Consider the following 115,343-nt stretch of genomic DNA (forward strand, 5'->3'; position numbering starts at 1 on the left):
ACAGCTAACGGTCAGCTATCAGGCACGCCAACTAATGCGGACGTGGGTACCACTGCCGGTATCGTGATTTCAGTGAATGATGGCACAGTCACCTCAAGTCTAAGCGCCTTTAGCTTAACGGTGACTAACACCAATGACGCACCAGTGATTTCAGGTACGCCTGCCACTTCAGTTAATGAAGACAGTGCTTATAGCTTTACCCCAAGCGCCAGCGATGACGATGTGAGTGACACCTTAACCTTTAGCATTGTCAACAAGCCAAGTTGGGCAACCTTCAGCAGCGCTAATGGTCAGCTATCAGGCACGCCAACTAATGCGGATGTGGGGGTTACTGAAGGGATTGTTATTTCAGTGTCAGATGGTACCGAATCATCAAGTTTGAACGCGTTTGATCTGACAGTAGCCAACACTAATGACGCACCGGTGATCTCTGGAACACCTAGTTTGAGTGTTGATCAAGGAGACTATTATCGCTTTGAGCCTGTAGTTACCGATGAAGACGTTGACGATGAGTTGCAGTTTAGTATTCAGGGGAAACCTAGCTGGGCCAACTTTGATACGGTATCTGGTGTCATCTCTGGTACGCCAGAAAACCAAGATGTTGGTATTTATAACGACATTTTACTCTCAGTAAATGACGGAACCATTCAAGTTGACATGGCAAGTTTCAGTATTGAAGTTATTAATGTTAATGATGTTCCTGAGTTTGTCTCTGAGCCCGTGCTAACCGCGCAAGCTTTAGTGAATTACGTTTATCAGATTGAGATAAACGATATTGATGCCGATGCTCAGCTTTCATTAATGTTATTGAGTGGTCCTGAGTGGCTATCAATCAATGGCTCGAATCAGTTGGTGGGTACACCACCGTTAGATAGTGGCGAGCAAACCTTTAGTATTCAAATTGGCCTGACAGATGGCTTAATCGAAGACTATGTCGTTCAGGAATTTACGCTAGAAGTAGAGCGCCCGGTGAATACTGATGTTTCAGTAACAAGCTTTTTTTCACCTTCACCTGCGACATTAGGTGACAGTGTGAATCATATTGTCACTATTGCTAATGTGGGTTTTGCGCACGCTGACAACTTAACTTGGAGCATCGAGTTTGATAGTGCGCTTAGCTTGGTTTCATTGCCAGATAATTGTGAGCAATCTTCTGCAAACATCCTGAGTTGTAGTCTGGAGCAGTTAATGATTGATGATTCAAAATCATATGCTTATGGCTTTGAAGTTATCGATGTAACAGCTGGCTTCTCTGATGCAAGTCTCTCTTTAAGTGGTGAGAATTTAAATGAGGCATCAGTGGAGGCTAAGAGTTCATTGCTCCTTGCAGAATCTTTGCTCACGGAGTTTGGTGATATTCTCCTAGAAGCAAATGTATCTCAAGGTGTAGTGGTCGATATGAACAATGACGGCTATGACGACCTAGTGGTTTATCTCGCAGAGCTGAATACGATGCAAGTGCTACTCAACAGTACTGCTGGCGAGTTAATTCCTAGTGCAGATATTTTGATTACGACGCCGTTTATCAGCGTTGCATTTGATGACATCAATGGTGATGGCTCAATTGATGTCGTTACTGCAGGTGGTAGTAACGGTAATTCGGCATACCTGTTAGATGATAACTATATGGTTGATAGCACAATTGCTCTTGATGACATTCAAGCTGGATTAGTCGCAATTACCGATCTAAACCTTGATGGTGACAAAGAAGTGTTGTTTGCGGGTTACTCTCCGCTTGGTTTAGGTATCTATCAAGGCTTCAGTGCTGATGATGTTACTTACACATTTGTTGACGTATTTGCTATCAATGATCAAGCTCAGTTGAGTTCACCTGCTACTGAACAACAACCTGATACCCAGTCGCAAGTTGACGTGCTAATGCAAGTTGTCAAATCTCAAGACCTTGAGCAAGTTATTATTAGTGCACAAGGTAGCGGCAGTAAGCTAGTTTCGCATGACGGTAAAGAGTTAGTTGTTGTAGCAGTAGATAGTCTATCAACATCTGTTGAAAACTTAATGTTAATTGATCTCGATGCAAACCAAATGCTTGATGCTGTAGTGCTAGACGACTCAGGGTGGAGCATCATCTATGACGTGCTGTCTAATGACTCAGAGTCAAATGCCATTTCTCTGCCGCTTGCTAAAAATGTTATCGCAAGTGACTTTGATAATGATGGCGTGCATGAACTCGTGCTGCAATCTGATACATCAGTCAGTATTTGGGAACTCGATTCTGGAATTGTGTCTCCGACTGGCATGGTGATTAAAGCCAGTTCAGTTAGCAGTGTTGACCTTATGGATTTGAACAATGATGGCTATCAGGACTTACTGGTATTTGATCAACAAGAAGGCTTAAAAATTTGGTATTGGAGTGCATCCGAGTCATTAGGCCGACAGGATGTTGACCTTGGGCTTTTATCGTCTGGTATTAGTTACTCACGTATTTCTGAAGCAACACCTTTGAGTTGGCAGTTAACTAATTACAGTGCATCTAGTGCTAGCGAAGTGCAAGTTGACATTCAGCTGTCACGCGCAGCGCGTATTGAACAGCTACCTGCACAATGTGTTAAACAGTCTAATTCGCGCGCAGTGTGTTCTTATGGCGTGATTCAGGCGTCTGAAGTGGTTGATATTGCATTAGTTGTAGTAATGGATGACTTTATTGATTACCAATTGGTGGCTGCAGTATCAAGTAAAGAGTTTGACGTTAATGCATCTAATAACAGTTTCACGGTTAAAACCTCGATTGTGAGAGATGATAACGCTAGTTCACTGTCAGGTGCACTTCTACTAATACTCATGATGTGTTGGTATCAGCGAAGACGGTATTACTAATAATTGTTAAAAGAATGTTTTGTGAAGTTAATGCGCCGTATATACTACGGCGTATTTTTTGAAGAGCGAATAGCGTAGTTTAGGTATGAAGAACAATAATAAAGCCTTAGTTTTAAGTATTGCTTTAGCGTTAGGCACATTACCAGGTGTATTAAATGCAAAAGTCGAATTACCACCAAAGCCAGACCCTCGCTTGCTGGTTGATATAATCGGCAATCTAGAGGCTGAGCGCGATCCTAAATGTCACGCGACTGCTACACGCTTAGAAGGGCTGATTTACGGTACGCCACTTTCAGAGCAAGCAAGGTATTTAAAAACTGAAGTTCAAAAACAGCTGGTTAAATCTATCTGGCAAGCTGCCGCAACGGTTGCTGGTCAGAGTGTTGCTACACTTAATAAAAGCCATGTCGATTCAGCTGTCAGTGATTTGTTTTCAATTGAGCGTACAGTCAGTGTTGTGGGTGCAAGCTGGAATGTGGAAGTGGGTGATAACATCATAGTTATTGATGAGCGCGATCAGCAACATTATGGCTCTGTGGCATATACGTTGAGAGCAATGCTGGCAGTGCAGCAAGACGTGTTGTTAGATTTTGACAGTGAACTGCCACAGTTAGATGATGAGGCCGCCAATGAGATTAATCGCCTTGTCGATTTGTTAACTCTCGCTTTATTGAAAAAAGCTGACGCTTTAGCTCGTGACGATAACGCCCATCAAGTCGCAAAAACGCATATCGCTGCGGTTGATAAAGCGTTATTTTCGAGCATTACTCAACCAAGGAAAGTGGAAACTCGTGTCGCAAGCAAAGGAACATCTGCAACCGGAGTGTTAGATAGTGTTATTGCCCAAAAGATTGCCGCATTTAACAAGTATAATGAGGTCAGTCAGCCACTGTTTTACCGCAACCTTCAGGTTTATTTTGCAAAAGCTGCAATGCCTGAGAGTAAAAATGCGCAGGCTGAGTTTAAACAATACTTTACTGAGGCGATGATTGCGTTTTCTGCCAGTCTTTATTTATCTGCACAGGCAAATGTTGATGCGGGCGTCACAATTAAAGAACAACACGTAGCTCAAGCGATCTCATCTATTTTGCCTCATGATGTCAATGAATATGAAGACGTCATTTTTTACCCTAAGTACCCAAACACTAAACAAGTTGTCATTGAGTCTTACGACATGGACGCCTTTCGCGACTCAGGTCTTCACTGGCAATATTTTCAGCAAGCCTTAGTTGATATTCGCCAACAGGTTCAATTAGAAGCAGACCCTTTTGCTGCTGAGCTAATTAGCGAAGCTATTGCTCACTATGGGGTGTTGCTGCTAAGAGGCGCTGGTGACAGTGTAAAAGCGCTTGGTAAAGAGCATTTAACAGCGCAGTCCTTAGTGCAAAGTTACGAGTCAATTAATGCGAGTGTTGCACACCATGGTACTTATAAGCCTGAAGTTATTGAAGGGGCAGCGATTATTTCAGCGCAGCCTACGCAATCACTAGAGAAGATAAAGTACTTTAATGATATTACAGAAGTGAGTCAGTTTAAGGCTGAGCATCGCTCTTCTGATTGGCTAAGCAGGCAGCTGCGGAGTTATTTAGAGAAAGACAACAGTACAGGGGTTATCACGATTCCTCCAGCTTTTGGAGGCAGTGGTATCGCTGCTGAAGACATAAACGGTGATGGTTTAATTGATATATTGGTGCTCAGTGGCCTTGGCAATAAGCTATTTCTGAATGATGGCAATAAATTTATCGATGTCACGGCAAAATCTGGGTTAGATGTAAAAAGCGCTAAATTTGGTCAAACTCAGAATTATGGTGAGCCACGCCAGCCATTGATCGCGGATTTTGATAATGACGGCGATCAGGACATTATCATCACCTATGTGGATGAGTCACATCGGATCTTTAGCAATAATAGTGATGGCACATTTACCGATATTTCAAACCAAGTGAATCTAGGTGGAGAAGGGCTGGTTGCAGGTCCAGCGACCACATTTGATGTTAATAATGACGGCCTATTAGATATTTACATCCAATACTTTGGTAATTACCTCAAAGGTGATTTGCCTACCTTAAAGAGACGTAATGATAACGGTGGTGAAAACGTTTTATTTATTAACAAAGGAGGCTTTAAGTTCGAACAAGCTGCCGAGGCTTTAGGCGCCAATGACACAGGTTGGGGACAATCTGTCACCCATACCGATCTGAACATGGACGGCTGGCAGGACCTAATAGTCGGCAACGATTTTGGGGTTAATGCTTATTATATCAATCGTAAAGGCAAAACGTTTATTGATTATGCCGCTAAGCTAGGCACGGACAAGCCTTCGTATACCATGAACATTAGTCTCACCGATTTGAATCGTGATGGACTTGCGGATGTGTATATTTCCAATATTGTTACAATGAATAAAGATCAAAAATACGTTCTGCCAACCGAAGATACCCAAGCTGAATTCAACCCCGATAAGTTGGCAAATATGCGTGTGGTCGAAGGGAATGATTTATTTATATCAGGTAAGAATAAACATGGCGCGTTAGCTTATCAGCAAAGTGAGTTAGTAGGGCGAGGCTACTCAACGACAGGGTGGGCATGGGATGCAGACTTCCTCGATGTTGATAATGATGGCGATGATGACCTATACGTGCTTAATGGCATGAATGACTACTATGTATATTCAACCAAAAATCCGTACTACACCGACCCTGTGACCGGTGAATCTGTGAGTAATATTCACTTCCCTGATGCTTCCAAAGCGAGCAATGTGTTTTTTTTGAACAATAACGGTAAGTTAAATAATGTATCTAGGCAAAGTGGCATAGACATTATTGCTAATTCGCGCTCAGCGACATACCTAGATTTTGATAATGACGGTGATCTCGATGTCGCGTTAAACAATTACCATGATACTGCCAAATTGTTTGAAAATAATGCCGAAAAGCTGTCTAACAATTGGTTGAAAATTAAGTTAGTTGGTTCTCCTGAGGATGGCATTAATCTCGATGCGATTGGAGCACAGGTGCTAGTTGGCACCGCTAGTGGTGGTTACATTTGGCGTCAAGTCTCTGGTAGTCAAGGATATATGTCTGTTCACCCTAAGTTACAGCATATTGGCTTGGGCAAAGCTGACAGCGCGCGAGTTACCGTCATTTGGCCAAATGGTGAGCGCACATTCTTTGAGAAACTTGCTGCGAACAACAGTTACACCATCTCTTACAAGGCGCAGTAGTGTCGACAAAAACTATGTGTAGAAGATATAGAACTTGTGCTTTTGTGAGCTTGGTATTTACTACTCTACTTGCTGTCATCACCCCTACAGAAGTGGTGGCGGTAAGCTCTGCTGCAAAAATCAAATCATTCGAAAGTCAAAAACAATGGTTATTTGACAATCAGGTTATTCAAAATCTGCAAACTAAGCCTAAGTTCATTAATGAGCTAATTGATTCTGATTCGCCCTACTTATTATCTCACGCTTTGCAGCCTATCAATTGGGTTGAGTGGAATGAACAGTTAAAGAGTGGAGTGGCAGACAAAAGTAAGCTAATTTTTATCTCGATTGGTTATTCAACTTGCCATTGGTGTCATGTGATGGCACAGGAGAGCTTTGACAGTCTCGAAGTCGCTGAGTTACTCAACGAAAGTTATATCAGTGTCAAAGTAGACAGAGAGCAGTGGCCTTTAGTCGACAATCATTTTAAGTCGGCACTTGAACTATTGAAGGGCGAGGCCGGCTGGCCAATAAACGCGATATTAACGCCAAATGGCCAGCTAGTTTGGGTTGATTCTTACATCGATAAAGCTAAGTTCATTAAAACTATCAAGGGGTTGGGGCGAAGGTGGCAAAGCAATCCAACGCAGGTATCACAGGTTGCAAAAAGGGTAGAGCAACAATTAGCCGCAAATCTCCTGACTATTTCTAGTGATAAGTTAGCTCGTGCAAGCAAGTCTGACTGGCGTAAGGCTCTACCAAGCATTCATCAAGCCGCCGTCAAAGCGCTGTCAGATGAACAATCAAGGCCAGGTCCGCGTTTTTTTCGTGAGCCTTGGACCCTAGGGTTATTAGAAGAGTATTTAAGAACGTTTGACTCTGAGTATTTACAGTTAGTTCAGGACCACCTAAATGCCATTATTGTAAGTCCAACTTATGATGCTGTTGAAGGGGGCTTTCATCGCTATGCTGTTGATGGTAATTGGCAAAAGCCTCATTACGAAAAGATGCTATATACACAGGCGAGTATGCTAAAGGTACTCGCAAAGCTCTATTCAATTACGCTAAATGACAAGTATCGGATTGCTATTGAGCAAACTCATGACTGGGTTAATCAATGGTTAAAACAAGATACTGGTTTGGCTTCGGCAGTTTCTGCATTATCTTCGGGTGTTGAAGGTGCATATTATCAAGTGCCTTATGGCTACAAAAGACCAATAATTAGCGAACAAGATTGGCGAAAAAGTCCTGAAGTAGAAACGTTAAAAGAGCATCGACGCCATCTTGATAAGCCATTAGTCGATGAGAAGGTTCTGCTGAATTGGAATAGCATGTACGGTGTTGGATTAGTTGAGGCTTATGTGGCAACTAATCAACAAGCTTACTTGAACGCCGCCAGGCAGTTAGCTAATTCGCTGTGGCATACCTTTAAACGTCAAGATACGCTTTACCGTAGTGAGTTCTCTCAGCGTATGTCTATTGTCGCACAGCCAGAAGATGTGGCCTGGTTTGCGTTGCTTTATATCCATTTGTCAGAGCAAACGATAAGTGATGCGAATACTCATCAAAAAATGCAAACACGAGCTAACTGGCTAGTTGAAAAGTTAGTCTCGATGCTTGATAAAGATGAAGATAGCATTTCATCTGTTGCGAACTTAAACCGCGATGAAGAAATACCGTCAACACGCTCAGCGGTGCTGGAAGCTTTGTTTTTTGGTTATAAGCAAACAAAATCTGTGTCGATGAAGCAGCTTAGCAAACAGCTTGATATTGCTGATACGACAGAGGTAGAAACGCTTGTTTCAGAGTACAGCTACGCTAGGTTTAAAGCCAATGAGCTTAAAAGAGTACATACTAACTACGCTAGATTTGCTAACGGTAATGGCCGTATTAGTTTGTCCATGCAAGGTCCTGACCTTGTAGCTAAGTTTGCAATGAACCCTGGCTGGCATATCAACGCTAACCTAGTTAGTAACAAGCGCTACTTAGCTACGGTTGTTGAAGTCGATACACCTCAACAACAGAATATTCCGTTAAGTATTGTTTTTCCTGAGTCACTAAAGAAGCACTTAGCGTTTGACGAAGTGCCATTAAATTTATTTGAAAATAAATTTGAGGTGATTGTTTCGGACTATACCGCAGTGCAGCAACCTTCCATTGTCTCTATACAGCTTCAAGCATGCTCAGATTCATTGTGCTTGTTACCTGAAAAAGTATATCTACTGGGGACTGTGAGGTAATAGCATTGTAAAATGTAAGTCCATAGGAGTTCAAAGCCGCTGTTCGATGTTGGGAGAAACCGCTCCCTTAAACCTATCGAGTATTCATAACCCATAACTGTCTTTTTACCACAATTAGCTTGTTGGTTTTCATTGGCTTAGTTATCATGTTGCACGACTTATGGAGAGATAAATTCTTAATGGATTAGAAAAGCAGGAGTTGTATTTTTAATGTACTGCAGCCAACTAACAGCAAAGCTCTTTTCTTCTAGCCCTCCTCAATTTTGCCATGTAAACGCCGGGCCCATAGCGATTAATACAAAGCAGTGAACTATTTCATAGGTGTTTGATGTTTTTAGATAAAGATACATTCGAAACGGTAATTGAATCTACCCCGCTAATATCCATTGATTTAGTGGTAGAAAACTCTAATGGCGCAGTATTGCTTGGCCATAGAAATAACCGCCCGGCTAAAGGGTATTGGTTCGTACCCGGCGGAAGAATTCGCAAAAATGAGAAGCTAGATGATGCTTTTTTAAGATTGTGTGTTGAAGAACTTGGGGTTGAGGCTACTCGTCAGCAAGCTCATTGCTTGGGGCCTTACGAACACTTCTATGATGATTATGTTTTTGGAACTGAGGTGTCGACACATTATGTGGTTATCGGATACAAGATCATTGTCGATATTGATATTGAATCATTACCGGAGAAACAGCACAATCAGTACCGTTGGTTTACTAAAAATGAAATGAAGTCTTCTTCTGACGTTCATCTACATTCTAAATGGTATATTGAATAACTCCAGCGGCGAATTACAGCGGTTGCTCAATAATAGAATTGATAAAAATCTAAGTTACAAGGACAACAAATGAAACGTGCACACAAAGACAATGAACGTATTTTGTCAGATATTAAACACTTCAAAGCCATGGTCGCTAATGAGTCGGCTCAGTTAAGAAAAGATATCACTCAGCACGTATCAAGAAGCGAAGGTGATAGCACAGAAGCTCTCATTGAACGAGTTTCAGAGCACCTTGCAAAGTTAAACGCTAGAATGCAAATTGTGGAAACTGTATTAGCGTCTGAGCTACCTGTTAATCGCAGTGTTGGTGATCAATTAACCAATACTATTGAAGTTCAAGGCTCTCGAAGCCAACCAGCTGCATTGCCAAATTTATCCAAAAAAGTGATTCTTAATACTCAACACTTCGCTACTAATACCAATATGGACAAAGCAGAACTTACTGACACGGGGTTAAGTTACTGCTGGACGAAAAGCAATCCCATAACCAATTTTAAAGCTTTGATTTCGCGAGAGCAACCAATGCAAATTAAGGTTCGTTTAGTGAGCTTAATTAAAGAGGACATGAAGCAAGACATCAAAGTTTTGGTCGATGGGAATGTTGTATCGAGCAAAATTGAATTTGATGGAACATTAGATTGCCTAGTCGCTGAAATACCTGAATCTAAAGGTAAGGTAGATGAGACTAAAGTTGCAGTACAACTTCCAAATACCTTTTCTCCTCAAGAACTGGGTAAATCACCTGATGAACGTAAGCTTGGTATTGCCATTAATATTGTAGAGTTCAATGAGCCAGAAAAGAAAAAGAAGCGTTTTTTCTCATTTAGATAATAGGTTGCGGTTTGTATAAAACACTTAAAGCTTGGGCTAACAAGCTGAGCTTTGCGGTTAAGTTGATTTCGTATAGCCGTGTCAAAACCCTAGTAAGATTGCTGATAACTGAGTCTCCTGGTGCTGTAATTGCTCGAGCTAAACGATTTTGGCAACTGAAACGCTATCAAAAGTTAGGAGGCACACCTCCACAGAGTTGGAATGACTCTGAGGATAACGTTTGCCCTGACCTCATAGTAAGTGACGTTTCTGAGTTTGAAGTTACATTACCACTTAATATTCCTACATTTGATGACATCGAAGTTTCGATAATTGTCCCTGTGTATAACCAATGGGATTACACGGTTAGATGTATTCATTCAATTATTGAAAATGTTGAAGGGGTAAGTTTTGAGGTGATTGTTGCTGACGATTGCTCGACAGATGAAACCATAAATGCTCAGCGGCACCTGCCCAATGCTAAGATTGTTCGGCCTGAAGAAAATCAGGGGTTCTTGAAAAACTGTAACTTTGCAGCTAAGCATGCTGTTGGTGATTTCATCGTCCTTTTAAATAATGACACTGTTGTACACGAGCACTGGTTGTCGAGTTTACTTAGCACTATCAAGCGCGATGATGATATTGGAATTGTTGGCTCAAAGCTGGTGTATCCCGATGGGACATTGCAGGAAGCTGGTGGTATCGTCTGGAGAGATGGTTCCGCGTGGAATTATGGTAATGGCCGCAACCCTAGTTTGCCCGAGTATAATTATTATAAAGAGGTCGATTATATTTCTGGTGCCAGTGTTCTGATCCGAGCTACCTGCTGGCATCAACTAGAAGGCTTTGATACTCGATACGCACCAGCATATTATGAAGATACAGACTTTTGTTTTGCACTGCGTGATTTAGGGTATAAAACTGTTTTTCAACCTCAATCTGTCGTAACCCACTTTGAAGGTAAAAGCCACGGCACTAACACCGCTTCTGGATTGAAAGCGTACCAAGTTACAAATCAAAAGAAGTTTCGAGAGAAATGGCACAATATTTTAAGGACAGAACACTCTGCAAATGGGCAAGGTGGTTTTGTTGCCAGAGATCGTAGTCGAAATAAAAAGTCGATTTTGCTCATTGATCATTACGTGCCTTGGTATGATCAAGATGCAGGTTCTCGTTCAACCTTCATGTATGTAAAGTTCTTCGTTGACGCAGGCTACAACGTAAAGTTCATCGGCGATAACTTTTATCCGCACCAACCTTATACTCAGGTGCTCGAGTCCATGGGGGTGGAGGTGTTATATGGTGGTCACTACGCCGAAAACTGGCGAGGTTGGTTTTTAGAGCACCAGAGCTTTATCGATGTAGTGTATTTTCATCGTCCACACATTGCGCCCAAGTACTTACCTTTTATTAAACAGCATAGCGCTGCTAAGTTAGTGTATCAATGCCATGACTTGCATCATTGGCGTCTCGCTAGAGCGGCTGAAATTTCAAGTTGTGAGAAAACCAAACAAGAGGCACAACATTGGAAAGGAGTCGAATTGGACATATTTGACTCTGTTGATGTTGGATTAACCTTTTCTCATGATGAAAAGGCCTACTTAGATGCTTTAAATCTAAAAAGCGACATACAGCAGGTACCTTTGTTTGTGTATGACAAGCCCAGTAGTCCAGACTCTCAGCTCCCTTTTGCAAAGCGCCAAGATTTATTGTTTGTTGGTGGCTTTGGACACGCGCCAAACGAAGAGGGCGTCCTGTGGTTTTTGGAGAGTGTTTGGCCTTTGGTGCAGCAAAGACTCCCTGATATTTGCTTTCATATTGTTGGCAGCAAGATGCCAGATGCAATCAAAGCATACGGTTCAGATACCGTTATCATTCATGGCTTTGTATCTGATGAAGAGTTAGCAACACTTTATAGAAAGGTGTCAGTTAACATTTTGCCCTTGCTGCATGGTGCAGGCGTTAAAGGCAAGCTAGTTGAATCTTTGTTTTATGGAACCCCAGTGGTGTCGACTGCAATTGGCTTAGAGGGTATAAATGCCGCTGATTACGGACTGGTTGCTAGTAATACCCCACAGAAATTCGCTGATCAGGTAGCGAAATTAGTCATGAATGAACAAGATTGGCAACGACAGATGTCGCAGCAACAGCAATTGTTTATAGATAATTTTTCACGGGGTGCTGTTGCAGAGCATATTAAACGTGTTTTTTAAGTATTAAGAGGTTTTTGTGAGTCAAGTTTTTATATTTTCAGCTTGTTGGAGAACAGGTAGTACGTTAATTCAGCGCTTTTTAAATACCTCTGATGATTTACTGATTTGGGGGGAGCCAAATTACTTGCTGCCTTTTCATAATGCATTTACCAAGTCTGTTGCTCATTTTAAAGCAGTTGAATGGCAGCATACTTCTTTGGAGGAGTTGGGGTTTCAAAAGGCTTGGATCCCTGTACTAAACCCTAAATCACAGCAGTTGCTAGAAGGCTATAGAGCATTTTTTAACACCACTTATGGCGGTCAGTTAGCGCAATATGGCAAGCGTCGTTGGGGGTTTAAAGAAGTTAGGCAAAATGCTTATCAGCACGCTGAGATGATGAAAACCTTATTTCCTGATTGCAAGATCATTTTTCACTATCGCAACCCTTATGAAGTTTATGAGTCGTTGTTATCTACGGACTTCCACCAAAGTTTCAATGACCCGTATCAACCTATTCGATTTTGGGCTAATAATATGAAAGATTTCATTGATACAGCAAAAATTGAACGGTTAGGTGCAATTGTGATTGCCCACGAAGACTTTGTCGACGAAGTTAAGTCAATGAGCGAAATGGAAAAAGTTGCAAGTTTTGCAGGTGTAAAACTGACTACTACTATGGTTGAGACTTTACATCATAAAGTTGGCGGCACTTCAAGCCAAGTCGGGTTAGAAGCAAATGTGGTTAATAAGATAGATCAGGTTATTAGTGGCACACTAGGACAAGAGCTTAGTGAGAAGGTGATGTCATTATTTGCTAAACCTAAGTTGGCTGAAGGTTAAATGTAATGAAAAAACTAGTCTTGCATATTGGACCGCATAAGACCGCGTCAACTTATATCCAGAAAAGCCTTCTTGAAAACACTGCCTATCTTTCATCAAAAGGTTGGACTTATCCAGACGATGAAATTCTTCAGTATGGACACCACCCTTTTGTTAATTGGTTGCTAAACGGTGACTATGATCAGCTTGAACACTACACCGAGAGGTTAAAGGCACTCAATAGCAATATTTTGTTATCATCTGAGAATTTTGATCGTTTAAACCAACAGCAAATTCAAAAGCTTCACGATGTTGTTAATAAGTGCTTTGAAGTCCATATTCTTTACGTATACAGGCGAGCTGATGAGAAGTTGATATCGAGTTGGTCAGAGTCTATTAAACACGGCAATGTGCAAGTATGGCAAGACTACGCGTTAGAGCACTTATTAAGGCCCTTTGTAAGTAGCTGCCTTGGTGACACTGGTATCTTGCTTAAGTATGCAAAGGTTTTTGGTAAGCAATATATTGCCGTTGTCGACTATGATATTGCTAAATCTGACACCCAAGATTTAGTTGAGTTGGTTTTGGCGTTATATCAAATTGATGACACGGGTTATTGTTATAACAATCAAGTGATTAATCAGGCTCCAAATAAGAAAATTATCGAAGTTTTAAGGTTGTTAAATCGATACCATAGTAAGAAGACAGGTACGAATGCGCAATCAAAGCGGTTAAGGGCTAGGTTTTTCAAGTATTTAAACAATGAAGCTGCAGTAAGAAAAAAAATCGATAACTTACCTGCTTGGGAGGATAAGGTGTCGATAGCGGATACCTTCGTGCTTAACAGGTTAAAGGCGAACTTTCATAAAGAGTTTGACGCTAACATCGTCAATTATGATGATTCGTTTGTTTTACCTGCGAAAGTGTTTGCGCTTCCAACTGTGGAATTACAGTCAGATAGTGACTTTATCAAGAAGTTATATGCTGATGTTATGTCTGTCGAAATTTAAGTTAAATGTAGGCCACATAGATGAGAAAAAGATTAATTTCAGCCGCCTTAAAAATTATTCCTAATCGACTTCAACTTAAAGCACTAGAAAAAGCATGGCACTTTGTGTTTGCGAATGAAAAAATTGAAGTGGGCAGCCACGTCAGAATAAATTTACAAGATTTTAACGTGTCTTGGCTGGTACCTGTGACTAAGACTGAACAGAGCCAGGGCGAACAGCACCCGCTAACAGTGTCATTCACCCTAGAAAAATTACTTGAATGTCGACGAAAAAGTGTACTCCAGACAGCGATAGATGATGGCTGTATACATGTTGAAGGTGATGCAGCTAAAGCACAAGTATTTAAGAAAGCAGTCAAATCTGTATCTCAACCACATTTAGATCGTTTAGTCTCTCGTTGTTGCTCATTTTTACATATAAAACCTGAACCTAGGATTGATTTAGCAACAGTTTCGGTGAGCGATATCGAGTGTGATGAAGATATAGACTTTATTCGAGATTCTGCTATTAGTGTGCAAAAAAGCGACACGCAACAAGCACTAAGATTAATGCTTGTTGCTCAACAAGCTAGACCTAATGGCTCTCATATCAATAGAAAAGTTAAAGAGTATCAAGCCCAGCTTCGTTAATACGCCTTCATGCTAGCTTATACAATAAGTGTTAAGGCTTATAACCGTTACATGCAATACGTATTTAAATTTAAAGAGAGTGAAATACATTGTCTGACTTAAAGTGCTTTATCTCTAAAGTTGTAGGCAGTGTGCTAAGCTTGCTCCCTGAATGCATTAAAGCTGAACTTAAACAAATCGCTGCACTTAGAGCGTTACATGTTAAGTTATCAAATATTGTTGCCAAGCCTTTGTCCGCAGTTGAACTCGACCATGAACAAGAGCGTTTTCATCGCTATTTGAATTGGCAGAATACACAGCTTAGTGAGCTCATTTCAAAGCCACTCACTGATTTTGATTGCAACATTTTAATATGCGTCCCAGATGGGCAAGAAGACCTTATATCAGTAACTCTAGAGAGCATATCAAAATTACTATGCTTCAAAGCACGCGTTATTTTGTGGGGCACACGGTCATGCACACCAGAGCTGGAGTTATACACGTCGAAATTAAACCTGGATTGCTATTTTGTCACTCGATTAAATGATTGTGTTTCTGGCTTACTTAAAGAGCCTATTTTTATTATTAGTAGTGGGGATATCCTTGACCCGCGATGTCTATTGGCCTTAGTCGATAATACTGAACATAGTCAATTTGCGTATGTAGATACTTGTATTTATCTTGCTTCTAACAACCAATGGTTAGAACCTGATTTTAAACCTGATTTTAATCCCGATTTTCAATACAGTAATGGTTACGTAAATACTGGTCTATGGTGTAAGGCACTTGAGAGTTTCAGTTCTATTTCAAACCAAGTTACAAACCACAGTATTGCAGCTTTTGTTTGTCATTTAGGTTTAAATCGACGAAGTGGCGATATTAACCACATACCTTGGGTGTTGCTTGCTCAGCGCCAAGCATTTGATATGTCTGCCGGGGTGAGTTCACTTGAGCATACATTCCATGATCACGCTGAATTATTACACTGTAACAAGCAAGCTTCTAGTATCACGCTGAATTGGCCGTTAAGCTCTCAGCCGTTAGTCTCGATTATTATTCCTACCCACAATGCCAAGGCGTTAGTTAAATCCTGTATAGACTCTATCCTTGTTAAAACCAGTTATCATAACTTTGAGATTATCTTAGTAGATAACAATTCCGATGACCCTGAGAGTATTAGTTACTTTAAGAGCCTGTCTAAACAGCCTAAGATTACCGTTATTGAATACCCTCATGCTTTTAATTATTCAGCGATAAATAATTTTGCTGTAAAACATGCTGCGGGAGATGTCGTTGCGTTAGTTAACAATGATGTCGAAGTCATTTCAGCAGACTGGCTAGAGCAACTTGTTCGGCAAGTAATACGTCCAGATATAGGTTGTGTAGGAGCAAAACTACTCTATTCTAATGGCACTGTGCAGCACGCAGGTGTCATATTAGGATGTGGTGGCTCAAGCGGGGTCGCAGCACATGCACATAAGCACTTTCCTGGTGAACATCCTGGCTATCAAAATAGGTTGGTTTGTACTCATAATGTCAGCGCTGTCACAGCGGCTTGTCTCATCGTTAAGAAGTCTCATTACCAAGCTGTCGGTGGGTTAGATGAATTAAACCTTGCTGTTGCATTTAATGATGTTGATTTTTGCTTGAAAGTGCTGCAGTTAGGAGTAAGAAACCTTTTTTGTGCAGAGGCTGTGCTTTTTCACCACGAATCAGTTAGCCGAGGTGGGGAAGATACAACAAGCAAACAGAAAAGGTTTCAACGAGAGTTGAACTACTTGAAAGGGCGTTGGGATAAGTATATTGAGCGGGATCCGATGTACCACCCTCATTTGACTAAACAAAAAGAGAACTTTTCAATAAACGAACGGTATACTTGTGGACATTACAAGGATCGATAGAGTAGCCACAATCCAACTCGTGAGGATGAAGTTAGATAGATGATAGATAATGATGATAAGCAGTTTGTGGTACAAGCTTCAAATCCAATTCCAAGTAAGCTTAAAACTGTTTGTGGAATGTCAGTCTATAAACAAGACAAGTTAGAGTGGATAAAGCGTGCTGTTGACAGTATTTTGCGGCAAACTTTGCCCCCATGTTTATATGTAGTTGTTATTGATGGTAATGTCGATGAGCAAGTGTCTAAGTATTTAGCTACACTCGAGTTGTCTGAATCGTCAGTTGTGCTGGTTCATTCACAAAGTAACATTGGCTTAGCTCGCTGTATGAATTTTGTGATTGATTTTGTTCAACCGCATCAACCTGACTACTTCTTTAGAATGGATGCTGACGACATATCTGTACCTCATCGCTTTGAAAAGCAGGTGGAACTGCTTGACTCCCACGCTGATGTCGACGTGCTAGGTAGTGCATTGTGGGAAGTTGATGAAAAAGAGAATCGCGTAGGAGTTCGGCATTTACCAAAAAAGCATACGGCGCTTATAAAATCGTTAGCTAGACGTTGTCCTATTAATCACCCTACCGTAGCTATACGTTACAAAGTATTCGAACAAGGGCATCGCTATTTAGGGCATATGTTAAATACTCAAGATTATTTCCTATGGGTTGAACTCGCGGCCGCAGGCTATAAGTTTGCAAACGTGAAAGAACCATTGCTCCACTTTCGCCGCATCAATGGTTTTTACAAACGTCGTGGTAGAGGAAAGTCTATTAACGAGTTTAAGGCTCGCTTAATGGCGATGCGCTTACTTAATCAAGTGAGTGTTGTTAATCTGACATACGCAACTATGGTATTAACCTTACGTATGATGCCCGGATTTATAATAAAGTGGGCCTATTACATAGATAGGCGCTTGATGAAAATGAAAAAGAACAACTAAATTATGATTGGTGCGATTATTGTTGTTTACAATCCAGACTTGGCATTAACTGAACGATTGCTAACTAGGGTGTACAGCCAAACTGAGCATGTGGTTATCGTAGATAACAGCCCTAAAGCTCACGATTTTTCAAAAGTAATCGAACATTATGAGTATATGCATTTTCCTGCAAACTTAGGGATCGCTGCAGCACATAATCACGGTTTGCGTTATCTACTTTCTATCGGCTGTGAATATGGTTTGTTGCTTGACCAAGACAGTCAAATTACTACGGATTTTGTTTTTAGGTTATCAAGTTTAATGATGGCCTCTAAAAGCCTGAAGCAAGATATTGCCGCCATCGGCCCTAGTATCAGTTGTAGTTTTACTCATAAAACTGAGCGCTCGCTTATTCAAAGAGAAGTGTTTGAGTATGAAGAGCTCGTCGGTGTAACGCAGATTATTGCTTCTGGGATGCTTATCGATTTGGGTTTCTTGGATCAAATAGGCTTTAAGGACGAGAAACTCTTTATTGATGGCGTGGATCATGAATGGTGTTGGCGGGCCCGAGATATGGGGTTGCAAATCGCTAAAGCCAAGAAGATAGAGATGGTTCATCGTTTGGGTGACTCACGCAGTAAATTTATTGGAGTTACCTATAAAGTTGGCTCGCCAATTAGGCTCTACTATCAATTTAGAAACATCTTACTACTTAGTAGACGTTCATATGTTCCCTTGTATTGGAAAGTTAGATGTCTTGGGCTTATTCCCGTTAGGTTTTTTCTGAATAGCACAATGCAACAAAATAGGCTGGATAGGATCCGTTATATGTTTTATGGGTTAGTTGACGGGTTGAAAGGTATTTCCGGCTCGTACGCTACAAATCGGCGCTAGTCTTATATGCCATATGGTTATATATATTTATGTTTTTAGCTAAGTAAGTAATGAATAACCAGGTCGGAAGTGGTATTGTTTGAGCTTAGAACAGCATACTTTGATTGTGTGATTGAGCAATAAACGATTTTATTTTGGGAAACTCGAAACTGTTATGAACGAAGAAAGGTTAACTCACCTACGAGCGCTTGAGGCTGAATCAATTCATATTATGCGAGAAGTCGCAGCAGAGTTTGATAACCCTGTAATGCTTTACTCTGTAGGTAAAGACTCTTCAGTGTTGCTTCACTTAGCACGCAAAGCCTTTTATCCAGGAAAAATTCCTTTTCCTTTGTTGCATGTTGATACCAACTGGAAATTTAGAGAAATGATCCAGTTTAGAGATAACATGGCAAAGAAGTATGGTTTTGACTTAATCGTCCACAAAAACCCTCGCGGCTTAGAAATGAATATCAGCCCTTTTACTCATGGTAGTGCGAAGCACACTGATATCATGAAAACTGAAGGCTTAAAACAAGCCCTAGACATGCATGGCTTTGATGCTGCTTTTGGTGGTGCGCGTAGAGATGAAGAAAAGTCTCGCGCGAAAGAGCGTGTATATTCATTTCGTGATAGTAAGCACCGCTGGGATCCTAAAAATCAACGTCCAGAATTATGGAATATCTATAATAGTAAAGTTGATAAAGGTGAGAGTATTCGCGTATTTCCTTTATCGAATTGGACTGAGCTAGATATCTGGCAATACATTTACTTGGAAAACATTGAAATTCCTTCTTTATACCTCGCCAAAGAACGCCCAGTTGTAGAGCGCGACGGTACCCTAATTATGGTTGATGATGACCGTATGGAACTTGAGGTGGGAGAAGTCGCACAACCTAAGATGGTTCGCTTTAGAACGTTAGGCTGTTATCCACTTACCGGTGCCGTTGAGTCTGTTGCACAGACCCTTCCGGAAATTATTCAAGAAATGTTGTTGTGTACCACTTCAGAGCGGCAAGGTCGTGTGATTGATAATGACTCTGCAGGTTCTATGGAGAAGAAGAAAATGGAAGGTTACTTCTAGCTCTTTTTTCTTGTTAGAAACGACTTATATAGTCTCTCAGCCTGTTGTAAAGATTTAAAGGATTTAACGATGTCGAATAGTACGTCACTTATTGCTTCTGATATCGAAGCCTACCTAAAGGTACATGAAAATAAAGATCTGCTGCGAATTTTAACTTGCGGCAGTGTTGATGATGGTAAGTCAACGCTAATTGGGCGCTTGCTGTTTGATAGCAAGATGATTTTTGAAGACCAAATGGCTGCTATCGAAAAAGACTCTAAACGCTTTAACACTACAGATGAGTCCTTTGACTTATCTTTACTGGTTGACGGTTTGCAGTCTGAACGTGAACAAGGAATTACTATCGATGTGGCTTATCGCTATTTTGCTACGGAGCAGCGTAAATTTATTATCGCTGATACTCCAGGTCATGAGCAGTACACTCGTAATATGGCCACGGGCGCTTCAACAGCAGATTTAGCTATTATCTTGATTGACGCTCGCCATGGTGTGCAAGTCCAGACGCGTCGTCACAGCTTCATATGTTCGCAGTTAGGCATTAAACATGTGATCATCGCCATCAATAAAATGGACGTCGTCAATTACGATCAAGGTGTTTATCAAGCAATTAAGAAAGATTATCGAGAGTTCGCTGAATCTTTAGAGTTTGATGATATTCGGTTTGTACCGATTTCTGCGCTTAAAGGTGACAATGTTGTCAACGAGAGCGACAACATGCCTTGGTACCCTGGCTCGACAATGATGAAATTGCTGAATACTGTTTCAGTCAATCGTGATAAATCAAGTACATTCAGAATGCAGGTGCAGTACGTTAATCGTCCAAACCTCGATTTTCGTGGTTTTTGTGGCACAGTTGCATCAGGCGATATCCGCGTTGGTGATACAATTCGTACGCTTCCTTCTGGTAAAGAAAGTAAAGTGCAGTCGATAGTCACCTTTGATGGTCAGCTAGAGAAAGCTTATGAAGGAATGGCAGTTACTATTACCCTTGAAGATGAAATTGATATCAGTCGCGGTGACATGCTGGTTCGTCCGCATCAACTTCCTTATTCAAGCAATAGTTTTGATGCCGACGTAGTATGGATGGCTGAAGAAGCTCTGCAGGTAGACCGAGAATATGTTATCAAGGTCGGTAGTAAGTCGGTTTATGGCTATGTTGAGAAGGTCAATAATCGTGTGGATGTAAACACGCTTGAGGTTTCAAATTCTTCATATCTTGCATTGAATGAAATGGGAAGTTGTCGTTTTGCTTTAAATGAAGAGATTCAATTTGATTCATATAAGGTTAATCGTTCAACGGGTGCATTTATTATTATCGATAGACTAAGCAATGTAACAGTAGGTGCCGGTATGATCCGTAATGCCCTCGATGATAAAGATATTACCCATAAAAAAGAACATTCGGAGTTTGAAATTGAATTAAATGCGCTTGTGCGTAAACACTTCCCACATTGGGGAGCAAAAGTTATTAGCTGATTGCTATTAATTGAAGCATATGTATAAATTAGGGCTGTTCTGCGAGATGCAGTGCAGCCTTTTGTTTTTATAAGTGTATCGATGAGTCTATGTCTCCACAAGCCATTATAACTACCACGATTTTTACGCTCACAATTGTTGGGTTGCTCAGGTTTCAAAATCGACCTGCGGCGGTATTCGGAGTGACATTCCTATCATTGATAACTTTTGGCTTGGTTTCCAAAGAACAACTGATCACCAGTATTGCAAACCCGGGGTTAGTCACGTTAATTTTATTAATTATTTGCTCATTCGCGATTGAGAAAACCAGAGCGCTCAGAACGATTGCCGCAAAAATCATCGTTCCTAGTTATGCCAAAACTTTCGTTAGGTTGTTTTCAACTACTGCAGTATGTTCTGCATTTTTAAATAACACCGCTGTTGTTGCGACGCTTTTATCTCCGATTCGAAATAACCCACACCACTATGCTAGCAAGCTGCTACTGCCGTTATCATATGCGGCCATCCTAGGTGGAACGCTTACTCTTATTGGTACTTCTACCAACTTGATTGTAAATAGCCTTTATATTGATGCGACAGGTAAGTCTATTGATTTTTTTGCCTTTACCGCAATTGGTATCATGTTGGTTGTTGTTTGCGGCTCTATACTGGGCTTTTTTGTCAGGTATTTACCAAATACGCACCAACAAACTGAAGGTGAGCAAGGCTATTTTATCGATGCTAAAGTCACCTCAGACTCTGAGTTAATAGGAAAAACGGTAGAATCTAATGGACTACGACATTTAGAGTCATTGTTCCTAGTGGAGCTTGTTCGCGATGGGAGGCTGATCAGTCCTGTTTACCCAAGCGAAACATTACAAGAAAATGATCGGTTAATTTTTAGTGGTGATATAACAAAGCTGGCTCAATTACAACAATTTAGCGGCTTAGAAACCTTTGCCCACCAGAGTGATTTAAAAGACTCTAACTTAACTGAAGTTGTTGTCCGCCATGAAAGCATTTTAGTTTGGAGAACATTAAAGCAAGTAGGTTTCAGAGCTTTGTTTGATGCAGCAGTAGTGGCGATTAGGCGTGATGGAGAACAGGTATCAGGTAAGTTAGGCGAGGTCAAAATCAAAGCCGGTGACTTTTTGGTGCTTGCCGTAGGTGATGATTTTAAGTCTCGTCGTAATCTCAGTAAAAACTTCATCCTGTTAAGTGGTGTCGAGACTGAAACGCGGTTGAGTGGTTGGCGTGCTTGGTTGGCAACCTTTGGTTTTGCGGCAATGATTGTGAGTGCATCCGTTGGTTTGATTGACTTGCTAGAAGGGTTAATCATTTTGCTTGGTGGACTTATTTTTACCCAATCACTTAATGTTAATGAAATTATTAGGCGACTCCCTATTGATATTTGGTTAGTGGTGTCTTCGGCAATTCTGTTGTCGCACGCTTTAGTTAACGCAGGTGTAGCAGAATCTATTAGTACACTAGCTAATGGGGCTTTTAGCGAGCAACATGTGTATTTAGCGCTAATTGCCGTTTATTTGATTACCTGGTTAATGACAGAGCTTGTGACCAACAATGCAGCTGCGGCATTGATGTTCCCCATCGCGTACAGTTTAGCATTAGGCTTTGGCGTGGATGTTATGCCATTTGTCATGACTGTAGCTTTTGCTGCAAGTGGTAGCTTTGTCAGCCCATACGGTTACCAAACTAACCTTATGGTATACAACTCAGGTAACTATAGACTAGGGGACTTTGTGAAAGTTGGACTGCCTGTCAGCATTGTTTATGGATTGATAGTGATAGTTTCTGTTCCTTACTTTTTCCCGTTTTAAAAATAGATTTAAATATATAGGTTTATGTATGTCTCAATCCCCTTACAAACAAGTTGACGTTACTGGTGATAAATCGAGCGATGTTGTTTGGCATCAAGCAAGCGTTACTCATGATGAACGGGTGGGTGCCAATGGACATAAACCAGCTGTGTTGTGGTTTACTGGTTTAAGTGGCTCAGGCAAGTCAACCGTTGCTAATGCAGTGGACAAGTTATTACATGACTCCGGTTGTAAAACCTACGTTTTGGATGGTGATAACGTGCGTCATGGCCTCAATGGTGACTTGTCTTTTTCTGATGTCGATAGAGTCGAGAACATTCGTCGCATTGGAGAGGTTTCAAAGTTGTTTGTGGATGCGGGTTTGATTGTTTCAACAGCATTCATTTCACCTTTTACTCAAGATAGGGATATGGTCAGAAAGCAGCTAAGCTCAGGCCAGTTTATTGAAGTATTTATCGATACACCGCTAGAGGTCTGTGAGCAACGCGATCCCAAAGGCTTGTATAAAAAAGCCCGTGCAGGTGAAATTAAGAACTTCACCGGAATTGACTCGAGTTACGAAGCTCCGTTAAGCCCTGAAATTATAGTGAATACGGCTGATAAATCTGTGAAGCAATGTGCAGAGCTTGTAGTTGAATATTTACGTGAATATGGATATTTAAGTAGGTAGAAAATGACTCATTTTGATGTTTTTAATGGAGATGCAGACGGCATTATCTCTCTGATTCAATTGCGCCTTAACGAGCCGAAACAGTCAGTTTTGATCACAGGTGTTAAACGTGACATTACATTGCTTCAACAGGTTGATGCGAGCGAGGGTGACCGTGTCACTGTGTTGGATATTTCAATGGAAAAGAATTGTGTAGCACTGGAGCAAGCGTTAAATAATGGCGCAAATGTGTTTTACGCCGATCACCATCGCTCTGGCAGTATCCCTGAATCAAAAAGCCTTGATGCACATATTGATTTAGATGCGAATACTTGTACCGCGCTAATTATTGATAAGCTTCTAGGTGGCAAGTATCATGCTTGGGCAATTACAGCAGCTTATGGCGATAACCTTATTGCCAAAGCTGATCAACTAGCGGAAGCTGCGGGTTTGAGCCAAGAGCAGAAACGACGTTTGAAAGAGTTGGGTATACTCATAAATTACAATGGTTATGGCGCTGAATTAGCTGACTTGCACTTTTCACCAGCAGATTTGTATCAGGCGTTGTACAAGTATTCATCGCCGTTTGACGTTTTTGAAGCGTCAGATTCACCGTATTACAAACTTAAGGCTGCGTATGAACGTGATTTAGCTTCAGCTAACTCTGTGAAGCCGAGTTATCAAGGGAAGTTATTAACATTAATACATTTACCAAATGAAACTTGGTCAAAGCGTATTAGCGGTGTATATGGTAACCTATTGGCAAACCAAGCCCCTGAACGTGCACATGCTGTGTTAACTCCGAATGCAGATAATAGCTATTTAGTTTCTCTGCGCGCACCACTCAATAATAAGTGTGGAGCTGGAGATATATGTAATCAATTTCTAACCGGTGGTGGGCGAGCTGGTGCTGCAGGCATCAATCGATTGGAAGCAGATCAGGTACAACGGTTTATCGATATTACAGAAGACTATTACAGCAAACATTAATAGTAGTTTTGGTAGAATTACGGATTATTCTTTAAGCCCAATAAATTAAGGCGGTAAATGAAAGTATTAGTAACGGGCGCTGCAGGATTTATTGGCTCGCACGCAGTAAAAAGACTCCTCGCTGAGGGACATAGCGTAGTAGGTGTCGATAATCTCAATCAATATTATGATGTCGAGCTCAAACTTAATCGCTTGAAGTGGATCGGTGAGCATACTGAGTTTCATTTCGAACAACTGGATATTGCAGATATCCAGCCCGTACAACAAATTTTTGCACAATACAACTTTGACGCCGTTATTCACTTAGCAGCACAAGCTGGTGTTAGACATTCTTTAGAAGACCCTCATTCGTATATGAACGCCAATATGATGGGGTTTTTCTCTGTTCTCGAAGCATGCAAAAGAAATCGTATCGAGCATTTGGTCTATGCATCTTCAAGCTCTGTATATGGCTTAAATTCACAAACACCGTATTCTACGGCTGACAATGTAGACCACCCGTTATCTCTTTATGCGGCGACTAAAAAATCCAATGAGTTAATGGCCCATAGCTATTCTCATTTATACCAGTTACCCACAACTGGGCTGCGTTTCTTTACTGTTTATGGCCCGTGGGGAAGGCCTGATATGGCGTTGTTTAAGTTTACCAAGGCTATTCTCGCTGGAGATACCATTGATATTTATAATCATGGCCAGTTAAGCCGGGACTTTACTTATATTGACGATATCATTGACGGTTTGATGGCAGTCCTTGAGCACCCTCCTGTCGAAAATAGCGCTTGGGATACCAAGCAAGCCATGTATACCGAGTCCATTGCCCACAGTTCATCTCCCTACCAGGTATATAACATTGGTAGTGGTAACCCTGTTAATTTAATGGATTTTGTTGCTGAGATTGAAAAGGTGTTAGGTAAGCAAGCTAAGAAACGTATGTTACCGATGCAAAAGGGAGAGTTACTCACTACTTGGGCTGATACTGAACCGCTGAGAGAGATGACAGGTTTTAGCCCAAGCGTTAGCTTTAGCGAGGGAGTAAAATGTTTTGTCGATTGGTATTTATCTTATTACCATAAACAGTAAAGTATTTTTTTATAGTTAATACAAAGGATTATTATGAAAGTAGTTATTCCCGTAGCAGGGCTAGGAACACGTATGCTACCGGCGACCAAAGCCATTCCAAAAGAAATGCTTCCGTTGGTGGATAAGCCTTTAATTCAATACATAGTTGATGAATGTGTTGCAGCTGGAGCAAAGCAGATTGTACTGGTAACACATGCCAGTAAAAATGCGATTGAAAACCACTTTGATAAGTCATTTGAGCTTGAATCTATTCTTGAAAAGCGTGTTAAAAGGCAGCTTTTAGAAGAGGTTCAGTCTATATGCCCAAAAGATGTGACTATTTTACATGTGCGTCAAGGTGAAGCGAAAGGGTTAGGGCATGCAGTGCTATGTGCTAAGCCTTGTATCGGCAATAACCCTTTTGCCGTTGTACTGCCTGATGTTCTACTTGCCAGCTATTCAGCTTGTCAAAAAACAGAAAACTTAGCCGCGATGATGTCACGCTTTAATGAGTCTGGTGCTAGTCAGATTATGGTTTCTCCAGTACCTAAGGAAGAAGTCAATAAATACGGTATTGCTGATTGTAATGGTGCCGAGCTTGGCAAAGGTGAATCAGCCGTGATTCACAGCATGGTTGAAAAGCCTGCCACTGATGATGCTCCATCAGATTTAGCTGTGGTTGGTCGCTATGTTTTATCGGAAAAAATTTGGCCGTTATTAGCTAAAACCCCAGCAGGTTCAGGCGATGAAATTCAGTTAACAGACGCGATTGACATGCTGATTGAGCAAGATACTGTTGAAGCTTTCAAAATGTCTGGGGAGTCGCACGACTGTGGTGACAAGCTAGGCTATTTAAAGGCATTTGTAGAATATGGCATTCGTGACAAGAAGCTTGGCGCAGAGTTTAAGTCTGCAGTAGCTTCAATATTAAAGGAACAGTAAGCTTGAGTATTTTAGTCACAGGTGGCGCAGGATATATCGGTAGCCACACTATTGTAGAATTGTTTGGTCTGTCGAATGATATCGTCGTTTTAGATAATTTAACTAACTCTAGTTCTGAGAGCCTGTCGCGTATCACTGAGATAACGGGGAAAAAGGTAACTTTTTATCAAGGTGATATTCTTGACCGTGCAGCCCTTTGTAAGATATTTACTAAACATCAAATCGAAGCTGTAATTCATTTTGCTGGTCTAAAGGCTGTGGGAGAGTCTGTAGAGCAACCATTAAAGTACTACCACAACAATGTGACTGGAACCGTTACTTTGTGCGAAGTTATGGCTGAATTTGGAGTTAAAAACTTAGTGTTTAGCTCGTCAGCTACTGTATATGGTAACCCTGCCTCACTTCCAATCACAGAGACTTTTCCAACTTTTGCAACTAATCCGTACGGTCAGTCTAAATTGATGGTAGAAAATATACTGAATGATTTAGCTAAGTCGGACGAGAGTTGGAATATAGCTTGTTTAAGGTATTTTAACCCAGTAGGTGCTCATGAAAGCGGCCTTATAGGTGAAAACCCTAATGGCATACCAAATAATCTTATGCCTTTTATTTCACAAGTGGCTGTGGGTAAGCGTGAACACTTGAGTGTGTTTGGAAATGACTATGATACGCATGATGGCACTGGAGTTAGGGATTATATTCATGTCGTCGATTTGGCTAGAGGTCATTTGTCAGCGCTAACAAAACTTAAATCCAATCCAGGATTAGTCACATATAATCTTGGTACAGGGGTGGGGTACAGCGTGCTTGATATGGTCAGCGAATTTGAAAATGCCGCTGATAAAAAGATCCCATATAAATTAGTCGACAGAAGGCCAGGAGATATAGACTCATGCTACTCTGACCCAACTAAGGCTAAAGCAGAATTAGGTTGGGAGGCTACCCATACGCTCAAAGACATGGTAGCAAGTAGTTGGAAGTGGCAGTCTATGAATCCTAATGGGTTTGAATAGCTTTTTTGTTGCCAATTAAAACAACTTCTAATTGAAGTATCTAACAGCCAAACAGCGATTAAAGCCACCTTACAAGAAGGTGGCTTTTTTTACAACAAAGGCTTCTACAAAAGGCCTGACTTAAAAGGCCATCACTCAACACATTGATAAGCTTTAAAATTTGCGCTCCCAACCTGCATAAACGGTTGTTTCCCAGTCACTGCTATCAGTTGCTTCTGGATAAGTGCTATAGCCAACAGTGCCACCGACTTTGAGCTTGCCATCGTAGAAAGGGCGATGATAGCTTGCATCTAGTTGATAAAGCATTTCGTATTTACCTAGCGAGACAGGATTGCCACCTGGTGCTGCTACATCTGAGCTATCTATGTTTAATTTAGCCCAGCGTAGCTTAGTTGTTAGGCTTTGACCATTTTGTAAACGGGTGATACCACCTAGTACCAGCACGCGTGAGTCATTATCATAAGTCGTGCCTATGCTGCGGCCGTAATAGCGGTATCCGCTCTTATAAAATCCGTGCTCGTACATACAGTTATAAACTTTATCTGACAGCCCACATGATGCGGTAGTGTCGGTGTACTCTACAAATAAACGGGTATCAATTTCAGCAAAGTAGAAGTCAACGCCCCCCATATTTGATGCATTAATAAGTTTGTGCTTTTCGTTATGATAATCTTCATGTATACGTTCGTAATAGATACCATAAGGGATCCCCCAGGCTGTGTCAGACCACCTAAAGTCATAGCCAGCTAACATATTTTCCTGGCCGTTCTTAACGTCGCCCTCGCTTACACCGCCATTAAACAAGCCGTTCCACCAATCGCTTAAGCTATTTCCGTAACCATCGCCACCCCACTGCATGGTCCACGAAAAACCGACTTCAAGCTGAGTAAGCGGGCGAAGAGTGCCTCGAGCTCCCCAATGACGTGCGTTCGGTACATATCTATCGCTTTCCATCTTGCTAAAGCTTGTAGTGAACGTCCATGGGCCAGCCCAGCTAAGCCATGGTGTTTCAAAGGCGTTGCTGTCATTTCGAGACAGTGTAATACCTGGCATAGGACGAGCATTATTGGTCTGGATTAAACCTGAGTCCCAACCTGGCCCCCAGTATTTTTGTATCGCACCGCCGATGACAATCCAGTTGCCGAGTTTTACTGCAGCAAAGCTATTGTCTAAACGTGATTTATTACCGTCGATTGGGTCATGGTGATAGCTTGCCGCTAATCGGCCGCTGAACCATTCTTTAGTTACTTCAGCATTTACTTTAACTTCGGCTTTATCTCGGTAGTCATTACCATAACCAATAAAACGTGCCGTTTCGTTTGCACCAGTTAACCCTATGCCTAGCGATGTAGGTTGATGATCCTTATTGTATGCTTTCATCACGCGTGCATAAGCGTCTTTTTGTCGCACTGTCATTGATGTGTTTGCGGCTTTATCTAAATCCTTTTTTATTGCAGACCACATTAAAGGGTAGGTGGTGACAGGTTGAATAATGACTCCTGTATCTGCAAGTAGTTGAATGTCTGCTCTAAGTGGTAAGTCTGTTGGCTCTACCCACCAAGCTGACTGTGCGGTGAAACTGGTGAGTAAGGTTATTCCAGCAAGCAATTTTAGTTTCATGAAAACTCATCTCAGTTAACCCAATACACCTAATGTATTGCGGTTGGATAAACATAATAAGGAATTAATTTGATGGAGGGAGATTAAACCTAAGCTATTTGGTATGCAAAGGTACAATTTGGTCCATCAAATTTGCACTCAAAATAAATACTATCATAGCAAACAGTATATTTAACGAGTTAATCCATGGTACTGCCGTAAAATCATGGACAGTTGCGAGTTATTGATACAAATTGACTGAGGGGATGATGAGCATGTATTAACTAAGCTTTATTCACTTAACTTGTGAATAGTTATAGATATTGTTTAGGCTTGAGTTAAGCTGATCAGTTGACCTGCTTTAGTGCAATGTCATAGATTGGATTTTGTAGCTATTGTATTGATAAATGTTACGTGACTATTGATCAACAGCGTATTGATATTAAGGCGGGTGTACATACGTTCAGTGGTTATTCTGCTCATGAAGCTCAGAAAGATATGATTAACTTTGTAAAGCGAATGTACTACAAACCCGAGCATATTCGCATTGATTATGGAGATGAAGTCGCTAGGCAAGCGTTTGCTGCATGCTATCGAGAGTTACTGCCTTATTGCGAGGTAGTGGCTGTCAAATATCATGACAAAGGCCGCTAAATAGGTTTAAGCCTGCTCAACAATCTTCTTGTGCAGATTATTCCATTGCTCTGGGAATTTTCCATCGAGCATATAAACAAAAGAGAGCAGTTCAGCGATGAGTAAGTACAGCTCTTTGGGAATGTCTTCGCCTAGCTCTAGCATCTGCAAAAAGTTGCTCAAGTGTTCATCTTGATGGATGTACACACCAGCCTCTTTGGCAACGGCAATAATTTCCTCCGCCAAAAGGTCTTCACCTTTTGCGCTAACCTTAGGCGCATTCTTGCCATCAAAGCTTAATGCTACGGCTTGCTTCTTTAGTGGTTGTTTATCTTCGCTCATTCATTTCAGCTCTTGTGTCCGTATCGTACGTTCAACGTTTAGTTTTAGATGCTTGATTAACGTCTACGCCAGCGTTTTTACTAGAAAGTGGTCGCCAGGTAACAGCGTTGGCGGGATTGATGTCACTTCGGTTTTAATGCTATTCAAGTTAAACCCTATGTCGTTTATCTTCTGCGTGAGCGCCTGTTCAAAGTTAGCCACTTTATCTATTGTGGATTGATTACTCGCCTGAATTTTAAGGTCGAACTGCTCGCCATGTTTGTGTGCTGCAAACACGATAGCGCCTTGAGATAAATTAAATTTTAATTGTAAGCGCCAACCTTTTTTCTGCTGTTGCTCGTCCTGTTCTTGTTCGAACTTACCCTCAAATTGCTCCTGTTTGTTATTAATTATGTAGGGCAGGGCAAAATACCAGGTGGCAGCTTGATTGGCTTCACCACTCGCTTGTTGGTATACGTTTAAGCTTTGGGCGAGTTGACCGAGTGATTCTAAGGTGTTTGATTTGTCTAGTCCCGCTAATAAGCCGCTGCTGGTAGCTAATCGACTTAATGCAGTTTGTTGTAGCTTTTGTACATGGGCGGCAAGTTTTGGTGACAACTTAGTGTTGCTATTGTTGGCGCGCACGCCTAAAAGTACCTGAAATAACGTGGTAATGGCGCTACCTGTTATCAGTGGCGTGCTGTGAGCCGCGGGTTGGTTTAATTGAATTGACGCTAACCCCATAAGCTCTGCTTGTAGTTGTTTTGGCTCTGCAAGCGTCGTGAGTGGTTTCGGAGATAGCTGAGGTAAGAGTTTTAGTAGCTCGTTGGCAAGACTCACTTTTACACTCGGCTGAGCTTCTGTTGCTGTCATTGCTCCAGCTTTTGACAGTGCTTTAGACAATACTTTGAGCGGCGACATGACCTCGGCGCTCTCGGTCTTAGTATTAACCTGCTTTGGCGCTTGTCCAAGAATCGATTTGTCCTGTTGGGCTGCGGCATTTAGTTGTGAAGTTAGTGCTTTCGCATCAGCTTGAGCGGATTTTATTGAATCGCCTTTCACCTCACTTGCTAATTTATTTGGTGCGATGGTTTGCTGTTGAGCTGTTTCTTTGGCTTTTACTCCATCAAGGTTTGCCTGCACTGTACTTGCTGAGTTACTAGCTGTTCCTGTTGAGTTAATTCCAGTTTGACCTGGGTTAGTCATTGCTTTCGAAGAGCTCGCTTCTGCGCCCTTGCTACTCACTAAGTCGCCTTGAATTGTCGAGGCTAAAACTTGTTTTGATTGACCGCTCTGTAGTTGGACAGCTTGTGCTCTCGCGACATCAGCTTTAGTTGGCGCAAGTTCTGGTTTAGTTAGAACAACTTCTGGTTTAGTTGAAGTTGCATCGCTTTTTGCTGATTGACTTAATAACTCTGCAGAGTGTTTCAGTTTGGTGCTGTCAGCTGTGATTTTACCTTCGGTGAGAGCCTTTGCTGCTTGCTTTGCCAGCTCTGCCATTTCGCTGTTTAAAGGGCTAGATGTCGACGAACTTGTGGCGGAAGTAGCTGATGAAGGTGAATTTGTTTGTTGAGTCAATGCGCTTGGTTGCATCGCCGTTTTAGTAGCTTCTTGATTCACTGTACTTGATGGTGAATTCGAGCCGGTACTTTGCTTAACGTTTTGGGGGGCATTAAGCGGTGTAGCATCAAGTTTTTTTAGCATTTGCCCCAAGATTTGTGCCGGCTCTAGCTTGGCTATGACGACATCATTGTGTTCAGCTGTGGTTATGTTCGATTGCGTTTTAGGTGACAGTTCAACATCAATTGAGCCAAGAATTTTTGTTAGTTGCAGTGCGAGTTTATCGCCGTGGCTCACAATTTTTGCCAGGTATTCGCCACCACTTATTCTAGGTTGACTATCAAGCTGAATTTTCGGTCCATCAGCAAATTGCATTTGCTGCTGTTGAATTTGGCTCGTAGGTAGCGGGTAGCCCTGTGAGCGTGAAGCCAGGTTGGCAAGCTGGGTGTCTGAAACGCCATTTTGCTGTGCTAATTGCTGCAATGCTTGCGGCATTTTTATTTGCATACTCTGAGCTAACAAAATGAGCTGACTCGCGAGCTTTGTCTGCTGTGCACTGGTGGCTTGGTTTGATTCAGCTATTGCCGCTTGTTTTATTGCATCTAATTTTAAGGAATCGGGGCTTGATGCTGTTACTGCAAGTTTGGCTAATTCGGTGAGTAACGCTTTAGATTGCGCCTGTGTTATTACTACTTGCCCGGCTTGATGCAATTGTTTCGCTTGAGACTGCGACAATTCTGCCGACAGGGTGTTCCCTGAAATCGAAACCACGGCTTGTGCGAACGAGTTTGTATTAGTTTGTGATTGCTGACTATTACTTTGAACTGTGATGTTTGGATTGTTTTGGGTATTAGGTTGAGCGTTAGACTGAGTAGCTAGCTGAGTTGTCAACTTAGCAGTAGGTTGAGGCTTTGCTTGAGTGATAGCAACTTCAACAGATTTAGTTTGCGCAAGCTGCTTATCTAAATAATTTAACTGCTCTAGGTTTTTCACATGTACTTCAACACGTTGGGCATTGACGCTCACGGTTCTTGTATCGATGCTTTGTTGCCTGTTAGATGCATGGGCTGCGTTGGATGTTACATCGCGCGGTGTTGTGTTTCTGGTTTGTGCTTGGCTTTGTTGCTGACTAATCGGTTGTTTATATTGGCGCTGCTCAGTATTAAGTGTCCGTCCACTATTAACTTGAGCTTGCTGCTTGCTTAATTGGTCAGGCTTACCTGAAGTAACAAGGTTTGTGCGCGCGCCATTGGTTTGCTCTGACGTGCTGACATCAGACTTGCTATTTACTGGTGACGTCCGAGCTGAGTTCATAAGGTTATCGTGTTATCCAATATCGCCCTTGATATAGCTATGAGATATTACCAAGGCCAATTGTTTATGAAGTTTTACAAATATTTGTTTTGTTTGTTGCTGACTAAGCAGTATGCTTGCTAGCAAAATCACTGCGTTGTTCTCAATTATTATCGGCTTAGGCGTTCATTGCTTGAGAACCATTGCATTTGCTTTAGTGCTTGCTTTATAGCTAAGCCTTGGCTTTTAGCCACACCTTAGCATTAGCACTATAGTTCGAGAGTTACAGTGTGTTCACCAGAATGTCAATTTAACGATGCAGTGACGTTTGGTTAATACCAACTTAGATAGATAAAGTGACCAGAGATTACGCCGGAAAAATCGCTTATAACGCGGCAGAAATTGCAATTAGTTAGTGAGCCTAACTTCCAAATTTCTAAAAGTTATAAGCCATTTTCACCAATAAAAATAACCAGTAAGAATGATCACTTAGTTGTGTTGGTTGGTATCAATTCCTATCCTAAGTTTAGATAGTAAGAGATGTATATGAAGTATGTAAGGACGTTACTTCCTTTTTTCACTGTTTTGTGTGCCAGTACAGCCTTGTTTAGTCACTCTTTAGCGGCTTTTCCAAGCAGCCTTCCTCCTGCACATACCACACAAGATGAACAACAGCCTGTGGTTGAAGTCGTTTATAACGACGAGCGCGATCCGTTTGAAGGTTTTAACCGCGCCATGTGGCACCTCAATTATCAATATTTTGATAAATACCTGTTTCGCCCTGTCGCCCATGGCTACAAGGACTATGTACCAATGCCGGTAAAAAGTGGCGTAAATAACTTTGTACTTAACTTTGAAGAGCCAAGTTCCATGGTTAACAATGCGCTTCAGGGTAAGTGGGGCTGGGCTGCCAACGCAGGTGGACGCTTTACTATCAACACGACTATCGGCCTGCTAGGTGTGGTGGATGTTGCTGATATGATGGGACTTTCTCGTAAACAAGATGACTTTAACGAAGTGCTTGGTTATTATGGCGTTCCCAACGGTCCTTACTTTATGGCACCTTTCTTTGGTCCATATGTAACGCGCGAACTCACAACAGATTGGGTGGATGGTCTATACTTTCCTTTGTCGGAGTTTACTTTTTGGCAATCAGTTTTAAAGTGGGGCTTAAAAAGCCTACACAAACGCGCAGCAGCAATCGATCAAGAAAGATTATTAGATAATGCGCTCGACCCATATACCTTTGTAAAAGAAGCTTACTTACAGCACATGGATTACAAAGTTCACGACGGTATTGTCCCTTCAGACTACGAAGAAGACGAATTATTAGATGAGTATATGGACGAGCTAGATTAGTCAGAGAAGCCACTCCCTGACTAAGTCTGGGAGTTGTTTATGGCACTAACAGATATTGCTGTACTTTTAGTGGAAGATGACCCAGTTTTTCGTCAACTAGTCGCTGATTTTTTATCTTCTCAGGGTGCATCAGTTAAGCAAGCAAGTAATGGTGAGCAGGGCGTGCAACTGTTCACACAAGAACATTATGATATCGTCATTGCAGATTTAAGCATGCCCATTGTTGATGGTTTAGAAATGCTTAGGCAGATGGTCGATATCGACCCCGCTATTCCTTCAATTGTTATCTCTGGTAATGATGCCATGTCTGACGTCGTAGAGGCGCTGCGCATTGGTGCCAGCGACTATCTGGTTAAGCCCGTCGCAGATCTGTTTATTATCGAGCAAGCGGTAGAGCAAGCACTACTTACCGGTTCTAAGCCGGTAGAGCAGGCTATTGCGCCCCATAGCACAGAGCTGATTGAGCTTTCTTATCAAGAGCTCAATGACAATTTGCTACTGCTAGAGCAAAGCGCTGAGGCCGCTAAAAGTGTGCAGCAGCAGTTATTTCCGTCCTCAAGCGTTGAATACCCTAATGCGCTGATTAATTACACCTTGTATAAAAATAGCGATGTCAGTGCGTTTTTTATTGACTCTACCATGGTGGGCGACGAGCACCTAGTGCTGTATATGGCGCACTTTATGCCGGAGGATAACAGCGCAGCATTTGGCTGCGTGCTGCTTAGAAGCTTTGTCAATCAGCAATTAAAGCTGTTTCGTAATGACCAAAGTGAAGTGCTCATTCAACCGTGTAAAATGCTTGAATACCTCAATGAGCGCTTGGCGAGCTCTGGGTTACATATCTTGATGGATATTATCTATGTTAGCCTAGATTTGTCTGAATATCGTGTTGCCATTGCACAATCTGGCAAAGGGTTAAGGGGTTACCTTCGTAATCCAACAGGTTTAGCACCGCTTGCTATTTCTGAAACCGACCCCATTGGCTTTCCTACTTGGAAGGCGCCAAAGGTTTTATCGCGTCATTTAGCCCTAGGCGAGCAGCTTTGTATTGCGACCTATTTGCCGGAGCATAAACAGGCACTACTTGAGAATAGGTTTGAAGGGTTAGTGTTTGATGCTAACACTAAGGCTGGAGGCTTTATTCAGCTAGAGTGTGAATAGCGATTGTAGCGTTGGCCGCTTGACTCATCCTTTGAAATAACCTGAATTACAGGCACAAAAAATCCCCAATCAAGGGGATTTTTTAGTTTTGACTAGTTGTCTGTGTAGTGGCTAGCTATGTAACCTACGCATGTAACTAAATGTTCATGCAGCTAACTACGCGTGCAACTAGCATAAATATAAGCTTAGAATTAACGCTTGATTGCTTCATGTTCAGCTGTAACAGCAATCTCTTCTTCTAGCATTTCTTCTTCAGACTCAGCGTGACCTTCAGCGCCGTGCATCCAGTCAACTAGCTTATCAGCCATGAAGTACAAGATGATACCTGAAATAGTCGCTGTAATCGCAATACCTGAGAAGATTGCCATCGCGTTAGCGAGTTGTTCTTCTTTCTCGCCGCCGTGACCGATTAGTGAACCAACTAGACCACCAATCTTGTTCGCTGCCGCGATGAATAGGAACCAAGCACCCATCAGTAGTGATGCAATACGCAGAGGAGCAAGTTTAGTTACCATTGATAGACCAATTGGCGATAAACATAGTTCACCCATGGTGTGGAAGAAGTATGCACCCACTAACCACCACATGCTTGACTTAGCATTTGCGTCGCCGCCCATTTCTAGTACAGCACCAATCATGAATAGGAAACCAACAGCAAGCAGGAATAAACCTAGCGCAAACTTAACAGGTGAGTTTGGCTCGTTCTTACCTAAGCGGATCCAGATAGATGCGATAACAGGTGCGAAGATTACAATGAAGATAGCGTTAAGAGACTGGAAGTAAGTCGTTGGTACTTCCCAACCACCAATCATACGGTCAGTAAAATCGTTGGTGAACAGGTTCATTAGACCACCAGCTTGCTCGAAGCCAGCCCAGAAGATAATGGTAAATAGACCCATTACCATGATTACTTTAATGCGGTCACGCTCTACTTTGGTAAGTGGCTCTTTGCGAACTTCACCTTTCGCTTCGTTCTTTTGCTTCTCAAGCTTAGCAGCCGGAATAGTACCGATGTCACCAAGTAGTTTTTGAGCGAACATGAACTGGATGATCAGTGATAGCACCATACCAACACCTGCACAGAAGAAACCAGCTTGCCAGTTGTTGATCATCACTTCTTGGCCGTCAACCATAGCTGTGTGACCGAATGAAGTGTAAGCCCAAGCTACGATGAAGCCAGACAGCGCAGCACCAACGTTAATACCCATGTAGAAGATGGTGAACGCACCGTCACGGCGATGATCGCCTTCTTCGTATAGATCACCAACCATGGTCGAAATGTTTGGCTTAAATAGGCCGTTACCAATGATCAGTGTACCTAGACCAATATAGAAAAGAGTCGTTTCTAAGCCAGGGAACCAGCTGTGTGGTGCGGCCAGAGTAAATTGACCTGCTGCCATTAAGAAGCCACCAATATAGATAGCTTTACGTTGACCAAGAATGTTGTCGGCTAACCAGCCACCGATGAGGGGAGTTAAGTAAACAAGACCGGTAAAGGTACCGTATAGAGATAGTGCATCGGCTTGGGTCCAACCTAGACCACTACCGCCTTCCGACTGTACTTTATCAACCAAATAAAGTACCAAGATTGCACGCATTGCGTAGTAACTAAAACGTTCCCATAATTCTGTTGTGAATAAAAGGAACAATCCTTTTGGATGCCCAAGCATAGTGCCCGGCGCTTTTGCTTCACTCATTAAGTCTTCCACCTTAAGCTTGTGATTGCCTGCAAAAAACTTTGCAGAAATTGTTTGCAAAATGCGGCTGTTGATGAACTCGTAACAAAATGTAAATCAAAGTTAACTATTCAAAAAAGCACGCTTAATTGTTTATTTTTTATATTAAATAACTTCTTTTCGGTGTCGATACACCGTCAAACATTAAAAAGTTAACCTTATATACCCTTTTAATGGCGGTAAAGTCAATGCTAATGCGGTTAGCAGGCGATAAGACATGCAAATTAGATGTAAATAACTTGTCACGTTTATCCTACTTTAGTCAGCCTTTTACTTGTTGTTAGACGCGCACTAATCCCAAACTTACACCACTTTGATTTTTTGAGTGAGTAGGGGCTTAATAACCACATTTTTGTGAGTACAGTTATCCAGCTGCTCGCCGATATAAAATAAGTCGAACCAGATCAATAATGGTGGGGCATCGGCTAATTCGGGTAAGAGAACGCCATGCGTATGTAAATCTTAAATTGCTTTTGCATATCATTAACAAATGTTTACAATATTGCCAAAGTTAACTATCTCTTACCTGTTTGACACTCACTTAAGCTTTTATTTACACAGTGAACGCGCCTGTGTGTTGCTTAAAACCTTGTCGGTAGAGGTAAAACATGAAGGTAAATATTTTTAGCTGTGATCAGGTAGGCCTTTTTCGCGTCTCAAACGGCAAGTTGCTTGAACACGGCAAGTCGCTTGATTTAGCTATCAGGGCTGCAGCACGTGTCATTTTACTGTTTGCATTGCTTGTCGCCTTTTCCGCAAGCGCAGCTTGGCAAGACACTGACAAAGATGGGGTGCCTGATAAAAAAGATGCTTGCCCAGATACGCCTGCAAATGTCGTGGTGATGGCAAACGGTTGTCAAGACCCAGACGATGTAGCGCTAGCTAGTGCGCTTAAACAATCCGCCAAGCAAGCAGTGGCTCAAGATGCCTTACTTGATGATAACCGCCCAGACCAAGCAAGCAGCAAAATGAAGTCAGCACTTGCTAACGAGATAAAACAGCAAGTTCAGGCATGTGCGGAGAAGGCGGGTTTAAATTCTGAAGAATTTACTTGCCTTAACAACTTGTTAGCACCTGTTTATTTTGGCGTTGGAGAGAATAAGGTGTCAGCAACGCAGTGGCCGGGTTTGTATAAACTGCTGGTGGTTGTTGAGTCTTTGCCGAAAGGTTTTAGCCTAAGCATTGAAGGGCATACCGATACTAGCGGAAGTGATTCGGTAAATATGAATTTGTCATTGGCGCGAGCAGTCGCCGTCAAGAACGCCTTAATGGCAGAAGCGACAAGTATTAATTTTGACAAGGTGAATGTCGTAGGTTTAGCGGATAAACGCAGCGTAGCCAGCAATGATACTGCACAAGGTCGATTGCTTAATCGACGTGTAGAGTTTGTAATTTCGGCAGAATGATTCTGCTATTTTAAGGGAGTAAGACAATGGAAAACCTTCAAGGTTTATTAGAACAAGCACCAGTGTTTGTGGCCACTTATGGTCTAAAACTACTTGCCGCGATTGTTATCTTTGTAGTGGGTAAATACTTTGCTGGCGTGTTCAAACGTTTGACAGACAAACTCATGACAAACCGTGGTATCGACAAAACGGTAGCCTCGTTTGTCGCAAACTTGGTTTGGGGCTTAGTGTTTGTATTTACCGTTATTGCAGCACTAGGGCAAATTGGCGTACAAACCGCGTCACTTGTTGCGGTCATCGGTGCGGCTGGTTTAGCCGTTGGCTTAGCGCTTCAGGGCTCGCTATCTAACTTTGCAGCCGGTGTCCTTATGGTTATCTTCCGTCCTTGCCGCGTAGGTGATTTTGTTGAGGCTGCAGGCGTTGCCGGCGTAGTTGATGAAATTACTATCTTCTCTACCAAGCTTCGCACTGGCGATAACAAAACCATTATTGCACCAAACTCTGCAATGATGGATGGCACCATTGTTAACTACAGCGCTCAAGAGAATCGCCGCGTTGATTTAGTCATTGGTGTGGGTTACACCTCTGATATCGCCAAAACTAAGCAAGTGATTTCAGCGGTATTAGACAACAACCAATACGTGCTAAAAGATCCTGCTTACACTGTTGCATTAGGTGAGTTAGCAGATTGCTCAATTAACTTTGTTGTGCGCCCATGGGTGAAAACCTCTGATTACTGGCCAGCACACTTTGAATTACTAGAGCAAATCAAAAATGCACTAGATGAAGCCAGCATTGAAATCCCATTCCCACAAATGGATTTGAATGTAAAAGAGCTTCCAGCTCAGTAAATTCAGTAATGATGAAAAACCAGCTTCGGCTGGTTTTTTTATGTCCGTTTATCACTAAATTGGGGCGCCAACAGGTACAAGCATTTGAAGAGAGGTTATGATAGCGGCCAAATAATCCAACACACCAGGTAACAGAAGATGTTCGATTTCAGAAGCGATACCGTAACCATGCCAACTCAAGCTATGCGTCAGGCCATGGCAAGTGCAGAGGTAGGAGATGATGTTTATGGTGACGACCCAACGGTGAATGAGCTGCAAGACTTTGCTGCTGATATGTTTGGTTTTGATAGTGCGTTATTTGTATGCTCGGGCACGCAAGCGAACTTATTGGCGTTAATGGCTCATTGTGAGCGTGGTGATGAGTACATTTGTGGTCAGCAAGCGCACAACTATATGTTTGAAGGTGGCGGTGCTGCAGTGCTTGGCAGTATTCAACCTCAGCCGTTAACTAACCAGGCTGATGGCAGCATTTTACTGAGCGATATTGAACAAGCGATTAAGCCCAAGGATATTCATTTTGCGCAAACGCGCTTACTGAGTTTAGAAAACACCATCGGCGGTAAAGTGCTGCCTCAAGAGTATTTAGCTAACGCGCAGCAATTGGCGTTTAACCATAATTTAAAGATCCACCTTGATGGTGCCCGCGTAGCTAATGCGGCTGTCGCACAAGGAACGAGTATCGCCAATATCACTCAGTATTTTGACTCTGTTTCAATTTGCTTATCTAAAGGTTTGTGCGCGCCGGTAGGCTCAATTTTGCTTGGGGATGAAAGGCTGATTAACAAGGCCATTCGCTGGCGTAAAATGCTTGGTGGTGGCATGAGGCAAGCAGGTGTGCTAGCCGCTGCAGGTAAGCTAGCACTCACTGAACAAGTTGACCGTTTAGCTGAAGACCACGCTAATGCACGCTTACTTGCGAGTTTGCTTGCTGAAATGGATGAGTTCAATGTCGAGCCAGTACAAACTAACATGGTTTATTGTGATTATTTAGGTGAAGCGCAGGGTAACAAGCCGCTTAAGCAACTTGCTGCAGAGCTAGCCAAGCAAGGCTTTGTGTTTAGCGTGGCGAAAAAGCTGCGTTTAGTTACTCACAAAGATATTAGCGAGCAAGGTGTGAGACAGTTTGTTGATGCGCTCAAACAAGCGCTTTGCTAATCATACCAATTAGCATAAGAATGTGATCATTCTTACTGGTTAAAATCGTTTATAACTTCGTTAGAAATTTTGTAGGTAGAGCAACTAGCTAACTGCAATTTCTGCCTTGTTCTAAACGATTTTTCATGCGTAATATCTGATCACTCATTTATCCCAATTGGTATTACTGTACTGAAAGCTTGATAATAGACTTAGTACCAGTTCAACGAAAAAGCTCGCTTATATTAGCGAGCTTTTTTGATTTAGGCTTAAGACTGACAAGTTTGCTGTTAATAAGCCGCGTTTAGTTACGTAACATGCTCTTAAGCCAACTATTGTTACGCTACCTTAGCAATACGGTTTTTGTAATCGCTAACTAGGTGGTGGGTAATTTCAATTGGATCAGCGTCTTTACAGCAGTCGTCGAGGAAGATTTTAAAGGTAACCAGTGAATGCCCATCGTGAGGCAGGCGATTACTTTGCACCACAAAGTAGGCTTCTTCATTGTCAGCCTTGCGAATAATAAAATTCTCTACTTCGCCTAACTTAGTGCCAGAGTTGTTATGCCATTTGGTGATGCGATTAAGGGCAATCTCAGAAGAGTTATTGATTTCGATATGGTTAAGCCAGCTTGCTGGTTGGTCTTTATCTTTGTAATGCGGGCAGCGAACAGTGTAGTTGTAAACATGGGTAATAGCAGTCATTGGTACCTACCTATTGCGATTGAATTAACTTCATCATAGTCGTTAAATTTTGAAAGCGTCAAAGTTAGCGAGCAATATTTAGAGCTAGCTACCATTAATTAACAAAGACGAATTTAAATACCAATATTTGTAATTAACCACTTGTGATTAATAGTAAAAAGGCGCTTAATGTAAGGTTGAAGTGTTTGATTTTCTTTACCTCAATCTCTCGTCATTTTTCTTTTGGCTCTCCCATTTTTACCACCTAAGTGCCTGTTGCTGGCTGAATTACCAAGCTCTGAGCTAAGTAGATATCCGCATAGAAAACTGAGTGCTGCGCTATGACGCTAGATATAGAGCAAGTTAAAAGGGCTAATAAACAAGCGCCAATAAAAAAGAGAGCCGAAGCTCTCTTTTTAACCTTTGTGCTCACTCTAGACAATAAGCTGTGCTTAGTCAGTGAGCATTAAAGCGCTGCCGTAAAGATGGCGCAAATCTCTTCGTGGGTTGCCTGTTTAGGGTTGGTTAAACCGCAAGCATCTTTAAGCGCATTGTCAGCAAGTGTCGGAATGTCCTCGGCTTTTACGCCTAACTCAGTCAAGTTTGCAGGAATGCTTACTGCGGCAGATAGCGTGCGAATCGCTTCAATTGCTGCTTGTGCACCTTGCTCATCAGTTAAGCCTACTACATTTTGCCCCATGGCTATCGCCACATCTTTAAGGCGGGCAGGGACCACTTGAGCATTGTACTCTTGAACATGTGGCAGCAAAACCGCATTACATACACCGTGTGGTAGGTCGTAGAACCCGCCTAACTGGTGCGCCATTGCATGCACATAACCAAGGCTTGCGTTGTTAAATGCCATACCCGCCAAGAATTGAGCGTAAGCCATTTGCTCGCGTGCATTAATATCGTCGCCCTTATTCACAGCGTTAACTAGGTTGGCTTGAATAAGTTCAATTGCTTTGATTGCACAGGCGTCAGTAATAGGGTTTGCTGCGATAGACACATAAGCCTCTACTGCGTGAGTTAGTGCATCCATACCGGTTGCCGCTGTTAGTGCTTTAGGTTTTTCGAGCATCAACTCTGGATCATTCACCGACAAAATTGGTGTGGTGTTTTTGTCTACAATTGCCATTTTGATATGACGCTCTTCATCGGTAATGATGCAGAAACGGGTCATTTCACTTGCGGTGCCGGCAGTTGTATTAATGGCGACCAATGGAAGTTGCGGTTTGCTTGAAACGTCTACACCTTCGTAGTCTTTAATTTCGCCACCATTGGTTGCAACGAGCGCAATGCCTTTGGCGCAGTCATGAGGTGAGCCGCCGCCAAGTGAGATCACGAAGTCACATTTGTTGGTGTTTAAAAGCTCAAGACCGGCATTAACGTTACCGGTTGTTGGGTTTGGTTGAACGCCGTCAAAAATAACTGACTCAATACCTTGAGTTTGTAATTTATCAACCACGTTTGCCACCAACCCAATATCAACGAGTGGTTTGTCGGTCACAATAAGTGCTTTGGCAAAGCCTAGCGCTTTGATGTCGTTAATGGCTTCGTTCACGCTGTCTTGACCAAGAATGTTTACGCTTGGAATAAAGAATTTAGCTGCCATAAGTGCCTCTCTAAAGTTTCAATTTAATGTTTTAAAATTTCAAATCTGAATTAAAATTAGCAGGCTACGGCGTTGGAGAGTGTGATCTAGTGCTAACAATTGTTGCCAGATTATCACTTTAGAGGTAATTGATTGTAATTTGTTAACCATATGGCATTTTTGCGCATAAAAAATGCCAGAACCTCGATTCTGGCATAGACAATGTATTGCTGTTTGACGGTTTATCCAGCGAGAATCACTGGTATGAAACTATAAACCAGTTATGCGTAGTAATTAACCTGAATTCGGGATAATAAAACGGTTTCTAACGGCTAGTTTTGGTTATTTCTGTGTTGAAGCCACTTGCAATAGACTAGCTATTGACGCGCAGCTCCGCCTTGAACTAAACAAAACTATCTCGCTAGAAACATAAATCTTGGTATAGCACTGTTCAAGATAGCTATCGACACTTCCTTACCCCGACCTCAGGTTAAATAGACTAGTTTGCCGGGCAAGTTGTTGCTGTCACAGAGTTAATGACAATATTATCCACTGGGGCGTCTTGAAAGCTGAACTCACCAATTGTCTTGGTTTCCGTTGTCACAGCATTCATCATATCCATGATCTCAATTCCTTCTAAGATCTTACCGAATACGGCGTAGCCGCCTTGGCTTGGATAGTCGAGGTTTGCATTGTCGTGAATATTAAAGAAAAACTGCGCTGTTGCTGAGTCAAGCGACTGAGTGCGCGCCATCGCTATGGTGCCACGCTCATTCTTGAGACCAACGCTTGATTCATTTTTGATTGGGTCATTGGTGGTTTTAAAGCTGTAGTCTGCTGTTAATCCACCGCCTTGGTTGACGAAGTTATTAACGATGCGATGGAAAATCGTACCATCGTAAAAGCCATCTTTAACATAATCGATAAAGTTTTGACCAGTAATTGGGGTGTTAGTGGTGTCGATACCTAATGTCATGTCGCCCTCAGTGGTTGACATAACAAAGCAGTGATCGATGCTTAACATTACTGGTTGCGGCTCAGGGTCGCTTGAATCTGAGCCACCACAAGCTGTAAGCAGGCCGATAAGCGCAAGCGTTAAGCAGGTTTTTAAGGGTAAACTAGTTGTTATTGTTTGAGTTTTCATTGGTGATGTTATCCATAACTGCAGGAAATAAGTGAGCACTTTTCACACCGTCATGAACAGCTGCAAAAAGTGTTGGGCAAATGTTGCCTGAGTTAGGTTTGTGCTTCAATTCACAAAACACGTTTGGATACAAATTGTTACCTCAAGGTTGCTTGAAGTTATATTTTAAAGTTACCCCTGTTCGCTATTGATATAATCGTGCAAATAATTTGCCTTAAAGCTGAAGTTACCCAGCAGAACCCGTTACAATAACCCTTTGTATTTTTTATCGAGTCTGATGCATGTCGTTTCAATCTTTGCCTTTATCGCCAACCATCTTAAAAGCCATTGAAGAAGTGGGTTACCAGCAGCCCACGCCAGTACAGCAGCGCGTTATTCCTGTTGCTGTTGACGGACAAGATGTGTTGGCAAGCGCTGAAACTGGCACGGGTAAAACCGCTGCATTTGCGTTGTCGACTCTGCAGCAGCTTGAAGTGAACGATGTTGCCCAGCAAACTGAGCTAAGTCATGGCCGAGCCGTGCGGGTGTTGGTGATGACGCCAACCCGTGAGTTAGCGATTCAAATTCAGCAGTGCTTTAGTGATTATGGCAAGCATCTTCCTTATCGCTCACTGGCAGTTTATGGTGGTGCGAGTATTAACCCGCAGCGCAAAGCATTAGCGCAAGGCATTGATATTTTGGTGGCAACCCCTGGACGCTTATTCGACATTGTTGGTCAATATCAGTTAGATCTATCGCAAGTGGTGCATCTGGTTATTGATGAAGCAGACCGTATGTTAGACATGGGCTTTGTTAAAGATATCGAAAAGGTGCGCCGTTTAGTCAACCTGCAGCATCAAACCATGATGTTTTCGGCGACTTATTCTCAAGCCGTGGAGCAGCTTGCCAAGAATATGCTTGAACAACCCGCCTTAGTGAACATTAAAAGTGAAGCGACCACTAAACAAATTACTCATAAGGCATTTAAGCTTGATAAACGCCGTAAGGCTGAGTTGTTGTCTGAGCTAATTGGTAAATACAATTGGCAGCAATCGATGGTTTTTGTTAGCAGTAAAGAGTCGGCAGAGTTTTTAGTGTCTGAACTAAAACTTGATGGTATCAGCGCCGCTGTGTTTCATGGCGATAAAACTCAGGGTGCACGCAATCGCGCATTAGATGAATTTAAAGCAGGCAAAATTCGGGCACTTATTGCCACTGATTTAGCTGCCCGCGGCATCGATATTGAAGCGCTGCCAAGGGTGATTAACTTTGAATTGCCTGAAGAGCTAGAAGACTTTGTTCACCGCGTAGGTCGCACCGGTCGCGCAGGCTTATCAGGTGAAGCCATGACTTTTTTCAGTGAACAAGAAAAATCTAAATTTGCTGAAATTGAAGCTTTAATAGAACAAACTATTCCGGTTGTTATTCCAAAAGGCTATGAGCCTGGCGCGCCTATGCCTGCAAGGTATCGTGAATTAAATTTAGATAGCAGTGCTGAAGGTAAAAGGGCGAGCGGTAAAAGTTCATCGGGTAAGAACGGTAAGTTTAAAGGTACTAAACACACGCACGGCAAAAAAGGCAAGTTTGCTTCAGGTAATAAAACAAATCGCTCTGGTAGCGCAGCTAGCAATGGTAAAAGTGGCGCAGATAGCAAAGGAAAAAGTAAGCCTAGTCGTCAAGGCAAATACGCATCTAACAAAGGCTAGAGAATAATGCGTATTTGCAGCTAAAATTAATAATTAGTTCCAAAGATGAGCTTATGACTAAAGGGATGTCATGCGCATAGCAAAAACAATTAAAACCAATGTTATTACCGGTTTTTTAGGTGTGGGTAAGACCACGCTAATCCAGCAATTATTGGCGAATCGACCCGAGGACGAAACTTGGGCTGTTCTGGTTAACGAGTTTGGCCAAGTCGGTATCGATGCAGAGCTTCTAGCTTGTAAGAAAACAGGCAGTTCCCATACCATCAACAGCCAAAACGGAAGTGCTCAAACCGGAAGCTCTCAAACTAAAGCGCAACAAGCAAATACTAATCAAGGACAGGTGGCGATTAAGCAAGTGCCCGGCGGCTGTTTATGCTGCGCGGCGGGTTTGCCTGCGCAAGTGGCAATTAATCAGCTTATCCAACAAGCCAAGCCAGATAGAATTTTGATTGAGCCCACAGGGCTTGGGCATCCCAAAGAGATCCTGCAAACCCTGCAAAACGAGTTCTTTAAGCCGATTATTTCCCTTGGCAAAGTGATTACCTTGGTAGATGCCCGCAAAGTGGCTGACGAGCGTTATACCAGCCATGAGATATTTATCGACCAAGCCAAAGTGGCGGATTGTATTTTGGTTAGTAAAGACAGTCTGTATCAAGCAGATGAGGCCGCGCAGCTAAGTCAATGGTTAGACAGTATTGGCTGCGGCGCTACGCAGCAATTACTGAGTAGTGACTTGTACCGGGTTGATGCAGAAAACGTTGTGAGTACCGACGGGCAATTTGCCAGTCATCTGGTTAATGATGTGCAGTTGCAAAGTGGTTTTGAGCAGATTTATGACCTATTAAATCAGCCTAGTGCCTTTGCCAAACGTGTACCGCAGGTTAAGCCAAAGTTGTTGCAGGTGCCAAGTCATCAGGATATTAGCTTGTTCAAGCCCAGTAATGCAGTGGCCCCAACAGAGCTTGCTGAGTTCGACTGGCAAGGTGAAATCTTCCACCGCTTTTCTCAGCAGCAAGGCGAATTTGCGAGCATCGGTTGGGTGTTTTCGCCAGAAGTAAGCTTTGGTTTTGAGCGCGTTATGTCTTGGGTTGAACGCCTAAAGCAAGCTGATGTGCTGCGTTTTAAAGCGGTGGTCATTACCTATGACGGTATTCTTGGGGTTAATTATGCTGATGGCGCTTTGTCACTGTCTGAGATTGATGATGCGCTAGACTCGCGTATCGAGCTGATCAGCGATAAACCTCTCGATGACAAGGAGCTTGAACAAAGTTTGCTAACCTGTGTCGGCGGGCATTAGTCATAACACTGTGTCACCAGCTGGCTTAAAGTTAAGTTTCAGTTTGTTGCGTACTTCTAGCTTTTGGTACTTTTCCTTTCAATTTTGAACCATCTACTGCATTGGATGGTTCAATGCAGTTAACTGCCACTAACTGCCACTAACCACTAGACTAATAGAAACGCAGATGTATTGCCTGAATATTGGCCGTAGATGGTGAATGAAATAGGCTCTACCTCAATGGTAAAAAATAGTTATCAGTTCAGGTAAATATTGTCACCACGATAGTTTGTTTTTCGGCAGCATAGACTCATCTTGCATAGCCAGCTCCTTTGGAATTACGCAGTCCTAAGGCAATAGTTAGATTTCAAAATTACAACTAAGGCATAGTTTTATTGTGTGTTTAAATACAATCTTGCCTGTCAGCTATACTGTTTGCTTATGTTATTGAGTGTTGTTCTTATTTAGGAAATCAAGAATCCTTCGCTGCCTATTACTCATATCCCGTAGGTTCACGATATACTTTCCTTTGGAACTAATGCTTTGATAACACGAATTTTATTGTAGCCCCTAGTTTCATATTGGCTAGTTACTATCAAGATTGTTATTTCGTGCAAGTTCATCTATTGATTAATGATAAATCAATTTTTTTAGGCTGATTTTATGAAAGAAAAAAGTAGCGAATTAGCTAACCTCTCAGAAGCAGAATCTGGATCAGATGTTATAGAGCAAGGTAAAGACGCTGAAGCTATTGCACAGAAGCCAGAAAAAGTTCGTAAGCTCACGAACTATTTACTCTTGCTGATTGGCGTGATGATTGTGTTTAGTATGATCGCTGATCGCATAATTCCTATCACTGACAATGCTCGTATCAAGGGTTACGTTGTGCCGATTAAGCCACAGGTATCGGGACAAGTGATGGATATTCTTGTTCAGCCTAACCAGCTTATCAATCGTGGTGACGTATTAGTTAAGCTAAACCCCGCAGATTATGAAATAGCTGTTGCTCAAGCAAAGCAGAGCCTTGAACTTGCCGGACAACAAGTTGGAGCACAGACTGCGAGTATTGCGTCTGCTCAAGCTCGATTAACTAGTGCAAACGTAGAAAAAGAAGCGATAGAGCTACAAACTAAGCGTTTGCTCGCGATGTCAGAAAGAGGCGTTATTTCAAATGCTGAGGCGGACGATGCAAGAGCAAAGTTGGCTACGGCAAGGGCGAATGTACTGAACGCCGAGGCTGATTTAGAGAGAGCTAAGCAGCAACTAGGTAGTGATGGTGAGGAAAACACTCAGGTTAAGTCTGCACTGTTAGCACTAGAACAAGCACATCTTAATTTAGAACGATGTGTGATAAAGGCGCCAACAGATGGTGGTGTTTCTAACTTTAGTTTGTCTGAAGGGTTTTATGCCTCGGTGGGGCAGCCTTTAATGACTTTTGTGTCAACCGAAAGCCTGTGGGTGGAAGCTTATTTTAGGGAAAATAGCCTTGGAAATGTAAAAGTCGGCGATCCTGTTGAAATAGCATTAGACTTTGCGCCTGGAAAAATAATTAAAGGCAAGGTGTCGAGTGTCGACTGGGGAATAGATTGGGGTCAAAGCAATCAGGCGGGAAAACTTGCTGAAGCCTCTACCCAAACCGGTTGGTTAAGGCAAACGCAAATGTTACCAATCACTATAGAGTTTGAGCGTAACGAAGCTAAAGGCGTGCTGAGAATAGGCGGTCAAGCAGATGTCATCGTTTATACCGACGATAATTGGTTCTTCAACACATTGGGTAAGTTTTGGATCCGCGTTGTGAGTTATTTGTCGTATGCAAGATAACGCTCAAGCACAAAGACAACTCGAACTTAGCATTTTTCGCTATGCCTTTGGAGTGGGGCTTGCGGTATTTCTAGCTGCATGGATCGACTGGCCGTTGGCATTCGTCGCTCCAGTATTTACAGCAAAGTTCTTGTTAGATAAGCCAACATATAACTGGGCAACCGTTTATGAGTTATTGATAGCAATGATTGTGACCATGGCTTTAGGTCTTGTTTTATCTAGGGGGATTACGGAGTATCCCGTAGCTTTAATGTGCCTTGTTGGTTTGATGATGCTTTGGGGGTATTTCTTATTTACGAACCCTAAATGGAATTTGTTTGCGACCATGCTTATTATTGCCATTTTGATGCTACCTTTTGTCGCAATGTCGAGTCCATCAGCATCATTGTTTCTGGCGTTTGGTCTAGTAGTTTCTGGAGTTGTTGCGGTAGCAATATTCGCATTGATGCATATATTGATGCCTGATGTTAGTGAACGAACGGCTGAACCAGCTCCTATGCTAACCACTAACCAGAGGTGGTATACCACAGTTAGAGCAATGTTGATTTCATTTCCTGTTGTTTGTTTCTTTTTCGTTTTTCAAATCTCTCAAGCACTACTTACTATGATGTTTATCGCTGTGTTCTCGCTTATGATAACCAAAGAAAATTCCGTCAAATTGAGTTCTTTTTTAGTTTTAAGCAACGCTATAGGTGGTGCGATTGCCGTTGTGGCTTTTGTTATCTTAGGTCTTAATGCGACTCTTGGTTTCTACGTGATTTTCATTACATTTTTGGCGCTGATTGTTTCAACAAAAATCTATACTGAACCAAGTAAAGGCGCTGTTTATGCCACAGCGTTTTCGACGGTATTAGTTTTACTCGGTAACACACTCATGAGTAGTGGCGATATAGGCAATAACATGTGGGTTAGAATTGTACAGTTGGTCTTAACCAGTGTTTATATGATCGCTACCGCCTACTTTCTAGAAACTCGGCAGTGGAAGTTTTTACAGCAACAATCCTTGTGAGTAGCGCGGCTTGCTTAGTGCCTTATATTTGGCTAAACAATGCTGCGTTTTAGTTGCATTCAGTTTTTGGGTTACTAATAGAGCCGCAAAGTATACCAGCCTAAATTAACCTAAGAATAAAACAGCCGCTTGATTGCTCAAGCGGCTGTTTTGTTATTGAGTTAAAGCAAGACTAGGCTTAGTTAACGCGTACACTCTTCCAGTAGATACACCAGGTGGCGATATGGAATGCCGCTGTGCTGAGTTAAGCCCACTTCACACATACGGTTAGCGTAATAACCTTCTTTCGTTTCAGTAGGGATTAGCTTTTTAATATTTCGCAGGGCGCTGGCGTTAATTTCAGGCTTATACAAACCTTTCTCACCGGCGTAACCACAACAATAAACGCCCTCTGGCTCAACGATTTGCTCAGCGCAAGCTTCTGCAATACCCTGCAGTTTCGGCTCAAGCTTCATCTTACGGGCGCTACAACCTTGATGCAGAGTAATGCTCGACTTCTTAGTGATTTGCATTTTTGGCAGCAACTCATCATGCATAAACTCAACCAAGTCCAGCAGCTCGACCTTTGGGTTGCCTGTTAGGGCGCGGTAGGTACAAGATAGTGCATCGACAACCACTGGCACTTTGCCGTTGTCAGATAGCTCAGCTAGCGCATCAATCAACTCATCGCGTTTAGCATCGGCGTTTTTAAAGTCGCCCTTTGACTCCCACATTTGACCGCAACACAGGCTGCGCGTGTTATCTGGGGTGATGACGTTGTAGCCGTTACGTTCAAGTAAGGTCACTACCACTTCTGGTAGCGTTCGATTATCCGGATCTTTTGGCGTTGGACCAAATGTACGACCGCCACAAGCTGGGAAGTAAACCACGCTTGGTTTGCTTGGGTCTACTGGCGCAGTTTTCGCTAGCTTGCCGCCTTTAGGGAAATCAGGGTTCCAGTAAGGGACTTCTTTAGATACCTTACGGCCAACATCCATAATGGCTTTAGTGACGCCATCGCCAGTGACTTTGTGGATAATATCGAGCGCATCGAAACCTGTGCTGATCACCTGATTAACCGCGCCAAAGTGCTTGGCTTGGAAGTCCAATACCTTTTGCTCTGTCGTGGTGATGTATGGCGTGCGCAGTTTGCGTACTAAATTACCCATAGAGTTATCGACAGGGCAGGCAATGGTACACAGCTGACAAGCGGCGCAGGTATCAATCACATCATACTTAGCATCTGCGCGCATTTGCTCCGCGGCTTGCTTATCACCACTTTGCTCTAGACGTTCAATTTCACGCAGGGTCGCAATACGTTGGCGCGGCGAGAAGTTTAACGCCGATGTAGGGCAGGTCTTTTCACAGAAACCACACTCAATACAGCGGTCAACATAGTCATCAACCACTGGGCATGGCTTGATGTTTTTAACGTGAATTTCGGTATCGTCATTTAAAATGACGCCAGGGTTTAGTAAGTTCGTTGGGTCAAAGATGTGCTTGATTTGCTTCATCAAGGTGTAAGCATCTGCACCCCATTCCATTTCAACAAACGGTGCCACAGCACGGCCAGTACCATGCTCGGCTTTCATTGAGCCGTCGTATTTGTTGATTACCATCTCAGCCACATCTTGCATAAAGTCGTGGAAGCGCTGAATGTCAGCTTCACTCGAGAAAGTTGGCGTAATGATGAAGTGGAAGTTACCTGCTAGAGCGTGACCATAAATCACGCCTTCTGGGTAGCCGTGTTTGTGGAATAGTTCGGTTAAGTCTGCGGCAGCTTGTGCAAGGTGCGGTAGTTCAAACGCTACATCTTCAATGATGACTGAGGTGCCTTTTGCGCGCTCGCCACCAATAATTGGGAATAGCCCTGAGCGCATTGCCCAGTACTCACCAAATACCGCAGGGTCATCACTAAATTCAATTGGACGCTCTGTTTGAATGTGGGCAATTTTCTCAACTACAGTTTGAGTGTAGTTATTCAAGGTTTCGCTATCGTTAGCGCGGCATTCGATAAGCAAAATTGCTGCGCCTTGTGGTAGCTCAGATAACCACTCAGGCATGCCTGGCTTGCCGGTTACTGCTTTAATCGATGCCCAGTCAAGCAGCTCAACAGCTGCCACTTCGTGGATGTCTAATGGCGGCACCGCTTTTGCCGCATCTTCCATGTTGAAAAATACCGCTAGGGCAGATGCCTTGCATTTAGCTTCTTCTACCGTGTGGTAGGTCACCTCATTAACAAAGGCGAGTGTACCTTCAGAGCCCACAATTAAGTGGTTAATTAAGTCAAACGGTTCGCTGTAATCCACTAAGGCATTGATTGAGTAGCCAGTGGTGTTTTTGATAGCGAACTTCTTGTTAATACGCGCTGCTAAGGTCGGATTGTTTTGCGTCATCTGCGCAAGGTCAGCCAATGATTTGAGCATGTCAGCATGGCTTGCTGCAAACGCGGCTTTTGATTGCTCACAGCCTGTATCCAACTCTGTGCCATCAGCAAATACTAGTTTGGCTGACTTGATGGTTTGATAGGAATTTTGCGCGGTGCCACAGCACATACCAGAGGCATTGTTGGCAACAATACCGCCAATTTTACAGGCAGATAAAGTTGCTGGGTCTGGACCAATTTTTTTGTTAAGCGGTTTAAGCGCTGCGTTGGCATCAGCGCCAATTACAGCGGTACCAAGTGTTACTAGGTTTGCATCATCACTAATTTCAATTTTTCTAAAGCCATCGTGACCTAAGATTAGCAAGATGCCTTCACCAATAGCTTGGCCTGAAAGGCTGGTACCAGCAGCACGGTAAGTGACAGGCGCTTGATGGTTACGGGCAATGGTTAGTGTTTGTTTTACTTGCTCTACATTATCGGCATGCACCACAATTTCTGGCACGATTCGAAAATAGCTTGCATCGGTAGACCAGGCGAAACGGCGCACTGGATCGTTACTTACGGCATCCTTACCAAGTACAACTACAAGCTCATCCATGACGGTTTGATAATTAATCGACATAGTTTTTCTCAATACAGGTGTGAGTTTGAGTCAAACGGCACTTAGATTCGACTCAAACCAAGATTTAGCAACTAGCCTCATCAATGACTAGTTGCACGACATATCTATAAGTGTAGGCGTTAGTTAGAAACCACCCCAAATCATTGCAATTGTGCCGGCAGTAAATGCATAGAGAAGTGCAACCGGCATGGTTTTACGGATGATTTCAGATTCGCGGCCGGCCATTCCCACAACGGTTGCAGCAGCCACTACGTTCATCACACACATCATGTTGCCAGCATTAGCACCAATTCCTTGCAGGGCGAGCACTAGGGCATGGTTCATGCCGATATTGTCAGCAACAGAATACTGAAGGCCTGAGAACATCATGTTTGAGAAGGTGGCAGAGCCAGATAAGAAGGCACCGAAAATACCCACAACTGGCGCCATCCACGCCCAAATTGCGCCCATTGATGAAGCGAGTAAATCTGCAAGTGCAACGGGCATAGACTCAAGACCTGCATCATTTTGGCCTGAGTTAAGGAAGATTTTCACCATAGGTACTGACGCACCCAGGGAGATAATGGTTGGCAACATAGAACTACAAGAAGTCGTGAACGACTGTTTGATGCTTTTACTGTTCATTTTAAACAGTACAAAGCCAACTAAACACACCACCACGAAGAAAATACCTGGCGCATAGAAGGTCGCAAAACCCGCTTTAAGCTCTGTGCCTAATAGATTGGTCCAGCTGATGTTAAAGCTGGTTAGGAAGCTTTTAAATGGTTCGATTACACGAGATAACACTAGCAGTGCTGCCATAATGATATATGGAGACCATGCTGCTACCTGACTGAATTTAACCTCAGTTCCAGGATTACCAGCAAAGGCTTTGGTGTCGCTGTTGTCATCTTCAGCAGTTTTCTCGAAATCGTTCCAGGCTTTCTCTGGTAATAAGTAACCTTTTTTCGCTACTGGAATAACAATTGCCATACCAACCAGTGCGCCAATGACAGACGGGAATTCAGGGCCGGCGAAATAGTTAATTAACCAAGCTGGTACGGTAAAGGCTAAGCCTGAGAATAGGGCAAACTTCCAAATTTCAAGGCCTTCTTTAAAGGATTTGTTTTTGCCAAAGAAGCCGGTTAACACACACACTAGTACCAGTGGCAGCAAAGAGCCTGTGATCAGATCGATGGTGATCATGTGCATTGCAATATATTGGGCAAAGTCGGCAAAACTGCCACCATGCTCGGCAATTTGCGCCGCGGCCATGTTGACGCCACCTTCGGTTAAACCTTGCTCCATACCAAATAGCACAGGTAAGCCAATTGCGCCGAATGATACAGAGGTAGAGTCAGCGATTAATGCCACAACTGCCGCTGCAATAGGTGGTACACCTAGCAGTACAAGCAGAGGCGCGCCGATGGCTGCAGGTGTGCCAAAACCAGCAGAGCCTTCAATAAATGAACCAAACAGCCAACAAATAATAATGACCTGCACACGAGCATCGCTACTAATATTGGTAAAGCCGGCGCGGATGGTATCCATGGCGCCTGAGTATTTTAGGGTATTTAGTAAGAAAACTGCACCAAAGATGATGCTTAGTGGGGTAAGGGCGGAGAGTAAACCTTCAACGACAGATGCAGCTAAAAAGCCGCTGTCCATCTGCCATACAAATACTGCAGCGAGTGCTGTTGCCACCATAGAAATTGGCATAGCCTTTGAAGCAGGAAGTTTTAGCAATACTAAGAACACCAGTACACTGATCACAGGTGTTAGGCTTGCTAGAAGTTGTATTGTAGTCATACGTACCTCTATTTGAGTACATTTAAGGGTATTTGTTTTTGACGACGGTTAATAAAAGGTTACCGAGTCAAAAGGTGCATGTAATAGACGACATTTGCCTTATTAATAAATTGATCAAGATCATTCGAAATTGTTTCAACTATGCAACATTAGTAAAGTGTGAAGTAACTCGATTCTGCTCCTTATTCGATGTGATCTCGATCACGCTGGTTGTGCTGACTTTAATCAGCTAACTAGGTAAAAAAGTTATAAAAGTGATTTTAGTTAGAATTATTGCTTATCGGCCTATATTGCCGTAAAACACCTTGTATACCTTTATGGGTATTCAAGTAGGTGAAGCGATTCGATGCTAGCTAACAAATCCTAAAATAGTCTTAAAAAAGCTTAGAACCCCAGCCAAGTTTGTTGCGCAATACATGGAAGTAGTTATGACCTTTAGGGTGAATGAGTCTTAGGCGCTCTTCAGAGCGGCGAATAATGATTTCATCGCCTGGCAGGACCGCGAGGTGCACGTGGCCATCACAGCTGACCTCTAGGTTTTCACCATTGTTTGGTGACACCACAAGCTTAATCGTGCTGCAGGCGTCAACCACGATAGGTCGACACGATAACGTATGTGGGAACATCGGCACTAAGATCATCGCTTGCAGATTTGGAGTTAATATCGCGCCGCCTGCAGAAAGCGAGTAGGCAGTTGAGCCTGTTGGGGTGGAGACAATCATACCGTCAGCTCGTTGGCTGTACATGAATTGCTCATCGATATAGACCTCAAATTGGATCATATGGGCAATTTTACCTGGGTGAAGCACAGCTTCGTTAACGGCAGTATTGCTAGAGGTAATTTTGCTATGGCGATGCACCTCGGCTTCAAGTAAAAAGCGGTGCTCGGTTTCAAACTCGCCTTCGAGTACTTTTGCGAGTGTGTCTTCAAAGCCATCAGGAGGTAGGTCGGTTAAAAATCCAAGGTTACCGCGGTTCACGCCAATTACAGCAACATCAAAGCGAGCGAGCACGCGAGCCGCGCCAAGCATATTACCGTCACCACCTACTACAACGGCAAGATCGCATAGCTTACCCATTTCCAGTAAGTCCATTGATTCAACATTGCTGCCAAGCTCCATAGCAACCCGCTGCTCAACGATGACCTTATAGCCTTGCATAGAAAGCCAGTGATGTAGACGCTTTAAGGTAAGGTTGGTACCTTTATGGTGAGGCTTACCTATTAATCCAATGGTTTGAAACTTTTTGCTCATAAATGAATTTGATTGGCCTAAAGCCTTGAAAGCGTAAAATTGATCCCCATAATATACCCAAACTAGCCTAATGTGTGAGTGTTCGACCTCAGAGTCTGGCGAATATCTCAGGTATTATTGAATGAATTTTTAAAAGAGCATTTTTAGCTGGAGTGAAAATGAGCAACGAGTCAAACACTGCCTCTCAGGAGCAAGTAGAAGAAGTGGTAGCAACTGAAGTAGAAGTTGAGACGGGTGAAGCCACAGTCGAGAGCGTAACGGATGAATTAACTCAAGCTAATTTCCGTATCGAAGAGTTAGAGCAACAGCTTGCAGAGACTCAAGCGCAGCTTGCTGAGCGTAAAGACGTAGAGCTACGTGCAGCGGCGGAAACACAAAATATCCGTACTCGTGCGGCACAAGATGTTGAAAAAGCACGTAAGTTTGCTTTAGAAAAGTTCGCTAACGAGCTACTACCTGTTATCGACAACATGGAGCGCGCGCTTCAAGGCACCAGTGCTGATGATGAAGCAACCAAAGCTATCCATGAGGGGGTTGAGCTAACCATGAAAGGTTTCTTAACTACCGTTGAGAAGTTTGGTGTGAAACAAGTTGACCCACAAGGTGAAGACTTTAATCCAGATCACCACCAGGCTATCGGTATGCAGCCAAGTGCTGAGTTCCCAGCGAACAAGGTGATGATGGTAATGCAAAAAGGTTACCTGTTAAATGACCGCCTATTGCGCCCAGCAATGGTAATGGTGTCACAAGGTGGCGGCAGTGTAGATACCCAAGCATAATTTTCTAGGGCATTTATGATTGAGTGAAAAACCGAGCTTAGGCTCGGTTTTTTGTTTTTGGTCTTTAAACCACCTCCTACTTCAGTAGGTGGTTATCATTCGATTAGGCTTGGCCTGAAAATTCCAGTGTTTCCTGTTGTGGCAGTTTTTATAATTAGCTCCCGTTGCAATGACATTTAAAGCACGTCGTGTACACTTCCTTGTGGACTCAACGAAAACATCCATGTTTTCAACGGCTTTAAATGTCATCACAACTATATGCTTTAACTTTAGCTGCTCAAGTAAGGCAACCTTTCTCGTTCGAAAACGAAAAAGCCCCAGCATAATGCTAGGGCCTTATAAACATAGGTAGCGGTTCGCTACCCAGCTCTACTTATCTACTCTTTTACTTAGCTAAATAAGCACGAACTTGTTTTTCGATACCCGCGGCATCAAGTTCAAGCTCTGCGATAATCTCATTTGGAGCACCGTGCTTAATGAACTCATCTGGCAGACCAATTTGTAGCACTGGCTTGGTGATTTTATGCTTTTGCAATAACTCCAGAACGCCAGAGCCGGCGCCGCCCATAATGGCGTTTTCTTCTACGGTAACAATAACGTCATGGCTGTTAGCGAGCTCAAGCACTAACGCTTCGTCAATTGGCTTAACAAAGCGCATATCAGCAACCGAGGCATCTAACTGCTCGGCAGCAGCTAACGTTGCCGCAAGCGTGGTACCAAAGTTAAGCATGGCAACTTTTTTAGCCTCGCTTTGGCGTCTTAGCACACCTTTACCGATTTCAATTGCCGTCATTTGCTCAACTTGCTCAGCACCTGTTGCACTGCCGCGAGGATAGCGCACGGCACATGGGCCATCTTGATACATGTGGCCAGTGTATAGCATTTGGCGACATTCGTTTTCATCAGATGGCGCCATAATTACCATATTTGGAATGCAGCGCATAAAGCTCAAATCAAATGCACCCTGATGGGTTGGGCCATCTGCGCCTACAATGCCGCCGCGGTCAATGGCAAATAGTACCGGCAGTTTTTGCAAGGCAACATCATGAATAAGCTGATCATAACCACGCTGCAAAAAGGTCGAGTAAATCGCCACAATCGCGTTTAAGCCTTCAACTGCAAAGCCAGCGCCTAGGGTTACCGCGTGCTGCTCAGCAATGGCTGCGTCAAAGTATTGCTTAGGGAATTTTTGTGAAAATTCCACCATGCCTGAGCCTTCACGCATTGCAGGGGTAATTGCCATTAACTTGTTGTCGGTTGCCGCCATGTCACATAGGAATTTACCAAACACTTGTGAAAAGGTGGGTAAGCCAGGTTTAGTGGCAGGCTTTTTAAATTGCGATGGGTCGAACTTAGGTACTGCGTGCCAGCCGATTGGATCTTTTTCAGCAGGCTCATAACCGCGACCTTTTTTGGTCATAATGTGCAGGAATTGCGGGCCTTTTAAGTTGCGCATATTACGCAAGGTATCCACCAAACCGTTTACATCATGGCCATCAATCGGGCCGATATAGTTAAAGCCAAGCTCTTCAAATAAGGTGCCAGGCACCACCATGCCTTTTAAATGCTCTTCGGTGCGCTTAGCCATTTCTTTCAGAACTGGCATATCTTTGAGCGCGCGCTTAGAGTTTTCGCGAATAGTGGTGTAGAAGCGGCCTGACATCAGTTGCGCGAGGTGATTGTTCAGTGCGCCCACGTTTTCCGAGATTGACATTTCATTATCGTTGAGTACCACGAGCATGTCGTCATGCAGATCGCCTGCATGATTCAAGGCTTCAAACACCATGCCGCCAGTAAGCGCGCCATCGCCAATCACAGAGACCACTTTACGGCCTTTTCCTTCTCGCTCAGCCGCCACAGCCATACCTAAGGCTGCGCTGATTGATGTGCCTGAGTGGCCAACGCTAAAGGTGTCGTATTCGCTTTCTTCGCGCCATGGAAAAGGGTGCAAGCCGTTCTTTTGACGAATGGTATGCATCTGCTCACGGCGGTTGGTTAGAATTTTGTGTGGGTAGGCCTGATGACCGACATCCCAAACCAAGCGGTCGAAAGGGGTGTTATAGACGTAATGCAGGGCCACGGTAAGCTCGACTGTGCCTAGTCCTGAGGCAAAGTGTCCGCTTGATGCGCCCACAGATTGCAGTAAAAACTGTCGCAACTCATCAGACAGCTGCGTTAACTGGCTTTGTGGGATCTGTTTTAATTCTTCCGGTGTATTAGCACGGGCTAGCACTGGATATTGGCTATGATCAAAGCTCATATTGGGAAGTTCTGCTCTTTTTATAATCTACGCTCGACAATATAGCGGGCGAAATTTTTAATTAACTGGTTATTGTAAGGCAAATTAGTCAGCGCTGATAGTGCATCTTCAACAAGTTGCTTAGCACAGTTTTCGGCACCCTCTAGTCCCATTAATTTAGGGAAGGTACTCTTGTTTGATTGCTCGTCACTGCCTTGTGGCTTACCAAGCTCTTCAGTGCTGGCGGTAATATCAAGGATGTCATCTTGCACCTGAAATGCTAAACCGAGCGCTTGACCATACTCAGTCATGGCGGTTTGTTCTAGCTCACTGGCACTGGCGGCAATAAGGGCAAGTTCAATAGCGCAGCTGATGAGGGCGCCGGTTTTCTTATTGTGTAATTCTGTCAGTCTTGTTAAATCAATACGCTTGTCTGTTGAGCTCAGATCAATTGCTTGACCACCACACATACCCACATAGCCAGAGGCTCTTGCTAGGGCTTTAACCATAGCTAATTGCTGAGCTGGTGCCAGTTGAGAATTGGGTTCGCTAATGAGCTCAAATGCTAAGGTTTGCAGCGCGTCACCCGCTAGAATTGCTGTCGCCTCATCGAAGGCGATATGTACGGTTGGCTTGCCGCGGCGTAGCTCGTCATCATCCATTGCCGGTAAATCATCATGGATAAGAGAGTAGGCGTGAATGCACTCAATGGCTGCGGCTGCGCTATCAAGTTGCTCAAGTTTAGCGCCAAGCATTTCGCCAACAGAGTAAACTAGAAATGGTCTGATGCGTTTGCCGCCAATTAGCGCGCCGTGGCGCATGGCTGCTTTTAAGTGTGAAGCTGAGTCGTCGAGTTGATCGATAGTCTCTGCCAAAATGGCATCAACTCGAGTTTGGTAATGCTTAATCGCCTCAGAAAGAGGAAGTGAGGAAGTATCCACTGAAAACCTTGCCGTGTTAAATTGCTAACTATGGATGCGCTTGCTAGTCGCGTTAGATTATTCGCTGTCAGGCTCAAATGTTTGTAGCTGACTGTCGTCATCTAAAAGAATAGAGACTTTTTGCTGGGCTTGATCAAGCTTAGTTTGGCTTTGGCGAACTAGCTTGATGCCTCGCTCAAATTGTTTCAGTGCGTCATCAAGGGCAACATCACCTTGCTCTAAGTTGTCAACGATTTGTTCTAGCTCTGAAATAGCCTGCTCAAAACTGAGGCTTTCTAACTTTTTGGCCACGATAATTTTCCCTTAAGTTCAGCGTGTGACAAGGTATATCAGCAACGACTTGTGGTCAAATTAAGTCGGCGGATATTTGCACAAGGACACGCTTTATTTAGAAACTTTTATGACAAAGCGCTAATTAGTTCTAAACTTGCCTCGCATCTTACCGATAAGTAATTGTAATACCTGTTTGTTAGCCTAAAATAGAATTCAAATCAGCAGCGTAAAACTGAATACTGATCAGTGTGGGATACGTTGATTATTACAACAGTCACAGATAGCGCTGTATGCGGTATTCATTAGCAACATGATCAAGGCAGATTAGAAGTATAAGCTCAGGTTGAGGAGATATTGTGGATTTAGCGACCCTTATAGGAATAATTGGTGCGTTCGCATTCGTACTCGGTGCGATGGCGACCAGTGGTGGTATCGGTATTTTCGTCGATGTCGCGTCAATCTTGATTGTATTCATGGGCTCGCTGTTTGTGGTTTTGATGAAGTTCAATCTCAAGCAATTTTTCGGCGCCATTAAAATTGGTATGAAAGCCTTCATGTTTAAAATTGATAAACCTGAAGACTTGATTGAGCAGTCAGTCAACATGGCTGACGCAGCTCGTAAAGGTGGCTTCCTTGCGCTTGAGGAAGCGCAAATTACCAACAGCTTTATGCAAAAAGCGGTTGATATGCTGGTGGATGGCCATGATGGTGAGGTGGTGCGCAATGCACTAGAAAAAGACATCATGTTGACTGAAGACCGTCACAAACTTGGTGTCAGTATTTTTAAGGCCATGGGTGATGTTGCCCCTGCTATGGGTATGATTGGTACCCTTGTCGGTCTGGTTGCCATGCTTTCAAGCATGGATGACCCAAAAACCATTGGTCCATCAATGGCGGTAGCACTTTTAACCACACTTTATGGTGCGATGATCGCCAATATGATTGCGATTCCTATGGCAGACAAACTTGAACTACGTATGAAAGAAGAGCTGCTCAATCGCAATCTAATTATGGATGCGGTTCTAGCTATTCAAGATGGTCAAAACCCACGTGTGATTGAAGGCTTCTTGAAGAACTACCTTGCTGAAAAATCTCGTCAAATCGATACTACGGACGGGGAATAGCCCATGGCTAAACCTAAGTGCGATTGTCCACCACCAGGCGCGCCGTTATGGCTAGCGACTTTTGCTGACTTAATGTCGCTGCTGATGTGCTTTTTCGTGCTGCTGCTGGCGTTCTCTGAAATGGACGTAATGAAGTTCAAGCAGATTGCAGGTTCAATGAAGTATGCATTTGGTGTGCAGAACAAAGTAGAAGTAAAAGACATTCCTAAAGGTACCTCGGTAATTGCGCTGGAGTTTAGGCCGGGTAAACCTGACCCAACCCCGATTGAAATTATCAATCAGCAAACTAATGAAATGACTCAGCAAACTATTGAGTATCAAGCCGGTGATGAATCAAGTGCTGGTGGTGTGCAGAAACAATCGGGCGAGCAACGTGGTGGTAATGCCGCTGCCACGGCGCAGCAAACTGCAGAAGCTGTAAAAAAAGATGCTGCCTCCTCACAAGAGAATATTAATGAGCAGGTCAAAAAGATGGCCGAGCAACTTAACGAAGAGATTGTTGATGGCGCGATTGAGATCGAGTCATTAGGTCAGCAAATTATTATTCGTATCCGTGAGAAGGGCTCATTCGCTTCAGGCTCCGGTTTCTTACAACCTAAATTTAAACCGATTGTCCGCTCAATTGGTGAGCTACTCAAAGATGTGCCGGGGATCATCACGGTATCTGGACATACAGATGGCGCGCATATTAATAATGAGCTTTATAGTTCAAACTGGGATTTATCATCTAAACGTGCAGTAGCGGTCGCCCATGAGTTAATGCAGGTTGAAGGTTTTGATGAGAGGCGTATGAAAGTTGTGGGTGAGGCGTCAAACAAACCGCTCGTCGATAACAATTCTAATCAAAGCCGCGCTCGTAATCGCCGCGTAGAAATTGCCATTGAGCAGGGCAAGCCGATGGAGTCTGACGAAATCACTGTTGGCCAGTAACGCTCTTCAGTTAGCGCGCTTTGATACGAAACCGAGACCATCATTTGATGGTCTTTTTATTAGCACTGGTTTTCGTTTATAAGTGCTTTTTGCTATAATCTCGCCGCTTTGGCGGAATCGGAGCTTTTTAAAGCGCTTTTATCTATCAAACTTTAGCGGGTTGTGGCTGTAGCTACTATCAGGTAAAACGTACTTTTGATTGTAAAAAAACACGATAAAAGTGCGTTTAAAAAGCTGATTTTGCTGTGCTTATTAGTTACTCAACTCTAGCTAATAGCCGACTACTTATTAACTATTTTTAGCATAATGGAAAGCTTTCTTGTCAATGGATGTTTGACTGGAAAGCTTTTGTATTTATGCCTGCGGACAAATCAATGAAGTTTATTGTTAAGCTATATCCTGAAATCATGATGAAGAGTAAATCGGTGAGAATGCGATTTACTAAAATGCTCGAAACTAACATTCGCAATGTGCTTAAAAAGATTGACGAAGATGCCAAGGTTCAGCGTCAGTACGATAGGATTTTAGTATTAGCACCAGCAGACAAGCCACATTTGCATGAAGCGTTTGCTGAGCGTATGTCATGTATTCCGGGTATTGCTCATGTAATTCAGGTGAGCGAGTCTCCGTTCGAGTCGATTGATGATATCTATCAGCAAGTTTTGCCAAAGTATCGTGATGAGCTAGCGGGTAAAACTTTCTGCGTGCGCGTAAAACGTACAGGTAAGCATGACTTTAATTCGATTGAAGTTGAGCGTTATGTTGGTGGTGGCTTAAATCAGTTTACTGAAGCGGCTGGCGTTAAGCTGAAGAACCCTGATATGACGGTTAACCTTGAAATCGATCAAGACAAGCTTTACATGGTTGAGCGCCGCATTGAAGGTTTAGGTGGTTTCCCAATGGCAACACAAGAAGATGTGCTGTCACTGATTTCTGGGGGCTTTGACTCTGGTGTTTCTAGCTTCCAGTTCATTAAAAAGGGGGCTCGCACCCATTACTGTTTCTTTAATTTAGGTGGCACTCAACACGAGATTGGTGTTAAGCAGGTAGCTTTCCACTTATGGAAGAAATACGGCGAGTCGCACAAGGTGCGTTTCATCTCTGTGCCATTTGAGCCAGTAGTTGAAGAAATTCTTGAGCGCATTGATAACGGCCAAATGGGTGTTATCTTAAAACGTGTGATGATGCGCGTTGCGGCAAAAATTGCTGAAAAATACGGTATTCAAGCTTTGGTGACTGGTGAAAGCTTAGGTCAAGTTTCTAGTCAAACCTTGACTAACCTTAACGTGATTGACCGCTGCACTGATACCGTCATCATGCGCCCACTGATCGCGATGGATAAGCAAGACATCATTAACATCAGCCGTGATATCGGTACTGAAGATTTTGCCAAGTCTATTCCTGAATATTGTGGCGTGATCTCACAAAAGCCGACCGTAAAAGCGGTATTATCTAAGATTGAAGCTGAAGAGCAAAAGTTCTCAGAAGATCTCATCGACAAAGTTGTTGAGTCTGCTGTAGTAATGGATATTCGAAATATTGAAACTGAAATGGATCAACAAGTAACCGAAACTGAAACAGTACAAGACATCCAATCTGGCGAAGTCGTAATTGATGTGCGCGCACCAGAAGAGGAAGAGCAATCGCCTTTAGAGGTAGATGGCTGTGAGGTGGAAACCATTCCATTCTTTAAGCTTGCTACCAAGTTTGGCGATTTAGACCAGTCAAAAACTTACCTGTTGTACTGTGACCGTGGTGTGATGAGTAAACTGCAAGCACTTTACTTAATCGAGCAAGGCTATACCAACGTTAAGGTTTATCGCCCTTAACTTGGATTTTTGCTCTGGACTTAGATGTCTGGACTGAGATGTTTTTACTAGCAAAGCGCCTCGATGGCGCTTTGTTTTTATCCATGTATTAATTGCAATAAATATAAAAAAACCGCCAATTGGCGGTTTTGTGTTTATGAACGCTGATAATTTAGATAGTCTTATCAGACTTTGTGCAAACTAGTTCGATAGCGCTAACTTAAGTCATCTAGTTATTCAGAGACACTATCATTGTCGCTGACTTCAGTTTTAGTGTCAGTCAGTAGGTGCTCGTTGGTGTCAACTAGTGCTTGCTGGTGAATGTTTTCCATGTCTTGCAATAGTTCAGCATGGATTGACGCTTGTAAATCTTCAAGCTCTAAGCTGGCAACTTCTACAGCGCTAGCTTGTGCAGTAAAGCCTGCGAGTAACATGGCAACAATAAGTGATTTTGGGTTGAACATAAGTGTGATTCTCCAAACAAAAAGGTAGTGTCGGACACTCCCATTCACGTCTTAGAGGTTGTCCAACTCGCCAAAATTTGATGATTAAATTTTGCACGAACACAGTGTTCTTTACAAACGACAAAAAATAACAATAATCATAAGAAAAACTAATTAAAAAATACGAGATAGATCACTATGTCTAGACGCTTACCACCGTTAAATGCAGTCAAAGCATTTGAAGCAGCAGCCCGCCACTTAAGCTTTACGCGTGCTGCAGAAGAGTTATTTGTAACCCAGGCTGCGGTAAGTCACCAGATAAAAGCATTAGAAGATTTTCTAGGGTTAAAGCTGTTCAGACGTAAAAATAGATCATTATTGTTAACAGAAGAGGGGCAAAGCTACTTTCTCGATATTAAAGATATCTTTGTGCAGCTTGGTGAGGCGACTGACAGGCTGCTCGCGCGCAGTGCAGTCGGCTCATTAACCGTAAGCATGTCACCTAGTTTTGCTATTCAATGGCTGGTACCACGGCTATCGCAGTTTAGTGAAAAGAATCCTGATATTGATGTGCGCATTAAAGCCGTTGATAGTGATACTGGCGCACTGACTGATGATGTAGATGTGGCGATTTATTATGGCCAAGGCAACTGGCCAGGACTGCGCGCTGATAAGCTCAGAAACGAAGTGCTTATTCCTGTGTGCTCACCTTTGTTACTCAACGGCCCTAAGCCGTTAAATGAGCCAAAAGATTTAAAGCATCACACCTTATTACATGACTCTAGTCGTCATGACTGGCAGGCCTGGTTTAGACAATGTGATATTACCGACATTAATGTCAATCAAGGCCCAATTTTTTCTCACTCTTCATTAGTGCTGCAAGCTGCCACCCATGGTCAGGGTATCGCACTAGGGTATAGCGTACTGGCAAGGCCTGACATTAAAGCCGGGCGTTTGGTATGTCCTTTTTCTGAAGTGTTGGTCAGTAAAGATGCCTATTACCTCGTGTGCCAGCAGAGCCATTCTGAGCTTGGTAAAGTATCGGCATTTAGAGAGTGGATGGTTGATATGTTTGCTGAAGAATCGCGCAGTGATTTACTTGCGGGTTAAGCAGTTTCATTGCATTAGCGTTACAGTGCAGCAGTAAATAAAAGTAGTAGAGAACAAACAATAATGACCGAGCTTGCCAAAGATTATGTACTTCAGGGAGAGATTACCGATACGCTGATAATATTCGCCCATGGCGCGGGTGCCAATATGCACCATGAGTTTATGCAATCAATGGCTGAGCGCTTGGTTGCACGGCGCTTTCAAGTGCTGCGTTTCAACTTCATGTATATGCAAAACAATATGGCAGATGGTAAGCGTCGCCCACCTGAGCGCGCGCCTAAACTGCTTGCTCATTATGAGTCGGTACTCGCCCATGTTGAGCAGTTAATCAAGCTTGGTAAACTTGCCCCTAAACGTATCGTGTTGCTTGGTAAGTCAATGGGCGGGCGTATGTCGTCTATCTTGATGTCAAACGAGCATGATTTAACTCCTGAACTCACAGATATTGCTAGCAAAATTAGTCATGTAATTTGTTTGGGCTACCCATTTTTGCCGCCAAAAGGCAAAGAGCCACGGCTTTCAAGCATTAACGATAGTGCGATGCCAACTTTGGTTGTTCAAGGTGAGCGCGATAGCTTTGGTAATAAACAGCAGTTAACTGAGTGGACACTAAGGGAAGGGGTTGAGATTCGCTGGCTTGGCGATGGCGATCATAGTTTTAAACCAAGAAAGTCGTCAGGTTATACCTATGAAGTTAACCTAGATAGCGCAGTTAAGTTTATTGAAGAGTATCTAGGCCCTAGCGAGTAGAAGAGCAAAATGAATAAAACAATCTTATTAACAGCGACAGTGAGTGGTTTTTTAGCGGTAGCATTGGGCGCATTTGGTGCTCATGGATTGAAAAACATTGCCCCAGCTGAGTTGATTTCCATCTTTAAACTTGGGGTGGAGTATCAGTTTTACCATACCTTTGCCTTGCTTGCCCTAGGGATATGTTCGCAGTGGATTAATACCAAGCAGATCGTATGGTCTGCATGGTGTTTTATCATAGGTATGGTGTTTTTCTCGGGCTCTTTATACTTATACGCCCTGACTGGCGTGAAGTGGGTTGGTCCAATCACGCCTATTGGCGGCACTTTCCTACTCATCGGCTGGCTGCTGTTTGCTTATAGTGTGTCTAGGTTACAGACGTCGCAGACCAAGTAGTTGCTAAGTTTATTTATTTTGAAGCCTCCTTTATTGACCGCCCTTTTTTGACCGCTATTTATTGACCATAAAGGGCGCTTTTTTATATCTGCCGCGCTTAGCGCTGAGTCTTGCGCCAAAAATTGCGCTATAATCCCGCCGATTGTCTCTTGTGTGAAAGGTTATTGATGAAAAACCTCGTTCTATATTGCCGCGCTGGTTATGAAAAAGACTGCGCCGCTGAAATTCAATATCGTGCTGGTGAGCTTAATATTGGCGGTTTTGTAAAAGCCAATGTCAACGATGCTTATGTGGTGTATCAGTGTTTTGAAGATAACGGCGCTGACCGTTTGATTCGTGCGCTTAAGCTGTCATCTTTGGTATTTGCTAGGCAGATGTTTGCCGCGGCAGAGTTACTTAATGCGCTGCCTGAGCAGGATAGGGTATCGCCAATTGTTGAAGCGCTTAGCTCTTTGAAACAATGTGGTGATTTACGAGTAGAAATGCCAGACACCAATGAGGCGAAAGAGCTTTCAGGTTTTTGCCGTAAGTTTACAGTGCCGCTGCGTCAAGGGCTGAAAAAGTCGGGTGCTTTACTTGCAAAAGATGACCCAAAGCAGCCGATAATTCATGTGTGCTTTATTGCGCCGGGTAAAGCCTATGTGGGTTATTCCAATAGCGATAATTCTTCGCCACACTTTATGGGTATTCCGAGACTTAAGATGGCTGCCGATGCGCCAAGTCGCTCTAGCTTAAAGTTAGATGAAGCTTTTGGCGTGTTTTTAACCAAAGAAGAGCATGAGAAGCGTGCTCGCAGTGGCTTGAATGCGGTCGATTTGGGCGCTTGTCCTGGCGGTTGGACATATCAACTGGTACGCCGCGGCATGATGGTAGCGGCCATTGATAATGGCCCTATGAATGAAAAGCTAATGGAAACCGGCCAGGTAAAGCATTACCGCGCCGATGGTTTTCGCTGGGAGCCGCCACGTAAGAATATCTATTGGTTAGTGTGTGACATGGTTGATAAGCCATCTAGAGTGGCAGAGCTAATTGAAGCCTGGGCAATTAATGGTTGGTTTAAAGAGGCGATATTTAACCTCAAACTGCCGATGAAGAGCCGCTTTAAAGAGGTGAAAGTGGTACTGGAAACCATGAGCGCCATTTTAGAAGAGAACGAAATTGAGTTCCAAATGCAATGCAAGCATCTTTATCATGATCGTGATGAAGTGACTGTGCATTTGTGGCTATTCCCTGAAAAAGGCGTGAATTACGCTGAAGGTATTTAACCACCATTAATTTCGGTTGTTAAAACAAAAAGCCCGTTGAACATGATATTCAACGGGCTTTTTAGTTGTTTTGCTAATGCTATTTAGCTAATACGGTCGAGTACTGCTTGAGTAAAGTCAGTTGTACCGTGAGTACCGCCTAAGTCGCGAGTAGTACGATCACCTTCTTCAATCACTGCAGATACAGCGCTGCGGATCATCGAAGCTTTATCAGCCATGCCTAGGTATTCCAGCATTTGGATTGATGCCAGGATAACAGAAGTCGGGTTAGCTAGATTTTTACCTGCGATATCTGGTGCACTGCCGTGTACAGCTTCAAAAATTGCTGCATCTTTACCAATGTTGGCACCTGGCGCCATACCAAGACCGCCAACAAGACCTGCACATAGATCTGACAGAATGTCACCAAATAGGTTAGTTGTGACAATCACGTCGAAGTTCTCTGGGTTCATAACCAGCTTCATACAGGTTGCATCAACAATCATTTCTTCAGTTGTGATGTCAGGGTAACGCTCGCTCACTTCACGCGCCACTTTAAGGAACAAACCAGAAGTAGACTTCATGATGTTTGCTTTATGCACGATAGTTACTTTTTTGCGGTTTTCTTTTCGGGCTAGCTCGTAGGCAAAAGTGGTGATTTGTTCTGCACCTTGACGAGTAATGATACTGGTCGCTTCTGCTGTCGCACCATCGTCTGAGATAGTTTGACCAAGACCTGAGTACATACCTTCAGTGTTTTCACGCACGGTAATGATGTCGATATTCTCGTAACGGGCTTGTGTGCCCTTGAAAGAGTTTACCGGGCGCACATTAGCGTAAAGGCTGAATTTTTTACGTAGGCTTACGTTAATAGAAGTAAAACCTTCACCCACTGGCGTCGTTAATGGGCCTTTAAGTGTGATGCGGTTTTTCTCGATTAGATCAAGTGTGCGTTGCGGTAACAATTCGCCGTGCTTTTCTAACGCTGTTAAGCCTGCATCAGCAAATTCGTAGTCGAAATCACATCCTGCTTTGTCGAGGATTTTTAATGCTGAATCAATGATGCTTGGGCCAATCCCATCACCTGGGATCACGGTTATAGTACGTTTTGACATGGATGTTCCTTCCACATTTGTGGTTACTGCAATGGGCATTCCGTGTTAGGCACGGTTACATGATGACAAAATGTCATCGATTTTCTGCGGCGTAGTTTAACGGCTTTTAATCTTTATTTACAGAAAATAGTGAGTTAAATCACATTATTTTTGCCGTATTTGAATTAATTGACGTTTGTTTGCTTTATGATGGCAAACCTATGCCTTAAGTAAGTTAGCCCTAATGTAGATAACTTATTAAAATTCAGTCACAAAGCATAAATGTAGCCAGTATGTTATCAAGGCGACTTTGGTCGCATAGCATCGAGAAAACTGGTAGCAATAAAAGCAACAATAGCAAACGAGGGTAGTTGTGAAATTATTTAAGCTTATGCCTATAGCCATGATGGTGGCTGCTGTAACAGCGGGAGGCGCGCAAGCTGCGCAAACCAAGCCGCTGACACTCGAAGACATTATGACCTTTGAAACACTGCAAAAGCCGGTGATTTCTGATAACGGTAAAGTGGTTGCCGTAGAAGCGAAGCCAGATCGCGGTGATAGCCGTGCGCTGGTCACCGTTTTAGGTGCTGAGCAAAAGCGTTATGAACTTGCCAATGCATCAGCAGTGCAAACCTCCAGTGATGGCAACTTTGTATTTGCGATGCAAAAGCCAACATTGCTTGAGAGCAAAACACTAGATAAGAAACAACAGTCTACTGGTTTGGTGCTGCTCAATACTCAAACTGGCGACACCAATGAGTTCAAAAACGTAAAAAGTGCCAAGTTTAGTTACGACGGTAAGGTTATAGCGATTGTTTTTGAGCCTCAAAAAGATGATGCAAAAACTAAAGACAAGTCTGACAACGCGGATGACAAACCTCAGCGTGAGATTGAAGAAGCTGATAAAGGCAGTGGCTTTTCGGTTATTGAGTTAGCAAGCAACAAGCGCTTTGATTTCGACCATGTTACTGGCTGGGTATTTGATGATGCTAGTAAAGGTATGGTGATTGCGATTAACGACGGCGAAAGCCAGTTGCATCAAGTTCAGTGGCTGGATTTAGTAAAGCTACAAACCAAGCAAGTCTTTACCTCTAAAACACAACAAATTGGCGAGTTGGCTATCAGCTCAGCGGCGCAGAAGTTAGCGTTTACTTATGGTAGCAGCGACACTCTGCGTTGGGGCCGTGAGTATCAGCTAAGCCTAATTGACCTAGCGAGCGTTAAAGCCCAAAAGCTACCGACAGATAAAGATTGGGTATTAAACCAGTTCAGCACGCTTAAATTTAGTAAGGACGGTGAGCGTTTGTTCTTTGGCCGCGTACCACAAGTAACGCCTCAAGCTGAAATTGTCGATTTTAAAGACGAGAAAGATTTGCTTGATAGAAACATTATCGTCGGTAAGCGTGATTTACGTATTTGGCATGGCGAAGATCCAAAGATTAAACCTCACGAAATAAAAGAGTATCAAGAAGAGCGAGAGAAGACCTTTGCTGCGGTATTGCATATTAATGCAAATCGAATTGTGCAGCTAGCCACGCGTGATATCCCTGATGTTGAGTATGGTGAGCAAAAGCGCTTTTTAGTAGCAAGCTCGAATGTGCCGTATCAAAAAATGACGACTTGGGCCGGTTTTTATCGTGATTTTTACCTAGTTGACTTAAACACAGGTCAACATACGCTAGTGATCCCACAGCAGTCAGCTTACGCGCAGCCAACGTTGTCGCCTAACGCCAAATTTATGGCTTATTACCAGCAAGGGCATGTGTATCTTTATGACATAGCCACCGGTCGTAAGCATAACCTAACCGCTGAACTCAACACTCCGTTTGCTAATGAAGATCACGACTACCCAAGCCCAGCGCCTGGCTATGGCTTTGGTCCTTGGCTTGAAGATGACACTGAAATCGTGGTTTACGACAAATACGATGCGTGGCAGTTCAACACCGTGTCTCACCGTGGCTTTATGATCACCAATGGTTTAGGTCGTGAGCAGCAAATTGAGTTTCGTCTAACCGGCCTTGTTGAGCAAGATGGTAAAGATATACCTCTCATTGAAGACCAAGCTTTACTGCTAAAAGGCTATAGCCATAAAACTAAGGCTGACAGTTTTTATATGGGCATGGAAGGTGAGTCAGGGGTTAAAATTGCCCTTGAAACCAACGGCAAACTAGAGATGCTGGCACGCGCGAAAGACACTGGTGCTTTAGTGTACTCAAGTGAGCGTTATGATCAGTATCCTGATCTCTATGTCGCCGATTTTGAATCTGTAGCGCAGTCGCAAAAAATTACTAACCTTGATGCCCAGCGCGATGCTTTTGCGTGGGGTAATGCAGAGCTTGTGCATTGGCGTGATGGTCATGGTCGTCAATCTGATGGTGTATTGATTAAGCCAATCAATTATCAAGAAGGTAAAAAGTATCCAGTACTAGTTTACTTCTATCGTTTTATGAGCGATCGCTTACACGCTTTCCCTGATATGAAAATTAACCACAGGCCCAACTTTGCTTGGTTCGCGCAAAACGGCTACGCAGTGTTCTTGCCTGATGTGCGTTTTGACATCGGCTATCCTGGTCCTTCTTCGGTACAAGCATTAACCGCCGGAGTACAAAAGCTAATCGATATGGGAATTGCAGACCCTGACGCTATTGGTATTCAAGGGCATTCATGGGCTGGTTATCAAACTGCTTATGCCGTGACGCAAACTCACATTTTTAAAGCGGCAGTGAGCGGCGCGCCGGTATCTAACATGACTAGCGCATACAGCGGTATTCGCCATGGAAGTGGTCTTGCACGTCAGTTCCAGTATGAAACAGGTCAAAGCCGTATCGGTCAGTCGCTATTTAACGCGCCGCTGAAATATATCGAGAATTCACCTGTGTTTTATGCCGATCGCATTGAAACACCCATGATGATTATGTTCGGTGACAAAGACGATGCGGTGCCGTGGGAGCAAGGTGTCGAAATGTATTTGGCTATGCGCCGCGCTGGTAAAGATGTGGTGTTCTTGCAGTATCAAGACGAGCCGCACCATCTGAAGAAGTATCCAAATAAGTTAGACTACTCGATTCGCATGATGGAGTACTTTGACCATTACCTTAAGGGTAAGGATGCGCCGACATGGTTGACTCAAGGCGAAGCCTATCAGGAGTATCGCGCTAACGACTAACGTGACTTGGTGCTCTAGTTATAAAGCCGCAACTTGATTGCGGCTTTTTTATGCCGATTTCTTGCTGCAGTGATTGATAGTGGTTTAGCTAACTTGTGGAGTTGCCCGCTTATTGGCATTTGATTTGCATTCATATGACCGAAGTAACAAATTAGTCGGGATCCCGACTCACTAATATGAAACCGCGAATATGAGTTTGCTAAGTCAGTAGCAACAGTTGATGTGTTGTCACTATAAAGTCTTTAGCACCAAGCTGAGCGGTCGCAACAACAATAAATGGTGAGGCAGTTATGCAGCAAATGAGTCAATTATTATTTGGAAATGGCAATGCTAAAGCAGATGCGTCTGCTAAATCAGCTATTAATGCCTCGCCACTCCACGCTCACCAATCGAATTCTTCTTTTGATGAGTCCTCCCAAGTTACTGAAAGTAATAGTTTTCTTGAAGCGTTAAATAACGCTTCGAAGCAAGAGTCATCAGCGCAATCAGCCAAAGCGCTCAAGGACGATACCAGTAACCGAAACCTGTCTTTAGTTGATAGCGAACAGGCTGCAATTGACAAGGCAATGCTTGAAGATACGCCTGATCTTCAGCTTGTGGACGCTGATACAGATACTGAACTTGTGAAGGGCGACGAGCATAGTAGCGATATGCTTGAGAGCAGTAAAGATGCAGAAGGTGGTGCTCAGTTTATTTTTGCTCAGCGAGAACTCGGTGAAAACTTAAAGCTTGTTGAAGGTGGCAGCGGAAAGACTTTGCCGCTTGCAGATGAGTTTGCGCAAAACTCACAAAGTGCGAGCGCGAGTCAAATATCTGCCACTTCTGCTGAAAGCGCAAATGAAGGTGATTTATTTACCTCTGCTCTGCCAGCAGTTAAAGCTAGCGTTAATGGTGCTGGTGCGCAATCTCAAACACAAGCAACGAGTGATTATCTTACAACGCTCAATTTCTCCCAACTACAAGAATTGATGGCTTTTAGTGGTCATAGCCGTGAAGCGTTAAACAAACTTTCCTCAGCAGAGCTTAGTCAATTAGTGGATGACTTTAATCTACAAGCACCTGTGGTTGATGAGTCTATATTGGCGATGGCCGAATTAGATTTAGACGCGCCAACTACTAATGTCAACCTGCAGGGCGAAGCTAGGTATGCCGTACACGGATTAGGTCAACAAGTTGCTAGCGAGTCAAAGACTGCTGATACCACGAAGTTTACCAGTGAGCTTAGTTCGGATATTGAAGCAGAGCTTGAGTCCCAATGGGCTGATAAATCAAAAGCGGTCGATACTACCTTACCTATTGATAACAGTAAGCTGACTAATAATACTACTGCAGCAAGCTCAGAAGCAGCCGCAAGTAAGAGTGACAAAGCCGTATTGGACATGCTTGATGAGTTGTTACCGCAGGCAGACACCGGTTCTACTAAAAAAATTGATAAGCGTGCTGACATTGCTGAGCTAAGTGCAACACAGACAAAAGGCGCTCAGCTGAACGCTGAATTTGCAGACAAGTTGAATCAAAGCTTACAGCAAAATAAATCGACGGCTGATCAAGTGTCATTAAGTAATGTTGCCAAAAATCTTCAGGCAGGCAACATCCTTGGTGATCAAGAGTCGGTAGCGGGAAAGATTAGTGCCAATATTGACGATGCAGCTAAAGCAATCGATAAGTCTTTAGACAAAGTCGCTGCTGATAAAAACCAGCTAAGCGCCAATCAAAGTGCTGCGGTAACAAGTGGCCTTAGCGAAAAGCTGCAGGCTAGCAACGCAGCTGCAATGGATTTTGCTGGCATAGAGCTGGATATTGCTGATTCGGTAGTCACCAAAGCCGTTCAAAACCAAAGTAGTTTTACTCCAATTCATAAATCTGACGTGCCGCAATTTCAATTATCATTAAGAACTGCATCAGATACCAATGTACAAATGCAGGAGATGATCCAGCGGTTTGCGCCAGTGATGAAACAGCAGTTAGTCGCCATGGTATCTAATGGTGTACAGCAAGCAGAAATCCGCCTCGACCCGCCAGAGCTAGGCTCTATGATGGTCAAAGTTCAGGTGCAAGGTGATCAAACGCAAGTACAATTCCAGGCCGCGCAGCAGCAAACCCGTGATGTGTTAGAACAAGCGATGCCGCGACTTCGTGAGATGTTGGCTCAAGAGGGAATGCAACTAACCGACGGCAATGTGTCAGAGCAAGGTCAGCAGCAAAGAGGGGAAGCCGGCGATGGTGACGCTCATTGTGGTCAGATTGCGCAAAATGAGCAATCGGATGAAATAGCAGCAACAGAAGCAAGTAGTGGGCAAAATACCGCCTCATCGTCGCATTCTGCTATAGATTATTATGCATAACTGGTTAACCTATAGTAATGTGAACGAATATAGCTAAAGTGCTAAAGAGTTAACTAAATTTCGTTATGCTCTGGTGATTTAAGCTGACAAATTGACTATATGGAATGGACAAATCCATGGCTGAACAAGAGTTAGAATTAGAAGAAAATGGTGGTGAAGGTAAAAAGAGCAAAAAGATGCTTTTTATCATTATCGGTGTTGTGTTACTGCTGGCTATCGGTGGCGGTGCGTTCTTCTTTTTAAGTGGAGACGATGCAGCGAATGAGCAAGCAGATAGTGAGACGGTTCCAGGAGAAGTAGCCACAACTGCAGAGCCAACCGGAAAGGCAAATTATGTCGGTATGCCGAGACCGTTTTTGTTCAATTTGCCAGGGGCAACGCGCTCACGCCTAGTTGAGATTAAAGTACAGTTAATGGTGCGCGGCGACGATGACGTGTTGACTCGCAAACACATTCCTTTGATTGAGGATGCGCTGTTAACCACTTTCAGCGCAGCAGATGTGCAAAAGCTTAGCTCACAAGCAGGTAAAGATGAGCTGCGTCAACTTGCGTTACTTAATGTACAAAACACCTTACAAGCGGTGACTGGCCGCAAGGTTGTAGAAAAAGTACTGTTTACTGGGTTTGTGATGCAGTAAGAAGTATTGAAACCCTTTATAACAAAACTAATCAAACGTCTCCCAAGCGGGAGTAACTTAGCGAATAAGGCTTTGATGTGAGTGATTTATTAAGCCAAGACGAAATTGATGCGCTGTTACATGGTGTTGATGATGTTGAAGAAGATGAGATAGACGAAGGTGGCGCCGATGCGCGCACCTATGACTTTTCTTCTCAAGATCGCATCGTCCGTGGTCGTATGCCAACACTCGAAATTGTTAACGAGCGTTTTGCACGCCACCTACGGATCAGCATGTTTAACATGATGCGCCGCGCAGCTGAAGTGTCGATTAATGGCGTTCAGATGCTTAAGTTTGGCGAGTATGTACATACCTTGTTTGTACCGACGAGTTTGAACATGGTGCGCTTTAGCCCGTTAAAAGGCACAGGCCTTATCACCATGGAAGCGCGCTTGGTGTTTATTTTGGTGGATAACTTTTTTGGCGGTGATGGCCGCTTCCATGCCAAGATTGAAGGTCGTGAATTTACGCCGACCGAGAGACGTATCGTTCAGTTGCTGCTGAAAATTATTTTTGAAGATTATAAAGATGCTTGGGCACCGGTAATGGACGTTGAGTTTGAATATCTAGACTCGGAAGTTAACCCAGCGATGGCAAACATCGTTAGCCCAACAGAAGTGGTAGTGATTAATTCATTTCACATTGAAGTTGATGGAGGCGGTGGTGATTTCCACATTACCATGCCGTATTCGATGATTGAGCCCATTCGTGAGCTGCTTGATGCCGGTGTCCAAAGTGACAAACAAGATACTGACATGCGTTGGTCGCAAGCACTTCGTGATGAAATTATGGATGTAGAGGTTGGCGTTGATGCCAACATCGTTGAAAAAGAGCTAACACTGCGGGAAGTGATGGATTTTAAAGCAGGTGATGTTATCCCTGTTGAGCTGCCTGAGCATATTATGATGCGAGTAGAAGATTTGCCGACTTTCCGCTGTAAGCTTGGTCAATCACGAGAGAATCTAGCGCTGAAAGTCAGTGAGAAGATTGCTCGCCCAGAAACTGTTAAATCAGAATTACAACTCTTTACGCGCAAGAAAGGTAAGTCGCGTGATCTGTCCGAATTATAAGGTGAAGCCATGAGTACAGAAGATACAGGTGATGATTGGGCTGCAGCTATGGCTGAGCAGGCCTTAGAAGAGGCGGCGCAGGCAGAGCAAGTTCAGCTCGATGAACTAGTCGATGAATCCAAACCATTGAGTAAAGAAGAAGCTGAAAAGCTTGACTCAATTTTAGATATTCCGGTCACTATTTCTATGGAAGTAGGGCGCAGCTTCATTAGCATCCGTAATTTGCTGCAACTTAACCAGGGCTCGGTTGTTGAGCTAGACCGTGTAGCGGGTGAACCGCTCGATGTGATGGTCAATGGTACCTTGATTGCCCACGGTGAGGTAGTTGTCGTCAACGACAAGTTTGGTATTCGCCTAACCGACGTTATCAGCCAAACTGAGCGGATTAAAAAGCTTAAGTAGCCCAGGGCCTGCTGGTCTTTGCTGATTAGAATTTGTTCGAGTTAAAAGCACTTTAATCAAGACGCGAGCTATGCCGTTTAGTCGACTAAACAAGTGGCTCGCAACGCAGAGAAAAGTGCTTTTAAACGAACCTTTCAGGCAGCGCTTGTTGTCATTTCTACTGCGTTAACGACTTATCATGTGGGGCCACCACACATCAAAGTCGTTGCCTTGTATAAATTTCCAACAAGCAGCTGCAAAAATAATCTTGAAAGACCAGCAGGCCCTGTAATAGCCTGAACCTAATTCGTTCAGGCTGTTTTGTATCAGACTCTTTGTTAAGGAAGGCAATTTTTTGATCCTCTCTTTGTTGACCTCATCTCAAGGCGCAGTCGCTCAGCAAACCGTCGCTAGTGCTACGGCCGCTAAAGTGACCGAGCAAGTAGCTCAGCGCTCAGCTGAAGTGTCTTATACCGCTACTGTCGCCAATATGCTTGGTGGTTTACTGGTGGTACTTGCCTTGATATTTGTGCTGGCGTATATCGTCAAACGCTTGAATATTATGCCTAACCAACAAGGCACGATTAAAACTATTGCTGCAACTGCCATCGGTCAACGTGAGAAATTAATGGTGGTTGAATTAGCGGGGCAACAGTATTTTATTGGTGTCACCCCTGAGCAAATCAGTTTATTAGATAAGCTTGATGAGCCTATCTCAATAGAGCAGCCAACAAAGTTTGCTGATAAAAAGTTTGCCCATAAATTGTCATTCGCCGACAAGCTCAAACAAGCCAAGGAACAACAATAATGTCGAAATGGACCACTATTAGCCTGTCGTTAATGCTCGCTATCTTGTCTATGAGCTTGCCATCATTTGCTGTCGCGCAAGATGGCATTTTACCGGCGGTTACGGTGACGACCGGTGCTGACGGGGCCACTGAATATTCGGTGACCATGCAAATCTTGCTGCTGATGACGGCGCTCAGCTTCATTCCGGCCATGGTCATCATGTTGACGTCATTCACCCGCATCATTGTGGTGTTGTCGATTTTGCGCCAAGCGCTGGGTTTGCAACAAACCCCGTCTAATCAGGTGTTGATTGGTATCAGTTTGTTTATGACCTTCTTTATTATGGCACCGGTATTTGACAAGATTTACACCCAGGCAGTTGAGCCATACATCGAAGAGCAAATGACGCTTACCCAAGCCTATGAGGTAGGTAAAGAACCACTTAAAGCCTTTATGCTGTCACAAGTGCGCACCACAGATTTAGAAACCTTTATTGAGATATCCGGTTATCAAAATATTCAGTCACCTGAGCAAACTCCAATGTCAGTGTTGATCCCGGCATTTATTACTAGCGAGCTAAAAACCGCATTTCAAATTGGCTTTATGCTGTTTGTACCGTTTTTGGTGCTCGACCTGGTGGTGGCAAGTATCTTGATGGCCATGGGTATGATGATGCTGTCGCCAATGATTGTGTCATTGCCGTTTAAGATCATGCTATTCGTACTGGTTGATGGCTGGGGATTAGTCATGGGGACCTTAGCCAACAGCTTTGGAATATAGGTGAGCTTATGTCTCCAGAGTCGTTAATTGATATCTTCCGTGAGGCTTTATCAGTCATTGTATTGATTGTGTCGGCAATTATTCTACCAGGTTTGTTTATTGGTTTGATTGTAGCGGTGTTTCAGGCCGCAACTTCAATTAACGAGCAAACGTTGAGCTTTTTGCCTCGCTTATTGGTGACGCTGGGGGCCTTGATGTTTCTGGGGCATTGGCTGGTGCAGACTATGATGGATTTCTTTTATCAAATGGTAAATATGATCCCGCAAGTAATAGGCTAGCAAGTGGAGATCTTATTCGCTGAAATCAACCAAGCCATAGCCAGCTATATGCTGCCTATGTTTCGTATTTCGTCCATGTTAATGGTGATGGCGGTATTTGGTGCTAACACCACGCCTTCGCGAGTAAGGTTATTGCTTGCTGTTGCTATTACTGTAGCGGTTGCGCCTATGCTGCCTGAAATGCCAGGCATTGAGTTAATGTCGCTGTCCGCGGTGTTCATTATTGCTCAGCAAATTATTATCGGTGCAGCCATGGGTTTTGTGACCCTAATGGTGATGCAAACCTTTGTATTAACCGGGCAAATTATTGGTATGCAAACCAGTTTGGGTTTTGCCTCTATGGTTGATCCTGGCTCTGGTCAACAAACGCCGATTGTCGGTAATTTCTTTTTGCTATTAAGCACGCTTATCTTTTTGGCGGTAGATGGACATTTGCTGATGTTTCGTATGCTCATCGCTAGCTTTGAAACCATTCCTGTTTCAATGAGTGGTATTGCTGTTGAGAATTACCGTAAGTTGGGTGAGTGGGGCTTGTATATGTTTGGCGCCGCATTAACTATGTCGCTAAGTGCGATTGTCGCTTTGTTAATGATCAATCTATCTTTTGGCGTGATGACGCGAGCCTCGCCGCAGTTAAACATTTTTGCCATTGGTTTCCCTGTCACCATGGTTAGCGGCTTGTTCATTTTGTGGTTAACCCTAAGCCCAATCATGGCGCACTTTTCAGAAGTTTGGGCTGCGGCGCAGTTATTAATGTGTGATTTACTCTTGTTGCAGTGTCAAACCGATGCTGTACTGACGTTTTAGGTGAACTATGGCCGAGAACGATACCAGTCAAGAACGTACCGAAGAACCCACGGCGAGGCGCCTCGAGCAGGCGCGTGAAAAAGGTCAAGTTGCCCGCTCTAAAGAGTTGGGTACCGCTGCCGTATTGCTTGCCGCATCTGTAGGTTTTGCTGTGACTGGCCCAGCGTTAGCAACAGCTTTGCACACTATTATGAAGCAACTAATGACCATGGAGCGAGATCAAATCTTTGATACTAACTCTATGCTGCGAGTATGGGGGCTAGTGGGCACTGAGTTATTGCTGCCAATGATTGGGTTTATTAGCTTGCTGGCACTGGTAGCTTTTGCCGGTAATGTCGCGTTGGGTGGCTTGTCGTTCTCAACCAAGGCAATTATGCCCAAAGGCAGTAAACTTAACCCAATGAATGGTTTTAAGCGGATGTTTGGCCCACAAGCTGGCATTGAGTTAGTTAAAGGCCTTGCCAAGTTTTTAGTTGTGGCTATCTCGGCTTATTTTCTGCTCAAATTCTACTTTTACGATATCCTTAACCTTTCCAACGGGCATCTGCCGGGCAACGTTTACGACGCGCTCAATATGTTGGTGTGGCTATTTATTCTGCTTTGTTCTTCTATGCTACTTATCGTAGTGATTGATGTGCCGTTTCAAATATGGAACCACAACAAACAGCTGCGAATGACTAAGCAGGAAATAAAAGATGAATATAAAGAAACTGAAGGTCAACCTGAGGTTAAAGGCCGCGTAAGGCAAATGCAGCGCGAGATGGCTCAACGACGCATGATGACTGAAGTGCCTAATGCTGATGTGATTGTGGTTAACCCAGAACACTATGCGGTAGCAGTAAAGTACGATGTTATTCGCTCACCAGCGCCATTTTTAATTGCTAAAGGCGTTGATGAGGTCGCATTTAAAATTCGTGAAATTGCTCGCGAGCATGAAATCGCTATTGTATCTGCACCGCCACTTGCCAGGGCTATTTATCACACCACCAAAGTTGACCAACAAGTACCAGAAGGACTTTTCACCGCGGTGGCTCAGGTACTTGCATATGTATTTCAGTTGCGTCAGTACCAAAAAGGCAAGGGACGCAAGCCAACGCCAATTCCGCTTAACCAACCCATTCCTGACGAGTTAAAGCACTAGCTTAAGCATCCTCATTAATAGCTGTTATTTGAATTACGCGTGGGCAAATTTTGCTCATGCGGTTTTAGCTTATACAAGGCTGGTCTACATTTTGCAGATTGATGCTTAATTGTGATTGAACGTCAATAAACTGCTACTCCTCTTTAGTTTAGGTATCGAAGCAGCGCATTAAATTTATAGGTCTCATCAAATGGATGTAAAAGCAACATTTGGGCAGTTTAAGCAAATAAAACCAGCCAGTTTTAAAGGCATAGGTACCCCCCTTTTAGTACTTGCAGCCCTTGGTATGGTTGTGTTGCCAATGCCAGCATTTCTGCTCGATATTCTTTTCTCATTCAACATTGCCTTGGCGCTTGTGGTGCTGCTAGTCGCCATTTATACCGACAGACCATTGGATTTTGCGGCGTTTCCATCTGTATTGCTCGTTGCCACGCTATTGCGACTAGCGTTAAACGTTGCATCAACACGTGTTGTGTTACTTGAGGGACATAATGGTGGTGATGCAGCTGGTAAAGTGATTGAAGCCTTTGGCTCCGTGGTAATTGGTGGTAACTATGCGGTTGGTTTAGTGGTGTTCTTAATCTTGATCATCATTAACTTTGCCGTAGTAACCAAAGGTGCGGGGCGTATTTCGGAAGTGAGCGCGCGTTTCACCCTTGATGCTATGCCGGGCAAGCAAATGGCAATTGATGCTGACTTAAATGCAGGCGTATTAAATCAAGAGCAAGCAAGGCTGCGTCGCGCTGAAGTAACCAAAGAAGCAGATTTTTACGGTGCGATGGATGGTGCGTCGAAGTTTGTAAAAGGTGATGCCATCGCCGGTATCCTTATTCTTGTCATCAATATTCTTGGTGGTTTTGTCATTGGTATGGTGCAGCACGGATTAGATTTCTCCAGTGCAATTGAAATCTATACCTTACTGACCATTGGTGATGGTTTAGTCGCGCAAATTCCTGGCCTACTACTGTCTATTGCAGCGGCATTAATGGTGACCCGTCAAAACGAGTCGGGTGACATGGGGCAGATGATGATAAGTCAGATGTTTGACAGCCCCAAGTCATTGGCAATTGCTGCGGGTGTGCTATTTGTGATGGGTATTGTGCCGGGTATGCCGCACCTAGCATTTTTAAGTTTTGCGTTTATTACTGCAGGCGCAGCTTACTTTGTACACAAACGCATTCAAGAGAACAAAGCAAAAGCATTAGAGAAGGCTACAAAAGGGCCGAGTGAGCCAAAAGATGCCGAGCCAAAAGAGCTAAGCTGGGACGATGTGCGCCATGTCGATACCATTGGTTTAGAAGTGGGTTATCGTCTTATTCCGCTGGTGGATAAAGGTCAGGGCGGTGAGTTATTAAGCCGAATTAAAGGTGTGCGCAAGAAGCTTTCACAAGAGCTTGGTTTCCTAGTGCCTGCGGTGCATATTCGCGACAATCTTGATTTAGCGCCAAATGCTTATCAAATCTCGTTAATGGGCGTAGTTGTGGGAGAGGCCGAAGTTCGCCATGATTGCGAGCTTGCCATCAATCCAGGTCAGGTTTATGGCAAGCTCGATGGCATAGAAACCAAAGACCCAGCCTTTGGGTTAGAAGCGGTATGGATTGCCCCTGAGCAGCGCGAGCAAGCGCAAACGCTAGGCTACACAGTGGTTGATACCGCAACTGTAGTCGCAACACACATTAGCCAGCTGTTAAGTAACAATGCCGCTAAGCTGCTGGGTTATGAAGAAGTGCAGCAGCTAATGGATATGCTAGCGAAGCAATCACCTAAGTTAATTGATGGCTTTATTCCTGATGTGATGCCACTTGGCCATGTGGTTAAAGTGATGCAGAACTTACTTAACGAAGGGGTTAGCGTGCGTGATTTACGCACAATTGTACAAACACTACTTGAGTATGGCGGTAAGAGTAATGACACCGAAGTTCTCACGGCTGCAGTGCGTATTGCGTTGAAACGGATGATCGTACAAGAGATCTCTGGACCTGAGCTTGAGATCCCTGTCATTACATTGGCGCCAGAGCTGGAACAGATGTTGCATAAGTCTATGCAGGCGACAGGGGGCGAAGGGCCGAATATTGAGCCAGGCCTTGCAGAGCGTATGCAGCAGTCACTATTAGATGCGGCGCAGAAGCAAGAAATGGTCGGCCAACCAGCCATATTATTGACATCGGGTATGCTGAGGTCAACGCTGTCAAGATTTGTTAAGTACACTATTCCAAGCCTACGGGTGATCTCTTATCAAGAGATACCAGATGAGAAACAAATTCGAATTGTTTCAGCCGTTGGGCAGCAGTCAGTTGGACAATAGTGGTCAGCTTTAGATTTGAGGTGTTTCAGTGAAGATTAAACGATTTTTTGCCAAAGACATGCGCGGCGCGCTGGCACAAGTCAAAGAGACCTTAGGCTCTGATGCCGTGATCATGTCCAATAAAAAAGTGACTGGTGGCATCGAAATTGTCGCTGCTGTGGATTACGACGAACCAAAAGCCAATGCAGCCGTTAACGCACCGGCTCCTGGCTTTATGGATGTGTCAGATGACCGAGTGTCATTGCAGTCAAGCAATGCCAGTATTAAAACTCAGGCAAAAGTTAGCCCGCCGCCTGTCGCGGATTCTTTACAAGCACTGCTTGAGAAGCAACAAAGTCGCATTAATGATCAGCTAGCGCAGCGTAAGGAAGAACCTGAGTTACCTGAGTGGGCAAGACAATTAGAAGCAAGTAAACAGCCAAAAGCTCAACGTAGCGAACCTCAAGCAGCGCAGTTTACACCAGAGCCTAGAGCGGCTAAATCGTCATCTGCTGAAATTGAATCACTAAGAGAAGAGATGGCATCGCTTCGTAGCTTGCTAACTCATCAAGTTTCTGAATTGATGACAGATCAGAAAAAGCGCACCGACCCTGTTGGCGCTATGTTAGAGAGCAAGCTCATTGCTGCAGAATTTTCTGCACCAGTTGCTGCAAACCTAGCAGCACTCAGCCAAAATTATACGCCAGCAGATTTAGTGCGTGCTTTGCCACAGAGTTTAGCCAACCTGTTAGATAATCAAGGCGATGATATTGTTAAGCGTGGTGGCGTTGTGGCATTTGTTGGTCCAACAGGTGTGGGAAAAACCACTTCGCTGGCGAAAATTGCAGCAAGATTTGTCGCACATCATGGTCCAGATCAAGTTGCGATGATCACAACAGACCATTATCGCATTGGAGCCTATGAGCAGCTGGCAACTTATGGCAAAATAATGGGGTGCCCTGTTAAGCAAGCTCATGATTTAGCAGAGCTTGAACAAATTTTATACCAATTTAGAAGTCGTAAATTGGTATTGATAGACACTGCGGGTATGGGACAGCGAGATATGCGCCTATATCAGCAATTAGATAACTTAACGGCTAATAGCCGAATTCCAATTCGTAGTTATCTTGTTATGTCAGCTACAGGCCAGCGCAGAGTGTTACAAGATGCAGTAAATCATTTTAAACGCATCCCTCTAGCCGGTGCTATATTAACCAAGTTAGACGAATCAATATCAATTGCTGGCGCACTGAGCGTATTGATTCAAAATGAGTTACCATTAAGTTATGTGACTGATGGTCAACGTGTTCCTGAAGACATGAAGGTCGCGGATACGTTAGCCTTAGCCAAGCAAGCGCTAAGTGCGTTGAACGAATCAGAGCAACAACCGTCACCACAAACGGCCAACCATAATGAGATGGCCTATGCATTTGAGTAAAGATATGACCCGGGATCAAGCAAGCGGTTTACGTATGATGAATCAACCAAATAACGAAAAAGTGAAAGTTATCGCGGTTTCAGGTGGTAAAGGGGGCGTAGGTAAAACCAGCGTTTCAATCAACACCGCAGTTGCTCTCGCTGAAAAAGGCAAACGAGTATTAGTACTTGATGCTGACTTAGGGTTAGCAAACGTGGATGTCATGCTTGGCCTTCGCGCTGAGAAAAACTTATCTCACGTTCTATCTGGCGAATCAGAGCTAGACGATATTATTGTTCGAGGTCCTAAAGGCATTGGTATTGTGCCAGCAACTTCTGGTACCCAAGCTATGGTTGAGCTTACTCAAGCTCAGCATGCAGGCCTTATTCGCGCCTTTAGTGAAATGCGCACTCAGTTCGACGTACTGATTGTTGATACCGCCGCAGGTATTTCAGATATGGTGCTGAGTTTTTCACGTGCGTCACAAGATGTATTGATTGTCGTGTGTGACGAGCCAACCTCGATTACCGATGCTTATGCCTTGATAAAGATCTTGAGTCGCGAGCATGGTGTGTTCCATTTCAAAATTGTTGCAAATATGGTGCGTTCTTTGCGAGAAGGTATGGAATTATTTGCTAAACTCAGTAAAGTGACAGACAGGTTCTTAGATGTCGCGCTAGAGCTGGTGGCAACGGTGCCGTTTGACGATAATTTGCGCAAATCTGTCCGTAAGCAGAAGTTAGTAATTGAAGCCTTTCCAAAATCGCCAGCGGCTATCGCTTATCATGGCTTAGCTAACAAGATTATGACGTGGCCAATCCCGCAACAACCTGGCGGGCATCTAGAATTTTTTGTTGAACGCTTAGTCCATCGTCCTACTCAGCAAGAGGAACGAGCGAGTGAATAAAGCTGCAGCATATACCCAATTCGATAACAAAACGTCTATCGTTGAACAGTATGCTCCGCTAGTAAAACGTATCGCTCACCATATGTTGGCTAGGCTTCCTGCCTCTGTGCAATTGGATGACTTGTTGCAGGCAGGAATGATGGGGCTGCTTGAAGCTTCATCAAAATTTGATGGCAGTAAAGGTGCCAAGTTTGAAACCTTTGCTGGGATCCGCATCCGAGGGGCAATGATTGATGAGATCCGCCGTGGTGATTGGGTTCCCCGTTCCGTTCACAGAAATAGTCGTCGTATCACTCAAGTGATCGATGAGTTAGAGCAAACACTTGGGCGCGATGCTCGTGACACAGAAATTGCTGAAAAACTTGAGATGTCGCTAGATGAATACCATCATATCTTAAACGACGTTTCTGTGGGGAAAATCATAGGCATAGAAGACTTGGGCGTGTCGCAAGATGTCATCGTCCCGGAAGACGAAAACCCGGACGAAGCGTTTGAGTCGCTTGCTGAAGTACAGTTTCAATCTGCGTTAGTTGAAGCTATTAAAACTTTGCCTGAGCGTGATGCTTTAGTCTTATCCCTGTATTATGACGAAGCATTAAACTTAAAAGAAATTGGTGCCATTCTTGAGGTTAGTGAGTCTAGAGTTAGTCAGATTTTAAGTCAGGCTATGTTAAGACTAAAAGGTAAGCTCAAGCATTGGACACAAGAATAATTAATAAATAGAGCACATAAGTGTAAGCTCACCGGAGGAAACCTTGGACAAGAATATGAAGATTCTTATTGTTGACGACTTTTCAACAATGAGACGTATCATCAAGAACTTGTTGCGAGACTTGGGGTTCAACAATACCCAAGAAGCAGATGACGGGTCTACGGCCCTACCTATGTTACAAAAAGGCGAATTTGACTTTGTTGTAACTGACTGGAACATGCCTGGTATGCAAGGCATCGACTTATTGAAAGCCATTCGCGCTGACGATTCTCTTAAACATTTACCTGTACTTATGGTAACGGCCGAAGCCAAGCGTGAGCAGATTATTGCTGCAGCGCAAGCTGGTGTAAACGGCTACGTGGTTAAGCCATTTACCGCAGCCACGCTCAAAGAAAAGCTAGATAAAATCTTTGAACGCTTAGCATAAAGTAGGGATACGCCATGCAGGTAGAAAACGCGGGATTGATTACACTTGAGCAAGCCCAGTTGCTGGTTGAGCTGCTTAGTGCTGATCAGCAAGAGCAAGCTGATAACCTCATTCGTGAAATCGCTGCCCCTCTTCAAAGGGAGCTATTTGAAGAGGTCGGTAAGTTAACTCGTCAGTTACATAGTGCCCTTGAAGACTTCCAACTTGATAGTCGCCTCTCTGAATTAGCTAACACAGAAATCCCAGATGCCAAAGAAAGGCTTAACTACGTCATCGATATGACGGAACAAGCTGCAAATAAAACCATGGATGCGGTTGAAGAATGTTTACCTTTGGCCGATACCATAATTACAAACATTCAAAGTGTGACCCCTATGTGGGATAAATTGATGCGCCGCGACATAGAACTGAGCGAGTTCAAAGTGTTATGTCACGACGTTCAGAAGTTTATGTCTCACAGTGCTCATGACTCGAATCGTTTACGTGAATTGCTCAATCAAATATTGATGGCGCAAGACTTCCAAGATTTAACCGGACAAATGATCCGTCGGGTGATAGACCTTGTCAGAGAAGTGGAAAACAACCTAGTTACCATGCTGACAGTGTTTGGTGACCACCCAATGCAAGCACAAGAAACAGCAAATAATAATATTGAGGCCGAAGGCCCTATAATGGATGCAGAAACACGCGAAGATGTTGTTACAGGTCAAGATGAAGTCGATGATCTGTTATCTAGCCTGGGTTTCTAATTAGGAGTCAACTTAATGTCCTTTGATGTCGATGAAGAGATACTGCAGGACTTTTTAATTGAAGCGGGTGAAATCCTTGAGCTTCTACAAGAGCAATTAGTTGCGCTTGAAAATAATCCTGACGATAGTGATTTATTAAACGCCATTTTCCGTGGGTTCCACACGGTTAAAGGTGGTGCAGGCTTTTTGAGTCTTACACCTATGGTTGATGTCTGTCATGAGGCAGAAAATACCTTCGACCTGTTAAGAACCGGTAAACGCCACGTCAACTCTGAGTTGATGGACATTATTTTGCAAGCTGTTGATTCGATTAACAGCATGTTTGAACAAACTCAGCAAGGTATCGAGCAAGATCCAGCAGAACCAGAACTATTAGAAAAGCTTAAACTGCTGAGCTCTGGCGAGCCGCTGCCTTCTGAAATGGGAGGTGATGTAGAGTCTACTGTCGTAGAACCCGAGCCCATCCCAGAGCCTGAGCCAGAACCTGCCCCTGAACCTACTCCGGAGCCTCAGGCTAATGAAGGGGAAGGTGGCATTGATGAAATTGATGAATCCGAGTTTGAAGCTTTACTCGATGCTCTGCATGGTGAAGGCGGTAGTCCATCAAATACGAAAGAGCAGCCGGTGGCTGAACCTGCAAGTTCGTCAGCGGTCGCTGATGATGAAATCACAGATGATGAATTTGAAGCTTTATTAGATGAGTTACATGGTTCAGGTAGCTTCAAGACCAGTGATGCTAAGCCTGCTGAGGTCGAGCAACCACCTATGGTGGATGCTGACGATATTACCGACGATGAATTTGAAGCGCTGTTAGACGAGCTACACGGTAAAGGCGGTGCACCAAAAGCCGTCGATGCTGAGCCTAAGTCTGAACCAGCAAAAGCCGCTCCTGCGCCTAGTACGCCAGCAGCTAAAGCACCTGAGCCTAAAGCAGCTCCACAATCAACACCTGCGCCAAAAGCAGCACCAACTCCTGCAGCAAAAGCACCAGCAAAAGCTGCGCCTAAACCTGAGCCCGCCAAAGATAAAGCGGCCAAAGGTCAAGCGCCAACGATACCTCAAGGTGAAACCACAGTTCGTGTAGATACTTCTCGTCTAGACCAGATTATGAACATGGTTGGAGAGCTGGTATTAGTGCGTAACCGATTAGTAAGTCTAGGCATTACTCGTGAAGATGAAGAAATGAGTAAGGCGCTAGCTAACCTTGATTTGGTGACAGCAGATCTTCAAGGCGCGGTAATGAAAACCCGCATGCAGCCAATTAAGAAAGTATTTGGCCGTTTCCCAAGGGTTGTTCGCGATTTAGCGCGCTCGCTCGATAAAGAAATTGATTTAGTCATGGTGGGTGAGGACACTGACCTTGATAAAAACTTAGTTGAAGCGCTAGCCGATCCGCTCGTTCATTTAGTTCGCAACTCAGTGGATCACGGCATTGAAATGCCGCTCACACGTGAGGCAAATGGTAAGCCAAGAACCGGTACCATTACCTTGTCTGCAAGTCAGGAAGGTGACCATATTCTTCTAAAGATTGAAGATGACGGCGCCGGTATGGACGCGCAAAAGCTCAAAGAGATTGCGATTAGCCGCGGCGTGTTAGATGAAGATGCCGCAGCGCGCATGACGGACAATGAAGCATATAACTTAATCTTTGCTCCAGGCTTCTCAACTAAAGTAGAAATTTCAGACATCTCAGGCCGTGGTGTAGGTATGGATGTGGTGAAAACCCGCATCACCCAGCTAAATGGTACTGTTCACATTGATTCAGTGCAGGGTAAAGGTACGGTACTTGAAATTAAAGTGCCGTTAACGCTAGCAATTATGCCAACCCTGATGGTTGATGTTGCTAAGCAAGTATTTGCCCTGCCGTTATCTAGCGTGAATGAGATTTTCCACCTAGATCTAACCAAGACCAATATTGTCGACGGTCAGCTAACCGTGATTGTTCGCGATAAAGCCGTGCCTTTATTCTATCTTGAACATTGGTTACGCCGTGACCAAAGCTCGTTCAAACATGGCGACAAACAGCACGGTCATGTGGTGATTGTACAACTGGGTACCATGCAAATCGGTTTCGTTGTCGATGCCCTTATTGGTCAAGAAGAGGTGGTAATTAAGCCTCTTGGCAGCATGTTACAAGGTACGCCAGGTATGGCGGGGGCAACCATTACCTCTGATGGTGGTATCGCGTTAATCCTTGACGTGCCAGGGCTATTAAAGCATTACGCTAAAAACAAATAACTTGAATGAGGGTAGTGCGGGACGCCGGAGCTACCCAGCTTGAGTTTGATAATAAAAGTTCCATTAGTAAAGGGATTAAATGGCCATACAAGTTTTAGTGGTAGACGACTCCAGTTTTTTCAGACGCAGGGTTAGTGAGATTGTTAATCAATCTCCTGATCTTGAAGTTGTAGGTGTCGCAGTTAATGGTCAAGAAGCAGTCACCATGGCTGCGAAACTTAAACCGCAAGTGATCACCATGGATATCGAAATGCCAGTGCTTGATGGCATCAGCGCGGTTCGAAAAATCATGGCTGAAACCCCGACACCTATTTTAATGTTCTCATCGCTTACCCATGATGGCGCTCAAGCTACGCTGGATGCGCTTGAGGCGGGTGCTTTGGATTTTCTACCTAAGCGTTTTGAAGATATTGCGACCAACAAAGCTGATGCCATTTCACTATTGCAACAACGCATCAAAGCGCTCGGCCGTCGCCGAGTATTTCGCACCCCAAGTAGAGCGACGCCAACACGAGAAATTTCTAGGGAAACACCGGATCGCACCCGCCAATCTCAACCACTGAGAAGTATAGGCAGTCGTCCAAGAGTTGAATCTCCAGCTTCGACACCTGCTCAATCCATTCGTGCGAGCGGTAAGCAATACAAGGCTTTATTGATCGGTACCTCAACAGGGGGCCCGGTTGCGCTGCAAAAAATCTTAACTCAGTTTCCTGTAAACTATCCGCATCCGATTTTTCTAATCCAGCATATGCCCGCCGCATTCACCCCCGCATTTGCCACACGTTTAAATAGCCTTTGCAAAATCGAGGTTAAAGAGGCTGTATCTGGCGATCTCGTCAGGCCCGGGTGTGCGTACCTTGCGCCAGGTGGCATGCAGCTGTTAATTGAAAAGACAGGTGTGAGCAGCAGATTAAAAGTCGTCGCAGGTAAGGCTGATATGAACTACAAGCCTTGTGTTGATATTACTTTTGCTTCTGCTTCAAAGGTTTATGACGGCGATATTCTGGCCGTCGTATTGACGGGAATGGGGGCTGATGGCCGCGAAGGCGCACGCTTGCTTAAAGCGAAAGGGGCAACCATTTGGGCTCAGGATGAAGCAAGCTGTGTGGTTTATGGTATGCCCCAGGCAGTGGCTTCAGCTGGCTTGTCTAGTCAATCTATTGCGCTTGATGATATGGCAAGTGCTATTTTGAAAGAGTCAGGGCGTGGCTAAGGCAAAGTCCTACAACCCTTTGCTGCTGTTGATAAGTTCACTGCTTATCATCGCCTTGCTTGTTGTATTGATGCTGTATGTAAACGCGGCGAAATTAAATAAGGCACAGCAGCTTGAAATCGAAGAGCTAAAAGCCAGTCAGATTTTGCTGATGGTGCCAGATGAGCAAGCACAGGAAATAGCCACTTGGATGGCGAACCATCCAGAGCAGACGAAAGCGTTTATCGAAATGGCAAAAAGTTCGCCAGAGCAAAAAGCAACCGTAGGCAGTGCAACACCGCCAAGTACGCAACAACAGACAACTGAGCCTGAGCAAGGTGCTACAACTGAAAAGCAAAGCAATGATGCTAGTAATGCTAATCGACATTCAGCTCAGCAGGTTGTGGTTTCAGAAAATGAAGATGGCGTTAAGGTGATTAGTTTGCCCAATGGCGGCATTCGCGTGACAACACGTGAACTAGACGATACCAATAGATAGTTGCAAGTCTTACCTAAAGCGCTAATACAGCAAGAGAGGCAAGTTTGAAAGTATGGACCATAGCGAATCAAAAAGGTGGTGTTGGTAAAACCACTACAGTCGCGAGCCTTGCCGGTGCGCTGGTTAAGCGTGGTCAAAGAGTACTGATGATTGATACCGATCCCCATGCTTCGCTTGGCTATTATCTTGGCATCGATTCAGAAGAAGTGCCTGGCTCGTTATACGATGTATTTGTTAATCACCAAAATCTTACCAGCGAATTCGTGCTTCAGCATGTATTGCCAACCCAAGTAGAAGGATTAGATATTATCCCTGCGACTATGGCGCTTGCGACTCTAGATCGCGCGCTAGGGCATCAAGAAGGCATGGGGTTAGTGCTACGCAACTTATTGACGTTAGTTGAAGATAAATATGATGTCGCTATTATTGATTGCCCACCAGTACTCGGTGTGCTGATGGTCAATGCCTTGGCTGCCAGTCAGCACATCGTGATTCCAGTTCAGACTGAGTTTTTAGCGATTAAAGGTCTAGATCGCATGATCAAGACCATGGAGCTCATGGGGCGCTCTAAGAAAACGCAATACAGCTACTCCATTTTGCCAACCATGTTTGATAAGCGAACTAAAGCGTCGCCAGTTGCCTTATCGTACTTACAGGATAAGTATGCCAAAACCTTATGGGATGACGTTATTCCCGTTGACACCAAGTTTCGTGATGCGAGTTTGGCGCACCTGCCAGCTTCTCATTACTCACCGCGCAGTCGTGGCGTGAAAGCTTATAACCGCTTGTTAGATTTTTTACTGTCTCAGGAGTTTGCACATGTCAAAATCGGTTGATGAAACTGTTTTTGATTATTTTAGCTTGTTACTGCAAGAGCCTGAGCCAAAAACTCAAGCTGAAGAAGTGTCTGAATCGGCGGTAGAACTTGTAGCTGAGGTTGCCAATCCTTCTCTGGATCAATCTACCTTGCAGTCACGCAGGCATGAGACTAAACAGCCAGCTACAAACGCTGCAACTGATAAAGTGGCCTCATCAAAGCCACAACATACAGATAAGGCTGAAGATGCTAAACAGCAACAAAAAGTTGCTGAGCAAAATCAAACTGCACCTAAAAGGCCGTTGCAAAAGCAAGCGAGCACAGAGCAGCATACTCAAGCTAAGGCAAGTAGTAAGGCCGCAGCCTTAACGTCTCGGCCATTTGAAGAGCCAAGTGTGGATAAGCAAGCGTTAGAGCGCTTGTTGTCTGTCGTTTCCGAGCCAATTAAACAGCCAAAGCCTCAAGTTGCAGCGCCAGCACCGACAGCAACACCAGAACCTGAGTTAACGGATTTTCAGCAGCAAATTAAACAAAGTGCTGAAAAAGTTCGTCAGGCGATTAGCAGCAGTGAGGTTAAGGTTAAAACTGCAGCAGTTGAGCCTAAAGTTGAGCAGAAAACGGCAAGTGTTGATAAAGAAATCAACTCTTTAGTCGATAATAAACAACAGCAAACAACTGCAACTCAAGCAAAAGCCGCTATTATTAACAAAGATAGCGTTGAGCAAGTAACACCAGAGCTTGATACTAAGGCAAAAGTACAAACAGGTGGGCAACCACCGCAAGTTACCTATAACTTGCAAGATGCGTTAGATGATGAGTTTCAGGTTCTGTTTTTTAACGTTGCGGGCTTAACGTTAGCTGTGCCCTTGGTGAGTTTAGGCGGAATTGTTAAGGTTGAGCGCATTAACAATATTATTGGACGACCTAAGTGGTTTATGGGTGTGCAGCCACATCGTGATGGTCAAATCAATGTTGTTGATTCAGGAGCGTGGGTCATGCCCGAAAAATACACTCCTGAGCTAGCTGAATCCATTGATTATCAGTATATTGTGATGCTAGAAGACAGTGATTGGGGTTTAACCTGTGAGTCGCTGGTTAATGCAGTAAAAATTAATAAATCTCACGTCAATTGGCGGGAGAAACCCGGTAAGCGCCCATGGCTTGCCGGAGTTGTAAAAGAGCAAATGTGTGGAATATTACATGTAAAAGCATTAATCGAAATGCTTGAAGCAGGTTTAGGTAGTCAGGATCCGATTGACTGAGGTTAACTATGAGTGATTCAAGAAGTGTAGCAGCAGTAGCTGCAGGTAATGATGATGCAGTACTGCAGTGGGTAACGTTTAAGCTTGATAACGAAACCTATGGTATCAATGTGATGCAAGTACAAGAGGTACTGCGATATACCGAGATTGCTCCAGTTCCTGGTGCGCCTCACTACGTGCTAGGTATTATTAACCTGCGTGGTAATGTGGTGACGGTAATTGATACTCGTTCACGCTTTGGTCTGCATTCAGCAGATGTTGATGATTCAACTCGTATTGTCATTATTGAAGCTGAAAAGCAAGTAATTGGTATTTTGGTTGATAGTGTTGCAGAGGTTGTATATTTACGTCGCTCTGAAATTGACAATGCACCAAACGTAGGTACAGAAGAAAGCGCTAAGTTTATTCAAGGCGTGAGTAATCGTGACGACGAGCTGCTAATTTTAGTTGATTTAGACAAGCTGCTATCAGACGAAGAATGGGCAGAACTGACGCAACTTTAATTGTGTTATCATCCATTTATGCTGGCGCTAGGTGCGTCAGTAATAGCGAAAAGTGAACTGGGAACATAGATGGGTGACGAGTTAATTACAGGCGCACTGGTATTAGTGATCGTTTGTTTTGTGCTGATGATATTGATGTACAAGCAAATGCAAAAACTAAAATCAAAAGTCGATGCGGTAACTGTGCTGCTAAAAGAGTCCGATAGACAGCGAGAAGCGGTAAAACGCGAACTACAAGAGCTTCGTAGTGGCACTATCGGTATGGGTAGACGGGTTGTAGAGATAGAGAACAATCTCACTAAACAATCTGAAAAACTTGAAGAAGCCAGTCAACAAGACCCGCAAGCTAAGCTATATTCCAGAGCATTAAAAATGGTAGAGCTTGGTGCTGGTGTTGAGGAGTTAGTTACAGAATGTGAGCTGCCAAAAGCTGAAGCTGAGCTTTTGATCAGATTGCATCGCAAGTGATTTAGCCACGGCTTCAAGTACCTTAGGTAACCCGAGTTAACCATTAATCTAAAGGGCCTCATTTGAGGCCTTGTTTGTTTTTACAGTCCAAGATTTTCAAGTTAACTTTAGAGCTAGTCACAGTTACTACAAGCGCCGCAACAACAAGCGCTGTTAAATCAATCTCGGCTACAGCGTTAAAGCTAGCATCACAATACCTGTTAAGATTATCCATGCCGAGAAAAACAGCTTAAGCCGCGCGACTGAGAAGAGCAGGGCGATACGCTTAGCTATCATGCCGCCAATAACTGCGCCAGGCCCAGCAAACAGTAGTGCCTGAAAATGCACGTCGCTATCAGCGCCAAAGTTAATCGGCGCAGTTGTCCATACCGTTAGCACACTCACCACAACGCCTGTGGCAATAGCAAGTTTTGCGCAAAAGCCTCTAAGCATGAGGTATATAACTAAAATCTCACCCACGCCCACCGACAGCCAAGATGTAATAATACCGCCAACAAAACCTATGCAAGTTAAAGCAATAAAGTCCCAGTTTGATATTTGATATGTCGCCGCTATTTGTTTATTGCGACTCGCTTTTCGCGAGTGGGCAATAATGATTATTCCAAGCAGTATCGAGAATAAGCTAAAACTTGTATGGATAGACAGCGGCGCAGCAAGACTCATTGAGAAACTTGTCCAAAGCCCAGCTATTGAGCATAAGCTGGCCAACACCGTAAACCTTAAAAATGCTCCCCAGGTTGGATCATGACGGTGATGATTTAGGTAATGAAAAATCCAGGTAAGTGAGCCAGCTGTCATCCCAAAGCATTGAATGGCAAATGAAGTGGCAATCATCTGCTCAGTAGTAAAATTGAGCGCAGAAAACACTGGCACAAAGATCACGCCACCACCCGCTCCAGTAGAGTTGGCAAAGATGGCGCCAACTACGCCTAATACGCTAAAAAGTCCATATTCTATAAAGGTTTGCGTAATAGGTGGATAATGGCTTGCCCAATAGCTCCATAGCACAGTACTTACTGTGATTAAAGCGATTAGCCACCAACGATGGCGCTTGATTGTGTGAGCTAACTGACTCATTTAAGCCTCTTTTAATTATTATTCTTGCTAGCTTAATTAGGATTTTTATTAATAAAGTCACTAGGGCCTGTTGCTCTTTCAAGATTATTTTTGCAGCTGCTTGTTGGAAATTTATACAAGACAACGACTTTGATGTGTGGTTGTTCCACATGATAAGTCGTTAACGCAGTAGAAATGACAACAAGCGCTGCCTGAAAGGTTCGTTTAAAAGCACCTACGCCCTTAGCAAAGAGCTTAGTTTGTTGCGAGCCCTGTTGTTAAAATCAATAGGTTTAGGTGACTAGACGTCATCGCTCGCGTCGCGATTAAAGTGCTTTTAATTCGAACAAATTCTAATCAGCAAAGAACAACAGGCCCTAATATAAACACCCAAAGCGCGTGGTTAAACTGAAAATGTTTATTTTTTGTCAATTAATTGTAGATTTTAGGGGCGATATTAAGTACCTTAACAAATGACAGCGTTGTCATTATCTTTGTGTTTGAGGTTGTACATCATTAGTTATCCTGTTTGTCGATGAGTCTGGCTTGTTGCTCAAGGTCTAAATCAGTGATTGTGTTTAGGCTTTTTCACAGCATATAGCGACATAAGCGGTGAACACTGGAATAAAGGGTATAGGTTGTTCCTTTACGATAATTTGTAATGCTAAAACCTACGGCGCAGAGTGTTGATTCCAACTGCTATGCTTGGGCAGTTATCTGCCATGACAAACTGTAGCAACCTTTGATTAAGATAGGTCACTTAACTTAGGTTAAGCTGGGCGTAAGCTCAGCTATTTATACTTTTATTCTCTCCCCAGAAGCGAGTATAAGCTGGGTGCAATTGCCCCAGCTTTTTTTTAACTAAAATTTACTAAGAGGATGATATGAGAGTTCTTTTTGCGCTATCAGGTATAGCAATCGCCCTAGGATTAACAGCCTGTGCTGAGGCGCCAAAACCATTATCAACAACTCCTACTCAGTCATCTTCATTGTCTAATAACAACATACCTTGGACACAAGATTCCCTTAACGCACTCGCTAGCGATTTAAAAGTGACTTACCGGGTGGTCACCAATGTGCCAGAAGAAGCTTGTGTAAAAGGCAGTGATATTGAGCGCTGCTTTATCGCTGAGATTGATTTTACCGCTAGCAAGGATATAACAAGCGCAAATTGGCATATTTACTACAGCCAAATGCGACCTGTGTTAGAAGTTATGTCTCCAGAGTTTGAAGTTAAGCGTATAAAAGGGGATTTACACCAAATTGCCCCCACTAAGGCGTTTACAGGTTTTAAAGCTGGGCAAACTAAAACCTTAACACTCAGAGGTGAGCTATGGCAGTTATCTGAAACTGATGCCATGCCTAATTACTATATTGTCGCCAGTGATGACGACAATCTTATGCCTGCGGTGATTGAAAGCACCAAGCTAGTCACCGACGCGGAATCTAAGCTAGAACTTAGGCCTTATGTTGAGCCATTTACTGATGCGAAAAGACAATACCGCCGCTCGGCAACCGATAACTTGGTTTGGCAAACACCCAGCACAATTTTTGAATCTAACGCTGCAACTTCAGTTGATGTGAGCGCCACGTACGGCTCTATTTTGCCCACACCAGCTGCGCAGCAAATCCACCAAGGCGAGCGAGTGGATTTAAGGCGCGGTCTTGCGCTGACACCTGCAAGTTTTAGTCAAAGTCATATCGCTCAAAGTGATGTACAGCCGGCGCTACATCGACTTAGCCAGCTTGGCATCGCGTTTACTGACTCAGACCAAGCTGACGATACCAATGGCTCAGTCCCCTTGGTATTTAAATCATTAAGCGATACACAATGGCCTACTGAGCATGTAGCTGGCGCCTATCAGCTTGATATTTCAACTGAGCAAATTTTGATTACTGCAGCCGACCCTAGTGGTTTTTCCTATGCGTTAGCATCGCTGCAATCGGCGCTTGATGTAAAGCGTTTAGATATCGCACAAATGACGGTTTCTGATGTGCCGCGCTATGGATTTCGCGGCATGCACGTTGATGTGTCGCGCAATTTTCACTCCAAAGCGACGCTAAAGAAGTTAATGGAGCAAATGGCGAGCTATAAGCTTAATAAGCTGCATTTACATATGGGGGATGATGAAGGCTGGCGTTTACAAATAGACGGGCTACCTGAGTTAACAGATATTGGCGCTAAGCGTTGTCATGACTTAAGTGAGTCAAAGTGCCTGCTGCCACAATTAGGTAGCGGCCCGTTTAGCGAGGCTAGCGTCAATGGTTACTACAGCCGTGAAGATTATATCGATATCTTGCAGTTTGCCGCAGCAAGACATATCGAAGTCATTCCGTCGATGGACATGCCTGGCCACTCTCGCGCCGCAATTAAGTCGATGCAGGCAAGGTATAACTTCTACATGGCAAAAGGCCAAGAAGCACTGGCGAATGAATACTTACTTTATGATGTTAACGACACTACAGTGTATTCATCGGTGCAGTATTACGACGACAACACCTTAAATGTGTGTATGCCATCCACCTATAACTTTGTTAGTAAGGTCGTAGATGAAATAGCCTTGATGCACAAACAAGCGGGAGTGCCGCTGAAAACTTATCATATAGGTGCTGATGAAACGGCTGGCGCCTGGGTAGAGTCGCCAATTTGTCAGCGATTGATTGCAAATACTGAGTCACTCAATAGCGCAGAACAACTGGGGCCATATTTTATTGAGCGCGTTGCAGCTATGTTGGTAGAGAAGGGCATTCAACCTGCTGGCTGGAGTGATGGCATGGGGCATACCAATCCAGACAATATGCCAAAGTCGAGCCAAACCAATATCTGGGACGTTATCTCCCATGGTGGTTATAAAAATGCCCATAAGCAGGCAAATAATGGCTGGCTAACCATCTTGAGTAACCCAGAAGTATTGTACTTCGACTTCCCTTATCAGGCCGACCCTAAAGAGCATGGTTACTACTGGGCGACTCGTGCGCTTGATAGTAAAAAGCTATTTAGTTATATGACAGGTAACTTACCAGCAAATGCTGAACAGTGGCGTGATATTGAAAATAACCCATTTGCAGCTGATGACACTCTCATGGTCGATGAGTCTGGCAAAGTGACGTCGAAGCCACTTGCAAAGCAAGCACAGTTTGGCGGTATTCAAGGGCAGATTTGGAGTGAGACGATTCGCAGTCAGGAGCAGTTTGAGTACATGATATTCCCAAGACTGCTAATGCTGGCGGAGCGCGGCTGGCATAAGCCGCAGTGGGAAGTACCGTATCAATACCAAGGCGCAAAGTATGATCAAAATACCAATTACTTTGATAGCACCAAACGAGCGCAGCAGGCTGCTCAGTGGCAGCAAATAGCCAATCATGTTGGTCATAAAGCCATGGCTCAATTTGATAAGTTTGCTATTAACTATCGCTTGCCAATTCCTGGGGCAAATTATCAAGGTGGTAAGCTTGAAATGAACATCGCGTTTCCTGGCTTAACTATGCAGTACCTTGATGCAAATGGCGATTGGCAGACATATCTTGAGCCAGTTAATGTTGACAAGGTGCAAGCGGTGCGCAGCGTGTCGCCAGACGGTAAGCGTGTAGGGCGTGCAGTTGAGCTCACGCAGTAACTTCAACTAAAAGATTAAATGGCGCAGCGATAGCTTAGCGCCATTTTTTATGCACCAACTGTTTCTCATGCAAGTCTTTCTGTTTTTATATTCAGATTGAGAAAGTTAACCAACTGTTATATATGAGCTTTATTTCATCGCAGCGTTAGTTAGCGCACGTTAGCAAAATAAAAAGTTTGAGATAGTTCAAAAAATAAAATGACAACGCTGTCATTTTGGGTGTAACATACCATTAACGTTACGACGGCAGCGATGTTTTTGCCCATAACAATAAGATTAAAGAGGGACGCCATGGCAACTAAACACAGTGAAACAACCCAGCTTTATCTTGGGATTGATGGTGGTGGCAGTAAGTGCCGCGCAATCATCTACACCCAAGAGCAGGGCGTTATTGGCACTGGTGTTTCAGGGCGTGCTAACCCTTTACATGGTGTTGAGAAAGCGCTTCATTCAATTTCAGAATCTACTCAGCTTGCACTGACTGATGCTGGTATCGCTTCTGATAGGCAAGGAGAGCTTATCGCAGGCGTTGGTTTAGCTGGCGTCAATGTTCCTCACTTGTTCGAGCAAATCAACACCTGGAATCATCCATTTCAAGCCATGTATCTCACCACAGATTTACATACTGCCTGTATCGGCGCACATGAAGGTCAAGATGGTGCGGTAATTATTACTGGAACCGGTTCTTGCGGCTATGCCCACGTGGGCGAACAAAGCTTGTCGCTGGGTGGTCATGGTTTTGGTTTAGGCGACAAGGGTAGTGGTGCGTGGTTAGGTCAACAAGCGGTCGAGCAAGTGCTGTTATCGCTAGATGGTTTCCAGCAAGCGATTGAATTGCGGCAAGCAATCATGGGTCAGCTTGATGTCAATGATGCATCCGGTGTTGTTGAGTGTCTGGCAGGTAAGTCTTCCAGTGAGTATGCCAAGCTTGCCAAAACCGTGCTTGATTGTGCTGCGCAAGGTGACAGTGTCGCGAAAGCGATTGTGGCCGAAGGCGCGCTCTACATAAGTGAGATGGCGCGAAAACTATTTACCTTGCAACCACAGCGCTTTTCAATGATTGGTGGCTTAGCTGAGCCACTAAAACCTTGGCTTGATGACGATGTTGCAAGTCGCGTTTCTGCAGCTATTGCACCGCCAGAAATAGGCGCTGTGTATTTTGCTATGCAGCAACACGCTAAAGATTAGAAGCTTGCTGCTGCTCTTTCTAGTTCTAGGGCAGCAAGCAAGTCAGTTAGATAAATATATTGTTTTTAAAGGGTTTACTATGTCTACGAATACCATCATGGAGCAAGAAGCTCGCACCGCCCCAATAAAAGTTGCTGAGCAGCTTGCGGCTAATGAGCAAGTGACCAAAGCGCTGGGTGAACATTTAAGAGAAATTAAACCTAAGTTTGTAATGATTGTCGGTCGAGGCTCGTCTGATCATGCTGGTGTATTCGCTAAATACTTGTTTGAAGTTGAGCTAGGTGTGCCAACTTTTGCCGCTGCACCGTCAATTGCCAGCGTGTATGGTAAACAGTTGCAACTAGAAGGCGCACTAGTGATTGTTATTTCTCAATCAGGTCGTAGCCCTGATATCTTGACGCAGGCGCGTATGGCGAAAAATGCCGGTGCATACTGTGTTGCGCTGGTTAACGATGAAACCGCACCTATTAAAGACATTGTTGATGTTGTTGTGCCTTTGTGCGCTGGGGAAGAACGCGCGGTTGCCGCGACTAAAAGTTATCTTGCGACTTTATCGGCACTGATCCAAATTGCTTACCAATGGTCGCAAAGCGATTCATTGCGTCAAGCGGTTGCCTCAATGCCAAGCGCACTGCAAAAAGCTATCGATGGTAAGCCGCAGCTTAGTGTCGACGCGCTTGCCAATGTCAACAACCTTGTGGTACTTGGGCGAGGTTTAGGTTACGCGGTCACCAAAGAGATCGCGTTAAAACTGAAAGAGGTGTGCTCGATTCATGCTGAGTCGTTTAGTAGTGCGGAGTTCCTTCACGGCCCAGTTACCCTGGTCGAACAAAAGCTTGCGATTGTCGATGTGAGTGTCAAAGATGAGTCCATCGAAAGCCATCTTGAACAAATCGACAATGTAAGACAGCGCGGCGCAGACCTTATCCACTTAAATCAGACCTGCGATGATATTCACCCAAGGGTTGCACCATTAGCCGTGTTGCAACGCTTTTATATTGACGTTGCCGCGGTCGCTGTCGCCAGAGGTATTGACCCGGATCAACCAGCAGGATTAAAGAAGGTGACGCAAACCTTGTAACGAGGTTTGCAATTTGGTCGCTTAGCGCAAAGATTGTTTTTGTTAGCGCAGTAGCAACTTCGATGCGAGGCCAAATCAGGTATTGAACACGGCTAAGTTGGCGTAAGCGCAAAAAAAAGCGATGCCAACCAAGGCTGAACAAGGCGAAATTTAGCTCGGCAAGATAGAAATTAGCCAGGCTGTACTTAGCAAGACAGAACCAGCACGTTGCGAGCAATTTTATTACCATGGATACCAGTATGAAGCATATTTTCAAAGCCAAAACCTTATTTGATGGTACCGCGTACCGTGAAGATGTGTTGCTCGCAACAACTGCCGGCGTTATCAGTGCAATTGAGCCTGCTAATAGCGAGCAGGGCAAATTACTGCTTGCCGAGGTGGGAGAGGCTGTAACTGAAGTGTCTGGTTTGCTTACTCCTGGCTTTATCGATGTGCAAGTCAATGGCGGCGGCGGGGCACTATTTAACGCCGCGCCAACTGTTGAGTGTATTGAAACTATAGGTCAGGCTCACGCTCAGTTTGGTACAACTGGCTTTTTACCCACCGTGATCACCGATGAGCTTGAAGTGATGACTCAAGCTGCAGATGCGGTAGCGCAGGCAATAGCCCAGAATGTTCCTGGTGTACTGGGCATTCATTTTGAAGGGCCGCATCTAAGCGTGCCCAAAAAAGGTGTTCATCCTGAGCAACATGTAAGGCAAATCTCTCAAGCGGAAATTGAGCTGTTTTGTCGAGATGATCTTGGAGTAAAAGTCGTCACCCTGGCGCCAGAAAATGTGTCCCCAGAGGTCATAAAACAATTAGTAGATGCCGGGGTTCAAGTCTGTATTGGTCATTCCAATGCTGATTACCAGACTACGCAAAAGGCCATTGCCGCTGGCGCGAGTGGCTTTACTCACTTGTTCAATGCTATGTCGGCGTTTACTTCCCGCGAGCCTGGTGTGGTAGGCGCAGCGCTCAATAGCCCTGATACTTGGTGCGGCGTCATTGTTGATGGGCATCATGTGCACGCCGCTACGCTGCAAGTCGCAATAAAAGCTAAGCCCCAAGGCAAAATCATGCTAGTTACCGATGCTATGCCGCCAGTCGGTCAAGACTTAGATGCCAGTTTTGAGCTATTTGGCACTCAGGTTATTCGCCAAGGTGATCGCCTTAATGCACCCACTGGCGAGTTAGCTGGCTGCGTATTAGATATGGTGGGTGCAGTAAATAACTGTGTTGATATGCTGCAGCTCGAATTAACCGAGGCGCTGCGAATGGCGGCGTTATATCCATCGCAATTTACTGGGGTTGAGCAAGGCCAAATCGCTATTGGTAAAGCGGCGAATTTTGTGGAGCTGACTGGTGAAGCGGGCAAGATGCAAGTGGCAGCAACCTATATTAGCGGGAATCGAGTATTTGCTGCGCAAAACTTAGCTAATACTCAAGGTGCAGTTCGATGAGTACGGCAAGTAAACCAAGACTGCAGTCGCTTGATGCATTGCGCGGATTCGACATGCTATGGATATTAGGCGCTGAAGGTCTCTTTGCTGCGCTGATAGTACTGTTTGCAGGTATTAATCTACCCACATCATGGCTCTCCTGGGCTGATGGGCAAATGCACCACAGTGTATGGCACGGAATTACTTTCTATGATGTTATCTTCCCGCTCTTTATTTTCCTTTCAGGTGTGGCGCTAGGCTTATCTGGCAAACGCATTGACCATTTAACTTTTGCCGAGCGCAAACCTAAGTACTTACACGCACTAAAACGCCTTGGACTATTGCTGTTGTTAGGCGTTATTTACAATCACGGTTGGGGTACGGGGATTCCGGCTGACCCTGAGCAAGTTCGTTATGCGAGCGTTCTGGGCAGAATTGCATTTGCCTGGTTCTTTGCTGCCATGCTTATTTGGCATACCTCGTTAACAACTCAGATAGTCTCGACGGGGGTTATTCTTGTTGGTTATGCATTACTGCTTCTTGTGGTGCCATATCCTGGCGGTGAGGCAGGGGTATTGAGTGAAAGCGTTAGTATCAATGCATATATAGACAGTCTGCTATTACCTGGGATCAGCTATCAGAATTTAGCCGTAGATCCAGAAGGCGTGCTATCGACTATCCCTGCAATCGCCAATGCGCTTATTGGCAGTTTTGTCGGCCGCTATATTGTCAAGCCTCACGCAAAAGGTGAGTGGGCTAAAGTGGCAACTATGTTTATGGCTGGTATTGCATTTATCGCAGCAGCGCAGATTTTTTCAACGGTTCTTCCAATCAATAAAACCCTATGGACTAGCACATTTGTATTAGCAACATGTGGCTGGAGTTTATTGTTATTAGCCGCGTTCTATGCAGTGATTGATGTGTTGCAATACAAACGCTGGGCGCATGTATTTACCATAGTGGGTTGCAATGCCATTGTTATCTATGTGGCATCGAGTTTGATGAATTGGCAGTACCTAGCCTCTAGTGTGTTTGGCGGCGTGATTAACGGCGCGCCTGATTTAATCCAGCCACTTCTGAGTGTGATCGCACTCTTGTTTGTACAATGCGCACTGCTGCATTGGTTGTATAAACGTAAGATATTTATCAGTATTTGAACGACCTAAAAGCCCGTAGAGGCAAATATTATAATAAAGCAGAAGGTAAGCAGGAATATGGAAATGACAGCAACGACTCAATCCAACAAAAGTAGCTTTGTGCCTATGGCCATAGTTGCAATATTGTTTTTTATTCTAGGTTTTGCCACCTGGCTCAATGGCTCTTTGATGCCATACCTGAAGCAAATATTGCAGCTTACGCCGTTCCAAGCTTCACTGATTTTGTTCTCGTTTTATATCGCCGTAACCTTTACCGCATTGCCATCGGCATGGGTTATTCGCAAGGTAGGTTATAAAAATGGTATGGCGCTGGGTATGGCGGTGATGATGCTCGCCGGACTCATGTTCATTCCTGCGGCGCAAACTCAGGTCTTTGCATTATTCTTACTGGCTCAGCTAGTAATGGGTACAGGGCAAACCTTGTTGCAGACTGCGGTTAATCCATATGTTGTGCGCCTTGGGCCTGAAGAGTCAGCCGCTGCGCGTGTGAGTGTGATGGGCATTTTGAACAAAGGTGCAGGGGTGATAGCCCCTTTAGTGTTTAGTGCGCTGATTTTAGATAGCTTTAAAGACCGAGTCGGCACTGATCTAACCCAAACGCAAATCACTGAAATGGCGAATGGCTTGATTTTCCCGTACTTAGGTATGGCGATATTTATCGGTGTACTTGCTTTTGCTGTTAAGAAATCGCCTTTACCTGAGCTGGAGCAAGATGAAGTTGATGAAACAAGTGCAGGAACTCAGGCTGAAAAAGGCCAAATGAAGGCCGCGCTAGCTAAGCCTAATCTAGCGTTAGGTGTGGTTGCCTTATTTGTTTACGTAGCGGTAGAGGTTATTGCTGGCGATACCATTGGCACATTTGCGTTATCGCTAGGGATTGAAAGCTATGGCGTGATGACCTCATATACCATGGTGTGCATGGTATTAGGCTATACCTTAGGCATTATTTGCATTCCAAGATTCATCTCACAACCTAAAGCTCTGATGATTAGTGCGGTGTTAGGCGTCGCATTAACCCTAGCTATTGTATTGGGTGACAATGAGTCATACCTATTAGCAAACGCACTGCTTGTGCCATTTGGCGGCGCACAATTGCCAGACACCTTATTGTTTATCGCCTTGCTAGGTTTAGCAAATGCCATTGTATGGCCTGCAGTTTGGCCGCTTGCATTATCAGGTTTAGGAAAGTTAACCAGTACGGGTTCTGCTTTATTGATTATGGGGATCGCTGGTGGTGCCTTTGGGCCTGTATTCTGGGGCTTAGCAAGCTCTGCTGAAAGCATTGGCATGCAAGGCGGTTATCTTGTGATGTTACCTTGCTACCTGTTCATCCTGTTTTATGCCGTTAAGGGATACAAGATGAAGTCCTGGTCATAGCTCGTAGCTGATACGCGCAAGTAGAGTAGATAAACAAAAAGAGAGCCGTTTGGCTCTCTTTTTGTTTTTGCGTCTATTTTGCGCTAACAAAACAGTCAAGTTGCTGCCTTTTAGTCAAGCAGCAGTGCGAAAGTATTAAAGCTCTTTCGCTTTGTACATTTCAACAAATGCACGCTTATATAAACTCGCGATGTTATTGATCACTTTAGTCATGTGATATCCCCCATTGATTAGTCGAAATCGTTAAGGCAACGACTCCCTGGCAGACACTGCAATTCGTTTTCTTAACTTGGGGATAGTTTAATGATTACCTAATAAATCCACAAACGAGAAAAAATGATAAATCGCATTAGTAAATCTAATCTTTTGGGTGTGATAGGGTCAAGTTTAAATCTGCTTTATTTTCTTATTCTATTGATTTTAATGCTATTATTGTATTTAAGTTTACGGATGCGTTTTAGGTGTATTAATGTTATAAAATGTTAAGTTTTGTTTTTGTTGATTTCATTTTTTATTATTAGCTTTTGATTATGTAATTCAATACTTGCTGACATTTTGTGAATTTTTTCCTAGCACGATTCTTGCTGTATATCAATACCCACATAATTGTAGTTTGCGCCCTCGCCCAAAACCCGCTAAAAGCCGCTGAATTTATTGATTTGGCTCAAATCTCAGTGGTATAAAATTAGAGTCTGAAGTCTATCTGTATTTACTTAAGGCGCTGAAAATAAAGAGTATTTAATGGTGTTTCGTCTGCGTTGTTTGTAATTTGTGTGTTTTTTGTTCAAAAGCAGTGTTTCAAATGACTCGAGACGAAACGGCGTTTTTTATATAAAAAGTCGGGCAGTATCCAACTAAACCCAGAATGTTTGCATTTAACATTTTACTAACCTGTTTAGAGGTTGCTTAAGGTTGGAGGCCGAACGGCACAAGAAGCATCTATATTGAGCCAATCTCAATTTAGAACAAACCATCGAATTTGGTCGTACTGAAGTAAGGAGTCGCCAATGATAGTTGAAGAGGTAGTTGAGCTATCGCGCTTGCAATTTGCGCTGACAGCCATGTATCACTTTATATTTGTTCCATTGACACTGGGTCTTGCCTTTATCTTAGCTATTATGGAATCGCTGTATGTGATGACTAATAAGCAAATCTATAAGGACATGACCAAGTTCTGGGGTAAACTTTTCGGGATTAACTTCGCGCTAGGTGTTACAACAGGTCTAGCAATGGAGTTCCAGTTTGGTACAAACTGGGCATATTATTCGCATTATGTTGGTGACATCTTTGGTGCGCCACTTGCCATTGAAGGTTTAATGGCCTTCTTCTTAGAATCGACCTTAGTTGGTATGTTCTTCTTCGGTTGGGACCGCTTTAGTAAGCGTCAACATTTAGCCATTACCTGGTTAGTCGCAATCGGCTCTAACATGTCGGCGTTGTGGATTCTGGTTGCGAACGGCTGGATGCAAAACCCAGTAGGCGCGGTATTTAACTATGAAACAATGCGTATGGAAATGACCAGCTTTGCTGAAGTGATTTTCAACCCTGTTGCTCAGGTTAAATTCGTACATACTGTGGCATCGGGCTACGTAGCAGGCGCTATGTTCGTACTTGCTATTAGCTCTTACTACATTCTTAAAGGTCGTGACTTACCATTTGCGCGTCGTTCATTTGCCATTGCAGCAAGCTTTGGTATGGCGTCGATTCTGTCAGTAATGGTACTGGGTGACGAATCAGGTTACGAAGTAGGTGAAGTGCAGCGCGTTAAGCTAGCGGCGATTGAAGCTGAGTGGCACACAGAGCCAGCTCCAGCAGCATTTACTGCATTTGGTTTCCCTAACCAAGAAACTATGGAAACTGACCTAGCGGTTAAAATTCCTTACGTGATGGGTATCATTGCGACCCGTTCTTTCGATGAGCAAGTAACAGGTATTATTGACCTGATTGATGAGCATGAAATCCGTATCCGCAACGGTATGGTGGCATATTCATTACTTGAACAAATTAAAGCGGGCAACGAAAGCCCAGAAGTTCGTGAAGCCTTTGACCTTGCAAAAGGTGATTTAGGCTACGGCTTGCTACTGAAGCGCTACACTGACAATGTTGTAGATGCAACAGAAGAACAAATTAAAGCAGCAGCGAAAGATTCGATTCCAAACGTTGCGCCACTATTCTGGTCATTCCGTGTGATGGTTGCTTGTGGTGTGATTATGCTGATCGTATTTGCCGCAGCTTTCTGGCAAAGCACGCGTCATCGTATTGCAGAGAAGAAGTGGGTACTTAAAGCAGCGCTTTACTCGTTGCCTCTGCCTTGGATTGCCATTGAGTGTGGTTGGTTTGTTGCTGAATATGGTCGTCAACCATGGACTATTTCCGAAGTGCTGCCAACCTATGTATCGGCTTCAACACTAACGGTTTCAGATCTGTGGTTCAGTATCATTTCGATTACCTTGTTCTACTCAGTATTACTAGTGATTGAGATGTTCTTGATGTTCAAGTATGCGCGTTTAGGCCCTAGCAGCTTAAAGACCGGTCGCTATCATTTTGAAAACCAAGATGCGTAATCAGAGGATCTAACAATGTTTGATTATGAAGTATTAAGATTTATCTGGTGGGCGTTAATCGGTGTACTATGCATCGGCTTTGCGGTTACCGACGGCTTTGATATGGGTGTGGGTGCGCTATTACCAATCGTTGGTAAAGACGACACTGAGCGTCGTATCATGATTAATTCTATCGCACCACACTGGGACGGTAACCAAGTATGGTTAATTACCGCAGCTGGTGCATTATTTGCGGCTTGGCCAACTGTTTATGCGGTGTCATTCTCAGGCTTTTATGTCGCCATGATGATCACCTTATTTGCGTTATTCTTGCGTCCAGTAGGTTTTGACTATCGTTCAAAAATCGAAGACCCAAGATGGCGTAAAGCATGGGATTGGGCTCTGTTTGTTGGTGGTTTCGTACCGCCGCTAATCATAGGTGTGGCATTTGGTAACCTACTACAAGGTGTACCATTTAACTTCGACGAGTACATGCGCGCAACGTATCACGGTAACCTATTTGGTCTACTGAATCCGTTTGGATTACTAGCAGGTCTTATCTGTGTATCTATGATGATGATGCAAGGTGCATCTTGGCTACAAATGAAGACCGAAGGTGAGCTTCGTGTTCGTAGTGCAAGAGCTGCCCAAGTTGCGGGTATCGCGCTAACAGTTATGTTTGCAGCCGCAGGTTTCTGGTTAGCAAATGGTATTGACGGTTACGTTATCACTTCAACAATTGATACCGCTGGCGCGTCAAACCCAATGAACAAGACAGTAGCGATTGAAGCAGGTGCTTGGCTTGCAAACTACGACAAGTACCCAATCACTATGTTGTTCCCTGCGTTAGGTCTACTTATGCCAGTGCTTGTTGTACTAGCGAGTAAATTTGACCGCAGCGGTTTCGCATTCTTCTTTAGCTCACTGGCTATGGCTGGCATTATTCTAACGTGCGGCGCAGCAATGTTCCCATTCGTTATGCCATCTTCACTAGAGCCAAACATGAGCTTAACTATGTGGGATGCAACAGCAAGTCAAATCACGCTACAAGTCATGACAGTGGCTGCAATTATCTTCGTACCTATTGTACTTAGCTACACTGTGTGGACTTACTTGAAGATGTTTGGTCGCCTAACCCGCGACTTCATCGAAAAGAACAAAGCATCACTTTACTAATTGGGAGCATAATATATGTGGTATTTCGCTTGGATTTTAGGTGTGTTGCTAGCATGTTCATTCGGCATTATTAATGCGCTGTGGTTAGAAAACACCGAAAATATGGACCGCGAGTCGACTGAAGACTAGTTGATTTTTAGGTTCAAAATAAAATCCCCTTAGCCTATGGTTAAGGGGATTTTTTATTAAGACAAATTGAAGTATTACAAGCATGCTGCAGACTATTACAATGTGGCATTGATATGAAATGACGTGCTTAACGGGGTCATAGTGGCAGAACATGCAGGTACACAAATAGCGCTAATCCATTTGTTTGTTCATTTGGTTAATGCAGGCAGTTATACCCAGGTTGCGGCAGATTTGAATATGCCTGTGGCATCGGTAAGTCGCAAAATTGCTAAGCTAGAGGCGTTGCTGAACACTCAGCTATTAATGCGTAGTACACGCCGTTTAAGATTGACCGAAGAGGGCGGCGTGTTGTTTGAACGCTACCAAGGTGTCATTGCTCAGCTTGATGAGCTAAGCCATCCTTCACGTGCTAAGCCTGAAGGCACGTTGCGCCTTGCAACGCCAATATCCATCACCTCAATGCTACTCATCGAAGCCTTTACCGAGTTTGGGCAACTGTATCCTGATATTGACCTGCATATTAGCCAGAACAATCAAACTATCGATCTTATTGATGAGGGCGTGGATGTTGCGATTGTCGGCGGAGCGCAGCCTGATTCATCCTGGATATCTAAATTGTTTGGCGTATTGCACTATGGGCTGGTGGCGTCACCTGAATATATGGCGTCAAAACCTGAGTTAACTGCACCTGAGCAATTAGATGACTATGACTTAATTAAAGTATGGCCATTGTTCAACTGGATTTTGACCCACAAAGAGCAGGGCGAGTATTATCACGAGCAGTCAAGCAAGCTTACCTTATCCGATATTTATGGCGCCATCAGAGCGGCTAAAGCTGGAGGCGGTATCTTGTATGGTCCGCTTAAGTTTGTTGAGCCTGAGTTGAAATCGGGTGAGTTAGTTCAGGTGTTGCCGCAGTGGAAAGGTGAGACCAGACGTATTTCTATGCTTTATCATCAGCGCAGTCATCAGCCACTTAAGGTGCAGCTGTTTATCGATTTCATGTTGTCAAAAGCCGAGCATATTTTTGCCAATCGTTGATTTTTATCGACTCGCTAGAGCACTTATTTCAATACATATTCAAAAGCCACTAACAGCAAGTGTTAGTGGCTTTAGTTTGTTAGGTTCTTTGGTTTGCTAGAGACTTTGGTTTACTAGATGTTTAGTAATCTGGCTTTGATAGCCACTGCTGGCTAAATCAGATACACATTTAGGCTACAAGCGCCGTGCGCGCCAACCACCAGTGCTTGCTCAATATCTGCTGTTTTTGAAGGCCCAGCGATAAATACGCCAAACTCACAAGCGTTAAAGTCGATGGCTTTCATCGCTTGGTGCATATTAGCGACAATCGTATCTCGCTTAATAGTGATGATCAGATTTTCACAGATAAAAGGTGTCACTCGATGCTGCTGAGGCAGTGTCAACCAGATAGCGCCGTTTTCAGCAACGGCTACTTGCCCTTCAAGCACGGTAAAATCAACATCGTGCATCTCGTGGGCGCGATCCGGCGATTGCCTGTTTCCTGTTACGCCTGCAACAAAAGATAACACGCTTTTATCTTGTTCAATAAGAGATTGAATATGCTCTGCTAATGCTGATTTGCCGCCTTGGGTAATCAGCTTACCCGCAACCGTACTCAAGTTAGTGGCAAATTGCTCAACTAAGCTGAGTTCGTTTGACTCGTTAGACCTACTTTCACTTATCGGCTCAATATTAATTAGAGGCTTGGGCGCGGTTACTACGGCAGATTGCTTCAGCGCTGCCAAAATGGTGTGTTTACTACTCATTGTTGTCATCCTACTTTTGCTCTCTGTTACGTTTAAACCAAGCTTCGAAGCTTGAATCTGCACCCGCAGGCAACTCACGATATTTGCCCCAGGCACCAGCAAAGGGTTTCAATAGGCTGTGTGGCAATATTTTTAAGCTGGTTCTAGCAATGGACATAGAGCAGTTTAGTGCTGTTTCATTGGCCATTAATTTTCCGACAAGCGGCATGTAGTGACGTTTACCATAAGGCAATTGACCTTGCTCGGCTTTTAAGCGGCGATGGCGCGCGATAATTTTATCTAGCGGCACCTTAGTTGGGCACACATAGCTGCAGCTGCCGCATAACGTGCACGCCCACGGTATCGAGTTGCTGTCATCGTCGCTTGCGCCAACAGCAATACCAATTGGGCCTGGAATGGTGTAGTTATAGCTAAACCCACCTGAGCGGCGATAAACCGGGCAAGTATTCAAGCAGCCACCACAGCGGATACATTTTAGCGACTCGGCTAAGATATTATCTTGCAGCATGTCGCTGCGGCCGTTATCAACGATGATTACATGCATCTCTCCGCCAGATTTTGGCGCTTTATAAACTGAAGAGTAGGTGGTGATTGGCTGACCTGTCGCGTTACGTGCTAGCGTTCGCAGTATTACGGCTGCGCTGTCCATATCTGGCACCAGCTTATCTATGCCCATGGAATGAATTTGCACCCCTGGCAAGTTGGCGCCCATATCGGCATTGCCCTCATTGGTACATACAATCACCGCACCTTGATCGGCTACCGCCATATTCACGCCTGTCATTGCTGCATCAGCGCTTAAAAATTGCTCGCGTAAATGGGCTCTCGCGGCGCGGGTAAGGTAGGTAGGGTCTGACGCGCCGGCTTGCGTGTTGATCTTTTCATGGAACAGCTCACCAACTTCTTCTTTTTTCATGTGAATAGCTGGAACCACGATATGTGATGGCGGCTGCTTAGCTAGCTGGATGATCCGCTCACCAAGGTCGGTATCAATCACCTCAATACCGCGCTGCTCAAGGTAAGGGTTCATGTGACACTCTTCCGTCAGCATCGACTTCGATTTTACTAATTTCTTCACCTTGTGGCGCGATAAAATATCGTAAGCAATTTGGTTATGCTCAGTAGCATCTTTTGCCCAGTGCACTTGGATACCATTAGCTAAGCAGTTGGCTTCAAACGTTTCTAAGTACTGACCAAGGTTGCTCAAGGTATGCAGTTTAATCTGTGAACCTAGCGTTCGTAGCTGTTCCCACTCGGGTAATTGCTTGGCTGCTCTGTCGCGTTTTTCTCTTAGTGTCCAAAGCGCTTTTGAGTGCCAATCAACACGGCTTTCATCTTGGCAAAAAATATCGGCTTTGTAGGCATGAGTTTTAGTTTGTGTTTGCGTCATAATGCTTGCTCCTACAGTGCCATATTGATAATTTGCGCGATGTGGCGCGTGGCAATAGGGAGTTGTTGCCTGCGAACCGTGCCGTCAATGTGCAGCAAGCATGATGGGTCAAAACCAACAATGAACTCAGCGCCAGTATCGGCGTGAGCATGGGCTTTATCTTTGCCCATTTTGCCTGATATCGCGCCTTCATCTAGGGCGAAGGTGCCGCCAAAACCGCAGCATTCGTCGCGCTTTTGCGGGTAAACAATGTTTAAGCCTTCGATACCACTGAGTACCGCCTCAACCTTGTTAAAAGGCGTATCCATGCTTTCAGATGGCGTAGCCAAGCTCAACATGCGAATACCGTGGCAGCTCATTTGCAGGCTAACCTTGCTATTAATGGCTTTGTTGAATGATGCGATAGGTGCAACATCGTGCAAGAACTCAGTTAATTCATAAAGCTTGCGAATGACAGCTTGTGCCTCATCGCTGTCATCAAATTCATGAAAGTTCTCCTTTGCCGCGACTAAGCAAGACGCTGCAGGGCAAACAATGGCATCACATTCCACCCTCTTAAATGAATTAAGCAGTTTTAGTGTCGTGGCGCGGGCTTCGTTAAAGCAACCTGAGTTGGTCATAGGCTGGCCGCAACACGTTTGTCCTTTTGGCAAGATAACTTGGTGTCCTAACTTTTCAAGCAGTTCAAGGGTCGCGATACCCACCTCGGGCATCATTTGATTAACTAAACATGGAATAAACAGCGCGATTTTCATTGAGTTCTTAGCCTATATTGCATATTGCAAGACGAGTCGCTTATCGCCAACTTTGCGATAGCAGCTGAGTTGGTCAGATAATCTACTTGTTTATTTTTGCAAAAAGTACAGTGAAAACAGCAAATGTATCGAGCTATTTTTTCAAAAATGGAAAAGTTGGCAGGCGTTGTAATAGAAAACTCAGGCTAAACAATGGCCTATAAAAAGCCTTTATTGATCAATTTGATTACGCTTTTAAGAACTTTTAATAACAAAAGTGTGCGCTTGTACAAGTTGCGCTGGTGCAAGCGTGCTGGGCTGAAAAGGAAAGCTTGGTGGAATTAGATGATAAAAAAGGGCGCATGTGCGCCCTTAAAAGTGGTAGAAAACTAATCGGGTACCGCTTATTAGCTCACCTTAAACACGCCAATCTTCTGTTTAATGTCTTTAGCCATTTGCGCAAGCTCTTTGGCGGAAGATACGTCCATATCTGCGCGCACATGGCTGTCTTTTGCTAGAGTCGAGATTGAATGTAAGTTGCTTGAGATATCATTTGCCACTGCGCTTTGCTGCTCTGTGGCGCTAGCAATGCTGGTAGTGAATAGTGCTAGCTCTTCAATGCTGGCGTTAATCTGGCTAAGTTGTTCGTTGACCGTTTCACCTTGTTGAGCTGAGCGTTGACCAAGTTGCTGACAGTGTTGCATTTGCTCTGCGGTGAGTTTTACCTGAGCTTGCAGGCGGCCAATGGTGCTGCCAATTTCGCTGATTGAGGTTTGCGTGCGCTGGGCAAGTGAGCGCACTTCATCGGCAACCACCGCAAAGCCGCGGCCCTGCTCGCCAGCACGTGCCGCCTCAATGGCGGCGTTAAGTGCTAGCAAGTTGGTTTGCTCTGCAATGCCGTTAATCACTTCAGTAACCTTACTGATCGCTTCGCTTTCAGTGGTTACTTTTTCAATATTGGTTTGTGATTGGTCTAGCTGCTCGCTCAGCTCTTCAAGCGCGTGTACGACATGATCTAGCTGCTGATGCCCTTCACGTGAAGACACATCGACTTGTTGACTTTGCACTGCGCCGCGAGAGGCATTATCTGCCACTTCGCGCACTGAAGATGACATTTCCTCAATGGCAGTCGCGATTTGCTCTGTTTGTCCAAGCAAGGTTTGCGCTTCTTGGCCATTAAGCTCAGCATTCTCTTGGCCATGGTTTGCCTGTGCTTCAAGGCTAATGACTGATTGTTGCAGTGAGTGGATTAGCTCACTTAAGTTTTCAGCCATCTTGCTAGTGCTTAGGGTTATTTGGTCAATTTCATTGTTGCTTTGAGCGCTGACGTTATCGAATTGCTGTGATAAGTCGCCTGCACCTAGGTTAGCCATTTGCGTTTGCAGTTTAGCCAGAGGTGCGGTGGTTTTGTTAATGACGGCAAATAGCAATACTGAAATAAGTGCTATACCTACTGCGGCTAAACCTAAGATGACCTTTAATAGTGTCACGCTACCATCGTTAAACTCGCTAAGCTTGGTCATGCCGATCATGGTCCAATTCCAGCCATTGACTGCAACGGTATAAGAAACCATGGTGTGACCGTCAGGTGACTCAAATTCGTTAAATGTCTCGGTTTGCATCGCGCTTTGTTTGTCGAGACCATTTAAGAAACTAAGGTCAAATTCTTGATCGCCAGTGACTTGCGGGTGAGAAATAATCTTGTAGTCACTGTTGCTGATGAGCATATAAAAACCAGTGTCTTCAACAGTCAGCTCTTTTAACGTTTGTTGGATTTGATTGACGCTCATTGAAATATCAAAACCGATAAACATGATGCCGATGACTTGGCGGTTATCGTCAAATATAGGGCGGTAAACTGTCATGTAGTCTCTACCAAACAGTTTGGCGTGACCTTCATACTCTTTACCCTGCATCAATAACTTGTAGCCTGGGTGTTGCTTACCTAACTTAGTACCAATAGCCCGTTGACCGTCAGGTTTGCGTAGTGAGGTTGATACACGGACAAAGTCATCACCGTCACGTACAAACATAGTGGCGTTACCACTGGTGAGCTTGGCAAAACGGTCAACTTTACTCTTGGCGCCGTTAAGTAGCTCGTGCTCGTGATAAATCGATGGCGCGCGGACACCTAAAACCTTAACGCGCTTGTCTTTGAGATAAAAATTGCCGGGATACATAACTTTTAGAATGTCGGCGTTACGACGGGCGAGTTCTAGCATGCTGTTATATTGGAGCTCAATTAGCTTGCTGTTGCCGTGCATTTGCCCAATAAGTGCTTTGGTCGCTTTGTCGGTCAGTACCTGACTTGAGGTCATATAAGATACGAGTGACATAAGGCTAAAAACGATGACACTGAGTAGTAGGGCAAGTGACCCAATTTGCTTTGCTAAGGGCCAGCTTTTGTAGTTATTGATCATTACCATTTAATCCCCATTAAATTGAGGCTTTAATGTAAAGAATTTTGGTGTTTTTTTGATTGATTGTAATCACATAAAGGCTAATACTTTTTGATACTTAAGTTAAAAACCGGCGCTAGATCCGCACCGGTTTTTATTGAGCAACATAAAGCGTTAGATAGTTGACGAGTGACAGTTTTCTGACGCTGTTTTGACAGTGCAATTTAGCTAGGTTTAATCACCAAACTTCGCTGTATTTTAGTTAACTGGTACTTGCGCTTTCCACCAAAGTTGCAGGCTGTTGCTTGCTGGACTTCATGAACAAGATGTACATGGTTGGCACCCAGATGAGTGACAGCATAGTGGTTAACAAAGTGCCGCCAGCAATGGCAATGGCAAACGGTGGCCAGAACCCACCACCAGCAATAATTAACGGTAAAAAACCGCCTATGGTGGTCACTGTTGTTGAGCCAATATGACGCCCACAACGGTTGACGATATTGACCACGCCGTCAAAGTCGCCAAGGCGCGCACCAGGGTAAGTTTCTAGCTCTGCTAAAATCACAATTGCCGCGTTAATGGCCAAACCCATTAGGCCAAGCAAACCTATGATGACAGTAAAGCCAAACGGGTAACCAAATACGTATACTGCCAGTAAACCCAGCCCTGCAGATTGCATAGCACTGAGCAAAATAATGCCGGTTAAGCGAAAGGAGTTGAACGACAGCACCACGG

At 43.9% G+C, this 115,343-nt stretch carries 92 protein-coding genes (1 of these 92 running past the window's edge); 71 read left to right on the forward strand and 21 right to left on the reverse strand.

What is annotated here, in order from left to right; all coding sequences use genetic code 11:
• The 20 genes from G3R49_RS05840 to galE all read left to right on the forward strand — a co-directional run.
• The coding region (locus G3R49_RS05840; protein ID WP_210147132.1) for a putative Ig domain-containing protein at nt 1–2,835 on the forward strand (2,835 nt) is incomplete at its 5' end.
• Between the two features lie 85 nt (nt 2,836–2,920).
• On the forward strand, nt 2,921–6,058 hold the full coding sequence (locus tag G3R49_RS05845) for a CRTAC1 family protein (RefSeq protein ID WP_167869002.1): 3,138 nt from the start codon (nt 2,921–2,923) through the stop codon (nt 6,056–6,058).
• 44 nt (nt 6,059–6,102) lie between these two features.
• Complete coding sequence (locus tag G3R49_RS05850; RefSeq protein ID WP_167869003.1) at nt 6,103–8,277, forward strand: DUF255 domain-containing protein; 2,175 nt, start codon at nt 6,103–6,105, stop codon at nt 8,275–8,277.
• Nucleotides 8,278–8,605: 328 nt separating this feature from the next.
• On the forward strand, nt 8,606–9,055 hold the full coding sequence (locus G3R49_RS05855) for a GDP-mannose mannosyl hydrolase (protein ID WP_130597830.1): 450 nt from the start codon (nt 8,606–8,608) through the stop codon (nt 9,053–9,055).
• A 69-nt stretch (nt 9,056–9,124) separates the two neighbouring features.
• On the forward strand, nt 9,125–9,889 hold the full coding sequence (locus G3R49_RS05860) for a hypothetical protein (RefSeq protein ID WP_130597829.1): 765 nt from the start codon (nt 9,125–9,127) through the stop codon (nt 9,887–9,889).
• An 11-nt stretch (nt 9,890–9,900) separates the two neighbouring features.
• The gene (locus G3R49_RS05865; RefSeq protein ID WP_167869004.1) at nt 9,901–12,081 is read left to right on the forward strand and encodes a glycosyltransferase; all 2,181 of its coding nucleotides are present in this window, start codon (nt 9,901–9,903) and stop codon (nt 12,079–12,081) included.
• Nucleotides 12,082–12,097: 16 nt separating this feature from the next.
• Complete coding sequence (locus G3R49_RS05870; RefSeq protein ID WP_167869005.1) at nt 12,098–12,901, forward strand: sulfotransferase; 804 nt, start codon at nt 12,098–12,100, stop codon at nt 12,899–12,901.
• A gap of 5 nt (nt 12,902–12,906) precedes the next feature.
• A complete protein-coding gene (locus tag G3R49_RS05875) occupies nt 12,907–13,890 on the forward strand; it encodes a hypothetical protein (protein WP_167869006.1) in 984 nt (327 codons plus the stop codon).
• 20 nt (nt 13,891–13,910) lie between these two features.
• Complete coding sequence (locus tag G3R49_RS05880; protein WP_167869007.1) at nt 13,911–14,519, forward strand: SCP2 sterol-binding domain-containing protein; 609 nt, start codon at nt 13,911–13,913, stop codon at nt 14,517–14,519.
• An 89-nt stretch (nt 14,520–14,608) separates the two neighbouring features.
• Complete coding sequence (locus G3R49_RS05885; protein ID WP_167869008.1) at nt 14,609–16,399, forward strand: glycosyltransferase; 1,791 nt, start codon at nt 14,609–14,611, stop codon at nt 16,397–16,399.
• A 39-nt stretch (nt 16,400–16,438) separates the two neighbouring features.
• A complete protein-coding gene (locus G3R49_RS05890; RefSeq protein ID WP_167869009.1) occupies nt 16,439–17,338 on the forward strand; it encodes a glycosyltransferase in 900 nt (299 codons plus the stop codon).
• A 3-nt stretch (nt 17,339–17,341) separates the two neighbouring features.
• A complete protein-coding gene (locus G3R49_RS05895; protein WP_167869010.1) occupies nt 17,342–18,211 on the forward strand; it encodes a glycosyltransferase family 2 protein in 870 nt (289 codons plus the stop codon).
• A 154-nt stretch (nt 18,212–18,365) separates the two neighbouring features.
• Nucleotides 18,366–19,274: a sulfate adenylyltransferase subunit CysD gene (gene cysD / locus G3R49_RS05900; protein WP_167869011.1), complete on the forward strand. Its 909-nt coding sequence runs from the start codon at nt 18,366–18,368 to the stop codon at nt 19,272–19,274.
• Nucleotides 19,275–19,343: 69 nt separating this feature from the next.
• Nucleotides 19,344–20,750, forward strand: a complete 1,407-nt coding sequence (cysN, locus tag G3R49_RS05905; RefSeq protein WP_130597820.1) for a sulfate adenylyltransferase subunit CysN — start codon at nt 19,344–19,346, stop codon at nt 20,748–20,750.
• Between the two features lie 89 nt (nt 20,751–20,839).
• Nucleotides 20,840–22,567 (forward strand): SLC13 family permease, encoded by a 1,728-nt coding sequence (locus G3R49_RS05910; protein WP_130597819.1) that lies wholly within the window; start codon nt 20,840–20,842, stop codon nt 22,565–22,567.
• Between the two features lie 28 nt (nt 22,568–22,595).
• Nucleotides 22,596–23,237, forward strand: a complete 642-nt coding sequence (gene cysC, locus G3R49_RS05915) for an adenylyl-sulfate kinase (RefSeq protein WP_167869012.1) — start codon at nt 22,596–22,598, stop codon at nt 23,235–23,237.
• 3 nt (nt 23,238–23,240) lie between these two features.
• Complete coding sequence (locus G3R49_RS05920; RefSeq protein ID WP_167869013.1) at nt 23,241–24,206, forward strand: DHH family phosphoesterase; 966 nt, start codon at nt 23,241–23,243, stop codon at nt 24,204–24,206.
• Nucleotides 24,207–24,263: 57 nt separating this feature from the next.
• Nucleotides 24,264–25,286, forward strand: a complete 1,023-nt coding sequence (locus G3R49_RS05925) for an NAD-dependent epimerase (protein WP_167869014.1) — start codon at nt 24,264–24,266, stop codon at nt 25,284–25,286.
• A 33-nt stretch (nt 25,287–25,319) separates the two neighbouring features.
• A complete protein-coding gene (galU, locus tag G3R49_RS05930; RefSeq protein ID WP_167869015.1) occupies nt 25,320–26,207 on the forward strand; it encodes a UTP--glucose-1-phosphate uridylyltransferase GalU in 888 nt (295 codons plus the stop codon).
• Nucleotides 26,208–26,209: 2 nt separating this feature from the next.
• Complete coding sequence (galE, locus tag G3R49_RS05935; RefSeq protein ID WP_167869016.1) at nt 26,210–27,220, forward strand: UDP-glucose 4-epimerase GalE; 1,011 nt, start codon at nt 26,210–26,212, stop codon at nt 27,218–27,220.
• Between the two features lie 153 nt (nt 27,221–27,373).
• Here galE and G3R49_RS05940 read toward each other — a convergent pair whose 3' ends face one another.
• Nucleotides 27,374–28,840, reverse strand: coding sequence for a capsule assembly Wzi family protein (locus tag G3R49_RS05940; protein WP_167869017.1), 1,467 nt, complete (start codon nt 28,838–28,840; stop codon nt 27,374–27,376).
• Nucleotides 28,841–29,233: 393 nt separating this feature from the next.
• Between G3R49_RS05940 and G3R49_RS05945 the strand changes: the two genes are divergently transcribed.
• Nucleotides 29,234–29,473 (forward strand): MBL fold metallo-hydrolase RNA specificity domain-containing protein, encoded by a 240-nt coding sequence (locus G3R49_RS05945; RefSeq protein ID WP_167869018.1) that lies wholly within the window; start codon nt 29,234–29,236, stop codon nt 29,471–29,473.
• Between the two features lie 6 nt (nt 29,474–29,479).
• Here the strand turns inward: G3R49_RS05945 and G3R49_RS05950 are convergent, their stop codons facing one another.
• Together G3R49_RS05950 and G3R49_RS05955 are read right to left on the reverse strand one after the other, a co-directional pair.
• Entirely contained in the window at nt 29,480–29,794 is a 315-nt protein-coding gene (locus G3R49_RS05950; RefSeq protein WP_167869019.1) for an EscU/YscU/HrcU family type III secretion system export apparatus switch protein, read from the reverse strand.
• Nucleotides 29,795–29,857: 63 nt separating this feature from the next.
• Nucleotides 29,858–32,647 (reverse strand): hypothetical protein, encoded by a 2,790-nt coding sequence (locus G3R49_RS05955; RefSeq protein WP_167869020.1) that lies wholly within the window; start codon nt 32,645–32,647, stop codon nt 29,858–29,860.
• 525 nt (nt 32,648–33,172) lie between these two features.
• Here G3R49_RS05955 and G3R49_RS05960 point away from each other — a divergent pair.
• Both G3R49_RS05960 and G3R49_RS05965 read left to right on the forward strand, forming a co-directional pair.
• Nucleotides 33,173–33,985 carry a VacJ family lipoprotein gene (locus tag G3R49_RS05960; protein ID WP_167869021.1) on the forward strand — a complete coding sequence of 271 codons (813 nt, stop codon included), beginning with the start codon at nt 33,173–33,175 and terminating at the stop codon, nt 33,983–33,985.
• 39 nt (nt 33,986–34,024) lie between these two features.
• Nucleotides 34,025–35,146: a response regulator gene (locus tag G3R49_RS05965; RefSeq protein WP_167869022.1), complete on the forward strand. Its 1,122-nt coding sequence runs from the start codon at nt 34,025–34,027 to the stop codon at nt 35,144–35,146.
• Nucleotides 35,147–35,337: 191 nt separating this feature from the next.
• On the opposite strand, the gene G3R49_RS05970 is transcribed toward G3R49_RS05965, so the two are convergent.
• Nucleotides 35,338–36,843 carry a peptide MFS transporter gene (locus G3R49_RS05970; protein ID WP_130597810.1) on the reverse strand — a complete coding sequence of 502 codons (1,506 nt, stop codon included), beginning with the start codon at nt 36,841–36,843 and terminating at the stop codon, nt 35,338–35,340.
• Nucleotides 36,844–37,490: 647 nt separating this feature from the next.
• Here G3R49_RS05970 and G3R49_RS05975 point away from each other — a divergent pair.
• The 3 genes from G3R49_RS05975 (at nt 37,491) to ltaE (ending at nt 40,294) form a co-directional block, all read left to right on the forward strand.
• Complete coding sequence (locus G3R49_RS05975; RefSeq protein ID WP_167869023.1) at nt 37,491–38,288, forward strand: OmpA family protein; 798 nt, start codon at nt 37,491–37,493, stop codon at nt 38,286–38,288.
• 26 nt (nt 38,289–38,314) lie between these two features.
• On the forward strand, nt 38,315–39,139 hold the full coding sequence (locus tag G3R49_RS05980) for a mechanosensitive ion channel family protein (protein ID WP_130597808.1): 825 nt from the start codon (nt 38,315–38,317) through the stop codon (nt 39,137–39,139).
• Between the two features lie 138 nt (nt 39,140–39,277).
• Complete coding sequence (gene ltaE / locus G3R49_RS05985) at nt 39,278–40,294, forward strand: low-specificity L-threonine aldolase (protein WP_167869024.1); 1,017 nt, start codon at nt 39,278–39,280, stop codon at nt 40,292–40,294.
• A 317-nt stretch (nt 40,295–40,611) separates the two neighbouring features.
• Here ltaE and G3R49_RS05990 read toward each other — a convergent pair whose 3' ends face one another.
• The 3 genes from G3R49_RS05990 to G3R49_RS06000 all read right to left on the reverse strand — a co-directional run bounded on the left by G3R49_RS05990 (nt 40,612) and on the right by G3R49_RS06000 (nt 43,694).
• Entirely contained in the window at nt 40,612–40,977 is a 366-nt protein-coding gene (locus tag G3R49_RS05990) for a cytoplasmic protein (RefSeq protein WP_130597806.1), read from the reverse strand.
• A gap of 445 nt (nt 40,978–41,422) precedes the next feature.
• The gene (yiaY, locus tag G3R49_RS05995; RefSeq protein WP_167869025.1) at nt 41,423–42,571 is read right to left on the reverse strand and encodes an L-threonine dehydrogenase; all 1,149 of its coding nucleotides are present in this window, start codon (nt 42,569–42,571) and stop codon (nt 41,423–41,425) included.
• Between the two features lie 478 nt (nt 42,572–43,049).
• A complete protein-coding gene (locus tag G3R49_RS06000) occupies nt 43,050–43,694 on the reverse strand; it encodes a peptidylprolyl isomerase (protein WP_167869026.1) in 645 nt (214 codons plus the stop codon).
• A gap of 281 nt (nt 43,695–43,975) precedes the next feature.
• On the opposite strand from G3R49_RS06000, the gene G3R49_RS06005 reads away from it, so the two are divergent.
• The 4 genes from G3R49_RS06005 (at nt 43,976) to G3R49_RS06020 (ending at nt 49,485) form a co-directional block, all read left to right on the forward strand.
• Nucleotides 43,976–45,379, forward strand: a complete 1,404-nt coding sequence (locus G3R49_RS06005; protein ID WP_167869027.1) for a DEAD/DEAH box helicase — start codon at nt 43,976–43,978, stop codon at nt 45,377–45,379.
• A 70-nt stretch (nt 45,380–45,449) separates the two neighbouring features.
• Complete coding sequence (locus tag G3R49_RS06010) at nt 45,450–46,676, forward strand: GTP-binding protein (protein WP_167869028.1); 1,227 nt, start codon at nt 45,450–45,452, stop codon at nt 46,674–46,676.
• Nucleotides 46,677–47,318: 642 nt separating this feature from the next.
• A complete protein-coding gene (locus G3R49_RS06015) occupies nt 47,319–48,476 on the forward strand; it encodes an HlyD family secretion protein (protein ID WP_167869029.1) in 1,158 nt (385 codons plus the stop codon).
• Nucleotides 48,466–49,485, forward strand: coding sequence for a DUF2955 domain-containing protein (locus G3R49_RS06020; protein ID WP_167869030.1), 1,020 nt, complete (start codon nt 48,466–48,468; stop codon nt 49,483–49,485). Before G3R49_RS06015 ends, G3R49_RS06020 begins: the two co-directional genes overlap by 11 nt.
• 182 nt (nt 49,486–49,667) lie before the next feature.
• On the opposite strand, the gene G3R49_RS06025 is transcribed toward G3R49_RS06020, so the two are convergent.
• From G3R49_RS06025 to nadK, 3 genes are all read right to left on the reverse strand, one after another.
• Nucleotides 49,668–52,472 carry an FAD-binding and (Fe-S)-binding domain-containing protein gene (locus G3R49_RS06025; RefSeq protein ID WP_167869031.1) on the reverse strand — a complete coding sequence of 935 codons (2,805 nt, stop codon included), beginning with the start codon at nt 52,470–52,472 and terminating at the stop codon, nt 49,668–49,670.
• Nucleotides 52,473–52,595: 123 nt separating this feature from the next.
• A complete protein-coding gene (locus G3R49_RS06030) occupies nt 52,596–54,260 on the reverse strand; it encodes an L-lactate permease (RefSeq protein WP_130597798.1) in 1,665 nt (554 codons plus the stop codon).
• Nucleotides 54,261–54,634: 374 nt separating this feature from the next.
• Nucleotides 54,635–55,513 carry an NAD(+) kinase gene (gene nadK, locus G3R49_RS06035; protein WP_167869032.1) on the reverse strand — a complete coding sequence of 293 codons (879 nt, stop codon included), beginning with the start codon at nt 55,511–55,513 and terminating at the stop codon, nt 54,635–54,637.
• A gap of 158 nt (nt 55,514–55,671) precedes the next feature.
• Here nadK and grpE point away from each other — a divergent pair, with 158 nt between their 5' ends.
• Entirely contained in the window at nt 55,672–56,292 is a 621-nt protein-coding gene (grpE, locus tag G3R49_RS06040; RefSeq protein WP_130597796.1) for a nucleotide exchange factor GrpE, read from the forward strand.
• Nucleotides 56,293–56,677: 385 nt separating this feature from the next.
• On the opposite strand, the gene dxs is transcribed toward grpE, so the two are convergent.
• The 3 genes from dxs to xseB are packed head-to-tail and all read right to left on the reverse strand — an operon-like array spanning nt 56,678 to nt 59,763.
• Nucleotides 56,678–58,552, reverse strand: a complete 1,875-nt coding sequence (gene dxs / locus G3R49_RS06045) for a 1-deoxy-D-xylulose-5-phosphate synthase (RefSeq protein ID WP_167869033.1) — start codon at nt 58,550–58,552, stop codon at nt 56,678–56,680.
• 20 nt (nt 58,553–58,572) lie between these two features.
• A complete protein-coding gene (ispA, locus tag G3R49_RS06050; protein ID WP_167869034.1) occupies nt 58,573–59,472 on the reverse strand; it encodes a (2E,6E)-farnesyl diphosphate synthase in 900 nt (299 codons plus the stop codon).
• A gap of 57 nt (nt 59,473–59,529) precedes the next feature.
• Nucleotides 59,530–59,763 carry an exodeoxyribonuclease VII small subunit gene (gene xseB / locus G3R49_RS06055; RefSeq protein ID WP_130597793.1) on the reverse strand — a complete coding sequence of 78 codons (234 nt, stop codon included), beginning with the start codon at nt 59,761–59,763 and terminating at the stop codon, nt 59,530–59,532.
• Nucleotides 59,764–60,101: 338 nt separating this feature from the next.
• Between xseB and pomA the strand changes: the two genes are divergently transcribed.
• The 3 genes from pomA to thiI all read left to right on the forward strand — a co-directional run bounded on the left by pomA (nt 60,102) and on the right by thiI (nt 63,628).
• Complete coding sequence (pomA, locus tag G3R49_RS06060) at nt 60,102–60,869, forward strand: flagellar motor protein PomA (protein WP_130597792.1); 768 nt, start codon at nt 60,102–60,104, stop codon at nt 60,867–60,869.
• A 3-nt stretch (nt 60,870–60,872) separates the two neighbouring features.
• Nucleotides 60,873–61,799, forward strand: a complete 927-nt coding sequence (locus G3R49_RS06065; RefSeq protein WP_130597791.1) for a flagellar motor protein MotB — start codon at nt 60,873–60,875, stop codon at nt 61,797–61,799.
• 374 nt (nt 61,800–62,173) lie between these two features.
• Nucleotides 62,174–63,628 carry a tRNA uracil 4-sulfurtransferase ThiI gene (gene thiI, locus G3R49_RS06070; protein WP_167869035.1) on the forward strand — a complete coding sequence of 485 codons (1,455 nt, stop codon included), beginning with the start codon at nt 62,174–62,176 and terminating at the stop codon, nt 63,626–63,628.
• Between the two features lie 212 nt (nt 63,629–63,840).
• Here thiI and G3R49_RS06075 read toward each other — a convergent pair whose 3' ends face one another.
• Nucleotides 63,841–64,071: a hypothetical protein gene (locus G3R49_RS06075; protein ID WP_130597789.1), complete on the reverse strand. Its 231-nt coding sequence runs from the start codon at nt 64,069–64,071 to the stop codon at nt 63,841–63,843.
• Between the two features lie 177 nt (nt 64,072–64,248).
• Between G3R49_RS06075 and G3R49_RS06080 the strand changes: the two genes are divergently transcribed.
• From G3R49_RS06080 to rlmM, 4 genes are all read left to right on the forward strand, one after another.
• Nucleotides 64,249–65,160 carry a transcriptional regulator GcvA gene (locus G3R49_RS06080; protein ID WP_130597788.1) on the forward strand — a complete coding sequence of 304 codons (912 nt, stop codon included), beginning with the start codon at nt 64,249–64,251 and terminating at the stop codon, nt 65,158–65,160.
• A 63-nt stretch (nt 65,161–65,223) separates the two neighbouring features.
• Entirely contained in the window at nt 65,224–65,910 is a 687-nt protein-coding gene (locus G3R49_RS06085) for an alpha/beta family hydrolase (protein ID WP_167869036.1), read from the forward strand.
• A 9-nt stretch (nt 65,911–65,919) separates the two neighbouring features.
• The gene (locus G3R49_RS06090; RefSeq protein WP_167869037.1) at nt 65,920–66,306 is read left to right on the forward strand and encodes a DUF423 domain-containing protein; all 387 of its coding nucleotides are present in this window, start codon (nt 65,920–65,922) and stop codon (nt 66,304–66,306) included.
• Nucleotides 66,307–66,473: 167 nt separating this feature from the next.
• A complete protein-coding gene (gene rlmM, locus G3R49_RS06095) occupies nt 66,474–67,571 on the forward strand; it encodes a 23S rRNA (cytidine(2498)-2'-O)-methyltransferase RlmM (RefSeq protein WP_130597785.1) in 1,098 nt (365 codons plus the stop codon).
• 83 nt (nt 67,572–67,654) lie between these two features.
• Here rlmM and G3R49_RS06100 read toward each other — a convergent pair whose 3' ends face one another.
• On the reverse strand, nt 67,655–68,665 hold the full coding sequence (locus G3R49_RS06100) for an isocitrate dehydrogenase (RefSeq protein ID WP_130597784.1): 1,011 nt from the start codon (nt 68,663–68,665) through the stop codon (nt 67,655–67,657).
• Between the two features lie 370 nt (nt 68,666–69,035).
• On the opposite strand from G3R49_RS06100, the gene G3R49_RS06105 reads away from it, so the two are divergent.
• The 23 genes from G3R49_RS06105 (at nt 69,036) to G3R49_RS06215 (ending at nt 93,553) form a co-directional block, all read left to right on the forward strand.
• On the forward strand, nt 69,036–71,810 hold the full coding sequence (locus G3R49_RS06105; protein WP_167869393.1) for a prolyl oligopeptidase family serine peptidase: 2,775 nt from the start codon (nt 69,036–69,038) through the stop codon (nt 71,808–71,810).
• Between the two features lie 299 nt (nt 71,811–72,109).
• A complete protein-coding gene (locus G3R49_RS06110) occupies nt 72,110–74,155 on the forward strand; it encodes a flagellar hook-length control protein FliK (RefSeq protein ID WP_245335280.1) in 2,046 nt (681 codons plus the stop codon).
• Nucleotides 74,156–74,271: 116 nt separating this feature from the next.
• Nucleotides 74,272–74,793 carry a flagellar basal body-associated protein FliL gene (gene fliL, locus G3R49_RS06115; RefSeq protein WP_130597783.1) on the forward strand — a complete coding sequence of 174 codons (522 nt, stop codon included), beginning with the start codon at nt 74,272–74,274 and terminating at the stop codon, nt 74,791–74,793.
• 77 nt (nt 74,794–74,870) lie between these two features.
• A complete protein-coding gene (fliM, locus tag G3R49_RS06120; RefSeq protein ID WP_130597782.1) occupies nt 74,871–75,902 on the forward strand; it encodes a flagellar motor switch protein FliM in 1,032 nt (343 codons plus the stop codon).
• Between the two features lie 9 nt (nt 75,903–75,911).
• A complete protein-coding gene (gene fliN / locus G3R49_RS06125; RefSeq protein WP_130597781.1) occupies nt 75,912–76,304 on the forward strand; it encodes a flagellar motor switch protein FliN in 393 nt (130 codons plus the stop codon).
• Nucleotides 76,305–76,638: 334 nt separating this feature from the next.
• Nucleotides 76,639–77,091, forward strand: a complete 453-nt coding sequence (fliO, locus tag G3R49_RS06130; protein ID WP_242620304.1) for a flagellar biosynthetic protein FliO — start codon at nt 76,639–76,641, stop codon at nt 77,089–77,091.
• A 32-nt stretch (nt 77,092–77,123) separates the two neighbouring features.
• The gene (gene fliP, locus G3R49_RS06135; RefSeq protein WP_242620382.1) at nt 77,124–77,852 is read left to right on the forward strand and encodes a flagellar type III secretion system pore protein FliP; all 729 of its coding nucleotides are present in this window, start codon (nt 77,124–77,126) and stop codon (nt 77,850–77,852) included.
• An 8-nt stretch (nt 77,853–77,860) separates the two neighbouring features.
• The gene (gene fliQ / locus G3R49_RS06140) at nt 77,861–78,130 is read left to right on the forward strand and encodes a flagellar biosynthesis protein FliQ (protein WP_130597779.1); all 270 of its coding nucleotides are present in this window, start codon (nt 77,861–77,863) and stop codon (nt 78,128–78,130) included.
• Nucleotides 78,131–78,133: 3 nt separating this feature from the next.
• Nucleotides 78,134–78,937 (forward strand): flagellar biosynthetic protein FliR, encoded by an 804-nt coding sequence (fliR, locus tag G3R49_RS06145; protein ID WP_130597778.1) that lies wholly within the window; start codon nt 78,134–78,136, stop codon nt 78,935–78,937.
• A 7-nt stretch (nt 78,938–78,944) separates the two neighbouring features.
• Nucleotides 78,945–80,078 (forward strand): flagellar biosynthesis protein FlhB, encoded by a 1,134-nt coding sequence (gene flhB / locus G3R49_RS06150; RefSeq protein WP_130597777.1) that lies wholly within the window; start codon nt 78,945–78,947, stop codon nt 80,076–80,078.
• A gap of 190 nt (nt 80,079–80,268) precedes the next feature.
• Nucleotides 80,269–82,383, forward strand: coding sequence for a flagellar biosynthesis protein FlhA (gene flhA / locus G3R49_RS06155; protein ID WP_130597776.1), 2,115 nt, complete (start codon nt 80,269–80,271; stop codon nt 82,381–82,383).
• A gap of 28 nt (nt 82,384–82,411) precedes the next feature.
• The gene (gene flhF / locus G3R49_RS06160) at nt 82,412–83,800 is read left to right on the forward strand and encodes a flagellar biosynthesis protein FlhF (RefSeq protein ID WP_130597775.1); all 1,389 of its coding nucleotides are present in this window, start codon (nt 82,412–82,414) and stop codon (nt 83,798–83,800) included.
• 4 nt (nt 83,801–83,804) lie between these two features.
• Entirely contained in the window at nt 83,805–84,686 is an 882-nt protein-coding gene (locus G3R49_RS06165; protein WP_130603215.1) for a MinD/ParA family protein, read from the forward strand.
• Nucleotides 84,679–85,398, forward strand: a complete 720-nt coding sequence (locus G3R49_RS06170; protein ID WP_130597774.1) for an RNA polymerase sigma factor FliA — start codon at nt 84,679–84,681, stop codon at nt 85,396–85,398. The genes G3R49_RS06165 and G3R49_RS06170 overlap by 8 nt, the downstream gene beginning before the upstream one ends.
• Before the next feature lie 43 nt (nt 85,399–85,441).
• Nucleotides 85,442–85,825: a chemotaxis response regulator CheY gene (cheY, locus tag G3R49_RS06175; RefSeq protein WP_130597773.1), complete on the forward strand. Its 384-nt coding sequence runs from the start codon at nt 85,442–85,444 to the stop codon at nt 85,823–85,825.
• Nucleotides 85,826–85,839: 14 nt separating this feature from the next.
• A complete protein-coding gene (locus G3R49_RS06180; RefSeq protein WP_130597772.1) occupies nt 85,840–86,574 on the forward strand; it encodes a protein phosphatase CheZ in 735 nt (244 codons plus the stop codon).
• A gap of 15 nt (nt 86,575–86,589) precedes the next feature.
• The gene (locus G3R49_RS06185) at nt 86,590–88,812 is read left to right on the forward strand and encodes a chemotaxis protein CheA (RefSeq protein WP_167869038.1); all 2,223 of its coding nucleotides are present in this window, start codon (nt 86,590–86,592) and stop codon (nt 88,810–88,812) included.
• 79 nt (nt 88,813–88,891) lie between these two features.
• Nucleotides 88,892–90,025, forward strand: a complete 1,134-nt coding sequence (locus tag G3R49_RS06190; protein ID WP_130597770.1) for a chemotaxis response regulator protein-glutamate methylesterase — start codon at nt 88,892–88,894, stop codon at nt 90,023–90,025.
• Nucleotides 90,018–90,503, forward strand: a complete 486-nt coding sequence (locus tag G3R49_RS06195) for a membrane anchored protein in chemotaxis locus (protein ID WP_167869039.1) — start codon at nt 90,018–90,020, stop codon at nt 90,501–90,503. The genes G3R49_RS06190 and G3R49_RS06195 overlap by 8 nt, the downstream gene beginning before the upstream one ends.
• A 44-nt stretch (nt 90,504–90,547) precedes the next feature.
• A complete protein-coding gene (locus G3R49_RS06200; RefSeq protein ID WP_167869040.1) occupies nt 90,548–91,339 on the forward strand; it encodes a ParA family protein in 792 nt (263 codons plus the stop codon).
• Nucleotides 91,323–92,582, forward strand: coding sequence for a chemotaxis protein CheW (locus G3R49_RS06205; RefSeq protein ID WP_167869041.1), 1,260 nt, complete (start codon nt 91,323–91,325; stop codon nt 92,580–92,582). Before G3R49_RS06200 ends, G3R49_RS06205 begins: the two co-directional genes overlap by 17 nt.
• 8 nt (nt 92,583–92,590) lie before the next feature.
• Nucleotides 92,591–93,085, forward strand: coding sequence for a chemotaxis protein CheW (locus G3R49_RS06210; RefSeq protein ID WP_130597768.1), 495 nt, complete (start codon nt 92,591–92,593; stop codon nt 93,083–93,085).
• A 69-nt stretch (nt 93,086–93,154) separates the two neighbouring features.
• Nucleotides 93,155–93,553, forward strand: a complete 399-nt coding sequence (locus tag G3R49_RS06215; RefSeq protein ID WP_167869042.1) for a DUF2802 domain-containing protein — start codon at nt 93,155–93,157, stop codon at nt 93,551–93,553.
• A 168-nt stretch (nt 93,554–93,721) separates the two neighbouring features.
• On the opposite strand, the gene G3R49_RS06220 is transcribed toward G3R49_RS06215, so the two are convergent.
• Nucleotides 93,722–94,630: a sulfite exporter TauE/SafE family protein gene (locus tag G3R49_RS06220; RefSeq protein WP_167869043.1), complete on the reverse strand. Its 909-nt coding sequence runs from the start codon at nt 94,628–94,630 to the stop codon at nt 93,722–93,724.
• A gap of 863 nt (nt 94,631–95,493) precedes the next feature.
• On the opposite strand from G3R49_RS06220, the gene G3R49_RS06225 reads away from it, so the two are divergent.
• From G3R49_RS06225 to G3R49_RS06270, 10 genes are all read left to right on the forward strand, one after another.
• Entirely contained in the window at nt 95,494–98,226 is a 2,733-nt protein-coding gene (locus tag G3R49_RS06225; protein ID WP_167869044.1) for a family 20 glycosylhydrolase, read from the forward strand.
• Between the two features lie 291 nt (nt 98,227–98,517).
• A complete protein-coding gene (gene nagK / locus G3R49_RS06230) occupies nt 98,518–99,414 on the forward strand; it encodes an N-acetylglucosamine kinase (RefSeq protein WP_167869045.1) in 897 nt (298 codons plus the stop codon).
• Nucleotides 99,415–99,493: 79 nt separating this feature from the next.
• Complete coding sequence (nagB-II, locus tag G3R49_RS06235) at nt 99,494–100,495, forward strand: glucosamine-6-phosphate deaminase NagB-II (RefSeq protein ID WP_130597763.1); 1,002 nt, start codon at nt 99,494–99,496, stop codon at nt 100,493–100,495.
• 239 nt (nt 100,496–100,734) lie between these two features.
• Entirely contained in the window at nt 100,735–101,937 is a 1,203-nt protein-coding gene (gene nagA, locus G3R49_RS06240; protein WP_167869046.1) for an N-acetylglucosamine-6-phosphate deacetylase, read from the forward strand.
• Nucleotides 101,934–103,073, forward strand: a complete 1,140-nt coding sequence (gene nagX, locus G3R49_RS06245) for a transmembrane glucosamine N-acetyltransferase NagX (protein ID WP_167869047.1) — start codon at nt 101,934–101,936, stop codon at nt 103,071–103,073. Before nagA ends, nagX begins: the two co-directional genes overlap by 4 nt.
• A gap of 57 nt (nt 103,074–103,130) precedes the next feature.
• Entirely contained in the window at nt 103,131–104,450 is a 1,320-nt protein-coding gene (gene nagP, locus G3R49_RS06250) for an N-acetylglucosamine MFS transporter NagP (protein ID WP_207234095.1), read from the forward strand.
• Between the two features lie 1,007 nt (nt 104,451–105,457).
• Nucleotides 105,458–107,014, forward strand: coding sequence for a cytochrome ubiquinol oxidase subunit I (locus G3R49_RS06255; protein WP_130597759.1), 1,557 nt, complete (start codon nt 105,458–105,460; stop codon nt 107,012–107,014).
• A gap of 15 nt (nt 107,015–107,029) precedes the next feature.
• On the forward strand, nt 107,030–108,169 hold the full coding sequence (gene cydB / locus G3R49_RS06260; RefSeq protein ID WP_130597758.1) for a cytochrome d ubiquinol oxidase subunit II: 1,140 nt from the start codon (nt 107,030–107,032) through the stop codon (nt 108,167–108,169).
• Between the two features lie 15 nt (nt 108,170–108,184).
• Nucleotides 108,185–108,298, forward strand: coding sequence for a cytochrome bd-I oxidase subunit CydX (gene cydX / locus G3R49_RS06265; RefSeq protein ID WP_130597757.1), 114 nt, complete (start codon nt 108,185–108,187; stop codon nt 108,296–108,298).
• A 141-nt stretch (nt 108,299–108,439) separates the two neighbouring features.
• Nucleotides 108,440–109,339: a LysR family transcriptional regulator gene (locus tag G3R49_RS06270; protein ID WP_167869048.1), complete on the forward strand. Its 900-nt coding sequence runs from the start codon at nt 108,440–108,442 to the stop codon at nt 109,337–109,339.
• Between the two features lie 152 nt (nt 109,340–109,491).
• Here G3R49_RS06270 and G3R49_RS06275 read toward each other — a convergent pair whose 3' ends face one another.
• The 5 genes from G3R49_RS06275 to G3R49_RS06295 form a co-directional block, all read right to left on the reverse strand.
• The gene (locus G3R49_RS06275) at nt 109,492–110,085 is read right to left on the reverse strand and encodes an LUD domain-containing protein (RefSeq protein ID WP_167869049.1); all 594 of its coding nucleotides are present in this window, start codon (nt 110,083–110,085) and stop codon (nt 109,492–109,494) included.
• Nucleotides 110,086–110,095: 10 nt separating this feature from the next.
• A complete protein-coding gene (locus tag G3R49_RS06280; RefSeq protein ID WP_167869050.1) occupies nt 110,096–111,475 on the reverse strand; it encodes a lactate utilization protein B in 1,380 nt (459 codons plus the stop codon).
• 11 nt (nt 111,476–111,486) lie between these two features.
• On the reverse strand, nt 111,487–112,230 hold the full coding sequence (locus G3R49_RS06285; RefSeq protein ID WP_167869051.1) for a (Fe-S)-binding protein: 744 nt from the start codon (nt 112,228–112,230) through the stop codon (nt 111,487–111,489).
• A gap of 386 nt (nt 112,231–112,616) precedes the next feature.
• Complete coding sequence (locus tag G3R49_RS06290; RefSeq protein WP_130603207.1) at nt 112,617–114,629, reverse strand: methyl-accepting chemotaxis protein; 2,013 nt, start codon at nt 114,627–114,629, stop codon at nt 112,617–112,619.
• Nucleotides 114,630–114,870: 241 nt separating this feature from the next.
• Nucleotides 114,871–115,343, reverse strand: partial view of an efflux RND transporter permease subunit gene (locus G3R49_RS06295; protein WP_167869052.1) — the final stretch only. The gene runs 2,608 nt beyond the window's last position; 473 of the gene's 3,081 nt are visible here — the last part of the coding sequence; the start codon falls outside the window, past its right edge — the gene reads right to left on this strand; the stop codon is at nt 114,871–114,873.

Source organism: Shewanella sp. WXL01 (assembly GCF_012263345.1).
Classification (GTDB): Bacteria; Pseudomonadota; Gammaproteobacteria; order Enterobacterales; family Shewanellaceae; genus Shewanella; species Shewanella maritima.

Coding starts and splice junctions, on each gene's coding strand:
- G3R49_RS06015 (WP_167869029.1), top strand. CDS start 47,319: ATGAAAGAAAAAAGTAGCGAATTAGCTAACCTCTCAGAAGCAGAATCT.
- G3R49_RS05875 (WP_167869006.1), top strand. CDS start 12,907: ATGAAAAAACTAGTCTTGCATATTGGACCGCATAAGACCGCGTCAACT.
- cysN (WP_130597820.1), top strand. CDS start 19,344: ATGTCGAATAGTACGTCACTTATTGCTTCTGATATCGAAGCCTACCTA.
- G3R49_RS06005 (WP_167869027.1), top strand. CDS start 43,976: ATGTCGTTTCAATCTTTGCCTTTATCGCCAACCATCTTAAAAGCCATT.
- fliL (WP_130597783.1), top strand. CDS start 74,272: ATGGCTGAACAAGAGTTAGAATTAGAAGAAAATGGTGGTGAAGGTAAA.
- G3R49_RS05940 (WP_167869017.1), bottom strand. CDS start 28,840: ATGAAACTAAAATTGCTTGCTGGAATAACCTTACTCACCAGTTTCACC.
- G3R49_RS06285 (WP_167869051.1), bottom strand. CDS start 112,230: ATGAAAATCGCGCTGTTTATTCCATGTTTAGTTAATCAAATGATGCCC.
- G3R49_RS06090 (WP_167869037.1), top strand. CDS start 65,920: ATGAATAAAACAATCTTATTAACAGCGACAGTGAGTGGTTTTTTAGCG.
- G3R49_RS06165 (WP_130603215.1), top strand. CDS start 83,805: ATGACCCGGGATCAAGCAAGCGGTTTACGTATGATGAATCAACCAAAT.
- G3R49_RS06180 (WP_130597772.1), top strand. CDS start 85,840: ATGCAGGTAGAAAACGCGGGATTGATTACACTTGAGCAAGCCCAGTTG.
- flhA (WP_130597776.1), top strand. CDS start 80,269: ATGGATGTAAAAGCAACATTTGGGCAGTTTAAGCAAATAAAACCAGCC.
- G3R49_RS06030 (WP_130597798.1), bottom strand. CDS start 54,260: ATGACTACAATACAACTTCTAGCAAGCCTAACACCTGTGATCAGTGTA.
- G3R49_RS06110 (WP_245335280.1), top strand. CDS start 72,110: ATGAGTCAATTATTATTTGGAAATGGCAATGCTAAAGCAGATGCGTCT.
- cydX (WP_130597757.1), top strand. CDS start 108,185: ATGTGGTATTTCGCTTGGATTTTAGGTGTGTTGCTAGCATGTTCATTC.
- G3R49_RS06225 (WP_167869044.1), top strand. CDS start 95,494: ATGAGAGTTCTTTTTGCGCTATCAGGTATAGCAATCGCCCTAGGATTA.
- G3R49_RS06210 (WP_130597768.1), top strand. CDS start 92,591: ATGAGTGATTCAAGAAGTGTAGCAGCAGTAGCTGCAGGTAATGATGAT.
- G3R49_RS06255 (WP_130597759.1), top strand. CDS start 105,458: ATGATAGTTGAAGAGGTAGTTGAGCTATCGCGCTTGCAATTTGCGCTG.
- grpE (WP_130597796.1), top strand. CDS start 55,672: ATGAGCAACGAGTCAAACACTGCCTCTCAGGAGCAAGTAGAAGAAGTG.
- cysC (WP_167869012.1), top strand. CDS start 22,596: ATGTCTCAATCCCCTTACAAACAAGTTGACGTTACTGGTGATAAATCG.
- fliQ (WP_130597779.1), top strand. CDS start 77,861: ATGTCTCCAGAGTCGTTAATTGATATCTTCCGTGAGGCTTTATCAGTC.
- G3R49_RS05880 (WP_167869007.1), top strand. CDS start 13,911: ATGAGAAAAAGATTAATTTCAGCCGCCTTAAAAATTATTCCTAATCGA.
- G3R49_RS05970 (WP_130597810.1), bottom strand. CDS start 36,843: ATGAGTGAAGCAAAAGCGCCGGGCACTATGCTTGGGCATCCAAAAGGA.
- nagP (WP_207234095.1), top strand. CDS start 103,131: ATGGAAATGACAGCAACGACTCAATCCAACAAAAGTAGCTTTGTGCCT.
- fliP (WP_242620382.1), top strand. CDS start 77,124: ATGCTCGCTATCTTGTCTATGAGCTTGCCATCATTTGCTGTCGCGCAA.
- G3R49_RS05890 (WP_167869009.1), top strand. CDS start 16,439: ATGATAGATAATGATGATAAGCAGTTTGTGGTACAAGCTTCAAATCCA.
- G3R49_RS06075 (WP_130597789.1), bottom strand. CDS start 64,071: ATGTTCAACCCAAAATCACTTATTGTTGCCATGTTACTCGCAGGCTTT.
- G3R49_RS05950 (WP_167869019.1), bottom strand. CDS start 29,794: ATGAGCGAAGATAAACAACCACTAAAGAAGCAAGCCGTAGCATTAAGC.
- nadK (WP_167869032.1), bottom strand. CDS start 55,513: ATGAGCAAAAAGTTTCAAACCATTGGATTAATAGGTAAGCCTCACCAT.
- ltaE (WP_167869024.1), top strand. CDS start 39,278: ATGTTCGATTTCAGAAGCGATACCGTAACCATGCCAACTCAAGCTATG.
- nagK (WP_167869045.1), top strand. CDS start 98,518: ATGGCAACTAAACACAGTGAAACAACCCAGCTTTATCTTGGGATTGAT.
- G3R49_RS06020 (WP_167869030.1), top strand. CDS start 48,466: ATGCAAGATAACGCTCAAGCACAAAGACAACTCGAACTTAGCATTTTT.
- G3R49_RS06100 (WP_130597784.1), bottom strand. CDS start 68,665: ATGTCAAAACGTACTATAACCGTGATCCCAGGTGATGGGATTGGCCCA.
- rlmM (WP_130597785.1), top strand. CDS start 66,474: ATGAAAAACCTCGTTCTATATTGCCGCGCTGGTTATGAAAAAGACTGC.
- G3R49_RS06025 (WP_167869031.1), bottom strand. CDS start 52,472: ATGTCGATTAATTATCAAACCGTCATGGATGAGCTTGTAGTTGTACTT.
- G3R49_RS05920 (WP_167869013.1), top strand. CDS start 23,241: ATGACTCATTTTGATGTTTTTAATGGAGATGCAGACGGCATTATCTCT.
- G3R49_RS05855 (WP_130597830.1), top strand. CDS start 8,606: ATGTTTTTAGATAAAGATACATTCGAAACGGTAATTGAATCTACCCCG.
- flhB (WP_130597777.1), top strand. CDS start 78,945: ATGGCCGAGAACGATACCAGTCAAGAACGTACCGAAGAACCCACGGCG.
- G3R49_RS06185 (WP_167869038.1), top strand. CDS start 86,590: ATGTCCTTTGATGTCGATGAAGAGATACTGCAGGACTTTTTAATTGAA.
- cydB (WP_130597758.1), top strand. CDS start 107,030: ATGTTTGATTATGAAGTATTAAGATTTATCTGGTGGGCGTTAATCGGT.
- G3R49_RS06105 (WP_167869393.1), top strand. CDS start 69,036: ATGCCTATAGCCATGATGGTGGCTGCTGTAACAGCGGGAGGCGCGCAA.
- dxs (WP_167869033.1), bottom strand. CDS start 58,552: ATGAGCTTTGATCATAGCCAATATCCAGTGCTAGCCCGTGCTAATACA.
- G3R49_RS06085 (WP_167869036.1), top strand. CDS start 65,224: ATGACCGAGCTTGCCAAAGATTATGTACTTCAGGGAGAGATTACCGAT.
- G3R49_RS06215 (WP_167869042.1), top strand. CDS start 93,155: ATGGGTGACGAGTTAATTACAGGCGCACTGGTATTAGTGATCGTTTGT.
- G3R49_RS06010 (WP_167869028.1), top strand. CDS start 45,450: ATGCGCATAGCAAAAACAATTAAAACCAATGTTATTACCGGTTTTTTA.
- G3R49_RS06190 (WP_130597770.1), top strand. CDS start 88,892: ATGGCCATACAAGTTTTAGTGGTAGACGACTCCAGTTTTTTCAGACGC.
- fliN (WP_130597781.1), top strand. CDS start 75,912: ATGAGTACAGAAGATACAGGTGATGATTGGGCTGCAGCTATGGCTGAG.
- G3R49_RS06220 (WP_167869043.1), bottom strand. CDS start 94,630: ATGAGTCAGTTAGCTCACACAATCAAGCGCCATCGTTGGTGGCTAATC.
- G3R49_RS05960 (WP_167869021.1), top strand. CDS start 33,173: ATGAAGTATGTAAGGACGTTACTTCCTTTTTTCACTGTTTTGTGTGCC.
- G3R49_RS05990 (WP_130597806.1), bottom strand. CDS start 40,977: ATGACTGCTATTACCCATGTTTACAACTACACTGTTCGCTGCCCGCAT.
- G3R49_RS05895 (WP_167869010.1), top strand. CDS start 17,342: ATGATTGGTGCGATTATTGTTGTTTACAATCCAGACTTGGCATTAACT.
- nagB-II (WP_130597763.1), top strand. CDS start 99,494: ATGTCTACGAATACCATCATGGAGCAAGAAGCTCGCACCGCCCCAATA.
- G3R49_RS06205 (WP_167869041.1), top strand. CDS start 91,323: ATGTCAAAATCGGTTGATGAAACTGTTTTTGATTATTTTAGCTTGTTA.
- nagX (WP_167869047.1), top strand. CDS start 101,934: ATGAGTACGGCAAGTAAACCAAGACTGCAGTCGCTTGATGCATTGCGC.
- yiaY (WP_167869025.1), bottom strand. CDS start 42,571: ATGGCAGCTAAATTCTTTATTCCAAGCGTAAACATTCTTGGTCAAGAC.
- G3R49_RS06000 (WP_167869026.1), bottom strand. CDS start 43,694: ATGAAAACTCAAACAATAACAACTAGTTTACCCTTAAAAACCTGCTTA.
- G3R49_RS05980 (WP_130597808.1), top strand. CDS start 38,315: ATGGAAAACCTTCAAGGTTTATTAGAACAAGCACCAGTGTTTGTGGCC.
- G3R49_RS05975 (WP_167869023.1), top strand. CDS start 37,491: ATGAAGGTAAATATTTTTAGCTGTGATCAGGTAGGCCTTTTTCGCGTC.
- G3R49_RS06065 (WP_130597791.1), top strand. CDS start 60,873: ATGGCTAAACCTAAGTGCGATTGTCCACCACCAGGCGCGCCGTTATGG.
- G3R49_RS05910 (WP_130597819.1), top strand. CDS start 20,840: ATGTCTCCACAAGCCATTATAACTACCACGATTTTTACGCTCACAATT.
- nagA (WP_167869046.1), top strand. CDS start 100,735: ATGAAGCATATTTTCAAAGCCAAAACCTTATTTGATGGTACCGCGTAC.
- galU (WP_167869015.1), top strand. CDS start 25,320: ATGAAAGTAGTTATTCCCGTAGCAGGGCTAGGAACACGTATGCTACCG.
- G3R49_RS05860 (WP_130597829.1), top strand. CDS start 9,125: ATGAAACGTGCACACAAAGACAATGAACGTATTTTGTCAGATATTAAA.
- G3R49_RS06290 (WP_130603207.1), bottom strand. CDS start 114,629: ATGATCAATAACTACAAAAGCTGGCCCTTAGCAAAGCAAATTGGGTCA.
- cysD (WP_167869011.1), top strand. CDS start 18,366: ATGAACGAAGAAAGGTTAACTCACCTACGAGCGCTTGAGGCTGAATCA.
- G3R49_RS05925 (WP_167869014.1), top strand. CDS start 24,264: ATGAAAGTATTAGTAACGGGCGCTGCAGGATTTATTGGCTCGCACGCA.
- G3R49_RS06080 (WP_130597788.1), top strand. CDS start 64,249: ATGTCTAGACGCTTACCACCGTTAAATGCAGTCAAAGCATTTGAAGCA.
- G3R49_RS05845 (WP_167869002.1), top strand. CDS start 2,921: ATGAAGAACAATAATAAAGCCTTAGTTTTAAGTATTGCTTTAGCGTTA.
- thiI (WP_167869035.1), top strand. CDS start 62,174: ATGAAGTTTATTGTTAAGCTATATCCTGAAATCATGATGAAGAGTAAA.
- G3R49_RS05955 (WP_167869020.1), bottom strand. CDS start 32,647: ATGAACTCAGCTCGGACGTCACCAGTAAATAGCAAGTCTGATGTCAGC.
- G3R49_RS05965 (WP_167869022.1), top strand. CDS start 34,025: ATGGCACTAACAGATATTGCTGTACTTTTAGTGGAAGATGACCCAGTT.
- G3R49_RS06280 (WP_167869050.1), bottom strand. CDS start 111,475: ATGACGCAAACACAAACTAAAACTCATGCCTACAAAGCCGATATTTTT.
- G3R49_RS06275 (WP_167869049.1), bottom strand. CDS start 110,085: ATGAGTAGTAAACACACCATTTTGGCAGCGCTGAAGCAATCTGCCGTA.